The organism is Arthrobacter sp. 05N425, assembly GCF_056397125.1.
The window spans coordinates 112,078-223,034 of sequence record NZ_JBFTMU010000004.1; the positions used below are offsets into that span (position 1 = coordinate 112,078).

109 protein-coding genes, 1 tRNA gene and 2 pseudogenes (2 of these 112 only partly in view) are annotated in these 110,957 nt (G+C 68.6%); 48 read left to right on the forward strand and 64 right to left on the reverse strand.

Annotation, left to right across the window (positions count from 1 at the left end; translation table 11 throughout):
- Positions 1-130 carry the end of an FUSC family protein gene (locus AC1DGE_RS08140; RefSeq protein WP_476917261.1) on the forward strand. It extends 938 nt beyond the left edge of the window, so 130 of the gene's 1,068 nt are visible here — the last part of the coding sequence; the start codon falls outside the window, past its left edge; it ends in the stop codon at positions 128-130.
- 11 nt (positions 131-141) lie between these two features.
- On the opposite strand, the gene AC1DGE_RS08145 is transcribed toward AC1DGE_RS08140, so the two are convergent.
- The 5 genes from AC1DGE_RS08145 to AC1DGE_RS08165 all read right to left on the reverse strand — a co-directional run bounded on the left by AC1DGE_RS08145 (position 142) and on the right by AC1DGE_RS08165 (position 3,906).
- The gene (locus AC1DGE_RS08145; RefSeq protein ID WP_476917262.1) at positions 142-930 is read right to left on the reverse strand and encodes an SDR family NAD(P)-dependent oxidoreductase; all 789 of its coding nucleotides are present in this window, start codon (positions 928-930) and stop codon (positions 142-144) included.
- Between the two features lie 32 nt (positions 931-962).
- Complete coding sequence (locus AC1DGE_RS08150; protein ID WP_476917263.1) at positions 963-1,772, reverse strand: hypothetical protein; 810 nt, start codon at positions 1,770-1,772, stop codon at positions 963-965.
- An 83-nt stretch (positions 1,773-1,855) separates the two neighbouring features.
- Positions 1,856-2,200, reverse strand: coding sequence for a GNAT family N-acetyltransferase (locus tag AC1DGE_RS08155; protein ID WP_441418093.1), 345 nt, complete (start codon positions 2,198-2,200; stop codon positions 1,856-1,858).
- Positions 2,197-3,528 carry an acyltransferase family protein gene (locus tag AC1DGE_RS08160; protein WP_441418094.1) on the reverse strand — a complete coding sequence of 444 codons (1,332 nt, stop codon included), beginning with the start codon at positions 3,526-3,528 and terminating at the stop codon, positions 2,197-2,199. The genes AC1DGE_RS08155 and AC1DGE_RS08160 overlap by 4 nt, the downstream gene beginning before the upstream one ends.
- A 120-nt stretch (positions 3,529-3,648) precedes the next feature.
- Positions 3,649-3,906: a metal-sensitive transcriptional regulator gene (locus AC1DGE_RS08165; RefSeq protein ID WP_138767747.1), complete on the reverse strand. Its 258-nt coding sequence runs from the start codon at positions 3,904-3,906 to the stop codon at positions 3,649-3,651.
- A gap of 201 nt (positions 3,907-4,107) precedes the next feature.
- On the opposite strand from AC1DGE_RS08165, the gene AC1DGE_RS08170 reads away from it, so the two are divergent.
- The 5 genes from AC1DGE_RS08170 to AC1DGE_RS08190 all read left to right on the forward strand — a co-directional run bounded on the left by AC1DGE_RS08170 (position 4,108) and on the right by AC1DGE_RS08190 (position 7,330).
- Positions 4,108-4,929, forward strand: coding sequence for an SGNH/GDSL hydrolase family protein (locus tag AC1DGE_RS08170; RefSeq protein ID WP_441418180.1), 822 nt, complete (start codon positions 4,108-4,110; stop codon positions 4,927-4,929).
- An 89-nt stretch (positions 4,930-5,018) separates the two neighbouring features.
- Positions 5,019-5,228 carry a dodecin gene (locus tag AC1DGE_RS08175; protein WP_175322466.1) on the forward strand — a complete coding sequence of 70 codons (210 nt, stop codon included), beginning with the start codon at positions 5,019-5,021 and terminating at the stop codon, positions 5,226-5,228.
- A gap of 18 nt (positions 5,229-5,246) precedes the next feature.
- A complete protein-coding gene (locus tag AC1DGE_RS08180; protein ID WP_476917264.1) occupies positions 5,247-6,218 on the forward strand; it encodes an aldo/keto reductase in 972 nt (323 codons plus the stop codon).
- 205 nt (positions 6,219-6,423) lie between these two features.
- Complete coding sequence (locus AC1DGE_RS08185; RefSeq protein WP_175322464.1) at positions 6,424-6,687, forward strand: GlsB/YeaQ/YmgE family stress response membrane protein; 264 nt, start codon at positions 6,424-6,426, stop codon at positions 6,685-6,687.
- A gap of 121 nt (positions 6,688-6,808) precedes the next feature.
- On the forward strand, positions 6,809-7,330 hold the full coding sequence (locus tag AC1DGE_RS08190; protein WP_476917265.1) for a hypothetical protein: 522 nt from the start codon (positions 6,809-6,811) through the stop codon (positions 7,328-7,330).
- 10 nt (positions 7,331-7,340) lie between these two features.
- Here the strand turns inward: AC1DGE_RS08190 and AC1DGE_RS08195 are convergent, their stop codons facing one another.
- The gene (locus AC1DGE_RS08195; protein ID WP_476917266.1) at positions 7,341-8,171 is read right to left on the reverse strand and encodes a putative protein N(5)-glutamine methyltransferase; all 831 of its coding nucleotides are present in this window, start codon (positions 8,169-8,171) and stop codon (positions 7,341-7,343) included.
- A gap of 305 nt (positions 8,172-8,476) precedes the next feature.
- Between AC1DGE_RS08195 and AC1DGE_RS08200 the strand changes: the two genes are divergently transcribed.
- Positions 8,477-11,533 (forward strand): alpha-amylase family glycosyl hydrolase, encoded by a 3,057-nt coding sequence (locus AC1DGE_RS08200; RefSeq protein WP_476917318.1) that lies wholly within the window; start codon positions 8,477-8,479, stop codon positions 11,531-11,533.
- A gap of 123 nt (positions 11,534-11,656) precedes the next feature.
- Here the strand turns inward: AC1DGE_RS08200 and AC1DGE_RS08205 are convergent, their stop codons facing one another.
- The 4 genes from AC1DGE_RS08205 to AC1DGE_RS08220 form a co-directional block, all read right to left on the reverse strand.
- Positions 11,657-12,580, reverse strand: a complete 924-nt coding sequence (locus tag AC1DGE_RS08205; RefSeq protein ID WP_476892989.1) for a serine/threonine-protein kinase — start codon at positions 12,578-12,580, stop codon at positions 11,657-11,659.
- Complete coding sequence (locus AC1DGE_RS08210) at positions 12,577-12,879, reverse strand: hypothetical protein (RefSeq protein ID WP_441418099.1); 303 nt, start codon at positions 12,877-12,879, stop codon at positions 12,577-12,579. Before AC1DGE_RS08210 ends, AC1DGE_RS08205 begins: the two co-directional genes overlap by 4 nt.
- Positions 12,880-12,985: 106 nt before the next feature.
- Positions 12,986-13,489 (reverse strand): MarR family winged helix-turn-helix transcriptional regulator, encoded by a 504-nt coding sequence (locus AC1DGE_RS08215; RefSeq protein WP_441418100.1) that lies wholly within the window; start codon positions 13,487-13,489, stop codon positions 12,986-12,988.
- Between the two features lie 147 nt (positions 13,490-13,636).
- Positions 13,637-13,709, reverse strand: a tRNA-Lys gene (locus AC1DGE_RS08220).
- Between the two features lie 203 nt (positions 13,710-13,912).
- Here AC1DGE_RS08220 and AC1DGE_RS08225 point away from each other — a divergent pair.
- From AC1DGE_RS08225 to AC1DGE_RS08235, 3 genes are all read left to right on the forward strand, one after another.
- Positions 13,913-14,569, forward strand: a complete 657-nt coding sequence (locus AC1DGE_RS08225) for a hypothetical protein (protein ID WP_441418101.1) — start codon at positions 13,913-13,915, stop codon at positions 14,567-14,569.
- A 386-nt stretch (positions 14,570-14,955) separates the two neighbouring features.
- Positions 14,956-15,573: a DUF47 domain-containing protein gene (locus tag AC1DGE_RS08230; RefSeq protein WP_476892990.1), complete on the forward strand. Its 618-nt coding sequence runs from the start codon at positions 14,956-14,958 to the stop codon at positions 15,571-15,573.
- Position 15,574: 1 nt separating this feature from the next.
- On the forward strand, positions 15,575-16,591 hold the full coding sequence (locus AC1DGE_RS08235; RefSeq protein WP_441418103.1) for an inorganic phosphate transporter: 1,017 nt from the start codon (positions 15,575-15,577) through the stop codon (positions 16,589-16,591).
- A 17-nt stretch (positions 16,592-16,608) separates the two neighbouring features.
- On the opposite strand, the gene pstB is transcribed toward AC1DGE_RS08235, so the two are convergent.
- The 4 genes from pstB to pstS all read right to left on the reverse strand — a co-directional run bounded on the left by pstB (position 16,609) and on the right by pstS (position 20,732).
- Complete coding sequence (gene pstB / locus AC1DGE_RS08240) at positions 16,609-17,388, reverse strand: phosphate ABC transporter ATP-binding protein PstB (RefSeq protein WP_441418104.1); 780 nt, start codon at positions 17,386-17,388, stop codon at positions 16,609-16,611.
- 46 nt (positions 17,389-17,434) lie between these two features.
- Positions 17,435-18,544: a phosphate ABC transporter permease PstA gene (gene pstA, locus AC1DGE_RS08245; RefSeq protein WP_476908880.1), complete on the reverse strand. Its 1,110-nt coding sequence runs from the start codon at positions 18,542-18,544 to the stop codon at positions 17,435-17,437.
- On the reverse strand, positions 18,545-19,477 hold the full coding sequence (pstC, locus tag AC1DGE_RS08250) for a phosphate ABC transporter permease subunit PstC (RefSeq protein WP_476917267.1): 933 nt from the start codon (positions 19,475-19,477) through the stop codon (positions 18,545-18,547). It abuts the gene before it with no gap.
- A 136-nt stretch (positions 19,478-19,613) separates the two neighbouring features.
- A complete protein-coding gene (gene pstS / locus AC1DGE_RS08255) occupies positions 19,614-20,732 on the reverse strand; it encodes a phosphate ABC transporter substrate-binding protein PstS (protein ID WP_476892992.1) in 1,119 nt (372 codons plus the stop codon).
- A 260-nt stretch (positions 20,733-20,992) separates the two neighbouring features.
- Here pstS and AC1DGE_RS08260 point away from each other — a divergent pair, with 260 nt between their 5' ends.
- From AC1DGE_RS08260 to AC1DGE_RS08290, 7 genes are all read left to right on the forward strand, one after another.
- Positions 20,993-22,120, forward strand: coding sequence for an FUSC family protein (locus AC1DGE_RS08260; RefSeq protein WP_441418108.1), 1,128 nt, complete (start codon positions 20,993-20,995; stop codon positions 22,118-22,120).
- A gap of 62 nt (positions 22,121-22,182) precedes the next feature.
- Positions 22,183-23,556 (forward strand): DNA repair protein RadA, encoded by a 1,374-nt coding sequence (gene radA / locus AC1DGE_RS08265; protein WP_441418109.1) that lies wholly within the window; start codon positions 22,183-22,185, stop codon positions 23,554-23,556.
- 95 nt (positions 23,557-23,651) lie between these two features.
- Positions 23,652-23,987: an SHOCT domain-containing protein gene (locus AC1DGE_RS08270; protein ID WP_441418110.1), complete on the forward strand. Its 336-nt coding sequence runs from the start codon at positions 23,652-23,654 to the stop codon at positions 23,985-23,987.
- Positions 23,987-25,480, forward strand: coding sequence for a multicopper oxidase family protein (locus tag AC1DGE_RS08275; RefSeq protein WP_476917268.1), 1,494 nt, complete (start codon positions 23,987-23,989; stop codon positions 25,478-25,480). The genes AC1DGE_RS08270 and AC1DGE_RS08275 overlap by 1 nt, the downstream gene beginning before the upstream one ends.
- Before the next feature lie 113 nt (positions 25,481-25,593).
- Positions 25,594-27,690 carry a copper-translocating P-type ATPase gene (locus tag AC1DGE_RS08280; protein WP_476908878.1) on the forward strand — a complete coding sequence of 699 codons (2,097 nt, stop codon included), beginning with the start codon at positions 25,594-25,596 and terminating at the stop codon, positions 27,688-27,690.
- Between the two features lie 14 nt (positions 27,691-27,704).
- Positions 27,705-28,331, forward strand: a complete 627-nt coding sequence (locus tag AC1DGE_RS08285; protein ID WP_476908877.1) for a class I SAM-dependent methyltransferase — start codon at positions 27,705-27,707, stop codon at positions 28,329-28,331.
- Positions 28,332-28,523: 192 nt separating this feature from the next.
- Positions 28,524-29,234: an EAL domain-containing protein gene (locus AC1DGE_RS08290; RefSeq protein WP_441418114.1), complete on the forward strand. Its 711-nt coding sequence runs from the start codon at positions 28,524-28,526 to the stop codon at positions 29,232-29,234.
- Between the two features lie 32 nt (positions 29,235-29,266).
- On the opposite strand, the gene AC1DGE_RS08295 is transcribed toward AC1DGE_RS08290, so the two are convergent.
- Together AC1DGE_RS08295 and AC1DGE_RS08300 are read right to left on the reverse strand one after the other, a co-directional pair.
- Positions 29,267-30,469 (reverse strand): fatty acid desaturase family protein, encoded by a 1,203-nt coding sequence (locus AC1DGE_RS08295; protein ID WP_441418115.1) that lies wholly within the window; start codon positions 30,467-30,469, stop codon positions 29,267-29,269.
- 14 nt (positions 30,470-30,483) lie between these two features.
- The gene (locus AC1DGE_RS08300) at positions 30,484-31,557 is read right to left on the reverse strand and encodes a ferredoxin reductase (RefSeq protein ID WP_441418116.1); all 1,074 of its coding nucleotides are present in this window, start codon (positions 31,555-31,557) and stop codon (positions 30,484-30,486) included.
- A gap of 98 nt (positions 31,558-31,655) precedes the next feature.
- Between AC1DGE_RS08300 and AC1DGE_RS08305 the strand changes: the two genes are divergently transcribed.
- Positions 31,656-32,858 carry a PucR family transcriptional regulator gene (locus AC1DGE_RS08305; protein WP_476908876.1) on the forward strand — a complete coding sequence of 401 codons (1,203 nt, stop codon included), beginning with the start codon at positions 31,656-31,658 and terminating at the stop codon, positions 32,856-32,858.
- A gap of 37 nt (positions 32,859-32,895) precedes the next feature.
- Here AC1DGE_RS08305 and AC1DGE_RS08310 read toward each other — a convergent pair whose 3' ends face one another.
- Together AC1DGE_RS08310 and AC1DGE_RS08315 are read right to left on the reverse strand one after the other, a co-directional pair.
- A complete protein-coding gene (locus tag AC1DGE_RS08310; protein ID WP_476908875.1) occupies positions 32,896-34,254 on the reverse strand; it encodes a protein kinase domain-containing protein in 1,359 nt (452 codons plus the stop codon).
- Positions 34,255-34,446: 192 nt separating this feature from the next.
- Entirely contained in the window at positions 34,447-36,060 is a 1,614-nt protein-coding gene (locus AC1DGE_RS08315) for a peptide chain release factor 3 (protein WP_476892997.1), read from the reverse strand.
- 332 nt (positions 36,061-36,392) lie between these two features.
- Between AC1DGE_RS08315 and disA the strand changes: the two genes are divergently transcribed.
- A complete protein-coding gene (disA, locus tag AC1DGE_RS08320) occupies positions 36,393-37,469 on the forward strand; it encodes a DNA integrity scanning diadenylate cyclase DisA (protein WP_441418120.1) in 1,077 nt (358 codons plus the stop codon).
- 109 nt (positions 37,470-37,578) lie between these two features.
- On the opposite strand, the gene AC1DGE_RS08325 is transcribed toward disA, so the two are convergent.
- The gene (locus AC1DGE_RS08325) at positions 37,579-38,271 is read right to left on the reverse strand and encodes a hypothetical protein (protein WP_441418121.1); all 693 of its coding nucleotides are present in this window, start codon (positions 38,269-38,271) and stop codon (positions 37,579-37,581) included.
- Between the two features lie 246 nt (positions 38,272-38,517).
- Here AC1DGE_RS08325 and AC1DGE_RS08330 point away from each other — a divergent pair, with 246 nt between their 5' ends.
- Complete coding sequence (locus AC1DGE_RS08330; RefSeq protein ID WP_441418181.1) at positions 38,518-39,354, forward strand: HhH-GPD family protein; 837 nt, start codon at positions 38,518-38,520, stop codon at positions 39,352-39,354.
- A gap of 17 nt (positions 39,355-39,371) precedes the next feature.
- Here AC1DGE_RS08330 and dhaM read toward each other — a convergent pair whose 3' ends face one another.
- From dhaM to AC1DGE_RS08355, 5 genes are all read right to left on the reverse strand, one after another.
- Positions 39,372-40,046: a dihydroxyacetone kinase phosphoryl donor subunit DhaM gene (dhaM, locus tag AC1DGE_RS08335; protein ID WP_476892998.1), complete on the reverse strand. Its 675-nt coding sequence runs from the start codon at positions 40,044-40,046 to the stop codon at positions 39,372-39,374.
- Positions 40,043-40,669 carry a dihydroxyacetone kinase subunit DhaL gene (gene dhaL / locus AC1DGE_RS08340; protein WP_476892999.1) on the reverse strand — a complete coding sequence of 209 codons (627 nt, stop codon included), beginning with the start codon at positions 40,667-40,669 and terminating at the stop codon, positions 40,043-40,045. Before dhaL ends, dhaM begins: the two co-directional genes overlap by 4 nt.
- A 2-nt stretch (positions 40,670-40,671) precedes the next feature.
- A complete protein-coding gene (dhaK, locus tag AC1DGE_RS08345) occupies positions 40,672-41,673 on the reverse strand; it encodes a dihydroxyacetone kinase subunit DhaK (RefSeq protein ID WP_441418124.1) in 1,002 nt (333 codons plus the stop codon).
- Positions 41,674-42,070: 397 nt separating this feature from the next.
- Entirely contained in the window at positions 42,071-42,580 is a 510-nt protein-coding gene (locus AC1DGE_RS08350; RefSeq protein ID WP_476893000.1) for an amino-acid N-acetyltransferase, read from the reverse strand.
- A gap of 69 nt (positions 42,581-42,649) precedes the next feature.
- Positions 42,650-44,776, reverse strand: a complete 2,127-nt coding sequence (locus AC1DGE_RS08355) for a S9 family peptidase (RefSeq protein WP_476893001.1) — start codon at positions 44,774-44,776, stop codon at positions 42,650-42,652.
- A gap of 125 nt (positions 44,777-44,901) precedes the next feature.
- Here AC1DGE_RS08355 and AC1DGE_RS08360 point away from each other — a divergent pair, with 125 nt between their 5' ends.
- Positions 44,902-45,345, forward strand: coding sequence for a Rieske (2Fe-2S) protein (locus tag AC1DGE_RS08360; RefSeq protein WP_476893002.1), 444 nt, complete (start codon positions 44,902-44,904; stop codon positions 45,343-45,345).
- A gap of 138 nt (positions 45,346-45,483) precedes the next feature.
- Here the strand turns inward: AC1DGE_RS08360 and AC1DGE_RS08365 are convergent, their stop codons facing one another.
- From AC1DGE_RS08365 to lysS, 4 genes are all read right to left on the reverse strand, one after another.
- Positions 45,484-47,976 (reverse strand): ATP-dependent Clp protease ATP-binding subunit, encoded by a 2,493-nt coding sequence (locus tag AC1DGE_RS08365; RefSeq protein ID WP_441418128.1) that lies wholly within the window; start codon positions 47,974-47,976, stop codon positions 45,484-45,486.
- 362 nt (positions 47,977-48,338) lie between these two features.
- A complete protein-coding gene (locus AC1DGE_RS08370) occupies positions 48,339-48,665 on the reverse strand; it encodes a histone-like nucleoid-structuring protein Lsr2 (RefSeq protein WP_175323908.1) in 327 nt (108 codons plus the stop codon).
- A gap of 137 nt (positions 48,666-48,802) precedes the next feature.
- Entirely contained in the window at positions 48,803-48,991 is a 189-nt protein-coding gene (locus tag AC1DGE_RS08375) for a hypothetical protein (RefSeq protein WP_441418130.1), read from the reverse strand.
- A gap of 2 nt (positions 48,992-48,993) precedes the next feature.
- A complete protein-coding gene (gene lysS, locus AC1DGE_RS08380; RefSeq protein WP_175323910.1) occupies positions 48,994-50,523 on the reverse strand; it encodes a lysine--tRNA ligase in 1,530 nt (509 codons plus the stop codon).
- Between the two features lie 77 nt (positions 50,524-50,600).
- On the opposite strand from lysS, the gene AC1DGE_RS08385 reads away from it, so the two are divergent.
- From AC1DGE_RS08385 to AC1DGE_RS08395, 3 genes are read left to right on the forward strand one after another with little or no spacing between them, the layout of a single operon-like run.
- On the forward strand, positions 50,601-51,596 hold the full coding sequence (locus tag AC1DGE_RS08385; protein WP_476893003.1) for an alpha/beta fold hydrolase: 996 nt from the start codon (positions 50,601-50,603) through the stop codon (positions 51,594-51,596).
- A 45-nt stretch (positions 51,597-51,641) separates the two neighbouring features.
- Positions 51,642-52,268: a thymidine kinase gene (locus AC1DGE_RS08390; RefSeq protein WP_441418132.1), complete on the forward strand. Its 627-nt coding sequence runs from the start codon at positions 51,642-51,644 to the stop codon at positions 52,266-52,268.
- Positions 52,269-52,314: 46 nt separating this feature from the next.
- Positions 52,315-53,148, forward strand: coding sequence for an alpha/beta fold hydrolase (locus AC1DGE_RS08395; RefSeq protein WP_441418133.1), 834 nt, complete (start codon positions 52,315-52,317; stop codon positions 53,146-53,148).
- An 11-nt stretch (positions 53,149-53,159) separates the two neighbouring features.
- Here AC1DGE_RS08395 and AC1DGE_RS08400 read toward each other — a convergent pair whose 3' ends face one another.
- Positions 53,160-54,662: an MDR family MFS transporter gene (locus tag AC1DGE_RS08400; protein WP_476893004.1), complete on the reverse strand. Its 1,503-nt coding sequence runs from the start codon at positions 54,660-54,662 to the stop codon at positions 53,160-53,162.
- A gap of 259 nt (positions 54,663-54,921) precedes the next feature.
- On the opposite strand from AC1DGE_RS08400, the gene AC1DGE_RS08405 reads away from it, so the two are divergent.
- Positions 54,922-55,377: an SRPBCC family protein gene (locus AC1DGE_RS08405; RefSeq protein WP_441418135.1), complete on the forward strand. Its 456-nt coding sequence runs from the start codon at positions 54,922-54,924 to the stop codon at positions 55,375-55,377.
- Here the strand turns inward: AC1DGE_RS08405 and panC are convergent.
- The 14 genes from panC to dacB all read right to left on the reverse strand — a co-directional run bounded on the left by panC (position 55,374) and on the right by dacB (position 69,048).
- Positions 55,374-56,261, reverse strand: a complete 888-nt coding sequence (gene panC / locus AC1DGE_RS08410; protein ID WP_476893005.1) for a pantoate--beta-alanine ligase — start codon at positions 56,259-56,261, stop codon at positions 55,374-55,376. The two genes, AC1DGE_RS08405 and panC, sit on opposite strands and share 4 nt — an antisense overlap.
- Before the next feature lies 1 nt (position 56,262).
- Positions 56,263-57,183 carry a Rossmann-like and DUF2520 domain-containing protein gene (locus AC1DGE_RS08415; protein WP_441418137.1) on the reverse strand — a complete coding sequence of 307 codons (921 nt, stop codon included), beginning with the start codon at positions 57,181-57,183 and terminating at the stop codon, positions 56,263-56,265.
- Positions 57,176-58,693, reverse strand: a complete 1,518-nt coding sequence (locus AC1DGE_RS08420; protein ID WP_476893006.1) for a PH domain-containing protein — start codon at positions 58,691-58,693, stop codon at positions 57,176-57,178. The genes AC1DGE_RS08415 and AC1DGE_RS08420 overlap by 8 nt, the downstream gene beginning before the upstream one ends.
- Positions 58,690-59,202 carry a PH domain-containing protein gene (locus AC1DGE_RS08425; protein WP_476893007.1) on the reverse strand — a complete coding sequence of 171 codons (513 nt, stop codon included), beginning with the start codon at positions 59,200-59,202 and terminating at the stop codon, positions 58,690-58,692. The genes AC1DGE_RS08420 and AC1DGE_RS08425 overlap by 4 nt, the downstream gene beginning before the upstream one ends.
- Entirely contained in the window at positions 59,183-59,707 is a 525-nt protein-coding gene (locus tag AC1DGE_RS08430; protein ID WP_441418139.1) for a DUF3180 domain-containing protein, read from the reverse strand. The genes AC1DGE_RS08425 and AC1DGE_RS08430 overlap by 20 nt, the downstream gene beginning before the upstream one ends.
- On the reverse strand, positions 59,704-60,258 hold the full coding sequence (gene folK / locus AC1DGE_RS08435; RefSeq protein WP_441418140.1) for a 2-amino-4-hydroxy-6-hydroxymethyldihydropteridine diphosphokinase: 555 nt from the start codon (positions 60,256-60,258) through the stop codon (positions 59,704-59,706). The genes AC1DGE_RS08430 and folK overlap by 4 nt, the downstream gene beginning before the upstream one ends.
- Entirely contained in the window at positions 60,255-60,614 is a 360-nt protein-coding gene (gene folB, locus AC1DGE_RS08440; protein WP_476893009.1) for a dihydroneopterin aldolase, read from the reverse strand. The genes folK and folB overlap by 4 nt, the downstream gene beginning before the upstream one ends.
- A 12-nt stretch (positions 60,615-60,626) precedes the next feature.
- A complete protein-coding gene (folP, locus tag AC1DGE_RS08445; RefSeq protein ID WP_476893010.1) occupies positions 60,627-61,574 on the reverse strand; it encodes a dihydropteroate synthase in 948 nt (315 codons plus the stop codon).
- Positions 61,575-61,586: 12 nt separating this feature from the next.
- Complete coding sequence (gene folE / locus AC1DGE_RS08450; RefSeq protein WP_476893011.1) at positions 61,587-62,243, reverse strand: GTP cyclohydrolase I FolE; 657 nt, start codon at positions 62,241-62,243, stop codon at positions 61,587-61,589.
- A gap of 9 nt (positions 62,244-62,252) precedes the next feature.
- The gene (gene ftsH, locus AC1DGE_RS08455) at positions 62,253-64,319 is read right to left on the reverse strand and encodes an ATP-dependent zinc metalloprotease FtsH (RefSeq protein WP_441418144.1); all 2,067 of its coding nucleotides are present in this window, start codon (positions 64,317-64,319) and stop codon (positions 62,253-62,255) included.
- A gap of 212 nt (positions 64,320-64,531) precedes the next feature.
- Positions 64,532-65,083 (reverse strand): hypoxanthine phosphoribosyltransferase, encoded by a 552-nt coding sequence (gene hpt / locus AC1DGE_RS08460; RefSeq protein WP_146336115.1) that lies wholly within the window; start codon positions 65,081-65,083, stop codon positions 64,532-64,534.
- Positions 65,084-65,112: 29 nt separating this feature from the next.
- Positions 65,113-66,150: a tRNA lysidine(34) synthetase TilS gene (gene tilS, locus AC1DGE_RS08465; protein ID WP_476917269.1), complete on the reverse strand. Its 1,038-nt coding sequence runs from the start codon at positions 66,148-66,150 to the stop codon at positions 65,113-65,115.
- Positions 66,151-66,248: 98 nt separating this feature from the next.
- Entirely contained in the window at positions 66,249-67,385 is a 1,137-nt protein-coding gene (locus AC1DGE_RS08470; RefSeq protein WP_476917270.1) for a zinc-dependent metalloprotease, read from the reverse strand.
- 148 nt (positions 67,386-67,533) lie between these two features.
- Positions 67,534-69,048: a D-alanyl-D-alanine carboxypeptidase/D-alanyl-D-alanine endopeptidase gene (gene dacB / locus AC1DGE_RS08475; RefSeq protein WP_476917271.1), complete on the reverse strand. Its 1,515-nt coding sequence runs from the start codon at positions 69,046-69,048 to the stop codon at positions 67,534-67,536.
- Between the two features lie 153 nt (positions 69,049-69,201).
- Between dacB and AC1DGE_RS08480 the strand changes: the two genes are divergently transcribed.
- From AC1DGE_RS08480 to AC1DGE_RS08490, 3 genes are all read left to right on the forward strand, one after another.
- Positions 69,202-69,690, forward strand: coding sequence for an inorganic diphosphatase (locus tag AC1DGE_RS08480; protein ID WP_441418149.1), 489 nt, complete (start codon positions 69,202-69,204; stop codon positions 69,688-69,690).
- Between the two features lie 138 nt (positions 69,691-69,828).
- Complete coding sequence (locus AC1DGE_RS08485) at positions 69,829-71,151, forward strand: carboxylesterase family protein (protein ID WP_476908869.1); 1,323 nt, start codon at positions 69,829-69,831, stop codon at positions 71,149-71,151.
- A 56-nt stretch (positions 71,152-71,207) separates the two neighbouring features.
- Entirely contained in the window at positions 71,208-71,969 is a 762-nt protein-coding gene (locus AC1DGE_RS08490; protein WP_476908868.1) for a DUF429 domain-containing protein, read from the forward strand.
- Positions 71,970-71,989: 20 nt separating this feature from the next.
- Here the strand turns inward: AC1DGE_RS08490 and AC1DGE_RS08495 are convergent, their stop codons facing one another.
- Positions 71,990-74,395 carry a phosphoketolase family protein gene (locus tag AC1DGE_RS08495; protein ID WP_476893016.1) on the reverse strand — a complete coding sequence of 802 codons (2,406 nt, stop codon included), beginning with the start codon at positions 74,393-74,395 and terminating at the stop codon, positions 71,990-71,992.
- 198 nt (positions 74,396-74,593) lie between these two features.
- On the opposite strand from AC1DGE_RS08495, the gene AC1DGE_RS08500 reads away from it, so the two are divergent.
- Positions 74,594-75,193: a hypothetical protein gene (locus AC1DGE_RS08500; protein WP_441418153.1), complete on the forward strand. Its 600-nt coding sequence runs from the start codon at positions 74,594-74,596 to the stop codon at positions 75,191-75,193.
- A gap of 36 nt (positions 75,194-75,229) precedes the next feature.
- Here AC1DGE_RS08500 and AC1DGE_RS08505 read toward each other — a convergent pair whose 3' ends face one another.
- Entirely contained in the window at positions 75,230-76,078 is an 849-nt protein-coding gene (locus AC1DGE_RS08505) for an HAD family hydrolase (RefSeq protein WP_441418154.1), read from the reverse strand.
- Between the two features lie 93 nt (positions 76,079-76,171).
- Positions 76,172-77,452: a serine--tRNA ligase gene (serS, locus tag AC1DGE_RS08510; RefSeq protein ID WP_476917272.1), complete on the reverse strand. Its 1,281-nt coding sequence runs from the start codon at positions 77,450-77,452 to the stop codon at positions 76,172-76,174.
- A 78-nt stretch (positions 77,453-77,530) separates the two neighbouring features.
- Here serS and AC1DGE_RS08515 point away from each other — a divergent pair, with 78 nt between their 5' ends.
- On the forward strand, positions 77,531-78,658 hold the full coding sequence (locus tag AC1DGE_RS08515) for a diacylglycerol/lipid kinase family protein (protein WP_476893018.1): 1,128 nt from the start codon (positions 77,531-77,533) through the stop codon (positions 78,656-78,658).
- A 26-nt stretch (positions 78,659-78,684) separates the two neighbouring features.
- Here AC1DGE_RS08515 and AC1DGE_RS08520 read toward each other — a convergent pair whose 3' ends face one another.
- From AC1DGE_RS08520 to AC1DGE_RS08530, 3 genes are all read right to left on the reverse strand, one after another.
- Entirely contained in the window at positions 78,685-78,903 is a 219-nt protein-coding gene (locus AC1DGE_RS08520) for a hypothetical protein (RefSeq protein ID WP_175323934.1), read from the reverse strand.
- A 92-nt stretch (positions 78,904-78,995) separates the two neighbouring features.
- On the reverse strand, positions 78,996-79,976 hold the full coding sequence (gene pheA, locus AC1DGE_RS08525) for a prephenate dehydratase (protein WP_441418157.1): 981 nt from the start codon (positions 79,974-79,976) through the stop codon (positions 78,996-78,998).
- A 14-nt stretch (positions 79,977-79,990) separates the two neighbouring features.
- On the reverse strand, positions 79,991-80,317 hold the full coding sequence (locus AC1DGE_RS08530) for a rhodanese-like domain-containing protein (protein ID WP_175323936.1): 327 nt from the start codon (positions 80,315-80,317) through the stop codon (positions 79,991-79,993).
- A gap of 109 nt (positions 80,318-80,426) precedes the next feature.
- On the opposite strand from AC1DGE_RS08530, the gene AC1DGE_RS08535 reads away from it, so the two are divergent.
- The 4 genes from AC1DGE_RS08535 to AC1DGE_RS08550 all read left to right on the forward strand — a co-directional run bounded on the left by AC1DGE_RS08535 (position 80,427) and on the right by AC1DGE_RS08550 (position 85,552).
- Entirely contained in the window at positions 80,427-81,896 is a 1,470-nt protein-coding gene (locus AC1DGE_RS08535) for an amidase (protein ID WP_441418158.1), read from the forward strand.
- 81 nt (positions 81,897-81,977) lie between these two features.
- Positions 81,978-83,090, forward strand: a complete 1,113-nt coding sequence (locus AC1DGE_RS08540) for an alcohol dehydrogenase catalytic domain-containing protein (RefSeq protein WP_441418159.1) — start codon at positions 81,978-81,980, stop codon at positions 83,088-83,090.
- A 126-nt stretch (positions 83,091-83,216) separates the two neighbouring features.
- Entirely contained in the window at positions 83,217-84,686 is a 1,470-nt protein-coding gene (locus AC1DGE_RS08545; RefSeq protein ID WP_441418160.1) for a peptide MFS transporter, read from the forward strand.
- Positions 84,687-84,691: 5 nt separating this feature from the next.
- Positions 84,692-85,552: a phosphotransferase gene (locus AC1DGE_RS08550; RefSeq protein ID WP_441418161.1), complete on the forward strand. Its 861-nt coding sequence runs from the start codon at positions 84,692-84,694 to the stop codon at positions 85,550-85,552.
- On the opposite strand, the gene AC1DGE_RS08555 is transcribed toward AC1DGE_RS08550, so the two are convergent.
- The gene (locus AC1DGE_RS08555) at positions 85,542-86,003 is read right to left on the reverse strand and encodes a DUF4190 domain-containing protein (RefSeq protein WP_441418162.1); all 462 of its coding nucleotides are present in this window, start codon (positions 86,001-86,003) and stop codon (positions 85,542-85,544) included. The genes AC1DGE_RS08550 and AC1DGE_RS08555 overlap by 11 nt on opposite strands.
- Before the next feature lie 132 nt (positions 86,004-86,135).
- Here AC1DGE_RS08555 and pgm point away from each other — a divergent pair, with 132 nt between their 5' ends.
- Positions 86,136-87,797 (forward strand): phosphoglucomutase (alpha-D-glucose-1,6-bisphosphate-dependent), encoded by a 1,662-nt coding sequence (pgm, locus tag AC1DGE_RS08560; RefSeq protein ID WP_441418163.1) that lies wholly within the window; start codon positions 86,136-86,138, stop codon positions 87,795-87,797.
- A gap of 20 nt (positions 87,798-87,817) precedes the next feature.
- Here pgm and AC1DGE_RS08565 read toward each other — a convergent pair whose 3' ends face one another.
- From AC1DGE_RS08565 to AC1DGE_RS08585, 5 genes are all read right to left on the reverse strand, one after another.
- On the reverse strand, positions 87,818-88,951 hold the full coding sequence (locus tag AC1DGE_RS08565) for a GGDEF domain-containing protein (protein WP_476893019.1): 1,134 nt from the start codon (positions 88,949-88,951) through the stop codon (positions 87,818-87,820).
- Positions 88,952-89,089: 138 nt separating this feature from the next.
- Positions 89,090-89,617, reverse strand: a complete 528-nt coding sequence (locus AC1DGE_RS08570) for a 2'-5' RNA ligase family protein (RefSeq protein ID WP_441418165.1) — start codon at positions 89,615-89,617, stop codon at positions 89,090-89,092.
- Between the two features lie 70 nt (positions 89,618-89,687).
- Complete coding sequence (locus AC1DGE_RS08575; protein WP_441418166.1) at positions 89,688-90,293, reverse strand: malonic semialdehyde reductase; 606 nt, start codon at positions 90,291-90,293, stop codon at positions 89,688-89,690.
- A 127-nt stretch (positions 90,294-90,420) separates the two neighbouring features.
- On the reverse strand, positions 90,421-91,161 hold the full coding sequence (locus AC1DGE_RS08580; protein WP_441418167.1) for a phosphotransferase: 741 nt from the start codon (positions 91,159-91,161) through the stop codon (positions 90,421-90,423).
- A 183-nt stretch (positions 91,162-91,344) separates the two neighbouring features.
- Positions 91,345-91,908, reverse strand: a complete 564-nt coding sequence (locus AC1DGE_RS08585) for a flavodoxin domain-containing protein (RefSeq protein WP_476917273.1) — start codon at positions 91,906-91,908, stop codon at positions 91,345-91,347.
- Positions 91,909-92,057: 149 nt separating this feature from the next.
- Here AC1DGE_RS08585 and AC1DGE_RS08590 point away from each other — a divergent pair, with 149 nt between their 5' ends.
- The 3 genes and pseudogenes from AC1DGE_RS08590 to AC1DGE_RS08600 all read left to right on the forward strand — a co-directional run bounded on the left by AC1DGE_RS08590 (position 92,058) and on the right by AC1DGE_RS08600 (position 94,254).
- The gene (locus AC1DGE_RS08590; protein ID WP_476917274.1) at positions 92,058-92,528 is read left to right on the forward strand and encodes an N-acetyltransferase family protein; all 471 of its coding nucleotides are present in this window, start codon (positions 92,058-92,060) and stop codon (positions 92,526-92,528) included.
- Between the two features lie 246 nt (positions 92,529-92,774).
- Positions 92,775-93,743, forward strand: a pseudogene (locus tag AC1DGE_RS08595) (DUF222 domain-containing protein); the annotation flags it as partial.
- 322 nt (positions 93,744-94,065) lie between these two features.
- Positions 94,066-94,254 carry an HNH endonuclease gene (locus tag AC1DGE_RS08600; protein WP_476917319.1) on the forward strand — a complete coding sequence of 63 codons (189 nt, stop codon included), beginning with the start codon at positions 94,066-94,068 and terminating at the stop codon, positions 94,252-94,254.
- A gap of 197 nt (positions 94,255-94,451) precedes the next feature.
- On the opposite strand, the gene AC1DGE_RS08605 is transcribed toward AC1DGE_RS08600, so the two are convergent.
- On the reverse strand, positions 94,452-95,237 hold the full coding sequence (locus AC1DGE_RS08605) for a GNAT family N-acetyltransferase (RefSeq protein WP_441419066.1): 786 nt from the start codon (positions 95,235-95,237) through the stop codon (positions 94,452-94,454).
- Between the two features lie 92 nt (positions 95,238-95,329).
- Here AC1DGE_RS08605 and AC1DGE_RS08610 point away from each other — a divergent pair.
- The 5 genes and pseudogenes from AC1DGE_RS08610 to AC1DGE_RS08630 all read left to right on the forward strand — a co-directional run.
- Positions 95,330-95,545, forward strand: a pseudogene (locus AC1DGE_RS08610) (NAD-dependent epimerase/dehydratase family protein); the annotation flags it as partial.
- A 72-nt stretch (positions 95,546-95,617) separates the two neighbouring features.
- Positions 95,618-96,346: an NAD-dependent epimerase/dehydratase family protein gene (locus tag AC1DGE_RS08615; protein ID WP_476893504.1), complete on the forward strand. Its 729-nt coding sequence runs from the start codon at positions 95,618-95,620 to the stop codon at positions 96,344-96,346.
- Between the two features lie 227 nt (positions 96,347-96,573).
- Entirely contained in the window at positions 96,574-97,815 is a 1,242-nt protein-coding gene (locus AC1DGE_RS08620; RefSeq protein ID WP_476893441.1) for a multicopper oxidase domain-containing protein, read from the forward strand.
- A gap of 71 nt (positions 97,816-97,886) precedes the next feature.
- Positions 97,887-98,222, forward strand: coding sequence for a methyltransferase domain-containing protein (locus tag AC1DGE_RS08625; protein ID WP_476893442.1), 336 nt, complete (start codon positions 97,887-97,889; stop codon positions 98,220-98,222).
- A gap of 135 nt (positions 98,223-98,357) precedes the next feature.
- Positions 98,358-99,713 carry a uracil-xanthine permease family protein gene (locus AC1DGE_RS08630; RefSeq protein ID WP_441419069.1) on the forward strand — a complete coding sequence of 452 codons (1,356 nt, stop codon included), beginning with the start codon at positions 98,358-98,360 and terminating at the stop codon, positions 99,711-99,713.
- Between the two features lie 92 nt (positions 99,714-99,805).
- On the opposite strand, the gene AC1DGE_RS08635 is transcribed toward AC1DGE_RS08630, so the two are convergent.
- Positions 99,806-100,336, reverse strand: coding sequence for a hypothetical protein (locus AC1DGE_RS08635; protein ID WP_441419070.1), 531 nt, complete (start codon positions 100,334-100,336; stop codon positions 99,806-99,808).
- A 223-nt stretch (positions 100,337-100,559) separates the two neighbouring features.
- On the opposite strand from AC1DGE_RS08635, the gene AC1DGE_RS08640 reads away from it, so the two are divergent.
- Both AC1DGE_RS08640 and AC1DGE_RS08645 read left to right on the forward strand, forming a co-directional pair.
- Positions 100,560-101,051 (forward strand): DUF6328 family protein, encoded by a 492-nt coding sequence (locus AC1DGE_RS08640; protein ID WP_476917275.1) that lies wholly within the window; start codon positions 100,560-100,562, stop codon positions 101,049-101,051.
- A gap of 51 nt (positions 101,052-101,102) precedes the next feature.
- The gene (locus AC1DGE_RS08645; RefSeq protein WP_476917276.1) at positions 101,103-101,765 is read left to right on the forward strand and encodes a DUF6766 family protein; all 663 of its coding nucleotides are present in this window, start codon (positions 101,103-101,105) and stop codon (positions 101,763-101,765) included.
- A gap of 25 nt (positions 101,766-101,790) precedes the next feature.
- Here AC1DGE_RS08645 and AC1DGE_RS08650 read toward each other — a convergent pair whose 3' ends face one another.
- Positions 101,791-102,915 (reverse strand): glycerate kinase, encoded by a 1,125-nt coding sequence (locus AC1DGE_RS08650; RefSeq protein ID WP_476909617.1) that lies wholly within the window; start codon positions 102,913-102,915, stop codon positions 101,791-101,793.
- Positions 102,916-103,069: 154 nt separating this feature from the next.
- Between AC1DGE_RS08650 and AC1DGE_RS08655 the strand changes: the two genes are divergently transcribed.
- On the forward strand, positions 103,070-103,840 hold the full coding sequence (locus AC1DGE_RS08655; RefSeq protein WP_476917277.1) for a histidine phosphatase family protein: 771 nt from the start codon (positions 103,070-103,072) through the stop codon (positions 103,838-103,840).
- The gene (locus AC1DGE_RS08660) at positions 103,824-104,717 is read left to right on the forward strand and encodes an NAD(P)H-hydrate dehydratase (protein ID WP_476917278.1); all 894 of its coding nucleotides are present in this window, start codon (positions 103,824-103,826) and stop codon (positions 104,715-104,717) included. Before AC1DGE_RS08655 ends, AC1DGE_RS08660 begins: the two co-directional genes overlap by 17 nt.
- A 36-nt stretch (positions 104,718-104,753) precedes the next feature.
- Here AC1DGE_RS08660 and AC1DGE_RS08665 read toward each other — a convergent pair whose 3' ends face one another.
- From AC1DGE_RS08665 to AC1DGE_RS08685, 5 genes are all read right to left on the reverse strand, one after another.
- Positions 104,754-105,554, reverse strand: coding sequence for a glycerophosphodiester phosphodiesterase family protein (locus AC1DGE_RS08665; RefSeq protein ID WP_476917279.1), 801 nt, complete (start codon positions 105,552-105,554; stop codon positions 104,754-104,756).
- Between the two features lie 46 nt (positions 105,555-105,600).
- Entirely contained in the window at positions 105,601-105,846 is a 246-nt protein-coding gene (locus AC1DGE_RS08670; RefSeq protein ID WP_441419077.1) for a hypothetical protein, read from the reverse strand.
- 111 nt (positions 105,847-105,957) lie between these two features.
- Entirely contained in the window at positions 105,958-106,776 is an 819-nt protein-coding gene (locus AC1DGE_RS08675; RefSeq protein WP_476917280.1) for an HAD family hydrolase, read from the reverse strand.
- 138 nt (positions 106,777-106,914) lie between these two features.
- Positions 106,915-107,412: a YbhB/YbcL family Raf kinase inhibitor-like protein gene (locus AC1DGE_RS08680; RefSeq protein WP_476909614.1), complete on the reverse strand. Its 498-nt coding sequence runs from the start codon at positions 107,410-107,412 to the stop codon at positions 106,915-106,917.
- A gap of 9 nt (positions 107,413-107,421) precedes the next feature.
- Positions 107,422-108,387 carry a carbohydrate kinase family protein gene (locus AC1DGE_RS08685; protein ID WP_476917281.1) on the reverse strand — a complete coding sequence of 322 codons (966 nt, stop codon included), beginning with the start codon at positions 108,385-108,387 and terminating at the stop codon, positions 107,422-107,424.
- Positions 108,388-108,561: 174 nt separating this feature from the next.
- Between AC1DGE_RS08685 and AC1DGE_RS08690 the strand changes: the two genes are divergently transcribed.
- Positions 108,562-109,755 (forward strand): MFS transporter, encoded by a 1,194-nt coding sequence (locus AC1DGE_RS08690; protein ID WP_476893499.1) that lies wholly within the window; start codon positions 108,562-108,564, stop codon positions 109,753-109,755.
- A gap of 35 nt (positions 109,756-109,790) precedes the next feature.
- Here AC1DGE_RS08690 and nhaA read toward each other — a convergent pair whose 3' ends face one another.
- On the reverse strand, positions 109,791-110,957 hold the 3' portion of the coding sequence (gene nhaA / locus AC1DGE_RS08695; protein WP_476893448.1) for a Na+/H+ antiporter NhaA. 195 nt of this gene lie beyond the right edge of the window; only the last 1,167 of its 1,362 coding nucleotides appear in the window; its start codon lies beyond the right edge, outside the window; it ends in the stop codon at positions 109,791-109,793.

Genomic DNA, 110,957 nt, shown 5'->3' on the forward strand with positions numbered 1-110,957 from the left:
GTTCCCCGCCGATCCCCGGTTCCTCGTGGCCGAACGGGCGGTGGAGACCCTGATCGGCGCGTGCACCGGCATCGCCGTCGTGGTTCTGATCCGGCGCCGGCGGCCGCTGGCCGCGACGTCGGACGCGTAGCCCGGCTGCCTCTACTTCGCGCGCCGCGGCGGCCCCGCGACGAGCCGCGCGGGCAGCACGCGCGCCGCTGCCGTGAGGAGTTTGTAGCGTTTGCTCGGGATCGAGACGGCCTTGCCCTTTTCGTTGTCGGCAAGGCCTTCGCGGACAACCTGTTCGGCCTGCAGCCACATCCAGCCCGGGGTCACCGCTTTGTCCATGCCCATCCGGTCGTGGAATTCAGTGTGCGTGAAGCCTGGGCAGACGGCTGTCACCTTTACCCCGCGCCCGGCATAGGCGAGGTTGGCCCAGCGGCTGAAGCTGAGCAGCCATGCCTTCGCGGCGGAATAGGTTTCCCGCGGCAGGAAGGCCGCCACGCTCGCCACGTTGATCACCCGGCCCGAACGGCGTTGCAGCATGCCCTGCAGCGCGGCGTGCGTCAGTTCCATCGCCGTTTCGACGTGCAGCTTGAGGTGCCGTTTTTCGTCCGCAATGTCATTGTCCGCGAAGGAGTGAAGCAGGCCGATCCCCGCGTTGTTGACCAGGATCTCGACCGGGCGCGCCGGATCGCTCAGGCGTTCGACGACGGCGGCCACTCCGCCGTCGTCCGCCAGGTCAGCCGCCAGCACCTCCGCCCGGACGCCGTAATTGTTTTCCAGCTCCGCCGCTCGGGCCAGGAGCCGCGCCTCATCGCGTGCCACCAGGACCACGTTGTGTCCCTGCTGGGCCAGCTGGCGGGCGAACTCGGCCCCGAGGCCGGCTGTTGCACCGGTGATCAGGGCGGTGAGGGCCGGGGCCGATGGGCCGTGAGCGGTTGTGTTCATAGCCACAGCCTAGCGCCGCCGCGTTCTGGGCCTCAGGCCAGGGCCGGCCCCGGGGCGAGTTCGCCTTCGGCCGGGCCGTCCGGAGCGCTATCCAAGGCGGCGCCTACCGGCCCAGCAACGTCCAGCGCAACCCCGTCCAGCTCAGCCTCGTCCATGGCGCGGTAGCGCTGTTGCAGCTCTTCGGCGGCGAGCTCGTACCAGGTGTGGGCGCCGAAGGAGGGGCTGGGGGTGTCCAGGTGGCGGTACAGGGCGTCGGCCAGCTGACCCAGGGCCGCGTCGGAGAGCGCCTGCACGGTGGCGGCCGGATCCAGTGTCCCCTCGAAGTAATCGGAGAGCTCAAGGCCGTCGATGAGGTCAGGGCCGGGCGCAGCGGCGGTGCCCGCATCGTCCGGCGTGGGTCCCTCGACGTCGAGGTCGGCGACCTCGCCAAGGAGCTGGCCGGTGACGGCCCCGGTGATCTCGCCGTCCAGCCCGGCCAGGACCTCGCCGTCGGAACCGACGTGAACCAGGCAAATGGGCAGCTCGGCCGGTTCCTGCAGGAGAAGCCGGAAGCCCTCGCTACCGCCTGCCGCAAGGCCGACGGCGGCAGCCACGGGCTCCTGGGGCGCCGCGGGGGCCCGGTTTGCGGCGAGTTGCCGGAGGTAGAGCAGGATCTCCGGGTCGAGGTGGGAGGCGCCGTGCAGATCGATGCTGACGTCCGAGCCGGAGGCCAGTCGGCTGGCTCGCCGCATGATGTGCAGCAGGGCGGGGTAGTTTGCCTGGGTCAGGCAACCGGTGACTTCCAGAGTCACGTGTCCGGGATCGACATCAACACGGACAAGCACACGCAGTTTGTGGTTCACGGGGTTCTCCAAATGACACGTCCTTGAGCCAACTGCATAACTCAAGCTAAACCATACGAAATTGTCGCCCCGCTCACAAGCGGTTACGCCCCGGCTGGCGCCTGATCCGGCCAGTCAATGCACTGGTTGTAGGCGTCATGCTTGCGCAGGTAGCGGTAGATGTAGGGGCAGTGCGGGATGATCCGCTTCCCGGAAGCCACCACGTCGTCCAGGGCGAAGTGCGCGAGCACCCCGGCGAGCCCCTGGCCCTTGAATTGCTCGGCTGTCTCGGTGTGGATGAAGTCCACATGGCCCGGCCTGTCGATGTAGCGCACCTGGACCGCGAGCTTGCCGCCAACATGCAGCTCATAGCGGTGCAGGTCATCATTGCGGGTGGTGGAGACGTCCGGGCTGAACGTGTCTTCAGTTTCTGCCGAGTTCTCCGTCATGGTTCGAGATTGGCACGTAATGGCGGGTGTGGCAATGGCCGTCCGGATCCACCGGAATCACTGGCTTCGGCGTTACGGGTCGGAACGCGGCCCAGCAGCAGCACGGCGAGCGCGAAGCAGGCCGCACCGCCGCCGAGCAGCCCTACCGTGAGCCCGTTCAGTGCCGCGTCGGCCACCGGGATGAATACGACGACGGCGGCCGTCACCACGGCAGCCGCAGGCCGCGCGCGGGAGCTGCCCGGCGCCGTCGGCTGCTCCTCCAGCCGCCCAAACAGCGCCAGCACGGGCAGCAGCAGGGCGACGACGCCTAACAGCACCAGCGGCCGGGTCCACCACCACGCCGCGGTCCCCCCGGTCGGCTGCGGAAAATCGGTGAGCAGCAGCAGCCCGGACATCGCTGCCAGCAGCGGCAGGTGCCACAGGTAGACGGTCATGGACCGCCGTCCCACCCGGGCCAGGACCCCGCGGACCGGCCCGAGGCCGGCCAGCCGGGCGAGGAGAGGCCGGAGAAGCTGCAGCCCGGCGGCCTGGGAGACGGCAAGCAGGAACAGGGTCAGGTTGGGCGGGTTGAGGTTGACCAGCATGTTCCCGGAGTACAGCCGGAGCACCACCAGGGCGCCGAGCGTCAGGTTGCTCGCCGCCACGATGCCGAGCAGTCCCGAAGGCGTCAGGCCCTGCAGTTTCCCGTCGGCCAGGATGAAGCCAAGCTGCTGCACAGCGCACCAGAGGAAGACCATGTTGGCGTAGGCCAGTTGAGGCAGCGCGCCGCGGAGGCAGTCCACGGCCACCACCAGGCAGAGGAGGGCGGCGAGGGTCAGCCACGGTGCGCGGGCATGGAGTGCGGCCAGCCAGGGCAGATTCAGCTGCGCCGCGAGGTAGGCGGCCAGGAACCACAGCGGCATGCCCGCGCCGGCGGCCAGCAGTTGGATCACCTGCGGGTCCACGCCGCTGAGCCGTGCGGCCCACAGGCCGGTGAACATGACCGACAGCAGCACGGCGGCCGGGCGGATCAGCCGCAGGAGCCTGCCCTGGACGAATTCGAAGGCGCTGCCGCCCTGGGACCGCAGGCGACGCCAGGAATACAGTCCGGTGACGCCGCCGGCGACGAAGAACAGGGGCATCACCTGGAGCACCCAGACCACGGGTTCGAACCAGTGCTGGTTCCCCAGGGTGTTGTCGGAGCTCACGGTGCCGTCCGGATGCAGGACCGGGCTGACCATCATCGTGTGGGCAATAACCACCAGCGCGAGGCAGAAGAACCGGGCCAGGTCGATGACCAGGTCTCGCTCCGGCACGGCTGGTGCCGGGCCGCCTGCGGGCTGCTGCATGGCGCTCCTTACCGTCGCGGCACGGGCAACCGGCCGCTTTTCCTCCATTGTCGGCCCAGCCGGAGGGAACGCAAGAGGCCAGGACCATCAGCTGGTCCTGGCCTCCGGTGATGGATGCGCTCAGGCGAGCGAGAGGAAAAGCTTCTCCAGTTCGGCACGGTCCAGGCTCGGGTCCTCCTGCTGCATGCACTGCTGCAGACCGGTGGCAATGATGGAGAATCCGGCCTTGTCCAGGGCACTGGAGACGGCGGCAAGCTGCGTGACGACGCTCTTGCAGTCCCGCCCCTCTTCGATCATGCGAGTGACCGCCGCGAGCTGGCCCTGGGCGCGGCGCAGGCGGTTAATAACGGACTTCATGTCGGTGGGATCGAGTTCCATGGGTGCCTCCCGGAGTAGACGGATTACATTCCATGATATACCCCCCTTGGTATTTCACATACCCCTAGTGGTATAAGCGTCCCCTGGCCGAGCCTAAACCGCGGCGAAATCCTCTCCGGTAGGGACGTAAGTACCTACCGGACGGGGGCTCACGGGCGTATTTCTGGGGGTGTGAACGCGGCCAGCTTCGGTGATCCGGTAATGGCCCGCAAAGGCGCCACCGGCGCCGGTCCGGGCCCCTGGAAACGCTACGTCGCCCTGGGAGATTCGTTCACAGCCGGCCTGGGCGATCCCGAGCCCCTCAGCCCCGGCGGAATGAGGGGCTGGGCGGACCGGATCGCGGAGGAATTCAGTGCCGCACGCGGGGATTTTTCCTACGCCAACCTGGCCGTCAGCGGCCTTGTGCTGCAGCAGATCGTGGACCAGCAGCTCGGCCCGGCGATCGCCCTGAAACCGGACCTCGTCACGCTGTCCGCGGGTGGCAATGACCTGGTCTTCCACCGGCGCGATCCCGACCGGCTCGCGGTAAGCCTCGATGCAGCGGTCGCGGCCCTCTCCGCCGCGGGGGCAACCGTCGTGCTCTTCACCGGGCCGGACTGGGGCGACACCCCGGTCTTCGGCCACATCCGCGGCAAGGTGGCCGTCTTCAACGAGAACATCCGGACCATCGCCGCCCGCCATCACGGCGTCATCGCGGACTTGTGGGCCTTGCGGCAACTGAGCGACCCCAGGATGTGGGATCCGGACCGGCTGCATTTTTCCCCGCTCGGACACCACACGATCGCCGGCATGGTGCTGGACACCCTGCAGGTCACGCACAGCCTGCAGCCGCTGCAGCCCAAGCCGCTGCCCGCCGGCAACTGGCGGGAGACCCGGGCCGGCGACCTGGCCTGGGCCACGCATTACCTGCTGCCCTGGATGATGCGGCGCGTCCGGCCGCGCGACGGAAGCGCCCCTCCCGCCCCCAAGCGGCCCGAACCGGGTCCGGTCTTCGGATCGCCGACCAACGCGGCGCACCCCTAGTACGGCCGGGCTGTGTCGGCTAATCTGCAGGGACGGCCTCCGGCCAACGGCCGGGGACAGCAGACCGATGACGATCCCGAGGAGCGAAGTTGTCTAATCACACCTACAGCATTTCTGAAATTGTCGGGACCTCGAATGAAGGCGTGGACGCCGCCGTGCGCAACGGCATCTCCGAGGCTGCAAAAACCCTGCGGAATCTGGACTGGTTCGAAGTCAAGGAAATCCGCGGACACCTCGAAAACGGCCAGGTTGCCGACTGGCAGGTGACCATCAAGCTCGGGTTCCGCCTGGAGCGCTGACGTCCGGGAGGGCGGCGCATGGAGTACACCCAGCTGGGCCGTTCCGGCCTGAAAGTCTCCCGCCTCTGCCTGGGCACCATGAACTTCGGGCCGCAGACCGAGGAATCGGACGCCCACGCGATCATGGATTCCGCGATGGACGCCGGGATCAATTTCTTTGACACGGCCAACGTCTACGGCGGCTCCACGCACCGCGGCTGGACCGAGGAGATTTTAGGCCGCTGGTTCGCCAAAGGCGGCGAGCGCCGGGAACGGACGGTGCTCGCCACTAAGGTCTACGGCACAATGGCTGACCGGCCTAACGAGTCCCGGCTCTCCGCGCTGCATATCCGCCACGCCCTCGACGCAAGCCTCCGGCGCCTCCGGACGGATTACATCGACCTGTACCAGTTTCACCACGTGGACCGGAACACGCCGTGGGACGAAATCTGGCAAGCAGTTGACGTCGCCGTGCAGCAGGGAAAGATCCTCTACTCGGGCAGCAGCAACTTCGCGGGCTGGCACCTGGCCCGGGCGCAGGAAGCGGCCTCCCGCCGGCATTCGAACGGCCTGGTCAGCGAGCAGTCCATCTACAACCTGCTGACCCGCAACGCCGAACTCGAGGTAATTCCGGCCGCCCAGCACTATGGCCTGGGGATCCTGCCGTGGTCTCCACTGCATGGAGGCCTGCTCGGCGGAGTTCTCAAGCAGGAGCACGAGGGTGTCCGCCGGTGTGAAGGCCGCTCGCTTGAGGCCCTGAAGAAGCACCGGAACCAGATCCGCCGGTACGAGGACCTCGCGGACGAACTCGGGCACGAGCCGGGGGAACTGGCGCTGGCCTGGCTGCTGCACCAGCCGGCTGTCACGGCGCCGGTCGTCGGCCCGCGCACCCGGGAGCAGCTCGGCGCCGCCCTGCGCTCCCTTTTGGTGCAGCTCGACGTCGAGGCCCTGGGGCGCCTCGACGCGATCTTCCCCGGCCACCGGACCGCCCCGGAGGACTACGCGTGGTGAGGACTGCGGCGGCCGGCGGCGCGCTTGGGACGGGCGTTTTTGACCGCCCGACACTCCCGAAATTCCCTGTGAATACAAGGGTTTCCCAAACTTTTCCGGGTGTCGAGTGGCGTTTTGATAGTAAGCATGATTAGTATTTAGGCAGAAGGATGAAGCGCACCCGGCAACCCGGGTGTCTCCTCAATGAAAGAGAAGGGCCGATAAAATGGGTTTTTTCGCATTTCTTATTCTGGGTCTTATTGCCGGAGCAATTGCTAAGGCTATCCTGCCGGGACGTCAGGGCGGCGGCTGGGTCATCACGCTGATCCTCGGTGTTGTGGGCGCCCTCCTGGGCGGCCTCATCGGTAGCGCTATCTTCGGCACGGGACTGCAGGAATTCTTCTCGCTGACCACGTGGCTGCTGGCGATCGGCGGTGCGATCATCGTACTGCTGGTCTACGGCATGATCACCAAGCGCTCGCACCGCTAAAACGGTGTGACCGGAAAACCGGTCCCGGGATTATTTCCTGGGGCCGGTTTTTTGGTACCCGTCGACATTTCAACACGACTTCAAGAGCACCCTTCCATAGAACACAGAGCAGGAGTACAGCATGAAAGCCAAACTTCTTTTCGGCACCGGCCTCGCGGCAGGTTACGTCCTTGGATCCCGTTCCGGGCGGGCAGCCTACGAAAAGCTGAAAGCGCGGGCAGCGGGCCTCTGGCAGAGCAAGCCGGTCCAGGACAAGGTGGCGGCCGCGACGGAAGCGGTCAAGGAAAAGGCCCCCGAGGTTTCCAGCCAGCTCACCGAGGCCGCCCGCCGCGCGGGCACGGTCATCAGCTCCGCCGTCCACCGGGACGAGACCCCAGCCGGGAGCCCCGCACCCTCGGGGACGTCGTCCGCGGCGACCCCGGCCGCAGCGGGCACGCAGGCCGGTGGCGCGATCCCCGCACACAGCACCCACCCCGGCACGGCCAACCTGGGGACCTCCGGCGGCGCCCACGCCGCCGTGGACACGGCCTCCGACGTCGCTTCGGATCCGGCTTTGAACGATGAGACCGGGCAGGACTGGTCGGATGAAGGCGGCGCTACGCCGGCCGGACCGGCAACCAATGTCGACCCGGACAAGCACTAACGGGTCCCCGCTAACGGCCCTGCTTTGAGCGTCTGGCAGCAACCGCGCCCAGTACGACGGTGGCGTCCCGCTTCCGGGAGCTGAAGACCCGGCCGGAGAGCCCGCTCCCGGCGAAGATTCGGACCGTCTGAGGCGCCTGCTGCCGGCTCGTCTCAATCAGTAGGTGGCCGCCCGGCGCCAGCCACTCCGGCGCCGCGGCGGCCACAAGCCGCTGCAGTTCCAATCCGTCCGGGCCGCCGTCGAGCGAAGTCCGCGGCTCGTGCAGGCGCGCTTCGGGCGGCATGGTCCCGATCATTCCGGAGGGAACGTAAGGCGCGTTCACCGCCAGAAGATCCACCCGGCCGCGCAGCCGGTCCGGCAACGCCCCGTACAGATCGCCCTCGTGGACCTCTCCGCCCAGCGGGAGCACGTTACGCCGCGCGCAGGCCGCCGCCGCAGGATCGATGTCGGCAGCATGCAGCTCCAGCGGCCCCGCCGCAGCCGCCAGCGCGGCAGCTACGGCACCGGAGCCGCAACAGAGGTCGACGACGACTGGAATCCCCACTGCCCCGGCCGCCCGGCGCGCCTGCAGGACCTTTGTTCCCCGCCGGACGAGATACTCGGTGCGGCGGCGGGGCACAAAGACTTGCGGGTCCAGGGCGATGCGGAGGCCGCAAAACTCCGCCCAGCCCAGCACTTGCTCCAGCGGCACCCCCGCGACCCGCTGCCGGACCAGCGTCTCCAGTTCTTCGTCCGTGGCCGCCGCGGCCACCAGCAGGGCGGCCTCTTCTTCGGCGAAGACGCAGCCGGCGCTACGGAGCCGGCTGATCACCTCCGCCGCCCGCGGGGGCATGGTCCGCATGGCATCACGCCCTTCCGCCGCGCCCTCCGGCAGCCGTGTCCGCAGCCGCCCTGAAAGGCCCATGCTATCCAAAGCGGCACCGCGGCCCTACGCCTTGCCCGCGGAATATCCCGCGAACCGAATCGCACCGGCCAGGGGACCCCTGGCTGAATATTTGCTGGAAAATCCATGTGCAAGCGCTTACAATTGTGACTTGGCTCTCAGTAGCCGGTCTCCGCATCCGTCCCTTCGTCGAGGCAACGTCGCTCACCCGGAAGGTCTCCATCGTGTTCACCCGCAGCTCCAGCCTGCCCAGGCCGCCCCGTTTGAGGCGCGGCGCAGGGCGCCACCACACCGCCCGCGCCGGCGTCGCCCTCGTGGCGGCGCTGGCCGCCGCCGCCGTCGCCGTCGTCCCCGCCCAGGCCGCCCCCGACCCCCGGGGCCCGGGCGCCCCGTCGGCTGCGCATTCGCTCCGCGGGCCGGTCACCGACGAGCGGTTCTACTTTGTGATGGCGGACCGCTTCAACAACGGCAGCGCCGCCAACGACGACGGCGGCCTGGGTCCCAACCCAATGGTCTCCGGCTTCGACCCGACCAAGAAGGGCTTCTACAACGGCGGCGACCTCAAGGGCCTGCGGGACAAGATCGACTACATCCAGGGCCTCGGCACCACCTCGATCTGGCTGACTCCGAGCTTCAAGAACAAGGCCGTCCAGCCGGAGGACCAGTCGGCCGGCTACCACGGCTACTGGGTCACCGACTTCACCCAGATCGACCCGCACCTGGGCACCAACGCCGAGCTGAAGACCCTCATCGACGAGGCGCACGCCCGCGGCATGAAGGTCTACTTCGACATCATCACCAACCACACCGCCGACGTGATCGGCTACGAGCAGGGCGACCGCACGGCGTACAAGTCCAAGGACGCCGCCCCCTACCTGACCGCCGCGGGCGAACCGTTCGACGACCGTGACTACGCCGGCACGGGCACCTTCCCGAAGCTGGATGCGGCCACCTCGTTCCCGTACACGCCGAAACTCGCGGCCGGCGAAGAGAACCTCAAGGTCCCGGCCTGGCTCAACGACACCACGCTCTACCACAACCGCGGCGACACCACCTTCGAGGGCGAAAACTCCTCCTACGGCGACTTCTTTGGCCTCGACGACCTGTTCACCGAGCACCCGAAGGTGGTCAACGGCATGGTCAACATCTACGAGAAGTGGATCGGCGACTTCGGCGTGGACGGCTTCCGGATCGACACCATGAAGCATGTCAACGACGAGTTCTGGCAGCAGTTCGGCCCCCGCGTCCTCGCCTACGCCAAGGCGCACGGCAAGGACGAATTCTTCATGTTCGGCGAGGTCTTCGACACCTCCAAGAGCTTCACCTCCCAGTTCACCACCCGTAACAAGATGCAGGCCGTGCTCGACTTTCCGTTCCAGGAGGCGGCCCGGAACTTCGCCTCGCGCGGCCAGGGCGCCAAGGAGCTGGAGACCTTCTTCGCCGGTGATGACTGGTACACCGACGCCGACTCCAACGTCTACGAGCTCCCCACGTTCCTGGGCAACCACGACATGGGCAGGATCGGCAGCTTCATCACCGCGGACAACCCAGGCGCGGACGACGCCGAACGCGTCGCGCGGGACCGGCTCGCCCACGAGCTGATGTACTTCTCCCGCGGCAACCCGGTGGTCTACTACGGTGATGAACAGGGCTTCACCGGCCCCGGCGGGGACCAGGATGCCCGCCAGACGATGTTTGCCAGCAAGGTCCCGGACTACCTCGACGATGACCTGCTCGGCACCGACGCCACGCATGCGGGCGACAACTTCAACACCGCCCACCCGCTGTACCGCGACATCAGCGAACTCGCGGCCCTGACCACCGAACACCCGGCGCTGCGCAACGGCGCGCACCAGAACCGGTACGCGTCCGACGGGCCCGGCATCTACGCCTTCTCCCGGACCGACGCCAAGGACCAGCGCGAGTACGTTGTCTCCATCAACAACAGCAAGCAGGTCCAGACCGCAGCGGTCCCCACCTACGTGGGCAAGCGCACCTTCAACCGGATCTACGGGGAGGCAAGCGCCGAGGCCAAGACCGCGGCGGACGGGAAGCTGACGGTCACGGTTCCGCCGCTCTCCGCCGTCGTCTACGAGTCCGCCGGCCGCATCCCGCACTCCAAGGCAGCGCCGGCCGTAAGCCTGCAGGCGCCGGCAGCCTCTGCCGCGGACAACAGCCGCGTACGCGTCGCGGCCGACGTCGACGGCACCTCTTTCTACGAGGTCACCTTCCAGGCCCGCACGGCGGGCAGCGCATGGGCCCCAATCGGTACTGACGACACGGCGCCCTACCAGGTCTTCCATGACGTCTCCGCCCTGAAAGCCGGCACCGCCGTGGAGTACCGCGCCGTGGTGCTGGACAACGGGGCGCACACCTCGGTGAGCCAGCCCCGCAGCGTCACCGTCCCGTCCCCGGTGCTCAGCATCGTGAACCCCAAGGAAGGCAGCAGCGTCCGCGGCAAGGTCGAGGTCAGTGCCGTCGCCAGCCCGGAGAAGGCCGACTACGTGGTCCGGTTCGAACGCAGCATCGGCGGCGGGGCCTGGACGAAGTTTGGCGAGGACAGCTCCTCCCCCGACTACACCGCCATGGATGACCTGGCGGCCCTGTCACTGCCGGACGGGACCCAGCTGCGTTATCGCGCGCTCTTGACGGTGCCGGGCGCCGGCGAAGTGGTCAGCGACGTCCGCACGGTGGTCGCGGGGGACCTCCCCCAGCCTAATTCGGTCACCATTGCGGGCAGCCTCAACTCGGAAATGGGCTGCCCCGGGGACTGGCAGCCGGCCTGCCCGGCAGCCTTTCTCAAGCTGGATCCGGCGGACAAGGTCTGGCGCCTGACCGTTCCCGACCTGCCCGCCGGCAGCTACGAATTCAAGGCCGCCATTAACGGCTCCTGGGACGAGAACTACGGCGCGGGGGGCGGCCCCAACGGCAGCAACATCGTGCTGAACCACCCGGGTGGCGCGGTGACCTTCCGCTACGACAACAGCACCCATGTGATGAGCCCGGTCTACGCCTCGCAGCAGCCGGCCGCGGTGGCGGCTGCCGGGGACCTCGATTCGGAGCTGGGCTGCCCGGGCGACTGGATGCCGGACTGCCCGCAGGCCCAGCTCGCGCTGGATCCGGCGGACCTCGTCTGGAAGCTGACGTTCCCGGAGCTGCCGGCCGGCACCTACTCGTTCAAGGCCGCGCTCAACCGTTCCTGGGCCGAGAACTACGGCGCAGGCGGAGTCCCGGGCGGTGGAAACCTCAGCCTGGTGCACGACGGCGGCCCGGTCACCTTCCGGTATGACCACTTCACCCACCTGATCACCGCCGGCTAGCACCGGGGTCCGACGGACACAGGAAGAACGCCGAAGGCCGGCCTGCACTGAGCGTGCAGGCCGGCCTTCTGACGTACCGGGAGTCGAACTTCGAGTCGGTCAGCCGGCCACTCGGTCCGCGCCTCAGCCGACCAGACGGAGCGGCGGGAGTGCACGGGCCAGCCGCGTTGCCAGCTTGTGGGCCGCCGCCGCCGAGGGCCGCGCCGCTGGGTCCATCGCCGTCATAGCCGTCAGCAGCGACACCCAGCCGGCACCGAGCTGGGCCGGAATTTCCGGTCCCCGCAGGGTGCGGGCCACGAGCGACTCGACCGGCGTCCCGGGATAGGCCTTCACGCCGGTGAGGCACTCCAGCAGCACCAGTCCCAGCGCATAGACATCCGTGGCAGCGTTGACGGGCTGACCGGCCGCCTGCTCCGGGCTCATGTAATGCACGGTGCCCGACGAATCCCCCGGTTCAGGGGCTGTCCCGGCCGGCGTGGCGATCCCGAAGTCGGCGATTCGTACCGAGCACCTCCGGAGCGCACTGAGCAGGATGTTTGCGGGCTTGATGTCCCGGTGGACCAGGCCGCGCGCGTGGACGTGCCCCAGCCCGGACAATGCGGCGGCGGCCCAGCCGGCCACTTCCTCCGGCCCGGTGGCGCCGCCGCGGATCCGCTCGGCCAGGCTGCCCCCGTAGGCGAATTCTTCGACCAGGAAGGGCCGGCCCGCCCACTGGTCACCGGGCGGGACCGTGCCGGCGGCAATGAAGCGGACCACGGCGGGGTGATCCAGGGAGGCGAGTACGCGCGCTTCTGCGTGGATCCGGTTGGCGTGCTTCTCGGCGGGACCCTCGGCCACCTTGATGGCGACCGGACGGTCGTTGAGCAGGTCTGTTCCGCGGAACACCGTGGCAGTCGCCCCGCGTCCCAGGAGCTCGTGGACCAGGAAGCGTCCGCCGGGAGCGTCCGGCAGCGGCAGGACCCTGGCATTGAGGCCGGCGCCGGACGCTGCTGCCGCTCCGGACGCGGGGCGGCTGTGTGCCACCGCGAGCACTGGAAGGGCGGTCACGAAAGCGCGGCCAGCGCGTTGGAAGTGTGGACAATGCCATCAAGCTGGAAACCGCAGGAGCAACGCCACACCGGCGGCAGCTCCGCGGAGCCGATCCCGGCGTCGAACGAGTAAGCGGACATGGCGTCCAGCGCCGGGGCAGTCCACTCCATCGGAGCTCCGCAATGGCTCGGTGCCTTGCTCGCGGTGGTCAAAGGCAGGACGGGGGCCGCGGCGCCCGGCTCTGCCGGGGAGTCCGGCGCACCCAGAGGGGCCGCACCGGCTCCCGGGATCCCGGTGATCGTCAACAACTCAGCCACGACTCCTCCACGAAAACGATTATCTAACACAAGTAGTAAGCATACATATCACTAGTCCAACTAGCTAGTTGCTGTCTAGATAATCTTCGCGGATGTTCCTGTCGGCTTAGTGGCGCTCGACCTGTTCGGTGAGGGCATCGGCCATCCGGCGCAGGAAGGACACGATGATGCGGCTCTCCTCCGCGCTGAGCTCTTCGGCCACCGCCAGCATCCTGCGGTGCATCTCCCCCAGCGTCTCGCGGACTTCCGAATCCGTCGCGGCGGTCGGCACGATCACCAGGGAGCGGCGGTCCGTGGGATGGGGCTCGCGTCGCACGTGGCCGCTGCCGACGAGCCGGTCGATCAGCGAGGTGGTGGACGCCGTCGTGATGCCCAGCGTCCGGCTCAAGTCCTTGGGGCCCACCCGCTCCCCGGCGGCCTGGGCGCGCAGCAGATAGCGAAGGGCCAGCAGGTCGGTTTCCCCCATGCCCATCGAGTCCCGCGTCGAGCGCCTGGTGGCAACCTCGGCGGCGCGGTAGCCGCGGAGGGCCTGCAACACCGCGGTGGGCGGGTCAAGCCGCTCATCCGGCCCATACCAGTACCCTGAGCCTGCTGCGCTGTCCGAGTTCATCCGATAATCCTAGCCGATCTAACTACTAGGCAGGCTTGCTTACTGCACGGGGACGGCCCGGGCGGGCGCGTCAGTCCCCGGACGCAAAAAACCCCCGGCGTCCTGTCGCCAGGATGCCGGGGGTTTTTCCACTCTTCGCTAAAAGAGTGGGCCCTGTGGGGATCGAACCCACGACCCACGGATTAAAAGTCCGATGCTCTACCAACTGAGCTAAAGGCCCCAGCCGACAGCCCCAACCGGCGGAAAAATCCGCTGTTGAAAGGCGCGTCGGCCCAGTCCATTTCTGGACGTTAATACTGTACCCCAGACGCAGGCGAGCTTTGTCACCGGGCCCGACGCGCCGCCGTCGTCCGCTTCCCGGGCGTTGTCCCCGCACACGGGGGCATGCTCGATTCCCGGAATGCACAGGAGTAGCGTGGTGGCATGAGCGAGCAAGCAGGAGCCAGCAGCCCCGGACCGCACCGTCACCACAAGCCGAAGCCCTTTGCGCCGATCGACTTTGAGCCTTTCGCCGGGGGTGCGGACCCGGCGCGGGTTTCCGAGGCGGCCCACCTCGCAGCCCAGGCGCTCGTCCGCCGCGGACGGGACAGCGACGACCCCAAGGTCACGCGGCGGCTGGTCAAACTCGCTGATGAACAGGGCCTCGATGCCATAGCCGAAATGTGGGCGGAGAGCCCGGCGCGGTCCCTCCCTGGCGCGCTCTGGCGGCTTTACGCGCTGCGGGCCGCCACGATCCGGGATCCGGAACGGATTTCGGTCTACTTCAGAGCGGGCAAGGACACCGCCCAGGTGTCCCACGTGGTGGCCGGCGCAGCCGAGCCTCCGGGCGCCGAGGAAATGAAGTCAATGGCGGACGCCATCCTCTCCGGCGCCTTCGACGGGGAGTTCGACGTCGCACTGGAGCGCTCGGCGGCATTCTGCCGGGTGGTGGCGCTGGGCCAGGCCACACTTGCCGACGGCGCGGAGCACAGCAACGCCAACCACGCGAGCAAGCTGACGCGGAATTCACACCTCCTGGTCAAGACCGCCGAGGACCTCGAACATGCCGCCAACGCCTGGCGGCTGGGCGAGCTGGACTGAGCGCTCCGGCGGCTGGTGGGCGCCGGAATTCGGCCGTTTAACCCACCGTGCGGGCACTGTCAATACGCACGCCGGGGCCCTGCTGTCAATGTTGACTTGGTCCCCTCGAAGTAGAAAACTAAAGGCGGTGCCGAGCCGCGAAACCCCCGGGCTTCAACAATTAGCCGCCTAGAGCGGCCTACCGCCGAGAGGCGTATCCGGTTCGGCACCATTTTCATGCCCGCTGCCAGTGGCCCGTTCCGGCCGGCCCGGCGCCTGCCCCGGCCGGCCGTTCCCGCCGGCCGAAGTCCGGGCGGTAAAGTAAACCCCATGCGCGGGCCATCGTCACGTTCCAGGACCGGCAGACAACGCCCGTGTAAGCCTCGTCCGGAGACCGGTAACCCCACGTGAAGCTGCGCCTTTTCCCCCAGGAGCCCGCAGGGCTGAACCTGCTGTCCCAGATGGCCCACCAGATAGCCGTGGCCACGGGAACCCTCTCGGAGATCCTTGGCGCGCCCGCCAGCGAACATGCGCGGCTGGTGGAGGACATGCACGACCACGAGGCGAAGTCGGCAGAACTGCATTTTGCCCTCCTGACCCACATGCGGACCAGCTTCCTCAATCCGCTCCCCCGCGAGGACATGTATGCGCTCTCCCGTTACCTCAACGAGGCAATGGAGAAGCTCGACGCCGCCGCGGACCTCGTCTTCCTGTACAAGCTGGAGCGGCTGCCCAAACGCGCGGCCGACCAGCTGGAAATCATCAGCCGGCAGGCCGAACTCACCGTTGACGCCATGCGCCAGCTGAACAACCTCGATGACCTGGAGGACTACTGGATCGAGGTCCTCCGTCTCACCAAGCGGGCTGAGCGCACCCACCGGGTCTGGGTGGCGGACATGATCAAGGACATGAAATCGGCGCAGTACGCGCGCAACCGCGACATCGCGGACCAGCTCGTGGAAGTCACCAAGGACATGCGGCGGATCGCCACCCAGGTGGGCAGCATCATCGTCAAGGAATCCTGAGGTGTCCGTCGTTTTCTTTGCCCTGGTGGTGCTCTTCGCCGGGGCGTTCGCCTTTCTCAACGGCTTCCGCGACGCGTCCTCCTCGGTTGCCCTCGCGGTCCGGACGCGTGCCCTGACCCCCACCGTCGCGGTGCTCCTGGCCGGGCTGTTCAACTTCATCGGCGCCGGGCTGAGCGCAGCCCTGGCGCTGGAGGTCAGCCGGACCTGGGTGGTTCTTCCGCCCGGCGGCAACGGCCTGACCATCCTCATCGCCGGCCTGCTGAGCGCCGTGCTCTGGGGCCTCTTCACGTGGTGGCGCGGCATCCCGGCCTCCTCGACACACGCGCTCGTGGGGGGCCTGGCCGGGGCCGGCGTCGCCAGCGTTGCGGTAGGCGGACACTCGGTCCTGGGCGTGGACCAGTCCTTGCTTTTCCAGGTAGTGCTGCCCCTGCTGCTCTCCCCGGTCATCGCTTTCGCGGGCGCCTACCTGCTGGTCTGGCCCGCCACGTGGGCAGCCCGCTACACACCGCCGAGCGTCGTGAATACCAGGTCCAGGCGCGCCCAGGCCATCGCCGCCGGCGCCGTCGCTTTCGGCCACGGCCTGCAGGACGGCCAGCGCACCAGCGCCGTGCTGATCCTGGCGATGCTGGCCGCGGGGCTCCCCGACGGCGGCACCACCCCCGTCTGGGTGGCGCTCCTGACCGCGGCCATGCTGACGGCAGGCACACTCGCAGGCGGGTGGCGGATCTCCTACACGATCGGCTACCGGATGATCCGGGTCGACCCCCTGCGCGGCTTCGTCGCTCAGCTCTACAGCAGCGCCATCCTGCTGGTGGGCGCGATCGGCCTGCACTGGCCGATTTCCACCACCCACACCGTGACCTCCGCGGTGCTGGGGGCGGGCACCAACCAGAGATACACGGCGACCAACCGCCGGCTGGTGCTGCGGATCCTCGCCTTCTGGGCACTGACGCCGCTGGTCACCGCCGCGGCGGCCTTTGTGCTGGAACTCGCCCTGTCGCCCCTCGCGGGGCTCTAGGGACCCGTCGGCTGCTCTTATCCGAAGCGGCCGGAGACGTAATCCTCGGTGGCCTTCACGGAGGGGTTGCTGAAGATGGTGTGGGTGTCCCCGTACTCGATCAGCTTGCCGGGCTTGCCGGTGCCGGCGATGTTGAAGAACGCCGTCTTGTCCGAGACGCGGGCAGCCTGCTGCATATTGTGGGTCACGATCACCACCGTGTATTCGTCCTTGAGCTCGTTGATGAGGTCCTCAATGGCGAGCGTGGAGATCGGGTCCAGCGCGGAGCAGGGCTCGTCCATCAGGATCACCTGGGGCTCCACGGCGATGGCGCGGGCGATGCAGAGGCGCTGCTGCTGGCCGCCGGAGAGCCCCGAACCGGGCTTGGCCAGGCGGTCCTTGACCTCGTTCCAGAGGTTGGCGCCGCGCAGGGAGCGCTCCACGAGCGAGTCCGCCTCGCCCTTGGAGATCTTCTGGTTGTTCAGCTTCACGCCGGCCAGCACGTTGTCCCGGATGGACATGGTGGGGAACGGATTGGGCCGCTGGAAGACCATGCCGATCTGCGAGCGCACCGTCACGGGGTCCACGCCGGGACCGTAGAGGTTGTCGCCGTCGAGCAGCACTTCGCCTTCCACCCGGGCGCCGGGGATGACTTCGTGCATCCGGTTCAGGGTGCGCAGGAAGGTGGACTTGCCGCAGCCGGAGGGGCCGATGAAGGCGGTGACGGACTTGGCGTCGATGTTGATGTTGACGTCCTCGACGGCCAGGAATTTGCCGTAGTAGACGTTCAGGTCTTTGACGTCGATGCGCTTAGACATGCTGTTCCTTCACTTGTGGTGGTGGGGCCGGGTGCCTGCGGTGGCCTTAGCGGCCGGCCTTCGGGGCGAAGATGCGGGCCACCAGGCGGGCGGCCAGGTTGAGCAGCATCACGAGGATGATGAGGACCAGGGCCGCGCCCCAGGCGCGCTGGTCGGACGGACCCGGGTTGGACGGCGAGGTCGGGTTGAGGATCTGCGTGTAGATGAAGGTGGGTAGCGAGGCCATCCAGCCGCCAAACACGTTGTTGTTGATGGAGGTGGCGAAGCCGGCGGTGACCAGGATCGGGGCGGTTTCGCCGATCACGCGGGCAATGGCCAGGGTGACGCCGGAGGCGATGCCGGAAATCGCCGTCGGGATGACCACCTTGAGGATGGTCCGCCACTTGCGGACGCCGAGGGCGTAGGCGGCTTCGCGGAGTTCGTTCGGCACGATCTTGAGCATTTCCTCGCTGGAGCGGACCACCACCGGGATCATCAGCACCGAAAGTGCGACGGCGGCAACGGCCCCGGTCTTGGTGCCCGGGCCGACGACGGCGAAGAAGAACGCTGCGGCGAACAGGCCGGCCACGATTGAGGGGATGCCGGTCATCACGTCGACGAAGAAGGTGATGGCACGGGCCAGCGCCCGGTCCTCGCCGTATTCGACGAGGTAGATCGCGGTCAGCAGGCCCACCGGGACCGAGATGACGGTGGCGAGCAGGGTGATCTGCACGGTGCCGACCAGGGCGTGGTAGATACCGCCCAGCACGGGGGCGCCCTGTTCGACGGCCTTGTTGTCGTAGGCGCCGGTGACCCCGTTCATCGAGGTGGTCAGGAAGCCGGGGTCCACCAGTCCCGGCAGACCCTTGACCAGCACGGTCCAGATCACCGAGATCAGCGGCAGCAGGGCAATAAGGAAGGCGCCGGCGACGAGGCAGGTGGCCAGTTTGTCCTTAGCCTTGCGCGAGCCCTCAACTACGGCGCTCCAGCCGACGAGCCCGGCGGTGAAGAGCAGCGCCGAGACGATGCCCCAGCCGAAGGCGTTGAAGCCGACCAGGGCCAGGATGGCGGCACCGATGACGAGGGCGAGGGCCAGGACGATGTACGGCGCGGCCTTGGGCAGTTGCCCCTTGGTCAGGGCCGAGCGTTTGCGCACCGGGGTCAGGGTGGAGGTCATTTAGTTGGCTCCCGAGAATTCTTTGTGCCGGGTGATGATCCACCGGGCAATCATGTTCACACCGAGGGTGATGACGAAGAGCACCAGGCCGGCGGCGATCAGCGTGCTGACCTTCAGGCCGCTGGCTTCGGGGAAGTTCAGGGCGATCTCGGCGGCGATGGTCTGGTTGCCGGACTGGATCAGGCTTGCCGTGAGGGCGCCGGAGGAGAGCACGAGCGCGACGGCCATGGTTTCGCCAAGGGCACGGCCCAGGCCCAGCATCACGGCACTGACGATGCCCGGGCGGCCGAACGGCAGCACGGCCATCCGGATCATTTCCCAGCGGGTGGCGCCAAGGGCCAGTGCGGCCTCCTCGTGCAGTTTGGGGGTCTGCAGGAAGATTTCGCGTAAGAGCGAGGTGATGATCGGCAGGACCATCACCGCGAGCACGATGCCTGCCGTCAGGATGGTCTTGCCGGTGGCGGACGCCGGGCCCTGGAAGATCGGCAGCCAGCCCAGGTTTTTCGCGAGCCAGTCGTAGGCGGGCGCGATTTCCTTCGCCAGGAAGGCGGCGCCCCATGCACCGTAGACCACCGAGGGGATGGCGGCCAGCAGGTCCACTACGTAGCCAAGGCCGGACGCCAGCCGGCGCGGGGCGTAGTGCGAGATGAAGAGTGCGACGCCGATGGCCACGGGGGTGGCGATGACCAGCGCGATGACGGCCGCGATGAGGGTGCCTATGACGATCGGCCAGATGTAGGCGAAGAAGCCCTCGCCGCCCTGGATATCGGCGGCCGGGGCGGTGAACGCGGGAATCGCCTGGATGACGAGGAAGAGCGCAACCCCAAACAGGACGGCGAGGATCAGGCAGCCCGCTGCCAGGGTGGCCCCTGAGAAGACTTTGTCCCCGGCACGGCCTGCGCCCTGGGGTTTGGTCAGGGAGGTGGAGGTCATACCTGGCCCTTCGGTGTCGGTGTTGCGGATGTACGGAACGTCGTGGAACGGCCCGTAGCGGAACTGCGGGTGACGCGGCTAAGTTCCCCGCCCTGCCATACGGCGGGGCGGGGAACTCGACCGTTCAATTCAAACCTTACGACTTGACCTTGATGGATTCGATCGCCTTGACACCCTTTTCGGACAGGGCGGAGGACAGCGGAGCCGACTTGGCGGACTCGGCAGCGGCCTTCTGGCCCTCTGCGGAAAGTACGTACTTCTCGAAGGCCTTGACCAGGTCAACGGTTTCCTGCTTGGCATAGGTGCTGCAGAGAACGTGGTAGGAGACCAGGACCAGCGGGTAGGCGCCGGCTTCGGTGGTGGTGCGGTCCAGCTTGATGGCAAGGTCGTTGGCGCCGCGGCCCTCGACAGGCTTGCCCAGGTCAACGGCCTTGGAGGCCGCTTCCGGGGAGATCTTGACGAACTCGGAGCCAACCTTGATCTGGGCGGTGCCCAGCTTGCCGCTGACGGCCGAGTCATCGGCGTAGGTGACCGCACCGGCGGTGTCGGTGACGGTCTTGACGACGCCGGAGGTGCCCTTGGCGTTCTCGCCCTTCAGCGAAGCCGGCCAGACACCGTCAGCCTTGTCCTTCCAGACGGCGGGAGCCGCTGCGGAGAGGTACTCGGTGAAGTTCTTGGTGGTGCCGGAGTCGTCAGAGCGGTTGACCGGGGTGACTTTGAGGTCCGGCAGCTTGGCGTCCGGGTTCAGCGCGGTGATGGCGGGGTCGTTCCACTTGGCGATCTCGCCGCGGAACATCTTGGCCGCAGTCGTTGCGTCCAGCTTCAAGTCCGTCACGCCAGGCACGTTGAACGCGATGGCGATCGGCGAGATGTAGACGGGAACCTCGATGGCGCCGTCGGGGCCGCACTGGTCCTTGGCCTTGGCGACTTCCTCGTCCTTGAGGTAGGCGTCGGAGCCGGCGAACTGGGCCGAGCCGTCGAGGATGGCCTTGCGGCCTGCGCCGGAACCGTCCGGGGAGTACTGCACGTTCGCGCCCTGGTTGGCGGAGGCGAAGTTGGTCTTCCACACGTCCATGGCCGCACCCTGCGCGGAGGAACCGATGCCGGTCAGCGTGCCGGTGACCTTGGAGCCAGAGGCCGCCTGGGTGCCCGCAGTGGTGTTTGTTGCGTTGTCCGAACCGCAAGCGGTGAGCGCGAGTGCGCCGGCTGCGATAACAGCAATGGCCGCGTTGCGGCCGAAGCGTGATGCCTTCACTAGATGTACCCCTTCCAGGGTTATTCAGATGCGTGTCGGACCGGAGACGTCCGAGCAATAAAGACGGTGGATACGTTTTGTACCTTTACCGAAGTTAGGTGCCCCAGGTGAAGAGAATTGGGGTCCAAAGTGAACGGAGGGTTAACGACGTCGGACCATTGGTCGACGACGGACGGGTCGGTCTTGCGTTAGCTGCATCACAGCCGTAGGGGCCGCGTCCCGCAACCTTGGCACCGCGGACAGCAAATAGACTGGTGGGCATGGCCTCCGCTACTGGGTTCACCGCAAGCGCACGATTCCTGCGCGGCCGGGTCCGCACCGGATTTGTCCGGAGCCGTAATTCGCTGGTGCCTGCGCTCCAGATGACGGCCTGCGCGGTAGGGGCCTACGCCTTCGCCGAGTACGTCCTGGGCCACACCGGGCCGTTGTTCGCCGCCACCTCCTCCCTGATCGCCCTGGGCTTCTCCCGTGATCCGAGGCTTCGCCGCGTCGTGGAGGTAGGCCTGGGCTGCACCATCGGCATTGTGGTGGGCGACCTGTTGCTGCACTGGCTGGGCGCGGGAATCTGGCAGGCCGCCGTCGTGCTCCTTTTCTCGATTCTACTGGCGCGCTTCCTGGACAGCGGAACTATTTTCACCACCCAGCTGGGGCTGCAGTCCCTGCTGGTGGTGCTGCTGCCGGCTCCCGCCGGAGGACCGTTCACCCGGAGCATCGACGCCGTCGTGGGCGGCGTCTGCGCGCTCCTGGTGACTTTCCTGATCCCCAAGGATCCGCGGCGCGAACCCCGCAACGACGTGAAGAAACTGCTCCACGAACTAGCGGAGGTGCTGCGCGAGTGCTCCTCGGCCCTGACCCACAGTGACTCCACCCAGGCCTGGCATGCGCTGATCCGGGGGCGCAACTGCCAGCCCCTGGTCGATGCGATGCGCCAGACGCTGCGCTCCTCCGGCGAGGTGGCCACCCTGGCCCCCGCCTACCGCCGGTACCGGGACGAGCTGGACCGGCTGGCGCAGTCGGTGGACTTCATCGACCTCGCGCTGCGCAACAGCCGCGTGTTTGCGCGCCGGTTGACCAGCGCGATCAACCACGCCGCGCTCTCGGACGAGGCCACCGAGAACATTGCCGAGGTCCTGCAGGAGACTGCCGCGGCGATCGATGAACTCGGCCTGGGGCTGGCGGAGGTGCACGACGGCGTCCGCCGCGCCCACCTGCGCACGGCCCGGGTGGAACTAAGCGAAACGGCGGGCCGGCTGCACCCGCGCCTGCTGGACGTGCAGCGGCTTGAGGGGGAAACCGTGGTGATGCTCTTCCGCCCGCTCATGGTGGACCTGCTCGAAGCCGCCGGCATGGATCCGAACGAGGCCCGGGACATCCTGCCCGCCCTCTAGCCCCTGCTGCCGGCCAGCGGTCCCCGGGCCTGAATGTCAGTGCCCCCGGTTAGGGTGGAGCAATGGCAACAAAGACTTCCCGCGCCGCCAAGGCGCCGGGCTACAAGTGCGCGGAGTGCGGCTGGACCACGGCCAAGTGGGTGGGCCGGTGCGGCGAGTGCCAGGCCTGGGGCACCGTTGAAGAGACCGGCGCCGCCGTGGCGCGGACGACGGCGGCGACCACCGTCCTGGAGCCGGCCCGCCGCATCGCCGACGTCGATGCCACGACGGCGGCGTTCCTCCCCACCGGGGTAGACGAACTGGACCGCGTGCTGGGCGGCGGACTGGTTCCCGGCGCCGTGATCCTGCTGGCCGGCGAGCCCGGCGTGGGAAAGTCCACGCTGTTGCTGGACGTCGCGGCCAAGTTCGCCCGCACCGCCCAGGACGTCCTCTACGTCACCGGCGAGGAGTCGGCCGCCCAGGTGAAGCTGCGCGCGGACCGGATCGACGCCGTCGCCGAATCGCTGTACCTCTCCGCCGAAACGGACCTCGGCCAGGCGCTGGGGCAGGTGGAAAAACTGGAGCCGAGGCTGCTGGTTGTGGACTCGGTCCAGACGCTGAGCAGCGCCGACGTCGAAGGCAGCGCCGGGGGCGTCTCCCAGGTCCGCGAAGTCGCGGCCTCGCTGATCGCCGCCGCCAAGCGCCGCAACATGACCACCCTGCTGGTGGGGCACGTGACCAAGGACGGCTCCATCGCCGGGCCCCGGCTGCTCGAGCACCTGGTGGACGTGGTCTGCCAGTTTGAGGGCGAGCGGCACTCCCGGCTGCGGCTGCTGCGCGCGGTGAAAAACCGCTACGGCCCCACCGACGACGTCGGCTGCTTCGACCTGAACGAGGACGGCATCGTCGGCCTGGCCGATCCCAGCGGCTTGTTTGTCTCCCGTACCAAGGACCCGGTGTCCGGCACGTGCATCACGGTGACGCTGGAGGGCCGCCGGCCGCTGCTGGCAGAGGTCCAGTCCCTGCTCGCCGAAAGCGCCAACGCGCAGCCGCGCAGGGCCACCAGCGGTCTGGACAGCTCCCGGGTGGCGATGCTCCTGGCCGTGCTGCAGCAGCGCGCCGGCTGCCTGCTGCACAAGGATGACTCCTATGTCGCGACCGTGGGCGGGGTGAAGCTCAGCGAACCCGCCACGGATCTCGCCGTGGCCCTGGCTGTTGCCTCGGCGAAGGCCAAGAAGCCGCTTCCGCAGCGGCTGATCGCGTTTGGCGAGGTGGGCCTGGCCGGCGAGGTCCGTCCGGTCCCTGGGATCAACCAGCGCATCCAGGAAGCGCACCGGCTGGGGTTCACGCACGCCGTGGTACCCGCCAGCCCCAACGGGCCAGGCCCGGTCCCGGCGGGCTTCTCGGTCCGGGAAGTCAGCCACCTGGCCGAGGCCTTGAGCCTGCTCATCAGCTGACGGCGCCTGGTCGGAGGGCGACTTAGGACCCTAGCGCTACTGTCCCGGCGGGAGCACCATGGGATCAGTAACTTCCGTTGGCGAAGGGAACAGTCATGATGTGGGGTTACGGGCAGAACCTGTGGTGGATGTGGCTGTGGGGCGTGCTCTTCCTCGTCGGAGTCGCGGTGCTGGTGCTGCTCGCGGTCCGGATCTTCGGCGGGCCCGGCCACGGAGCGCAACCCGGGCCGGGACACCCCGGTCCCTACGGCCAACCAAGTCCCTACGGCCAACCCGGGCCCTCCCCCCAGCCGGGCACGCCCGGCCGGAGCCCTGGAACCCCGGGCGGCAGGAGCCAGGCCCGGCTCATCCTCGATGAGCGCTTCGCGAGAGGCGAACTGACGGCAGAGCAGTACCGCGAGCACGTTAAGGAACTCGGCGAGGGGCCGTAGTGCCTGCTATCAGCCGCCGCAGCGCCTTGTTGCTGGGCGGGGCCGGCCTTACCGGCACCGTTGCCGGGGGCGCCGGCCTGTGGTGGACCCTCAACTCGCGGCCGTCGCCGGTGACCGGGGAGCCCCTGGAGCAGCCTTCGGCGCTCAGCAGTTCGGGTGGCCTCCTGGAAGCCAGCCTCCAGGCTGCCCCGGGCCAGTTCCCGCTGGCCGGACGGCAGGCGGGGGCGCTGGGCTACAACGGCAGCATCCCCGGGCCCACCCTCCGGCTGCGCGCCGGGGACGTGCTCAGGCTCAAACTGGTCAACAAGCTGGCCGAACCCAGCAACCTGCACCTGCACGGACTCCACGTCTCGCCCCAGGGCAACGGCGACAACGTGTTCGTGGCCGTTGACCCTGGCAGCAGCTTCGACTATGAATACCGGCTCCCGGCCGGGCACCCGCCGGGCTTGTACTGGTACCACCCGCATCACCACGGCCGGGTCTCCGACCAGATCTTCGCGGGCCTCTTCGGCGCCATCATCGTCGAAGATCCCGTGCCGGTGCCCGCGAGCGCCGAACGCGTACTGCTCGTCTCGGACACCAGCCTGGATGGTGCCGGGAACGTGGCCGAGGCCTCGCAGCAGGACCGGATGGCCGGGCGCGAGGGTGCGCTCCTGCTGGTCAACGGCCAAGCCAATCCCCGTTTGGGCGCGCGGCCGGGGCAACGGGAACGGTGGCGCATTGTGAACTGCTGCGTGGCCCGGTACCTGCGCTTGCGGCTGGACGGGCAAAAGCTGCAGCTCCTGGGCATGGACTCCGGACGGTTCCGGTCGCCGTCGGACGTTCAGGAAGTGCTGCTGGCGCCGGGGAACCGGGCGGATCTGCTGGTCACGGCCGCCCTCGGGCAATCCGAACTGCGCGCGATGCCTTATGACCGCGGGACCATGCCCGGGATGAGCCGGCGCCGCATGGGCCCGGGCCTGCCGGCGGAGCAGGACGGGCCGGCGGATCCGGCCGGCACCACCTTGGCAACGCTGGACGTGGCCGGCGACCCGGCCCCGCCAGCCCCCGTCATTTCAGCCGGGGCCGCCCCGCCTGAGTTGCGCTCCGCCGCCGTCGCCGCGCGCCGGCAGCTGGTGCTCGCCACTCCCATGGGGCCGGGGTCGGGTCAGGGAATGGGCGCGGGAATGATGGGCTTCACCATCAACGGCCTGGTCTTCGACGAGCGAAGGACGGACACCACCGTTGCCGCCGGGACGGTTGAGGAGTGGGTCCTGGTCAACCGCAGCCCCATGGACCACCCCTTCCACCTGCACGTGTGGCCGATGCAGCTCATAGCGGAGAATGGCCGCGCCCTGGAGACGGCGGTTCTCCGGGATGTAGTCAACGTGCCGGCCAACGGCCAGTGCACGGTCCGGATCGCATTCCGGGATTTTACCGGCCGCTCCGTCTACCACTGCCACATCCTGGACCATGAGGACCTCGGCATGATGGGCGTCATCGAGGTGCGCTGACCCCGGGTTCGGAGTGCCCGGCCGATTCAACGACGCTCTTGCCAAATATACCCCCCGGGGGTATGTTTGAAGTCGGTAACAGGACAGCCACGACTTCTCCGGAGGCAGGAACCATGGACCACCAGCACAGCGGACAGACAGACCAACTGCGGGCCGGCACCGGCCACTCCGGCCACGTCCAGCCACAGCCCGGCCGGGACGATGAGCACCTTGTGCACAGCCACGGCCAGCATGCCGGCCACAGCGTCGCGATGTTCAAGAACAGGTTCTGGCTGACGCTGGCGCTGGCGGTCCCCGTGGTGCTGTTCAGCCCCATGTTCGGACACCTGCTCGGCTATGTGCCTCCGGTTTTCCCCGGTTCGGCCTGGATCCCGCCGGTACTGGGGACCGTCATCTTCTTCTATGGCGGGCAGCCCTTCCTCAAGGGCGGCCTGGATGAACTGAAGAGCCGCAAACCGGCCATGATGCTGCTGATCGCCATGGCCATCAGCGTCGCTTTCGTCGCCTCGTGGGTCACGAGCCTGGGCATCGGGGGGTTTGACCTCGACTTCTGGTGGGAGTTGGCCCTGCTGGTGGCGATCATGCTGCTGGGGCACTGGATCGAGATGCGCGCCCTCGGCTCGGCGCGGGGCGCGCTCGATGCCCTCGCCGCACTGCTGCCGGACGAGGCGGACCGCATCACCGCAGCGGGCACGGAGACCGTCAAGGTCAGCGAACTCCTGGCAGGGGACACCGTCCTGGTCCGCTCCGGAGCCAGGATGCCGGCCGACGGCGTGGTCGTCGACGGCCAGGCCGAGTTCGACGAGTCGATGATCACCGGCGAATCCAAGACAGTGCTCCGCTCACCCGGAGACAAGGTCGTCGCCGGGACCGTGGCCACGGACAACACGGTCCGCGTGCAGGTCACCGCCGTCGGGGATGACACCGCCCTGGCCGGGATCCAGCGGCTGGTGGCCGAGGCGCAGGCCTCCTCGTCCAAGGCCCAGGCCCTGGCCGACCGGGCTGCAGCATTCCTGTTCTACTTCGCCGCCGGCGCCGGCGTCATCACGTTCATCGTCTGGTCCCTGCTGGGCAGCATTCCCGACGCCGTCACCCGCACCGTCACCGTGCTCGTGATCGCCTGCCCGCATGCCCTGGGCCTGGCCATCCCGCTGGTCATTGCGATTTCCACCGAACAGGCCGCCCGGGCCGGAGTCCTGATCAAGAACCGGATGGCACTGGAACGGATGCGGACCGTCGACGTCGTCCTCTTCGACAAGACCGGGACCCTCACCAAGGGCGAACCCGCCCTCAAGGACGTCGCCACCGCCGACGGCGTGGACCGGAACAGCCTCCTGGCGCTGGCCGCGGCCGTCGAGGCAGACAGCGAGCACCCGGTGGCACGTGCAATCGTCCGGGCGGCACGGCAGCAGGGCCTGCAGATTCCGGCGGCTACAGGATTTTCGTCCATGACCGGCCGCGGCGTCCGCGCCACGGTCGGCGGCAGGACCATCCAGGTCGGCGGCCCGGCCCTGCTCCGCGACCTCGAAGCGGAAGAACCGCAGGCACTCGCAACTGCCACCCGGGCCTGGATGGACCGCGGCGCGGCCGTGCTCCACGTCATTGACGGGGATAAAATCCTGGGGGCCGTGAGCCTCGAGGACGCCGTGCGGACCGAGTCCCGGCAGGCCGTAAAGGCCCTGCAGGACCGTGGCATCAAGGTCGCCATGATCACCGGCGACGCCCGTCAGGTCGCCCGCGCCGTTGGCGAGGAACTCAACATCGACGAGATCTTCGCCGAGGTCCTGCCGGCCGATAAGGACAAGAAAGTTGCCGAACTGCAGTCCCGCGGCTTGAAGGTGGCGATGGTGGGCGACGGCGTCAACGACTCCCCCGCGCTGGCCCGGGCCGAAGTCGGCATCGCGATCGGCGCCGGTACCGACGTCGCGATGGAGTCCGCCGGCGTCGTCCTGGCCGGAAACGATCCCCGGGCCGTCCTGTCCATGCTGGACCTTTCCCGGGCCAGCTACCGCAAGATGTGGCAGAACCTCATCTGGGCCACCGGCTACAACATCGTCTCCGTCCCGCTGGCCGCCGGCGCCCTTGCCTTCGCCGGCGTCGTCCTCTCCCCCGCGGCCGGAGCGGTGCTGATGTCCGCCTCAACGATCGTGGTGGCGCTGAATGCACAGCTGCTGCGGCGCCTTAAGCTCAATCCGGCCCAGGTCCGCTGAACCAAAGGACGCCCATGGATGCCCACACCCCGTCGTTCGGACGCTCGTATGCCCGCGTCGGGCCCCGGATGGACGCCCGCGGGGCGGCCGACCACCGGCGGCGCCTCGTCGAAGCGGCCCACGGCGCCGTCGTCGAGATCGGGGCAGGCTACGGCGCGACCTTCCCGTTCTATCCGCCCGCGGTGACGGGGGTGCTGGCGCTCGAACCGGACCCCACGCTCCGGGCGCTGGCCCTGGCCGCCGCAGCGACGGCGCCGGTGCCGATCACCGTCCTGGACGGGGTCGCCGAGTCGCTGCCGGCCGCGGACGGCTCGGTGGACGTCGTCGTCTCGAGCCTCGTGCTGTGCAGCGTGGCCGAGCCGTCCGCTGCCCTGGCCGAAGCCGTCCGGGTCCTCAAGCCGGGCGGCCAGCTGCTGTTCTATGAGCACGTCCGCTCCACGCACCGCGTGCTGGGGTTGGCCGAGGACCTGCTCACACCGCTCTGGAGCCGCCTGGCCGGCGGCTGCCACCCCAACCGGGACACTCCGTCCACCATCGTAAGGGCCGGCCTGGCAGTCGAGTCACTGGACCGCTTCGGCTTCGCGGTGCTGCCCGGCAATCCGCCGCTGGCCCACGTCCTGGGGGTGGCGGTCAAGGCCTGAGCCGGCCGCCGCACCGGGGACACGGGTCCGTTACAGCGCGGCGGAGGAGGCCCGCGACACGCGCATTTCACCCCGGACACGGCGGGATCCCGGCTGCGGCTGTTGCCCTACAGTGGACGTAATCATCGAAAGGACCCCCACATGGCATGTGACGGCTGCACGGCTTCTCCGAGACTCGACTTTGATTTCAGCATGGCTTTCCAGCCGATCTACGACGCCGTCGCCGGCCGCGTGTGGGGCTATGAGGCCCTGGTCAGAGGCTTGTCGGGCGAGGGCGCCTATGACGTTCTGTCAAAAGTCTCACCGGAGCAGAAGTACCGCTTTGACCAGGCCTGCCGCGTCAAGGCAATCGAGCTGGCATCCCGCCTCTTTCCTGCGGGTGAGGAGCTGATGCTGTCGATCAACTTCATGCCCAACGCGGTCTACGAACCGGCTGCATGCCTTCGTGCGACGCTGCAGGCAGCCGCGCGATGCAGCTTTCCGACGTCGTCGATCATGTTCGAATTCACCGAAAATGAGGAGGTCTCGGACACGGCACACCTCACGAACATCATCACCGAGTACCGCAAGCACGGTTTCACCACCGCCATCGACGATTTTGGCGCCGGCCATGCGGGACTTGGCCTCTTGGTCGATTTCCAGCCCGACCTGATCAAGGTCGACATGAAACTCATCCGAGGGATCGACTCCAGCCCGGCCCGCCAGACCGTCGTCGCCGGCATCGTCGGCATCGCCCGGGAGCTGGACATCACGGTGCTCGCGGAAGGCATTGAGACTGAAGCGGAGTTCCTGGCCCTGAAGGCAACCGGCATCCGCCTGTTCCAGGGATATTGGTTTGGGAAGCCCGCCTTCGAGGAGCTCCCCCGGGTCCACCAGGAGTCGGTTCTCAGCAGCACCGCCTAGCGTCTGCCGCCTCCCCCGGCGGACCCGGGCGCCTAGGCCTTCTTCGGCGGCAGGGCCAGCCGGAAAATCTTGGCCCAGGTGGAGCCGACCTGCTTCCAGATCGGGCCCGTGGTGTACGGCAGGCCGTAGCGTCGGCAGATCTCCTGGACCTTCGGGGCCACCTCGGCATAGCGGTTGGACGGCAGGTCCGGGAAGAGGTGGTGCTCGATCTGGTGCGAGAGGTTGCCGGTCATCAGGTGCATGAACTTGGAGCCGGAGATGTTGGCCGAGCCGATCATCTGGCGCACGTACCAGTCGCCGCGGGTCTCGCCGTCGACCATTTCCTCGGTGAACGTATCCGTCCCGTCCGGGAAGTGCCCGCAGAAGATCACCGCGTGGGCCCAGACGTTGCGGACCGCGTTGGCGGTCAGCGTGCCGTAGAGGGCCTGCTTGCCGGAGCCGGTGAGCATGGCGACGGCGGGCGTGGCGGCGTAATCCTTGGTGAACTGCTTGAGGGCCTTGCGGCCGAGCGCCTTGAGGTCCTTGTTCAGGGCTTCTTTGGACTTCCTGCCCTCTTTGTAGTCCACGAGTTCGAGGTCATAGATCGCGATGCCCCACTCGAAGACCGGCGCCAGCAGCGCGTTGTAGAGAGGGTTGCCCAGGTTGAAGGGCTTCCATTCCTGTTGCGGATCCATGCGCAGCAGGTTGTACCCGATGTCGTTGTCCTTGCCGACGACGTTGGTCCACCGGTGGTGCAGGTCGTTGTGGGTGTGCTGCCAGGAACGCGCCGGGGTGACAAAGTCCCACTCCCAAGTGGTGGAGTGGATGTCCGGGTCCCGCATCCAGTCCCACTGGCCATGCAGGATGTTGTGTCCCAGCTCCATGTTTTCCAGGATCTTGGCGAAGCTCAGCAGCGTGGTGCCGGTGACCCAGGCGGCCTTGTTCTTGCTGACCAGGAGCGCAGCGCGGCCGGAGATCTCCAGGCCGCGCTGGATCTTGATCATGCGGCGGATGTAGGCGGCGTCCGAGGAGCCGCGCTTGGCGAGGATGTCGTCCTTGATCGCGTCAAGTTCGCGGCCCAGCTCCGCCACCTGCTCGTCCGAGAGGTGCGCTGCGGCGGGCGGCCGGAGCAGCGGGCTGCCCGTCTCGGCGAGCGCCCCTGGCCGCTTCTTCGCGGCGGCAACGACGGCGGATCCGGACTGGGCGCCAGTGTTGCCGCTTTCGGCAGTATCCGGCTTGTCAGCAAGTGTGGTCATGTGGTGGTTTCTCCTCAGAGGTCGAGGTTAACGGGTCCGGCGGCTGCCGAGACACACGTTTGGATTAGTTGGCCGGGCTCGCCGTGGACTTCGCCCGTGCGCAGGTCACGGATCTGGCCGGCCCGGAGCGGGATGAGGCAGCTGTGGCAGATGCCCATGCGGCAGCCGCTGGGCATCAGCACGCCGGCGTCCTCACCTACGTCGAGCAGGGGGGTGTCGCCGTCGGCTTCGACTTCACGGTCGGAGGCTTCGAAGGTCACCAGACCGCCGTCGTGCCCCTCGCCGCCGGCCAGGTTGGTGCTGAAGCGTTCGATCGTCAGGGTTGCGGCCGTGTCCTTGGTGCCGGGCGCGGCCTCGGATTCCCAGAGCGCCTCGGCGTCGTCGAGGAAGCCCTCGGGGCCGCAGGCGTAGGCGGCGCGGTCCCGCCAGTCCGGGCACAGCGCGTCGAGTCCCGCCGCGGTGCTGAAGTCGAGCCGCCCGCGTTCCCCGGTGAACCAGTGGGTGACCTTGAAGTTGGGGAACTGGTCTGCGAGTTCGGCCAGTTCCTCGCGGAAGATGGCGTCGGCCGCCGTCCGCGCCGTGTGGATGAGGACCACGTCGGCATCGGGACGGTGCGGGACAAGCGTGCGGACCATCGACATCACCGGGGTGATGCCGCTACCCGCGGTGAGCATCAGCAGCGGGCGCGGGTGTTCGGGGAGGACGAAGTCGCCCTGCGGCGGCGCGAGGAAAAGGACGTCGCCCGGCTTGGTGGTGCGGACCAGGGTCCCGGAGACGGCCCCCATGTCCGTGACGGTGATGGCGGGGTCCTCGCCGGCGGGCGCGCTGAGCGAGTAGGACCGCCAGTGGCGCACGCCGTTGAGTTCGACGCCGATGCGGGCCCACTGGCCTGCGCGGTGCGCTTGCCAGCCTCGGCCGGGACGGAAGAAAATGGTGGCGGAATCGGCCGTTTCTGGAACCACCCGGGTAACCACGCCGCGCAACTGGCGGGCAGAGAACACGGGGTTGAACAGCGACAGAATGTCTTCTGGAGCTAGTGGGGTGGTCAGTAGAGATGCGGCGCGCGCCAGCTTACGGAGCCGGATCATCTACTAAGCCTATGTCAGGTTGGGTCATAATTCTTCACCCAAGGCATACGATCGACTCAAAGAAACTATCTCCACGAAACAATTTTGGGATACCCGTCATGGATGCTCCTCCCGCCGGCCACTCCGGCTACCCCGCTTACGATCCGCCGTGGCTGGCGTTGCCGAAGGAGGTCAGCGACATGCTCCGGCCCAGGATGCCCGGCATCGTGGAGGCCATCATCGACGCCGTGCCACAGCTGGTTCCCGCCTATGCCCGGCCGATCGAGGGCCGCTTCGGGCGGGGGCTGCGGCGCGGCGTCGCGGCCGCCCTGGACCGCTTCCTGCAGCTTCCGGGCACCACGCTGCCGGCGCTTTCCGAGGAGAGCCGGCAGCTTGTGGCGGGCCTCGGCAGCGGCGAGTTCCGGCAGGGCAGGAGCATGGATGCCCTGCTCAGCGCCTACCGGATGGGGGCCCGCGTGACGTTCCGGGAGATGTCCAAGGTCTCGGTGGAACACCATCTGGGCCAGAACGTGGTGGTGGACCTCGGCGAATCGATCCTGGCCTACATCGATGAGCTCTCCGCGGTCAGTGCCGAGGCCTACGCTTTTGAGCAGTCCGAACGTGCCGGCGCGGTGGACCGGCGCCGCACCGAGCTGCTGGACCTGCTGCTGCTGGGGCAGGCGGACGAGGCGGCGCTGCGCCAGACGGCGGCGATGGCGGACTGGTCCCTGCCCCCGCGCATGACGGTCGTGACGCTGCCGGTGGACCGGGCCGCCGGGCTGCGGCTGCGGCTGGGCCCGGGAACCCTGGTGATCGAACGCGAGACCGACGCCGTGGCTCTGGTCCCGGTCCGCAACTCCAAGTCCGCCCGGAAGGACCTCGACAAGGCACTCCGGGGCCGCGGCGCCTCCGTGGGTCCGGCCGGCGGCTGGGAGAAGGTCCCCGAGTCCCTGCGGCTGGCCGTGCTGGCGGCATCGGTGCTGCCGCACCGGGACGGTCCGGAGGACGCGCCGATCTGGGCGGATGAGCATCTCGCGGCGGTGATCCTCGGCGCCGAGCCCTCCGCCATCACCGAGCTGGCCAACCGCCGCCTGGCCCCGCTCGAGGGTCTCCGCCCGGCGCAGCGCGAACGGCTCGCCGAAACCCTGTTGTCCTGGCTGCGGCACTGGGGGCAGCGGGCGCCGGTGGCCGCCGAACTGGGCATCCACCCGCAGACCGTCGGCTACCGGGCGGCCCAGCTGCGCGAACTGTTCGGGGACGCGCTGGAGGACCCGGTGGCGCGGTTTGAGCTGGAGCTCGCGCTGCACGCCGGCAGGCGCTGACCCGGGGACCAGCGCTAGCTGGCGACGCCGGCGCGCGCTAGCTGGCGATCGCCTCGCGGCTCTGCAGCCGCATTTCAAGGTCGTTCATGACGATCGCGGCCAGGTCCTCGAGCGTCCGGGTGTCCTCGGCGGTGAAGTGCCGCGGCTGCCGGTCCAGGATGCAGAACGTGCCGAGGTTGAAGCCGTCCGGGGTGCGCAGCGGAACGCCGGCATAGAACTGCAGGCCAAACTCCCCGGCTACGAGCGGGTTGGACAGGGTCCGCGCGTCCCTCGCGGCGTCCTCGATGATCCAGGGCCCGTCCTGCAGGATCGCCGAGGCGCAAAGCCCCGGATCCCTGCCGATCTGGGTGACTTCGGTGCCRTGGTGGGCCTTGAACCAGATCCGGTCGTGGTCCACGACGCTGACAATGGCGACCGGCACCGAAAACACGCGGGCTGCCAGCGCCGCGATCCGGTCAAAGGCGCCGTCCGCCGGGGTGTCCAGGATCCGGTACCGCTCGACGGCGCGCATCCGGCCGTCCTCGTCGTTCGCCGCCGACGCACTGTTCTGCCGGTGACGGCCGGCGCCGTTGATGACTTCCTGGCGCAGGGCAAGGGAAACCTCGCGGGCGTCCGGCCGGGTGGCCGGATCGCGGGACAGCATGGAGGACAGCAGCGCCACCCACATCGGGGCGAGCTCCTCCGGGATCTGCGGGTCGTGGAGCAGCCGGGCGACGGCGGACTGGATCGGCGCGCCAGGGTAGGCCATCTTGCCGGTCAGCCCCTCGAGCAGCACGAGTCCGAGCGAGTAGATGTCGCTGGCCGGGCCGGCCGGTTCACCCCCGGCCTGCTCTGGGCTCAGGTAGGCCGGGGTCCCGGAGGTGCCGCCGTCGTCGTCCGCGCGGTTGTGCCCCAGGATGGCCGCGACGCCGAAGTCGGTCAGTTTCGCCCGGGGGCGGCGGTCGTCGTTGCTGTAGTCCACCAGGAGGATGTTGGCCGGTTTGATGTCCCGGTGCACGATCCCGTGGTGGTGGATGTAGGAGAGCCCGTCAGCCAGGTCGTAGCCGATGTGGGCCATGTGCGCGGCGGAGAGCGGGCCCTGCAGGGACCGGTGGCGCAGGTCCTGGCCGCGGACAAGTTCCATCACGAGGTAGGTCAGCCGGGACTCCGGATTGCTGAGGTCGGCGCCGGCGTCGAACAGGGTCACCAGGGCGTGGTGGCTCATCCCCGCGAGGATCCGCACCTCCTGGCCCTGGCGACGGGTGTGCTCAAGGTCGTCCGCGTCGTTGCGGAAGAGCTTGACCGCCACCTCGCGCTGCAGCAGTTCGTCGTGCGCCCGGTAAACAGTTGATTGGCTTCCCCTGCCAATGAGGGCCTCGATCCGGTACCGCCCGCTGAGCAGGAGGCCGGATTCCATAGATATTGTCAACGAGTTTTCTTGTTCCCTCAATACGGGTCCGCACATGGAATCGGACAGAGCAGTCCCAAAAGCCGGCCAGATCGGCAAGCGCCCGCGAAATTAGCAAGGTTACTTATGTTACCGCGGAATGCGGATTCCGGAAGACCTGCGGGCGGGAAATTTCCGGGACCCCGGCGGGGCTCGCGAAGGCTATTTAGCCGGGTTGTGCGTGCCGATCGGCACCAGCGTCAGATCCGGGTGGTTCTTCTCGATCCGGCGCAGCGCCCAGACGTCGTTGAACAGGGCCAGATACTCGCCGTCGGAACGCAGCAGCACCTCGGCGCCTTGTACGTTCGCGAGCGTGGGCATGGCGTCCGCCGTCGTGATCCTGGCCAGCGAGTAGGGCAGCCGTTCGAGCCGCATCGGGGCGCTGAAGTCGTGTGCCATCCGGTCCTCAACCACTTCGAACTGCATAGGACCGACGGCGGCCAGCACAGGGGCCTGGTCGCCACGGATGTCGGAACGGAGCACCTGGATGACGCCCTCGTGCTCCAGCTGTTCGATGCCGCGGCGGAACTGCTTGAAGCGGCTGGGGTCCTTGGAGCGGGCCACCTGGAAGTGCTCGGGGGCGAACAGCGGGATCGCCGGGAACTCCACCGGCTGCTCCAGGAACAGGCTGTCCCCCACGCGCAGCGAGGAGGCGTTCACGAGGCCCACGACGTCACCGGGGAAAGCCTCGTCGATCACCTCGCGTTCGCGGCCGAACACCTGCTGGGCGTACTTCGTCGCGAATGATTTCCCGGTCCGTCCCTGCGTGACCACCATGCCGCGTTCGAAGACGCCGGAGCAGACCCGGATGAACGCGACGTGGTCACGGTGGGCCTTGTTCATGCCGGCCTGGACCTTGAAGACGAACCCGGCGAACGGGGCGTCCACGGGGCGCGCGGCGCCCTCAACGTCGGGCCGCGGGGCAGCGGGCGGGGCGAAGTCCACGAGGGCATCGAGGATTTCCTTCACGCCGAAGTTCAGCGCGGCGGAGCTGAACAGGATAGGCGTCGCCTTGCCGGCGTGGAAGGCCTCGACGTCGAACGCCAGGTTGGATTCGATCACCAGGCCGGCCTCGTCCACGGCGTTGGACCAGTCGCCGCCCTGGCTGGCGGCGGCCTCCTCCGGGGTGAAGTACTCCGTCAGGGCGATGTTGGCGCCGGCATTGTTGCGCTTGAACTGGGCGAAGCGGTCGTTGCGCAGGTCCCAGACGCCGCGGAAGTCGCCGGAGATGCCGACCGCCCAGGTCAGGGGCATGGGCTGCAGGCCGGTCCGTTCGGTGATCTCATCCATCAGGGCCAGGGCGTCCAGGCCGGGCCGGTCCCACTTGTTGATCACGGTGATGATGGGCAGGTTCCGCTGCTTGCAGACCTCGAAGAGCTTCATGGTCTGGGTTTCCAGGCCCTTGGCGGCGTCCACGAGCATCACGGCGCAGTCCACGGCGGCCAGCACCCGGTAGGTGTCCTCGGAGAAGTCGGCGTGGCCCGGGGTGTCCAGCAGGTTGATGACGGTGTCGCGGTAGGCGAACTGCAGCGCTGCCGAGCTGATCGAGATGCCGCGGTCCTTCTCCATCTGCATCCAGTCGGAGACGGTTTCCTTGCGGTTGGCCTTGCCGCTGGACGCGCCGGCGGTGCCGATCACCTTGGCGTGCAGGGCCAGGGCTTCGGTCAGCGTGGACTTGCCGGCGTCGGGGTGGGAGATGACTGCGAAGGTCCGGCGCCGGGCTGCCTGCTTGTGAATCTCGTGGACTCTGGCGGGGCTGTGGACTTCTTGGGACACGGTGCTACTTTCGCTGCGGCTGGGAACGGGTCACGGCGCGGAGAGCCCGCGGTACACCCTAGGCATCAAGTTTATCGCAGGCGGCGGCAGGCCCGGGCGGACGGCCGAAAACGCGGGTTCCGCCGGCGGGCGGACGGCCGTCTGCGCGGGACCCCCGGGCAGGCGTAAATGGGGCACTTTGAGGCTTGACCGTGCGGAAACAGCCCGCCGTTGCCCCTATGATGGTGCATACGGGAAACCGGGCACTTTTGTTCTTGCCGGCCGCTGATGGATTTGTCATCAAAACCGGCGCACTTGCGGGCTGCGGCCTGCACCTTTGAAAGGGAATACCTATGGCTCGGAGTCCCGAGGATGCACTTAAGGCGACTCTGGCCAGGGTGGCGCCGGGGACGGCCCTGCGGGACGGCCTGGAGCGAATCCTCCGCGGACGTACCGGCGCCCTGATCGTGCTGGGCATCGACCGGACCATCGAATCCATCTGTTCGGGTGGGTTCGAAATCGGCATCGACTTCTCCCCAACCCGGCTGCGTGAACTGGCCAAAATGGACGGCGCCATTGTCTGCGACAAGGATGCGAGCAATATCCTGCGGGCCGGCGTCCAGCTGGTGCCCGATTCGAGCATTGAGACCCAGGAGACGGGAACCCGGCACCGGACCGCTGAACGCGTTGCCATCCAGACCGGCGTTCCGGTCATCTCCGTGAGCCAGTCGATGCAGATCATCGCGCTTTACGTCAACGGCCTGCGCCACACCCTGGAAGGCTCGGAGAAGGTCCTGGCCCGCGCCAATCAGGCCCTCGCCACACTGGAGCGGTACCGCTCCCGCCTGGACCAGGTGACCAGTTCGCTGTCGGCCCTGGAGATCGAAGCCATGGTGACGGTCCGCGACGTGGCCGTGACCCTCCAGCGCCAGGAGATGGTGCGGCGCATCTCCGAGGAGATCTCCCAGTATGTGCTGGAACTCGGCGAGGACGGCCGTTTGCTCTCACTCCAGCTGGACGAACTGACGGTAGGCCGAGGGCCGGGCAGCGACGTGATCATCCGGGACTACTCGGGCCCCAGCGCCTCCGCCGCGGATATCGAAAACGCCGTCAAGGCCCTGGTGAACCTGGGCCCCACCGAGCTCATCGACCTGGGCAAGATCGCTGGCATTGTCGGCTTCGCCGGCGGTGAGGCGAACCTCGACGCCGTCGTGCAGCCGCGCGGATACCGCCTGCTTTCCGGGCTCAAGGCGGTGCCGAAAGCCGTTGCCGACCGCCTGGTGGACCACTTTGGCGGGCTGCAGTTCCTGATGGCTGCCACCATTGATGACCTCATGACGGTGGACGGCATCGGCGACCAGCGCGCCCGGACGGTCCGCGAAGGCCTGAGCCGGATGGCCGAGGCCAGCCTGCTGGACCGGTTCCTCTAGACCGGTTCCTCTAGACCGGTTCCTTTGGGCCCCGCCTAACCCCTGTCCGCTGCTCCGTAACCGCCCTTTTCGGCCCGCAAAACGGCACCTGCGGAGCAGTCGAAGTGGACTAGCCGAGCTGGAAGACGGCCTTGGGGCTGGTCTTGTTGCCGAGCCTGGCGGTGAAGACGTAGTAGGCACCGCCGCCGCCCGGCTGGGCGTCCACGACCTTGCAGCCCTCAGTGGACCGGTTGCGGTTCCACGGGAAGTTCGCCGTCTCGCTGCCGCCGGGGCGGATGGTCTTGACCAGGTCGCTGCTCTCCGCCTGGCAGTCCCGGGACGAGAAGATCCGGTCCGAGCCGCTGGTGATCAGGTACTCCATCTGCGAGGTCCCAAGGTTGACCTCGCACGAAACCTTGTTGCCGTTGGTGACCTTGAGGGTCAGCAGCGGGTTCTCGCCAGCCGCGTAGGCGGCCTTGTCCGTGGCCGCGGTGACCTTCAGGAGCGTCTCGTCACAGCCAGCTCCCGCCGTCGGCGGGGCCCCGGCGGACGCCTCCGTGCTGGCGGGGGTGCTGCCGGGCTTGGCCGTCTGGGTCGAGTCACCGGACGTGGCCGCCGGTCTTTCGCCGTTGAGGACGCTGGAAATCGCAGCGAAACCGCCGACAGCGAGGGAAAGCACCAGCACCAGGGCGGCTCCGACGAAGAGCCGGCGTCGGCGGTAGACAGGGCTGAGGGGTTTCCGGGCCGGCCTGCCGCTGGTCTTTGCCTTGGCGGAAGCCTTCGGTCCCGAACCGTGCGTTCCTGAGTTGCCTTGCCTGACCATCCTTCTAGGCTAGATAACGCCGCGGGTTATGCCGGCCCACCACGCCGCTGGCCGCACTATGGTGCCCGTCTCTATTAAGCTGGTTCGATCAAAGCCTTAGCCGATTCCCCCGCCCTCCCCGCCGCCGCGGCCCTCCCGCCGGTGCCGGCTGTGCCGCTCGCCGAGCTGCACGCCGCCCTGGACTCCTGGTTTGGTGACACCGCCCGCGATCTGCCCTGGCGGGCGGCGGACTGCTCCGCCTGGGGTGTGCTGGTCAGCGAAATCATGCTCCAGCAGACCCCCGTGGTCCGGGTGCTGCCCGTGTGGGAGGAATGGCTGCGGCGCTGGCCCGCGCCGGCCGATCTCGCCCGGGAGCCCGCCGGGGAGGCTGTCCGGTCCTGGGGCCGGCTGGGGTATCCGCGGCGGGCGCTCCGGCTGCACGCGGCCGCCGCCGCGATCGTGGACAACCATGGCGGCGCGGTTCCCGGCAGTTACCCGGAATTGCTGGAGCTTCCCGGCGTGGGCAGCTACACGGCCGCCGCCGTCGCCGCGTTCGCCTTCGGCGGCAGGGCGACCGTGGTGGACACCAACATCCGCCGGGTCCACGCTCGGCTGTTCACCGGGACCGCGCTGCCGGCGCCGGCCCTGACGGCCGGCGAAATGCGGCTGGCCGCGGAGCTGCTGCCCGACGAAGATGCCGCCTCGGTGCGCTGGAACGCCGCCGTGATGGAGCTGGGGGCGCTGGTCTGCACGGCCCGGGCGCCGAAGTGCGGTCAATGCCCCGTCCGCGGCGCGTGTGCCTGGCTCGCCGCCGGCGAACCTCCCCCCACCTACACGCCAAAGGGGCAGGCCTGGCACGGGACGGACCGTCAGGTGCGCGGAGCCGTGATGGCCGTCCTGCGCCTGGCCGAATCACCGGTGGCCCGCGAACTGCTGGAACAGGCCCCCGCGGACCTAGGCTTCGACGCCGACGGGATCGGGGTCCCGCTCGCGGCGCTGCACCGGCTGAACCCGGCGCCCGAGCAGCTGGAACGGGCCCTTGCCGGGCTGCTCAGCGACGGCCTGGCCGAGCTGCACCCGGGCGGTCTGCGGCTGCCCGGCTGACCTGGTCCCAACTACACCTAGGGCTCGCCGAAGCCTGCCTTGATCAGCCCGCCCAGGTAGTCGACCGCCTTGCCCGCGTCCGCCCCGCTGGCTTCGATGTGCAGCACGGTTCCTTTCCCGGCGCCAAGCATCATAAGTTCCGTCATGGATGCACCGTCGACCCCGTTGATGGTGACGTCGGCATCCATCCCGGCCAGGCCGCCGGCAATCTTCGCCGCGGGCCGTGCGTGCATCCCGGCCTGGTTGACGAGTTCGAAGTCGCCCTGGGCATCCGGCGGCTGCTGGTGCGCGTGTTCGGGCCCGTGCGGGTGGGCCGGCGGGCGGTAGACGGCTTCGGCCGCGTCCTTCACGGTTCCGGCGTCGGCCCCCGTCTGGGCGGAAACGGCTGCCGCGACGAGTCCCTCGATCAGCGGGGCATCGGCCAGCTGGATTGACTCCGGATCGGCGGCGAACTCCACCGCCGATTCCGCTGTCATGACGGCGGAACCGAGGTCGGTGAGCACCACGATGCCGCTTCCCCCGGACGCCCGTTCCAGCGCGGCCATCACCTTCTCCAGGCTGGTTCCGATCCGGCCGTCGTCGGTGCCGCCGGCCGCCACGATCATGACATCGGGCGCCATTTGGGCGGCGAGTTCGACGGCGCCGTCGGCGATCTTTTCGCTGTGCGAGACGACGACGAGCCGGACCGTCATCCGGCGGCCCCCACGGCGGCGCGCAGGATCAGGGCACTGGATACGGCTCCGGGGTCGCGGTGGCCGATGCTGCGCTCCCCCAGGTAGCTGGCGCGGCCCTTCCGGGCCAGCATCGGGTCGGTGGAAACAGCGCCGGCCTCGGCCGCATCGGCCGCCGCGGCCAGGACCTTGCGGACGTCGCCGTCGCCGGCGGCGGCCGCCGAGGCATCCACGGCAGGAGTCCAGGCATCCACCATCGTCTTGTCGCCGGATTCGGCCTTGCCGCGGGCCACGATGCCGTCGCGGGCAGCCTGCAGCGCCGCTGCCAGCGTGGCGGCGTCAATGTCGGCAGCGTCCCCGAGGGCCGTCGCGGCCCGCAGGAAGGCTGTTCCATAGAGCGGCCCGGCGGCGCCGCCGACCTTCGACATCAGGGTCATGGCGGTGAGTTTCAGTGCCGCCCCGGCAGTTTCCGGGGGCGCTTCGGCGAGTTTGTCCATCACGGCCTTGAAGCCGCGGTCCATGTTCTCGCCGTGGTCGGAGTCACCGATCGGCCGGTCCAGCTCAATGAGTTCGACCCTGTGCTCGGCCATTGCCTCGGCGGAGAGCGTCAGCCACCGCACGGCCCAGCCGACGTCCAGCCCCACGTTCAGACGCCCCAGCGCAGGGCGGCGGTGTGGACGGGCGCGTCCCAGAGCCCGGTCATCTCCTCGTCGAGGCGCAGCACGGTGATGGAGCAGCCCTGCATCTCAAGCGAGGTGATGTAGTTGCCCACCAGCGAGCGCGCCACGGTGACGCCCTGATCCGCAAGCCTTTGCGCGGCCCGGCGGTAGACGATGTACAACTCGCTCAACGGTGTGCCGCCCATGCCGTTGACGAACAACAGGACCTTCTCCCCCGAGGCGAGGCCAAGGTCGCTGACGACGGGATCCAGCAGGCGGTCGGTGATGCCGTCGACGGGCTCCATCGGAATCTTGTGCCGGCCCGGCTCGCCGTGGATGCCGATGCCGATCTCGATCTCGTTGTCCTCGAGCTCGAAGCTGGGCACTCCGGCGTGCGGCACGGTGCACGCGCTCAGGGCCACGCCCATGCTGCGCACGTTTTGGTTGACGCGGTCACCGATGGCGGCGACGGCGTCGAGGCTGTCGCCGCGTTCGGCGGCGGCCCCAGCGATCTTCTCGACCAGGACGGTTCCGCCGACGCCGCGGCGCCCTGCGGTGTAGAGCGAGTCCTGCACGGCGACGTCGTCGTTGACCAGCACCGTACGGACCTCCACGCCCTCGGCCTGCGCCAGTTCGGCGGCGGTCTCGAAGTTCAGCACGTCGCCGGTGTAGTTCTTCACGATGTGCACGACGCCGGCGCCGGAGTTCACTGCAAGCGTGGCCGGCAGGATCTGGTCCGGGGTGGGCGAGGTGAACACTGCGCCGGGAACCGCGGCGTCGAGCATCCCCAGTCCGACGTAGCCGCCATGCAGGGGCTCGTGGCCGCTGCCGCCGCCGGAAACCAGCCCGACTTTTCCTGCCACCGGGGCGTCCTTGCGGACGATGTATTTGGGATCCGGGTAGACAGTCACAAGGTCGGCGTGAGCAAGCCCAAACCCCTCCACTGACTCGTCGACCACGGCCTTGGGATCATTGATGAGTTTCTTCATGGCTGTGCTCCCTGGATGGTTGTCCTGGCTGCTTGCTTAGACCCTACTACCGGGGCCCTGCCAGCGGTAGGCTCCGGGTTCAACCACTGCCGGGACGCTCAGGGCCCGGGTGCAGCCTCCGGCGCGAAGCTCGGCCAGGCGTCCGGACCGAGAGCCACCCGGGGCTGGAGCCGGCGCGCGGCGGCATCGGCGCCCCCGCAGCGGTCGCCACCGGGTGAGTCCGGCTGCACCGGAACGGCGTCCACCGTCATTTGGAATGCGGAGAAATCTGGAAAAATCACGCGATTCTGCAATTTCTGCCTCCGGAAGCTGGCGGCCCGCCCCATCGGGCCGGGATCAGTTTATCCACCAAGTTGATTTGGCGGAAGACCCCGTTTCAGGCAGCTGCGGGAAGCGCCTAGAGCGTCCGGATCATGCGGGTGTTGCCCAGGGTATTGGGCTTGACCCGCGCGAGGTCCAGGAATTCGGCGACGCCTTCATCGTGTGAGCGCAGGAGCTCCGAGTACACCACCGGATCCACGGCCGTCTGGTCCGCCATCACCTCGAAGCCATGCTTCTTGAAGAAGTCCACTTCGAAGGTCAGGCAGAACACGCGGGAGATGCCGAGCGCTTTCGCATCCTCCAGCAGGCGTTCCACCAGCAGGTGTCCGACGCCCTTGCCGCGCCACGCATCCGAGGTGGCCAGGGTGCGCACCTCCGCCAGGTCCTCCCACATCACGTGCAACGCGCCGCAGCCGATCACCTCGCCGTCGGGCGCTTCGGCGATCCGGAACTCCTGGAGGCTTTCGTAGTACGCGACGGTTTCCTTGGCCATCAGGATCCGCTGGTCGGCCAAGGGTGCCACCAGGGTCTTGATGGCGGCAACGTCGCCGGTGCGGGCAGGGCGGATGCGGATCGTCTCAGTCACAGCCCAATCCTACGGCGCGGGCCCTTGCGCCCCGCCCGGCCTTGGCCGGCCGGGGCGGGGCCGGGCGGCTCAGAGACCGAGCTCGTCCGGCACCGGGATGTCCTTGTCCAGCAGGTTCCTGGCCAGGAAGTGCTCGACCACGCCGTACCAGACCTTGGCGTGCTGCGGCTGCAGGATCCAGTGGTTCTCGTCCGGGAAGTAGAGGAAGCGGTGGTCGGTTTCGCCGTTCTCGTCGGCCGCCAGCTGCGACTTTGAGAGCAGTTCGTACCAGAGCCGCAGCCCCTCGCCGATCGGCACGCGGTAGTCCTTGTCGCCGTGGATGACCAGCATCGGCGTGCGGATCTTCTCCACATGCAGGTGCGGAGAATTCTCCGCGGCCATCTCCGCAGTCATTTCCTTCAGCCAGTACTGCGCTGAGTCCGTGGTCGGGCCGAACTGGTCCAGGGCCCACAGGCTTGCATGCGTGACGATCGCCTTGAACCGGTCCGTGTGGCCTGCCACCCAGTTGGCCATGTAGCCGCCGAATGATCCGCCCATCGCCGCGGTGCGTGTCTCGTCGATGTCGGGGCGCTGCTCGACGGCGTCGGTGATCGCCATCAGGTCCAGGAACGGAGCCTTGCCCCACTCGCCCCAGCCCCGCTGGATGTGATCCTGGCCGTAGCCGGTGGACAGGGCCGGGTCCGGGAGCAGCACCGCGTAGCCCCGGGCCACGAGCAGCCACGGGTTCCAGCGCCAGGTCCAGGCGTTCCAGGAGCCCAGCGGGCCGCCGTGGATCCAGAGCAACAGCGGTGCCGGGTTTCCGGCCGATGCGTCTTCCGGAAGGGCCAGGTAACCGGGCACCCGGCTGCCGTCCGCCGAGGTGGTCTCCACCCGCTCGAGCGTGCCGCGGTAGGCAGGGCGCCCGGCCGGGGCCGGCAGCCGGGTGACGTCGCCGCTGGCGAGGTCGATCCGGACGGCTTCCGCCGGAAATTCGTAGGAACTGCGCAGCGCATAGGCGCTTCGCCCGTCCGGGGAGACGGCGACGTCGGTGTAGGCGGCCGCGTCGGCCGTCAGCCGCACGGGCGCAGCCTCCCCGCCGGCGTTGCCGGGCACGGCGATGCGGAACACCGGCGAAGCCCCGTCTTCATCCGCCGTCACAAGCACGGCCGATCCATCCGGAAGCCAGGCCGCGGGGTGGCCCCAACGATCCCAGCCTTGCGCGAGCGGCGTCAGCGCCGCATCGCCGCCGTCGCTGTCGCCCGAGACATCGAGGAGGTGCAGCGCGATCCTGGGCGCCTGCTCCGGGGTGGTGTCTGTCTCGCTGAGCACCACCAGGGTCCGGCCGTCGGGGCTGACCGGGCCGGGGAAGTAGCTCATGCCCTCGGTGTCGAGCAGGACCCGGCGGGTGCCGGCGGCGACGTCGACGGCCACGAGCACGGTGCGGGAGTCGGCATTGGCGAGCGGCCGGGTGAAGCTGCTGTAGACCGTCTTCCCGTCCGGGCTGACGGCGATATCCGCCTCACGGAGTCCGTTTCCGGCGTTGGGGGTCAGGTTGCGCAGCTTGACCGGCGGGAGGGCGTCGACCGTCACCGGCTTCCCGGGCTCCGGCTCCGGACCGGGCTCGACGGCGAACAACCGGGGCTGCGCGGGGCCCAGGTCCGCGTCCCAATAGCGCACCGGGTAGCCGCTGTGCAGGATTGCGGCCACCTTGTTGTCCTTGCGGTCCTTGCGGCGCTCCTCGTCGTTTTCCTCGTCGGTGGAACCGGCGAGGACTGACGCCGTGACAAAGAGGGCGTCGGCCTCTTTCGCGGCCAGGAGGCCGCCGATGCCGCCGGCCCGGGAGAGCGCGACGCGGGCCTCTCCGCCGTCGGCCGGGAGGACCCAGAGGGCGTTGACCGGCTCTGCATCCGGGCTCTCGGGGTCCGGGCGCGCAGAAGTGAAGTACAGGCTGCCGTCCGCCGCGAACACGGCGCCGGCCTCGCCCTTGGCACTGCGCGTGATCCGCCGGGCCTGCTTTTTGCCCGCAGGATCCAGCTCCCACAGCGCGGTACGGTATTCGGTGCCCTTGTCGTTGAGCGTGGCCACGGTGGTGACGAGCCGTCCGCCGTCGGGGCTCAGCGCCAAGCCGCTCACCTTCGGGATGGCGAGGTAGTGGTCCAGGTCGTGGAACGGGGTCTCGGGGTGTTCGGCCGGGGTCTGCGTATCGGAAGAAGCCATGCCCCCGATTCAACACCCCTTGTGCGCCGGATCACACTCCGTTCACTCAGAGTGAAACACTGCTTTCATATTCAAAGGTGCCGAAATCGCAGCGGGCTCTCAGGGACTGTTGGCATGATGAGTCCATGAACCCTGAAAAGTCCCTGCCTCGACGCTCCCTGCTGCTCGGCGCTGGCGCCCTGGGCGGCAGCGCCCTGGCCCTCTCGGCCTGCACCGCTTCGCCGACCGGCACCCCGGCGACGACGGCGGCCGGCCCCTCTGTTCCGGCCGGCACCGCGGTCAAGGTGGGCAAGCTCAGCGATGTATCGGTGGGCGGCACGGCCACCGGGAAAATCAACGGCAAGACGGTGGTGATCTTCCGGCCGGATGACAAGACCGTCCTGGCGTACGACGCGGCATGCACCCACGCCGGCTGCCCGGTGGCCCCCGCCGGGGAAGACTTCCAGTGCCCGTGCCACGGCTCCTCCTTCAAGGGATCCGACGGCAGCGTGATCAACGGTCCGGCCCAGGCGCCGCTGGCCAGGCTGAAGGCGGCTATCGACGGCGAATGGATCACCGTAACCGCCTGACACGGCCGTCCCACGTCAAATAGAAGCGCCCGCGGCAAGAAGCGCCCGCGGCAAGCGGCGCCAGCGGCAAAAAGGCCCCGGCCGCCTCCTTGAAGGAAGCGGCCGGGGCCTTTTACTTGGAACGTTATCGCTTGGCGCCTAGACGCTCGGAGCGATTTCCGGGATGCGCGGCTTGGCGTTGCCGGCGAAGGTGAACTTCGCGTCGTCGCCTTCGCCTTCCACGTCCACCACCACGATGTCGCCGGCGTGCAGTTCGCCGAAGAGGATCTTCTCGGAGAGCTGGTCCTCGATCTCGCGCTGGATGGTGCGGCGCAGCGGCCGGGCACCCATCGCCGGGTCGTAGCCGCGGGTGGCCAGCAGCACCTTGGCCGCGGGCGTGAGCTCGATGCCCATGTCCTTGTCCTTGAGGCGCTTCTCCAGGCGGGTGACGAACAGGTCCACGATCTCGATGATCTCGTCCTGGGTCAGCTGCGGGAACACCACCACGTCGTCAACACGGTTCAGGAACTCGGGGCGGAAGTGCTGCTTGAGCTCCTCCGTGACCCGGGCGCGCATCCGGTTGTAGCCGGTCTGCGTGTCCGTCCCGGACTGGAAGCCGGTGGCGACGCTCTTGGAGATGTCCCGGGTGCCGAGGTTCGTGGTCATGATGATCACGGTGTTCTTGAAGTCCACCACGCGGCCCTGGGAGTCGGTCAGGCGGCCGTCTTCCAGGATCTGCAGCAGCGAGTTGAAGAGGTCGGCGTGCGCCTTCTCTACTTCGTCGAACAGCACCACGGAGAACGGCCGGCGCCGGACCTTCTCGGTCAGCTGGCCGCCTTCCTCGTAGCCCACGTAGCCCGGAGGGGCACCGAAGAGCCGCGAGACGGTGTGCTTCTCCGAGTACTCGGACATGTCCAGCGTGATCAGCGCGTCTTCCTCGCCGAACAGGAACTCCGCGAGGGCCTTGGCCAGTTCGGTCTTGCCGACGCCGGTGGGGCCGGCGAAGATGAACGAGCCGCCCGGACGCTTCGGATCCTTCAGGCCTGCACGGGTACGGCGGATCGCCTGGGACAGGGACCTGATGGCCTCGTTCTGGCCGACCACGCGCTTGTGCAGTTCGTCTTCCATCTTCAGCAGGCGCGAGGATTCTTCCTCGGTCAGCTTGAAGACCGGAATGCCGGTGGAGTTCGCCAGCACCTCGGCGATGAGATCCTCATCCACCTCGGAGATGTCGTCCATGCCGCCGGTCTTCCATTGGCGTTCCTTCTCGGCGCGCTCGGCAATGAGCTTCTGCTCCTTGTCGCGCAGCGAGGCGGCGCCTTCGAAGTCCTGCGCGTCAATCGCGGATTCCTTCTCGAGCTTCATGGCCGCGATCTTCTCGTCCATGACCTTGAGCTCCGGCGGGGCGGTCATCCGGCGGATGCGCAGCCGCGCGCCGGCTTCATCGATCAGGTCGATTGCCTTGTCCGGCAGGAAGCGGTCCGAGATGTAGCGCTCGGAGAGGCTGGCCGCCGAGGCGAGGGCGCCGTCGGTGATCGTGACGCGGTGGTGCGCCTCGTAGCGGTCACGCAGGCCCTTGAGGATCTCGATCGCGTCGGCGACGGAGGGCTCCTTGACCTGGATCGGCTGGAAGCGGCGCTCCAGGGCGGCATCCTTCTCGATGTGCTTGCGGTACTCATCCAGCGTGGTCGCACCGATGGTCTGGAGCTCACCGCGGGCCAGCATGGGCTTCAGGATCGAAGCCGCATCGATGGCACCTTCGGCAGCACCGGCACCCACCAGGGTGTGGATCTCGTCGATGAAGAGGATGATGTCGCCGCGGGTGCGGATCTCCTTGAGCACCTTCTTCAGGCGCTCTTCGAAGTCACCGCGGTAGCGGGAGCCGGCCACCAGGGACCCGAGGTCCAGGGTGTACAGCTGCTTGTCCTTGATGGTCTCCGGCACGTCGCCGCGGACGATCGCCTGGGCCAGGCCCTCGACGACGGCGGTCTTGCCGACGCCGGGCTCGCCGATCAGCACCGGGTTGTTCTTGGTGCGGCGGGAAAGGACCTGCATGACGCGTTCCATTTCCTGCTCACGGCCGATCACCGGGTCCAGCTTGTTCTCGCGTGCGGCCTGGGTCAGGTTGCGCCCGAACTGGTCGAGGACGACAGAGCCTGCGGGGGTGCCTTCGGCCTGGCCGGAGCCAACGCCGGCACCGGCGGATTCCTTGCCCTGGTAGCCGGAGAGCAGCTGGATGACCTGCTGGCGGACGCGGTTCAGGTCCGCTCCGAGCTTGACCAGCACCTGGGCGGCCACACCTTCACCCTCGCGGATGAGGCCGAGCAGGATGTGCTCGGTGCCGATGTAGTTGTGGCCCAGCTGCAGGGCTTCGCGCAGCGAGAGCTCCAGCACCTTCTTGGCGCGCGGGGTGAAGGGGATGTGGCCGGACGGGGCCTGCTGGCCCTGGCCGATGATCTCCTGAACCTGCTCGCGGACGCCGTCGAGCGAGATGCTCAAGGACTCGAGGGCTTTGGCGGCAACACCTTCACCCTCATGGATCAGACCCAAGAGGATGTGTTCGGTGCCGATGTAATTGTGGTTCAGCATGCGTGCCTCTTCTTGGGCAAGCACAACTACGCGACGGGCACGGTCCGTAAATCGCTCAAACATTTCGCCACACTCCTAGCTACGACGTACTTTGATGCTACGTGGCGGAGTTCGAGATTTGTGGCTTGTTCGCCACGGGGGAAACCCGGACGGGTCCCGGGCGTCACGGCGGTCCACGGATACCGGCCGGCCGGGGCCCTGGCTCGGCCCCGGTCAGGGCTGCGCTCCCGCCCGGTTACTTCTTCCCAAATCCTGAAGACACGGCGTGTCCTCGGCTTATTGAGGCATTTTCCGGAGGCAACCGGGCGGGAACGCACAGTTGCCGCCAGCACCGGCCGTCCGGACACGACAATGCCCCCGCCGCGGGGGCAGGGGCATGGTCGAAGGAAAGGGGCGAGCCGACGCGCCCTTCCGGGAAGCAGGTACTAGGAATTTGCCTTTTGGTAGGCTTCCTGAATTTCGGCTTGGATACGGCCGCGGCTGTTTACCGCATAGCCGTTGTCCCGGGCCCACTGTCGAATCTGCGCCGAGTCCTGATTGCGGCCGCTCGAAACTTTAGTCCGGGTTGCCCGCCCGGTCGACGTCTTGCGCGCGTGGGCCACGTACCGCTCGACGGCCGAGCGGAGTTCTGATGCGTTGCCCGATGACAGGTCAATTTCATAACTCACGCCATCAAGGCCAAACCGGACAGTTTCGTCCGCGGATCCCCCATCCAGATCATCAACAAGGATGATTTTAACTTTCTGTGCCATAAAAACTCTCTTTTCAAAAGGTCGAGTATTTAGAAAAGCAGGATGTATCTGAAAAAAGTATCCATCCTTTTATGGCCGGGAGTCAAAGCGGAAAAGCCCTTCCAAAGAAAGTCCACAGGAAGGAATAGCCCCAGCTTTTAGCGCTGTTCGGGGGAATGCCCGGTCCCGGGAGCGGGATTTTGCTCCGGCCCGCGGGCTGCCGCCTCCGCCTGGGCGCGGGCCTCGGCCTGGCGCTCGGATTTGTCGGCATTGAAGATTGCCTTCATGGCGAACCAGAAGATGAGCCCGACGACCACGGACGGGAGCAGGACGGCAATGTATTCCATGATCAGTGGCCTTCGGGCTTCAGCAGCGGGAAGAGAATGGTCTCGCGGATGCCGGCGCCGGTGAAGAGCATGACCAGCCGGTCGATGCCCAGTCCGATGCCGCCCATCGGCGGGGCGCCGTACTCGAGGGCGCGGAGGAAGTCCTCGTCCAGCTGCATGGCTTCGACGTCGCCGGCGGCGGAGCGGCGGGACTGCTCGGTGAGGCGTTCGCGCTGGATGACCGGGTCGATCAGTTCGGAGAAGGCGGTGCCGCGCTCCATCCCGCCGATGATCAGGTCCCACGCTTCGATCAGCCGGTTGTCCTCGCGGTGGTGGCGGGCCAGCGGCTGCGCGGAGGGCGGGTAGTCATAGACGAAAGTCGGGTTGAGCAGGGTCGGTTCGACCAGCTCGCCGAAGAGCTCGACCACGAGCTTCTCGGCGTCCCAGGCCGCGTCGACCTTGACCTCGTGCTTGGCGGCGATGGCCAGCAGTTCCTCGACGGGGGTTTCCGGGGTGATGTCCTGGCCCACGAAGTCGGAGAGTCCCGGGTACACGGCCATCCAGGCCCAGTCGCCGTCGAGGTTGATCTCGCCGGCCTCGGTCTGCAGCACGCGGCCCACCCCGGCGGCGTCGGCGGCGTCCAGGATGATCTCCTTGATGCGGTCCGCCATGACGAACTGGTCGGCCCAGGCCTCGTAGCTCTCCAGGGTGGTGAATTCGGGGCTGTGGGTCGAGTCCACGCCCTCGTTGCGGAAGACCCGGCCCATGTCATAGACACGGTCGATGCCGCCGACCACCGTGCGCTTGAGGTACAGCTCGGTGGCGATCCGCAGCGTCATCTTCTGGTCAAAAGCGTTCATGTGCGTCTCGAACGGGCGGGCCGTGGCGCCGCCGTGCACCAGCTGCAGCATCGGCGTCTCCACCTCGACGTAGCCCTGGCGGTGCAGGGTTTCGCGGATGGAACGCGTGATCGCGGCCCGGGTGTAGACCATTTCGCGGGCCTCGTCGCGGACAATCAGGTCCACATAGCGCTGGCGGACGCGGGTTTCCTCGTTGAGCTCCGCGTGCAGCACAGGCAGCGGCCGCAGCGCCTTGGACGCCATGGACCAGGATTCGGCCATCACGGAGAGCTCGCCGCGGCGGGAGGAGATGACCTCGCCCTTGATGAAGACGTGGTCGCCGAGGTCCACGAGGGACTTCCAGTCCGCGAGCGCTTCCTCGCCGATGTTGGCCAGGCTGAGCATGACCTGCAGCCGGACGGCCTTGCCGTCGAGGCCGCCCTCCTGGAGGGTGGCGAAGCAGAGCTTACCGGTGTTGCGGATGAAGACAATGCGGCCGGTCACGCCGACGACGTCGCCGGTGGTCTCGTCGGCCACGAGGTGCGCGTACTTTTCGCGGATCTCCGTCAGTGAGTGCGTGCGCTCGACTCCCACCGGGTACGCCTCGATGCCACGTTCGATCAGCTTGGCGCGCTTTTCCATGCGGACCAGCGTCTGCTCGCTGGCGTCGGAGTGCTCGGCGGTGTTCGGGGCGGGGGTGTTTTGGGAAGTCACAATCCCCAAGTTTACCGGGCATCCGGCCCCCTCCGGTGCGGCAGGCGCGGGAATGGACCGGGAATACAATCACAGCTGTGGAGACGTGGACGATTCGGACCGACGACGGCGAGGGGCACCTCGAGCTGCACACCTTCCGGACCAGCGCGGAAAAGGCCCCGGAGGGCGCCCCGGCAGCAGCGCCGGAAGCCGCCCCGGGGGCAGCGCCCGGGCACTTCCCGGAGCCCGCCGGCGCGGCGCCCGGGGACGCGCCTGCGGCGGCGGCCGGCATCGTTCTGGTACATGGGACCTTGGTCACGGACGCCCTCTACCGCTCGTTCGCCCGGAGCCTGAGCCGGCTCTTGGGCCGCCCGGTGCACTGTTACAACCGCCGCGGCCGGGCCGGGTCCTCACCGCAGCCCGCGGACTACTCGGCGGCCACGGAGGTTGCAGACCTCGCCGCCGTGCTGCGGCAGACCGGCTCAACGGACGTGTTCGCGCACAGCTACGGCGGGTTCGTGGCGCTGCAGGCCGCACGCAGCGTGCCGATCCGCCGCCTGGTGACCTACGACGCGGCTGTGTCCCTCGCCGGGAACCTGACCAGCCGCTGGCGACCGGAACTGGAACGATCGGTGGCGGCCGGTGAACTGGACCACGCGTGGGCCCACCTGGTCCAGGGGCTGGAAACCGCCGGTCCCGTGTCGAAGCTGCCGCTCGGCGCCCTGCGCATGCTCAGCATCCTCTCGGCCCGGACCAGCCTGGGCGCGGAGATGCGGGAACTGCTGCCCACGGCCGTGAAGGAGATGCGCGCGGTGCTGGCCGCGGACGCCGAGCTCGACGACTTTGCCGGCATCACCATGCCCACGCTGATGCTCACCGGCGGGTGGAGCCCGGACTACTTCGCCGAAACCGGGCGGCAGCTCGCGGCGGCGGTGCCGGCAATCGAGTTTGCCGTGGTGCCGGGCCAGCTGCACGAGGGCCCCATCCGTCCCGGCAACCGGCGGCTGGCGCTGATTGCGGCCAGGTTCCTGCTCGACGGCGACGCGGTCCCGGCGCGGCTCCGGGTCCGGCGGCGGCTGCGGCCGGCCCGCTGACTTCTGGCACTAGAATCGGGGGCGACCTAAGTCGAAAGGACCCCCTTGGCCAAGCTCTACTTCCGTTACGGCGCGATGAACTCCGGCAAGTCGACGGGCCTGCTGCAGGCCGCGTTCAACTACGAGGAGCGAGGCCAGCGGGTGGTGCTCGCCAAGCCGGACATCGACACCAAGGGTGACGCCGACGTCGTATCCCGGCTGGGCATGACCCGCTCGGTGGACTTCCTGATCCCGTCCGGGGCGTCCGCCCGGAAGCTGTTCGCGGCGCACGCGCACGGGGATGACCCCGACGCGTTGCTGCAGCACGTGGACACGCCCCCCGTGGCCTGCCTGCTGGTGGACGAGGCCCAATTCCTTGAGCCGGAGCAGGTGGACGACCTTTTCCGCATCGCCGTGCTGGACAACGTTCCCGTGCTCGCCTACGGCATCCGCACCGACTTCCGGACCCGCGCCTTCCCCGGCTCGCTCCGGCTCCTGGAAATCGCGCACACGCTCGAGGAGCTCAAGACCATCTGCCGGTGCGGCCGCAAGGCCATCTTCAACACCCGCCGGATCGGCGATCAGGTGGTGTTCGACGGCGACCAGGTGGCCATCGACGGGCAGGACGCCTGGTACGAGTCACTCTGCGGCTCCTGCTACCTCGAGATCTCCGGCGGCCGGCTGGGCAGCTGACAGCACCCTGCTGTGCGGTTCCGGGCGCCTCGGCTAGGCTCGGAGCATGACCCGCGAGAACATCAAAACCCCCGACGGCGGAACCCTTGAGCTTTTCAGCACGGGCGCGGAGCTTGCCGCGGCGGGTTCCGGCGTCGTCGTCGTGCCGGCTTCGATGGTGACGGCGGCCGACTACACCCGTTTCGCGCAGAAGCTCAGCGCCGCGCTGGGCCGGCCGGTCCACACCTTCAACCGCCGCGGCCGCGGCTCGTCCTCGCCGCAGCCGGAGGACTACACCCTGGACGTGGACATCCGCGACCTGGACGCCGTGATGAAGCACACCGCCAGTACCGACGTCTTCGGGCACAGCTTCGGCGGCGCGGTGGCGCTGCATGCCGCACGCACCCTGCCGGTGGAACGCCTCGCCGTCTACGACCCGGCCGTTTCGGTGAACCACAGCGTCACGGCGGACTGGACCGCAGAGTACGAGCGCCTGACGGCGGCGGGCGACGACGACCGGGCCCTCGCCGTCCTGGTCCGCGGCCTCGAGACCGGAAGCGCGCTGTCCCGGATGCCGCTATCCATGCTGACGCTCGCGAACAAGCTCACCGCCGGCACACCTGTCGGCAAGCAGCTGCGCGAGCTGATGAAGACCGGCGTCCGCGAGATCAAGGCGATCATCGCCGCCGACATGCCGGCCGAACCATTCCTGGAGCTGCCGCTGGAGACCCTGATCATCGTGGGCGAGAAGAGCCCGGCGTACTTCGGGGTGGCCTGCGGGCAGATCCACGACGTGCTCTCGGGCTCCAGCTACACCATCCTGCCGGGCATGGGCCACGACGGCGTCAACAAGGCCCCGGACAAGCTCATCGCCGAACTCAGCGAGTTCTTCGCCGGCTAGCAGCTGCCGGGTCAGTGGGCCGCCGGGCCCGCCGCGCCTTCGGTCTTGCGCATCAGCACGGACAGCACCACGGCAGCGAGCGCTATGGCGGCCGCGGTCAGGAACGCCGCGTGCATTCCGGCGACGATGCCGGACCCCGCCGAGACGACCGCGTAGATCGAGACCAGCAGCGCCGTGCCCGCCGCGCCCGCGACCTGCTGCAGGGTGCTCATGATGGCCGAGCCGTGGGAGTACAGGTGCGGCGGCAACGGGTTCAGCCCCGTGGTGAACGCGGGGGTGAACAGCAGCGCCAGGCCCAGGCTCAGCGTCACATGCAGCGCGATGATCCAGCCGACCGGCGTCTGGGCGTCCAGCCGGGAGAACTGCCAGAGCGAAAGCACCATCAGGACCGATCCCGTCACGGTCAGCGGCAATGGGCCGAACTTGTCGAAAAGCCGGCCGATGACCGGGCCCAGCAGGCCCATTGCGAGGCCGCCGGGCAACAGGGCGAGGCCGGTTTCCAGCGACTTCAGGCCGCGGACTTCCTGCAGGTACAGGGGCAGCAGGATCACGGCGCCGAACAGGGCAATCATCGCGACCACCAGCAGCAGCACCGACACGGTGAACATCCGGAAGTTGAAGGCGCGCAGATCCAGCAGCGGCGCGTCTGACTTCTGCAGCCTGAGCTGGCGCAGGACGAAGGCGAGCAGGGCCACGACGCCGACGGCGAGCGCCGCCACGGCCGGGGTGGCGGGGCCGCCCTGGCCGCCGCCGATCTGGCTCAGTCCGTACACGACGCCGCCGAAGGCCGGGACGGTCAGGACGACGGAGAGCGCATCGAGCCGGGTCTTCTCGTTGTCGCCGATGTTCCGCAGGAACCTGGCTCCGATGGCAAACGCGAGCAACGCGATCGGGAGCACGAACACGAACATGAACCGCCAGGAGAAATTCTGCAGGATCAGCCCGGAGACCGTCGGGCCCATGGCGGGCGCCACCGAGATCGCGATGCTCACGTTGCCCATCACGGCGCCGCGGCGCGCAACCGGCACCAGGGTCAGGATGGTGGTCATCAGCAGCGGAAGCATGATGGCGGTGCCGCCGGCCTGGATGATTCTGGCCAGAAGCAGGATTTCGAAACCGGGTGCGAGGGCTGCCAGCAGGGTGCCGGCGGAAAACAGCCCCATCGCCAGCATGAAGACCGCCCGGGTGGAGAGTCGCTGCAGGATGAAGCCCGTGGTGGGAATGACCACGGCCATCGTCAGCATGAAGCCGGTGGAAAGCCACTGCACGGTGGGTGCACCGACCCTCAGGTCCACCATCAGCCGCTGCAGGGCCACGTTCATGATGGTTTCGTTCAGGATCACCACGAAGGTGGCTACCAGCAGGGTGGCGATGATGGTGACGGACTCCCGGGACAGCTTCTCCGGCCCGGCCGCCGGTGCCTCCGCGCGCTGCACGGGCGCCGGGGGCAGGGCTGCGGTCCGGGGCGGCTGCGCCAGGTTCTCCTGGACGTTGGAAGGGGCATCTGCTGGCATGGGGATTCCCTCAGGGAGTTGAAGTGGGTTTCGGCGCACGTGGTCGCCACTACGAATTCCAACCCGCCCCCCGCAGCGGTAATTCCCGGCGGCGGCGATAAATTATTCCGATTCGCAGCGGGACGGAAACTCGGCCCGGGGCCTTTGTCCCCTACCCGCTTTCCGGCGGCGGGCGTTGGCTGGTAACGGGCCGAGGCTCCCCTCCGGGCGCCCGCACCCCCGACTTACTCCACCGGCTTATTCCACGAGAGGATGATCCATGGGCCACATCAAGCTCGACACCCAGATCGACGCGCCGGTCGGGCGCGTCACCGAGATCGCCGTCGACCCCTACCACTGGGCGTCGTGGTGGGTGAACCTCAGCGAGCCGAAGAAGGTCGAAGGCGACGGCCGGGCGGGGACCGTCGTCGAGCACAGCTACCTGATGGCCGGGGTTCCGTTCCCGGTCACCACGCGCGTCCTGGAAAACGAGCCGACCCCCAGCGGCGGCCAGCACGTCCGGCTCGAATTCGACGGCCCGCTCAAGGGATGGCAGACGTGGGACTACGAGCCCTCGGGAACCGGCACCCGGGTCACCGCGGAAATCGAGTACAACGTCCCGGGCGCGGCGATCGGGAAGTTCGCCGACCGGGTGCTGGTGGAACGGCTGCAGGAGCGCGCCAGGGAGCAGACCCTGGCAAACCTCAAGCTGATGGCCGAGACGGGGAAGGGCTAGGAGTCCAGCGGCACGTTGTCGATCAGGCGGACCGGGCCGACCTTGGCCGCGATGAGAACCAGTCCTTCGCCGCGGAACGGCGTCTCGCGGCAGTTCTCCGCGAGCGGCTCAAGGGTGCGCGGGTCCACGACGTCGAAGTAGTCCAGCTCCACGAGGGGCTGGGATTCCACGAGCGCCCGGGCGGAGTCCAGGTCCAGGGGTTCGTGGGCGTTGGCGCGTTCCTCGACCAGCCGCAGCGCCCGGGAGAGCACCAGGGCGGCCTCGCGTTCCTCGGCCGAGAGGAAACGGTTCCGGCTGGAGAGCGCGAGCCCGTCCGGGGACCGCACGATCGGCACCGGGACGATCTCCACCGGGAAGTTCAGGTCCGCCACCATTCGCTGGACCAGGGTCAGCTGCTGGGCGTCCTTTTGGCCGAAATAGGCGCGGTAGGTGCCCTGTCCCAAGGCGGGCAGGCCGTAGTGCAGCAGCTTCGCCACCACCGTCAGGGCGCCGTCGAAGTGCCCCGGCCGGGAGGCTCCCTCCCACTTGTCGGCCAGCACACCGGCAGTGATCCGCACCAGGGGTTCGCCGCCGGGATACACCTCCTCCACCGCCGGCGCGAAGGCGAGGTCTACTCCTTCGGCCTCGAGCAGGGCCAAATCCGCCTCAAGCGTCCGCGGGTAGCGGTCAAGGTCCACCGCCTCGCCGAACTGCAGCGGATTGACGAAGATGCTGGCCACCACGACGTCGTTTTCCGCGACGGCGGTGCGTGCGAGCCGGGCATGTCCCTCGTGCAGGGCGCCCATCGTGGGCACGAGCCCCTGCGAGGTGCCGCGCTTTTCGGTGAGCAGCCGCGCGCTTTCAGTGCGCAGCTGCGCAGCCGTGGTCACCAACTGGATTGCCATCTCAGGGTCCTTCCTCAGGAATCGGGCCGCCGGCGTCGGGGGCCTCGAGCGCCTGCCTGATGCCGTCGATTTGCTCCGGCTTCAACAGCCCGCGGCTACCCGCACGGCGGGCCGTTGCCCGGGCCATGGCCAGGTACGCCTCAAGAATATCGCCGCCGGAGCCGCCGTCGAGTTCGCGCAGCGCCTCCGAGTGCGCGGCGACAGTCCCCACATCCCCGCGCGCCACCGGACCGGTCAGCGCCGACTCTCCCGAGGCGAGGGCGTTTTCCAGGCTGGCGCGCAGCAGGGGGCCCAGCATGCGTTCCGGGGCTTCGACGCCCACTTCGCGCAGCAGCTGGGAGGCTTGCGCCACGAGCGTGACCAAATGGTTTGAGCCGTGCGCCAGGGCCGCGTGGTACAGCGTGCGGTCAGCTTCGGCGATCGCGACCGGCTCCGCGCCCATCTCCACCACGAGGGCCTGCGCGATTGGCAGCATGGCCGGGTCGGCCGTCACGCCGAAGCTGCAGTCCAGCAGCCGGGTCAGGTCAAGGCTCATGCCGGTGAAGGTCATGGCGGGGTGCAGCGCCAGCGGGATGGCCCCCGCGGCGCGGACCGGGCGCAGGATCCCGACGCCGAATCGCCCGGAGGTGTGGGCAACGAGCTGCCCGGGCTGCCAGGCGCCGAGTTTCGCGAGCCCTTCCACGAGCGGACCGAGGGCGTCGTCCGGGACCGCCAGCAGTACCAGTTCGGCGCGTTCCACGATGTCCTGCACCTCGAGGATGGGAACGCCGGGCAGCAGGGTTTCGGCGCGCTCCCGGCTCGCGTCCGAGACGGCGGAGACCCCGACGACGGCGTGCTCGGCGGCGCGCAACGCCGCCCCCAGGACGGCCCCCACCTTGCCGGCTCCGATGATTCCGACGCCGAGGCGTCCTGGCTTAGCCATGCTGCGGACCTTCCTTTGGTGCGTGTACGAGGTGCTCTGCCGGGGCGAGCCAGTGTTCGCTGGTCTGCCGTTTCCGCGCGGTCCGGGCGCGGGCCGCCTGCGCGTCCAGCAAGGCCCGGCCTTCGTCCAGGCCGGCCTGGATCAGCCGCGGCGCGACCGGCCCGGCGGTGGTGTGCAGGACCAGGTCCGCCACCCGGAAGCGCCGGGCAAGCGGGCCCTGCTGCAGCGCGATCGACTGGGTGCGCTGGTGCGGGACCAGGACGAGGTGGCGCCACCAGCGGCCGGAGCGGATCAGCAGCGCGGTGTCGGTGGCGGTGAAGCCGTTGCGCCGCCAGCCCAGCGGGGCCAGCAGGCGGGCCCGCCTCGGCGTGGTGACGAAGCCGCCGTCTTCCGGAGCCGCGGAACGGCCGGCGCCGCCGGCGGGCGCCAGCCCGTTCAACCCCGCGGTGAAGACGCGCCCGGGGTCCGGGGTGCCGGGGTCGGGCAGGACCAGCGACAGCATGGTGAACACCTCCGCCAGCGTTCCGACGGGCAGCAGGGTGGTCCGGGCGGAGGCCTCGCCGTTGCTGCCGGCGGTGCCGTAGCCGGCCACGTTGACCTGCATCCGGTACCAGCCGAAGACCCGCCAGAGCGGCGGCTGGCTGACGCGCACGGCCTGGATCCGCCCGGGCGGCAGGGTCTGGGCCTGGGTGTCCAGCAGGCCGTAGCGGAGCCGGATACCGTCCGGGGAAATGGCGGCGGTGAAGTTGAAGCCCTTGTTGAAGGAGTTCCAGTACGCCGCGGCCAGGCCCAGGCCTGCCGGGACCAGATAGAAGTAGAAGCTGCGGTTCTCGGTGAGGGCGGAGAGCAGCACCGAGGCCACGGCGCCGAGGACGATGACGACGCTTTGCTCGCTCAGCACCAGCGACCCGACCAGCCGCGGCGGCGGCACGGTGAGTACGGCATGTTCCGGCGCCTCCTCGGCGACGGCCGCCCGCTGCCCCGGATCCTGCCCCGCCGTTACCGGCGCCGGCGTCCCGCCTCCGGCGCCGGAGGCACGGGCAAGGATGGTCGCGCGGAGCTGGCGGGCCTCGGCCAGGGGCAGGTAGGCCAGGTGCACCGCGGACTGGCCGGCGTCGGCGACCTCGAACCTGAGCTCGGCGAGCCCGAAAATCCGCGCCAGCAGGGGCTGCACGACGTCGATTGCCTGGACCCGGTCCAGCCGGGCCTGGCGCTGCTGCTTGAACAGGAACCCGGTGTTGACCCGCACGTACCCGTCAGCCACCTGGTACCGGGTGAAGTACCAGCTCAGCACGAAGCCGAGCACGGTCAGCAGCAGCACCGTGCCGCCGCCAAGCAGCAGCCATGGCGCCCGTCCGGCGAGCCGATCGTCAATGACGGGTCCGCCCTGGAGCAGGCGTTCAAAGGCATCGCGGCCAAAGAAGAAGAACATCGCGGCCAGCGCCACCCAGCCCCGAACGAACGGCGATGCCGGATGCACGCGCCGCCAGCTGTCCCCGGCGGCCGTCACAGCCCGGCCAGGCGGGCCTCGCCGCGGGCGGACAGCTGTTCGCGGAGCCTCGCCCCCTCCCCCGCGGGCAGGCCGGGGATCTCCGCGCTGGTGCCGGCCGAGGCGGTGTGAAGCTTCAGGGTGCACAGGCCGAGGCCGCGCTCCACCGGGCCGGCCCCGATGTCCACGTACTGCATCCGCCCGTACGGGACCACCAGGACGCGCTGGAAGAAGATGCCACGGCGGATCAGCAGGTCGTCCTCGCGTTCGGCGTAACCGATGGACCGCACCTGTCGCGGGATGAGCACGAGCCGCCACAGGGCCAGCAGGAAGGCCGCGGCGGGCACGGCGGCGGCGAGCCACAGCGGCGGCCAGCCCCACGCGCCGTTCAGGACCAGCACGAGGGGCAGGGACAGGACCGCGACGGCGGCCAGGTTGGCCAGCGCCCAGCCCACCAGCCGCACGGTCACGTACCGGGGAGACACCCGCCGCCAGACCAGCCCGGGCGGGTCAATCGCCTCGGTATGCATATTCGCCTTCAGCCTTGGGCTTGCCGCGCTTGCCCTGCAGTCCGGGGCTCCCCTCGGCGTCGCCGTCCTCGGGAGGAATCCGGCAGAAGCGCTCCACCACCAGGCCCACCACCACCATCACGAGGCCGCCGCCGGCCATGGACAGCGTCTCCCAGGTGATGGACTGACCGCTGCGCACGGACCATAGCCTCAGCTGGTCCAGGAAAATTCCGGCGTGCCAGCCCAGCAGCACGGTCCCGGTGTAGGCGCAGGCCTGGGCCAGGACCAGGGTCCACGCGGCCAGGATCGGGTTGAGCATTCTCTTCTTCTTGCCGTTGCGCCAGCGCAGCACACGGACGCCAAGGATCAGGGTGAGGGCCACGATCACGCCCATGGTGAGCAGGCCGGTCAGCGGCAGCACCGGGGTCTCGAGGCTGTAGCGTCCGGAAATCAGGGCGGCAAGCCAGCCCAGGACGGCGAGCGCGACAGCAATGACGAGGAGCAGGAGCGGGCTGACCGGCTTCATGGGGCCTCCACCGGCGCGGCTCCGGCCGCGCCCTTGAGGTCTTCGAAGCCGTCGAACGGCGCGAGGTCCGGGAAGTCGGCGGCCTTGGCGGCGAGGTCGCCCACCCGTTCGCCGTTGAGCTCGGCCGCGGGGTCGATCAGGGACCAGGGGTAGAGCACGAAGGCACGCTCCGCGGCGCGCGGATGCGGAAGCGTCAGGTCCGGGTCGGAGCTCACCAGGTCGCCGTAGGTGATGATGTCCACGTCGAGGGTGCGCGGACCCCAGCGGACTTCACGGACCCGCAGGTGCTTTTGTTCCACCGCGTGGCAGTGCCGCAGCAGTTCCTCCGGGGACAGCGAGGTTTCCACGGCGATGACCATGTTCAGGAAGTCCGGCTGGTCCGGCGGTCCGCCTACGGCCTTGGTCTGCACGATCGGCGAGATGGCCAGCAGCCGCACCTCCGGCGGGTCGACGAGGTCGGCGACGGCGGCGGAGAGCGTGTCGTTGCGCTCCCCCAGGTTGCTGCCGAGCGCGATCACGGCGCGGGTGTAGGGCGCTGCGTGGGGGCTCATGGCCGGTCCCGGTGGACGCTGACGGACACATCGCCGAACTCGACCTCGATCGGGGCCTTGGGCTTGTGCACGGTGATGTCGACGGCGGCCACCGGGAAGCGCAGCAGCAGGTCGTCGGCGATCCGCACCGCGAGGGCCTCGATCAGGTTCAGCGGCGCGCCGGTGATCCAGCCGCGGATGCACTCGGCCACTTCGCCGTAATGCGCGGTGTCCCGCACGTCGTCACTGGCGGCGGCCTGGCTGAAGTCGAGGTGCAGCACGGCGTCGACGACAAACGGCTGGCCGTCCCGGCGTTCGAAATCAAACACTCCGTGATGCCCGACGGCGGTAACGCCGCTTAGCGTGATCCGGTCCATGGGGCGGCCGTCTCAGCCGTTGCCGGGCACGGCCGGCGCCGATCCGGTGCGCGGACCCGGGGCGATCCGGGCGGCGACCTTGACGGCGTCGAGGCTGGGGCCGACGTCGTGCACGCGGACCGCCCAGGCGCCGCGGAAGGCGCTGATGGCGGTGACGGCGGCGGTGGCGGCATCCCGATCCTGGGGCGGGGCGGCCTTTCCGGCGACGGTCAGGAGGCTGCCCAGGAACCGTTTCCGGGACGCGGCGACCAGGACTTTGTGGCCCATGGCCTGCAGGACGTCGAGGTTCTGCAGGAGTTCCCAGTTCTGCGCCTCGTTCTTGGCGAAGCCCAGGCCGGGGTCCAGGATGATTTGCTCCGGCGAGGCGCCGGCGGCGTACAGTTTGTCGCGCACGCCGGCGAGCTCGGCGGCGACCTCCCGGGCCACGTTGCCGTAGTCGGTCAGCGAGTCCATGGTGCTCGCGTCGCCGCGGCGGTGGGTGAGGATGTAGGGCGCCTTGCTCCGGGCCACCAGCTCAACCATCTCCGGCTCGATCGTGAGGCCGGAGACGTCGTTGATGATCGTGGCGCCGGCCGCCAGCGCGGCCTGGGCGGTGGCGGCGTGCGTGGTGTCGATGCTGACCAGGGCGCCGGCCTTGACCAGCGCCTCGATCACGGGCAGTACCCGCCGCTTTTCCTCCTCGACGCTGACCTCCGCGGCACCGGGGCGGGTGGATTCCCCGCCGACGTCGATGATGTCTGCGCCGGCGTAGTACATCCGCAGGCCGGCGGCGACCGCGGTGTCCGCCGTCGCGTGCCGGCCGCCGTCGCTGAACGAATCCGGGGTGACGTTCAGGATCCCCATCACGAGCGTGCGGTCCGTCGGCAGGTCCTTGAAACTCGCAGCCGGGCGCGGCTTGCGCAGCACGGGCAGCGGCGAGGTGGCAGGTCCTGTTCCAGGGGCTGCGGCTAGGGAATCCATAGTCTGTTTTTGTTACCTTCCAAGGATGAGGCTCATGGCTTCGGCGCGGGTGGCCGGGTCATGCAGTTGCCCGCGGACCGCGCTGGTGACGGTTTTCGCGCCGGGCTTGCGGATGCCGCGCATCGACATGCAAAGGTGTTCGCATTCGACGACGACGATCGCGCCGCGCGGCTTGAGGTGGGTGACGAGGGCTTCGACGATCTGCGTGGTCAGCCGCTCCTGCACCTGCGGGCGGCGGGCGAACATGTCCACCAGCCGGGCCAGCTTGCTCAGGCCGGTGACCTTGCCGTCGTGCGAGGGGATGTAACCGACGTGGGCCACCCCGTGGAACGGCACGAGGTGGTGCTCGCAGGTTGAGTAGAACGGGATGTCCTTGACCAGTACCAGTTCTTCGTGGTCCAGGTCGAAGGTGGTGGCGAGGATTTCCGCCGGGTCGTGGTGCAGGCCGGCAAACATCTCCGCGTAGGCCTTGGCGACCCGTTTGGGGGTGTCCAGCAGTCCGCTGCGGTCCGGGTCCTCGCCGATGGCGATCAGGATCTCGCGCACCGCCGCCTGGATCCGCGGGCGGTCCACCTTGGTTCCGGGCTGGCCCGCGGCCTCCGCCGGCTCTCCCGTGGGGAGGGAGCCGGCGGTGGCGGGAACGTCGTCGTCGTCGAAGTAGGAAGTCACAGAAGAAGCCTAGCCGGGATGGACGTCGGGCCCGAGATCCGTGACGCCGTCCTGGAAGGACTCCTGTCCGGGCACGCCCTGGGCGTGCGGCGGCAGGGTGTCGAGCGGCTCCTCGAGCCGGGCTTCTTTGGCTTCTTCCTGGGCTTCGCGCTCGGCCTTTTCACGGCGGGACTCCACCGGGCCGACGGCCTGGATCGGCCGGCTCTCCTTGGAGAGCCAGATCTCGCGGAAATCGCGCTTGCGGATATTCGTGAAGACCTGGGCGATCTCGCTCTGGTTCAGGGTTTCCCGTTCCAGCAGTTCCAGCGCGAGCTGGTCCAGGACGTCGCGGTTCTCGGTCAGGATCGCGTAGGCCTCGTCGTGCGCGCCCTCGATCAGGCGGCGCACTTCCTCGTCCACGACGTAGGCGATCTGGTCCGAGTAGTTGCGCTCATGGCCGGCGTCGCGGCCCAGGAACGGCTCGCCGCCGCCCTGTCCGAGGCGCACGGCGCCGACGCGTTCACTCATGCCGAACTCGGTGACCATCTTGCGCGCGATTCCGGTGGCCTTTTCGATGTCGTTCGAGGCACCGGTGGAGGGGTCGTGGAAGACGAGTTCCTCGGCCACCCGGCCGCCCATGGCGTAGGCCATCTGGTCCAGCAGTTCGTTGCGGGTCACGGAGTACTTGTCGTTCTCCGGAACCACCATGGTGTAGCCCAGGGCGCGGCCGCGCGGCAGGATGGTGATCTTGGTGACCGGGGCAGAGTTGCGCAGTGCCGCCGCCACCAGGGCGTGGCCGCCCTCGTGGTACGCGGTGACCTTGCGCTCGTGTTCCTTCATGACCCGGCTGCGCTTCTGCGGACCGGCCATCACCCGGTCGATTGCCTCGTCGAGCGCGCGGTCATCGATCAGGTTGGCATTGGAGCGGGCCGTCAGCAGCGCGGCTTCGTTGAGCACGTTCGCGAGGTCCGCGCCGGTGTAGCCGGGGGTTTTCTTCGCGACGGCCTTGAGGTCGACGCCGGGAGCCATCGGCTTGCCCTTCGCGTGCACCTTCAGGATCTGGTCGCGGCCGATCAGGTCCGGGGCCTCGACCGAAATCTGGCGGTCGAAGCGGCCCGGCCGGAGCAGGGCCGGGTCGAGCACGTCGGGGCGGTTGGTGGCCGCGATCAGGATGACGTTGGTCTTGACGTCGAAGCCGTCCATTTCAACCAGCAGCTGGTTGAGGGTCTGCTCGCGCTCGTCGTTGCCGCCGCCGATGCCGGCGCCGCGGTGCCGGCCGACGGCGTCGATCTCGTCCACGAAGATGATGGCCGGCGCGTTGGCCTTGGCCTGTTCGAACAGGTCGCGGACGCGGGAGGCGCCGACGCCGACGAACATTTCAACGAAGTCGGAACCGGAGATGGAGAAGAAGGGAACGCCGGCCTCGCCGGCGACCGCGCGGGCCAGGAGGGTCTTGCCGGTACCGGGAGGGCCGTACAGCAGCACGCCCTTGGGGATCTTGGCGCCCACGGCCTGGAACTTGGCGGGTTCCTGGAGGAATTCCTTGATCTCTTCGAGTTCCTCGACGGCTTCGTCGGCGCCGGCGACGTCGCTGAAGGTCACCTGCGGCATGTCCTTGTTGACCATCTTGGCTTTGGACTTGCCGAACTGCATGACCTTGGAGCCGCCGCCCTGCATCCGGGAGAGCAGGAACCAGAAGAGCACACCCAGCAGCAGCACCGGGACCAGCAGGGAGAACAGGCCGGAGAACCAGTTGCTTTCGACCGGCTGGTCGGTGAAGCCGCTCGGCGGCTTGGCAGCCGTTACGGCCTTGACGACGTCCGCCGCGCGGGCGTTGACGTAGTAGAACTGGACGTTCTTGCCCTTGTCCTGGCCGTCAATCTGGATGTCGTTTTTCAGGACCAGGTCCACGCGGTTCTCGGCGTCGAAAATCTTGGCCTGCTCGACCTTGTCGCTGTCGGCCAGCAGGGCCAGGCCCCGGTCCGTGTCGATCCGGACGGAGCCGCCCGGGGCCAGGGTGGCAAAGGCCAGCAGGAGCATGCCGATAACAACGACAATCCAGATGCCCGGGCCCTTGAAGAAACTCTTAGCTTTCATCTGATCGGGGGCTGGCCCCGTCCCTCCTGGTAGTGCTGCACGGCGACCGATCTGCGCGCGTGTGGTGCTGCGTCAGGTTATAGCTATACACCGTCGCAGTAACTCACGCACGGTCAGGGCTAAAAGTTCCCTGTCGGCGTAGCGGGGGCCTGTGCGGGGGCAGCCCAGGCACAGCGTCGAGCCGGAGGGAAGCTGCCGGTGCGGTCTCCGGGTTACTCGTAGACGTGCGGCGCCAGGGTGCCGACGAAGTCCAGGTTGCGGTACTTCTCGGCGTAGTCCAGGCCGTAGCCGACGACGAATTCGTTGGGGATGTCATAGCCGACGTACTTGACGTCGATCTGGACCTTGGCGGCGGTGGGCTTGCGGAACGCGGTGCAGATCTCCACCGAGGCGGGGCCGCGGGACTCCAGGTTGGTCTTCAGCCAGGAAAGCGTGAGGCCGGAGTCGATGATGTCTTCGACGATCAGGACGTCCTTGCCCATCAGGTCGGTGTCGAGGTCCTTGAGGATGCGGACCACGCCGGAGGACTGCGTGCCGGAGCCGTAGGAGGAGACGGCCATCCAGTCCATCGAGACGTGGCTGTGCAGCGCACGGGCCAGGTCGGCCATGACCATGACCGCACCCTTGAGCACACCAACGATCAGCAGATCGCGGCCTTCGTAGTCCTTGTCGATCTGGGCAGCGAGTTCAGTGATCCGGGTCTGGATCTGCTCCTTGGAGTAGAGAACGTGCTTGAGGTCTGCCTGGACGTCGTTTGAATCCACCAATGGCTCCTGTGTAGATGCGGGTGCGACTATTCTTGGGGCGGTTTTTGAGGCCGGAATACAAGCTTCCCACAGCGGGCGCCCTCACGGGGAACGCCGGCGGGGGCGGACTGCCCGGCCGCGAGCAGCTGGGCGAGGGAGAGCCGGTAGACGCTCACGCCGCCGGGCAGCTCCACGGGTCCCGCGGATCCCTGCCGGCGAAGCAGCGCTTCGGCGGCCAGCAGCCGCTGGTAGCTGGGCTGTTGACCCCCGACGGCGGCGGCGGCCTTGGCGATCACCCGGAACCTGACGGCCGGCGCCAGTTCGCGGAGCGCGGCCTCGGGCAGGCTGAGCTCGGTCCCGGAGCGCTCCTGCAGGCGGCCAAAGGTGTCGTTGGCCACATCCTCGAGGTAGTCGGCGTCGAGCTGCAGGATCGCCGCCGTCCGGGCCAGCGACTCGGCAACCCCCGGTCCGAGCTTCTCCTCCAGCATCGGCAGCACCTCCACCCGGGTCCGGGACCGGGCGAAGGCGGGGTCCTCGTTGCTCGGGTCGTGCCACGGATCCAGGCCTTCGACGGCGCAGATTTCCAGGGTGTCGGCCCGTCGCAGGCCCAGGAACGGCCGAAGCAGGCGGCCGCGGACCGGCCGCATCCCGGCGAGCGAGCGGGTGCCGGAACCGCGCGCCAGTCCCAGCAGGACCTGTTCGGCCTGGTCATCCAAGGTATGGCCCAGCAGGACCGCCGCGGCGCCGGTATCGTCGGCGGCGGCCTCGAGGGCGGCGTGCCTGGCGTCCCGCGYGGCGGCCTCCGGGCCCATCCCGGCGGGGGCGACGTCAACGGTCCTGACCTGCACGGGGGCGAGTCCCAGCTCCCGCAGCGCCGCCGCTGTCGCCGCGGCCACCTCCGCGGAACCAGGCTGAAGCTGGTGGTCCACGACGACGGCGCCGACGGAAATCGGGTGGCCGTCAACGTGGCCGCGGCGGGCGAAGTAGGCCGCGACGGCGGCAAGCGCCAGCGAATCCGGACCGCCGCTGCAGGCCACAAGCACCCGCTCGGGGTAGCCGGCGTCGGCTAGGGCGTCCTGCAGCATCTTCCGCGCCTTGCCGACGACGGGCGCCAGCCGGCCGGGCCGTCGTCGTCCGCGGGAAGCCGCCGGGAGATCCGGGTGGGTTGGGGCCKGCACCTGGACTAGAGCCCCATCCGCTCGAGCCACAGCTTGGAGTCGTGGATTTCGGGCTCGGTGGGAAGGTGGTCGGCTGACTCCCAGACCTTGTTGAAGCCCTGCATTCCGGCGGCGTCCACCACTTCACGGACGAACTTCGAACCGTCGCTGTACTGCCGCATCTTCGCGTCCAGCCCGAGCAGGCTGCGGATGAACTTCTCGATGGCGCCGCGGTCCGTGCCGCGGGCGTTGAAGCGCTGCCGGATGGTCTTGACCGAGGGGACGATGCTGGCGTCCACCGCATCCATGACCACGTTGGCGTGGCCTTCCAGCAGGCTCATGACGGCGGTCAGGTGCGAGATCGCCGCCCGCTCCGCCGGGTCCTGCAGGAGGTCCAGGATTGCCCCGCGGCCGGGGGCGGCGCCCGAGCCGGCCCGGTCCTTGAGGGCCTTCGCGGCCGCCGCGGCACGTTCCATGATCGAGTCGACGTTGCCCAGCAGGTGTTCACTGAGGTCCTCGATTTGTTCCAGCATGTGGTGGCGCAGCCAGGGTGCGGCCGCGAACTGCACGCGGTGGGTTTGTTCGTGCAGGCACACCCAGAGCCGGAAATCCTCGGGCGCGACGTTGAGCTCGCGCTCCACGGAGATGATGTTGGGCGCCACCAGCAGCAGCCGGCCCGCGGCGGGGGCGGTGGAATTCTCGGCCAGCGCCGAGAACGGGTCGTACTGGCCGAGGACCTTGCTGGAGAGGAACGCCAGGATCGCGCCCAGCTGGCTGCCGGTGATCGCGCCGCCGACGCTCGCGGCGCCCGGGCTGACGGTCCCGCGCCGGCTTTCGAGCATCTTCTCGATGGCGGGCTGCAGCATCACGGCGAAGCTCTGTGTGTTCGCCTTGGCCCACGAGGCGCGGTCCACCACCAGGACGGAGGAGTCCCGCAGGTCGCGGGCGGCCTCGAGGCCGGTGATGTCGTGCACGTGCGGAACGGAGATGTCCGCCATCAGGCGCAGGTTCTCGACGGCGGCGCCGATCTCCGCGGACCCGAGCGAGGGGCCGGCCGGGGTGAGGCGCGCGGCCGTGGACGCGGCGAGCTCCCAGTTGATCAGGGCCTGGGCTGGTGTTTGGCCTGGTGCCTGGGCAGATGTCTCGTGCGAAGAGGACTCCATAGCCCCATCAGATCACAGCGGAGCGGGGAAGCGCCTTAAATTCGTCGGGCGGCGAACGGGCAGCCGGGACCCGCCGGTTAGATGGTTCCCCGCGGGTTAGGCGTTTCGAGTCGTCGAGTGCGCAGCGAACCGTCGAAACGGCGCGGCCTCAGCGGCAGCCGCAGGCGGCCAGGACCGAGGCTGTCCGGTCCAGGGCGGCCTTGTTGCCGGCCGCGCCGGGCGTCAGGCCGTTGCCGATGAAGGAGAAGACCAGCAGCCGGCCGTCGGCGTCCACGACGTAGCCGCTGAGTGCGATCACCGTGTTGAGCGTTCCGGTCTTGGCGCGGACCAGGCCCGCACCCCGGGAAGTGCTGGTATCCATGTACCGGCTGCCGAGTGTTCCGGTCAGCCCGGCCACCGGAAACCCGGCCAGGGCGGAGCGGAGGCGGGTGTCTGTGCCGGTGGTCATGGCACGGATCACGGCGGAGAGTTGCCGCGCCGAGACTTTGTTCTCCAGGGTCAGCCCGGCCAGGTCGGCGGCCCGGAGGGTGCCCGAAGGGATGTTCAGCTCCTCGAGCTGCTGCAGTACGGCGGCGACGGCGCCGTCGTTGCTGGCGGGTTTGCCGCTTGCCACCGCCACCATCCGGCCCATGACCTCGGTGAGGTAGTTGTCCGAGGTGCGCAGCATCAGGTCCACCTGCTGGCTGACGGTGGCGGACTGGACTTCGGCGAGGAGCTTGCCTGACTGTCCACCGGCGTCCGCGGCGGGCTTCCGCCCGGCCGGCAGCCTTGCGACGTCGGGCGCCACGGTGAGTCCCGCGGCGGCGCCGGCGGCCGAGAGCCGGTCCGCGAAGGCCTCGGCGGCCGTCATGGCGGCGTCGCGGGGGCGGGGTCCGGTGGTGACGGCGGGGTCGAAGCGGGCCGAGTTCAGGGCCAGCGGAAACAGCGGCGCCACTTCGCCGGCCGCCACGTCGTCCGGGCTCCAGGCCCGGCTCAGGGACGGTCCGCTGAAGAGGGAATCGTCCAGCAGGACGGTCACTGGACCGGCCACGCCGGCCTTCTGCAGCGCACGGACCGTGGTCTGCGCGAGGGTGGCGAGCCCGGCGTGCCCCAGGACAGCATCCGGTGCGGACTCCCTTGCACCCAGCAGCACGTCTCCGCCGCCGGTCAGGACGACCGTGCCCGGCGTGGGTCCGGCCACCACCCTGGTGCTGAAGCGCCGGTCCGGGCCGAGGGTGCGCAGCGCGGCGGCGGCGGTGAGGAGCTTGATGTTGGAAGCGGGGGCGCGGACCTCGTCGGCGGCCCGGTCGAAGAGCACCTTCCCGGTGAGGGCATCCTGGACCAGGCCGCTGAAGGACCCGGCGCCGTCGGTCTTCAGCGTGGCGGTGAGCTGGGCGGCAACGGTGGCGGCATCCGGCACCGGCGCATCGGCGCTGAGCGGCCGCATGCCTCCGGCGGTTTCCGAGCCGCCGTCGGGAGCGCTGAGGGTGGCGGGCATCTGCTGCCACGGGCCCGCCGCTGCAGGTTCCGGGGGAAGGGCTGGGCCGCGGAATCCGGGACTGACCACCAGGCCCGCGGGGACGGCGAGCGCCATGACCAGGAGGGTCAGGAGCAGCATCGGGACGATCCGCCCGAACCTTCCGGGCGCCGGAGCCGTACCCTCACGGCTCGTTGTGCGTTTCATGCTGGTGCTGGTCCTTTAGTCCCGAAATGTCCCCACTAGTTCCTGAAATCAGGGCCTGTCGCTATATCCTCAATAATAGTCGGCGGCACCGGCACTGCTTTTTCTGCACGCCACGTGTGCCGCGCACCCCCTGAATCCGTCGAGGAGCATTCCATGAAGCATGACGTGACCATCGAGATCCCCAAGGGATCGCGCGTCAAGTACGAAGTCGACCACGAGACCGGCCGCGTCCGCCTGGACCGCGTCCTGTTCACCTCCATGCAGTACCCCACGCACTACGGCTTCTTCGAGAACACCCTGGGCGAGGACGGCGACCCGCTGGACGCACTGGTGCTCCTGCAGGACTTCGATCTGCACCCCGGCGTGATCGTCGAGTCCCGCCCGATCGGCGTATTCAACATGACCGACGACGGCGGCGGGGACGCCAAGGTCCTCTGCGTGCCGGCCGATCCGCGCTTCGACCACATCAACGAGATCAGCGACGTCAGCGAATTCCTGATCAAGGAAATCGAGCACTTCTTCACCCGGTACAAGGACCTGGAGCCCGGCAAGTGGGTCAAGGCCGAGGGCTGGGGCGATCGCGCCGCGGCCGAGGCTGAACTCGAAGCGTCGATCAAGCGCTTCGTCCCGCACACGCACTAACGCCTCCGCAGCACCAACGCGGGGTCACTTACCGCCGATCCGGCCGACGGATWTGGGCGGTAAGTGACCCCGCGTTGCTGTTTAAGCGCAGATGACCGCTGGCAGCCGTGGGTCAGGAAAGTGTGAAATCGTTGGTTCATGCATGAACCAACCTTTAGCCCGCCCTGCGGCCCGGTCTCCGGGTGGCGGGACGGCGACGTGGTGCGTGCCACGGGCATTCCGTACGCCACCGCGGCGCGTTTCCAGCCCCCGGCGGGTGTGCCCGACTGGAGCGAAACCCTCGCGGCCACGAACCTCTCCCCCGCCTGCCCGCAGGCGCCGGTCCCGTTCTTGGACGACATTCTTGGCACCCGCTACGGCGAACTCCCCGGCAGCGAGGACTGCCAGCGGCTCTCGATCACCATGCCGAAGGACCTGCGCGACGGCGAACGCGTGCCGGTCATGGTGTGGCTGCACGGCGGCTCCTACACCTCCGGTTCCGGCGACCTGGCAATCTTCGACCCCAAGGCGCTCGTCGCCGAAAACCGCGTCATCGTGGTCTCCGTGACGTACCGCCTGGGCCTGTTCGGTTACCTGGCCACCGGCACCGGCCGGCCCGCCAACCTCGGCCTGCTGGACCAGCTCGAGGCGTTCCGCTGGGTGCAGCGCAACATCGGCGCCTTCGGCGGCGACCCGGGCAACGTCACGGCTTTCGGTCAATCTGCCGGAGGCGACGCCGTCGCCCACCTGATGGCGACGCCGGAGGCCCCCGCACTGTTCCAACGCGCCATCATCCAGAGCGCGCCGCTGGGCATTACCCGCGGCCGGGACAAGATGAGCCGCGCCATGGGCGTCGCCGCGGAGGCCGTCACCGAAGACACCCCCGCGATGGAAGTCGTGGAGATCGAGGGGCACGTGTCGCAGGTGGCCCGGAAGTACGGGCTGATCGCGGCCATGCCCTTCGGCACCCAGTACGGGCATGCGCCCCTGCCGCCGGAGTCCGGCATTGAGGCCGCCTGGAACGCCACGGCACCCGGGATCGAGGTCCTGATCGGGCACACCTCCGAGGAAGCCCGGATGTTCCTGCCGCGCAACCCGGCGGTCAGCCGCCTGGCCAAGGTCCCCGTGCTCGGGACCGCCGTCGTCAAGGCCATCAACTGGGCAGTGACCGAGGCGGTGTACGGCCGTTCCGCCAGGCGGTTCGCCCGCCGCCACACCCGGGCAGGCGGCACGGCCTACCGCTACGTGCTGTCCTGGGCCGCGCCGGGGAACTTCTACGGGGCGGCACACACCGTGGACCTACCGCTGCTGTTCGGCGACCGGCGGACCTGGGAAGGTGTGGGGCTGGTCGCCGGCGCCAGCTGGGAGGAGATCAACGCCCAGGGCCGGGCCCTGCGTGCCGTGTGGGCCCGCTTTGCCTCGGGAAAGGGTCTGGAGAGCCGTGGCGGGATCCCCGGCGCGTTCTGGTACCGCGCTCTTTGAGCCACAGGAAAGGTTGATGCCATGTCCACCTCGCTGAGCCCCCGGGCGGGCAGCGGATGTTGACCCTCGGCGTCGACCTCGCGGCGGCCACGAAGAAGACGGCGGCCGCCGTCGTCGAATGGAACAATGGCACCGCCCGCCTGGCGCACCTGGCGCTCGACGTCGACGACGACGAAATCGTCCGGCTCTTTGGCGCTGCGGATCTGGCCGGGATCGACTGCCCCGTGGGCTGGCCGGACGCCTTCCTGCCCTTCATTGCCGGGCACCTGGCCGGGGATCCGCACCCCGTGCTTGACCACGACGGAATCGAAGGCCGCCGGCTGCTGGCCTACCGGGACACCGACCGCTTCGTCACCGCCCGGACCGGGTTGATCCCGCTCAGCGTCTCAGCCGACCGGCTGGCGCACCCGGCGATGCGCTGCGCCGTCATCCAGGCCAAGATCGCCGTGGAGCACGGTCCCCAGGCGCGGGACGGCAGCGGCCGGCTGGCCGAGGTCTACCCGGCAGCGTCACTGAAGTCCTGGGGCCTGCTGGCCCGCGGCTACAAGGGGCGCGGCGGCGCGGAAACGCAGCGGCTGGGCGATCTCCTCCGCGGGCTCAGGCAGGCCGCCCCGTGGCTGGATCTTGCCGGGCACGGGGAGCAGCTGGCCGGTTCGGACGACATGTTCGACGCCGTCATCGCGTCCCTTACCGCGCGGGCCGTGGCCCTCGGCGCGACCATCCGTCCCGACGCCGCGCACGCCCGGGCCGCACGGACCGAGGGCTGGATCCATCTGCCCACCGGCGGGCTGTCCGCACTCACCGGCGGGCCGGCCTAGACCCGCCACCGCGGGGCAGGCTATTCGCCGCCGAGGGTCCAGCCGCTGATCTCCTTCGCGTCCTCGCCGTGCTCCCTGGTGTGGTTGTGGGCCCGGATGCGCCGGTCCTGCAGCGACTGGCGCAGCAGCGAGTGCCGTTCGGCCAGCCCCGGCACCCGGTCAATTGCGTCGATGGCCAGCTGGTAGCGGTCGATCCCGTTGAGCATCGCCATGTCGAACGGCGTCGTCGTGGTGCCTTCCTCCTTGTAACCGCGCACGTGCAGGCCCTCCTGGTTGGTGCGGCGGTAGGCCAGCCGGTGGATCAGCGAGGGGTAGCCGTGGTACGCGAAAATGATCGGCTTGTCCGCGGTGAAGATGCCGTCAAAGTCCCGGGAGGAGAGGCCGTGCGGGTGTTCGGCGGCATCCTGGAGCCGCATCAGGTCCACCACGTTCACCACCCGGATCTTCAGCCCGGGTGCCCCTTCCTTGAGCAGTTCGGCCGCCGCGACGGTCTCCACCGTGGGGACGTCCCCCGCGCAGGCCAGGACGACGTCGGGCTCCTCGCCCGGGACCTCGGAACCGGCGAATTCCCAGATTCCCAGGCCGCGCTGGCAGTGGTGCGCGGCGTCGGCCGGTCCCAGCCAGGTGGGCGAGGGCTGTTTGCCGCTGACCACGATGTTGACGTAGTCCCGCGAACCGAGGCAGTGCTCCATCACCGAGAGCAGCGTGTTCGCGTCCGGCGGCAGGTAGACCCGGATGACCTCGGACTTCTTGTTCACCGCGTGGTCGATGAAGCCCGGATCCTGGTGCGAGAAGCCGTTGTGGTCCTGCTGCCAGACGTGCGAGGAGAGCACGTAGTTCAGCGAGGCGACGGGCTGGCGCCACGGCAGCTCGCGGTGCACCTTGAGCCACTTGGCGTGCTGGTTGAACATCGAATCGACAATGTGGATGAACGCCTCGTAGCAGCTGAACACCCCGTGCCGGCCGGTGAGCAGGTAGCCTTCCAGCCAGCCCTGGCACAGGTGTTCGCTGAGGACCTCCATCACCCGGCCGGCGCGGGCCAGGTGCTCGTCGACGGCCTCGATCCGGTACTGCCAGACCTTGTCCGTGACCTCGTAGACGTCCTGCAGCCGGTTGGACGCGGTCTCGTCCGGGCCGAAGAGCCGGAAGGTATCCGGGTTGAGCGCTATCACGTCCCGCATCCAGGAGCCGAGGGTGATCATGGCGCTGACCCGCTCCCGGCCCGGCTGGGCGACCTCCACCGCGTGGTCGGCGTAGCCGGGCAGCTTCAGGTCGCGCAGTAGGACGCCGCCGTTGGCATGCGGGGTGGCGCTCATCCGCAGCTCGCCGCCCGGGGCGTTCGCGGCCACCTCCGGCCGGAGCCGCCCGGCGCCGTCGAACAGTTCCTCCGGGCGGTAGGACTCCAGCCACTGCCCGAGCTGGGCCAGGTGCTCGGGATTGGTGCGGACTTCGGCGAGTGGCACCTGGTGGCTGCGCCAGGTGCCTTCCACCTGCAGCCCATCAACCGTCTTCGGCCCGGTCCAGCCCTTGGGCGAGCGCAGCACGATCATCGGCCACGCGGCGGCGGGAGCGTCGTCACCGTTCCAGCCGCCGGCGCGCCGTTCGGCCTGGATGGCCCGTATTTCCGCCAGGCACTCGTCCAGCACCGCGGCAAAATCGCGGTGCGCCGCGGCGGTGTCCTCCGGGTCAGTGACGGTTACGAAGTGCGGCTTGTGGCCGTACCCGCGCAGCAGCTGCTCCAGCTGGGCCTCCGGCATCCGCGCGAGAATCGTCGGGTTGGCGATCTTGTAGCCGTTCAGGTGCAGGATCGGCAGCACGGCCCCGTCCGCCGCCGGGTCCAGGAAGTTGTGGGAGTGCCAGCTCGCGGCCAGCGGCCCGGTCTCCGCCTCGCCGTCGCCGATCACGACGGCGGTGATCAGCCGGGGGTTGTCGAACACCGTGCCGTAGGCGTGGGCCAGCGAGTACCCGAGTTCACCGCCCTCGTTGATGGAGCCCGGTGTTTCCGGGGCGGCGTGGCTGGGGATGCCGCCGGGGTAGGAGAACTGCCGGAACAGCTCGGCCAGCCCGTCCTCGTCCGGGCCCACGTTGCTGTAGATCTCCGAGTAGGTGCCCTCCAGCCAGCCGTTCGCCACCACGGCCGGTCCGCCGTGGCCCGGCCCGGCGACGAACAGCATCTCCTGCGAATCCCGGCGGATGACCCGGTTCAGGTGCGCATAGATGAAGTTCAATCCTGGAGTGGTGCCCCAGTGGCCGAGCAGGCGGGACTTGGTATCCCCGGCGCTCAGCGGCTCACGAAGCAACGGATTGGAGCGCAAATAGATCTGGCCTACCGAGAGGTAGTTGGCGGCCCGCCACCACCGGTCCACGAGGTCAAGTTCGTCCCTGCCCGCCGTCTCCGCGGTCCGCTGCCCTGTCCCCTGTTCCAACCCATTACCCACTGATGCACTCCGCCCCGGTCCGTGCCGCCGTCGGCAGCGTCTCCCCCCATCGCAACATCTCCCAGGTCCAGAGACAAGCCCGCCGGGTGTCCCGGCGGGGGCCGCGGCGGGGTTGTTACGTGGCCGGCATCAGGCGCACCCTGCGGGCTTGCCTCCCGTTTGCCACGCGGTAGTGTGGCATCCAGTATGTTCACGCTGACCATCAACCAAACCGACAGCCGGCGCGACGGCGACCGTGTGCCGCAGCTCCTCAAGGACCTGCGGCACATTCCGGCGCGCCTGGATTTCGACCGTTCCGTGGAGGACGAGGTCCAGGGCATCCTGGACTGCCCGCGTCAGGCCGTCGAGGCGGCGCTGATCGCCCTGCGGACGGGGGCCTGGTACGTCGGAATCGGCGTCGGCCCGGTCAACGAACCGCTGCCGAACCAGATCAAGGACGCGTCCGGCCACGGGCTCGTCTACGCCCGCCGCGCCGTGGACCGGCTGAGAAACGGCAAGGAACGCATCCCGGTGGCGGTGGAAGGCCCGTTCGCTGATCTGGCCGCGGAAGCCGAGGCCGTGCTGCGGCTGCTGGGCCACATTGTGCACGACCGGAGCGCCGCCGAGTGGCGGGTGCTGGACCTGCTGACCCCCGGCGTGCGCGGGCAGCAGAAGGCGGTGGCCGAGGAACTCGGCATCACCACGCAGGCCGTCAGCAAGGCCGTGGCCCGGGCGCAGTGGAACGAGGAACACGCGGCCCGGCCCGCCGCCGCCCGGCTGCTGGGCCTGATCCTCGACGTCCGCTAGGGCCGGCGCGCCCGCACCGGCGTCCGCGCCGGTGTCTTAGAGGAGGATGCTGCGCAGCACGTGGGCGGCGCCGTCGTCGTAGACCGAGTGGGTGACCTCGTCGGCGGCGGCGATCACCTCCGCGGGCGCCTGGCCCATCGCCACGCCGCGGCGTGCCCAGGTGAGCATCTCGATGTCGTTGCGGCCGTCGCCGACGGCGACCGTACGGTGCGCCTCGATGCTCAGCCGTCCGCGCAGGTGTTCCAGGGCGCTGGCCTTGGTGACGCCGGCGGCGGCAATGTCCAGCCACGCCGTCCAGCCGACGGAGTAGGTGACGCCGGCGAGGCCCACGTGGCGGATGGCCGCGTTGAATTCCTCTGGCGTGTTCTCCGAACTGAACACCACGACGCGCACGGCGGTGGCCTCCAGCATGGTCTGGAAGTCGACACCGATTGCCTCGACGCCGAAGCTGGCGTCCTGGAAGCGTTCGGTGGAGAGGAAGTTGCCGTTCTCGTCCTCGAGCGCATACTTGGCCGAGGGCAGCCGCTTGCGCAGCGCCCGGAGCGCCGGCCCGGGGTCGAAGGTGGCTTTGTGCAGCACCTCGTAGCCGTCGGCCAGTCCGGAATCCACGCGCAGCGTGACGCCGCCATTGGAGCAGACCGCGTAGCCGCTTTCAATGCCGATGTGCTCGATGATGGGCAGCGTGGCGTTGAGCGAGCGGCCCGTCGCGATCATCACCTCGTGCCCGGCGGCCACCACGGCCTGGGCGGCTTCCCGGACGGGGACGGACATGTGCCCGTCATGGTCGACGAGGGTTCCGTCGACGTCGAGGGCGATCATCATTTTTTCGTTTGCATCTCGCTGGTCATCGTTGCCAGCGACTGAGGCTTCAGTCAATGTAGTCATCCAATAAGTAGAGCAGACACCGCCGACAGCTGCTAGGACGCGCGCCACAGCGGCACGTGAAGCGTCGGTGAACAGCTGCCGGCGGCGGGTGGGCTAGAGGACGGGGAAGACCGTCATGCCCCCGAGGTACTTTTGCAGCGCCGCCGGGACGTTGACCGAGCCGTCCGGGTTCTGGTGGTGTTCCAGGATGGCGACGATCCAGCGGGTCGTGGCGAGGGTCCCATTGAGGGTGGCAACCGCGCGGGTGCCCTTGGGGGCGCCCTCCTCGTTCAGCACGCGTTCACGGATGTTGAGCCGGCGCGCCTGGAAGGTGGTGCAGTTGGAGGTGGAGGTCAGCTCGCGGTAGGCGCCCTGGGTGGGGACCCAGGCTTCGCAGTCGAACTTGCGGGCCGCGGAGGTGCCAAGGTCGCCGGCGGCGGTGTCGATCACGCGGTAGGGCAGCTCGCACTTGGCCAGCATTTCCTCTTCCCAGGCCAGCAGGCGGGCATGCTCGGCAGCGGCCTCTTCAACCGTGGTGTAGATGAACATCTCCACCTTGTTGAACTGGTGGACCCGGATGATGCCGCGGGTGTCCTTCCCGTGCGAACCGGCCTCGCGGCGGTAGCAGGAGCTCTGCCCGGCGTAGCGGATCGGACCGCCGGAGAGGTCCAGGATCTCGTCGGCGTGGTAGCCGGCCAGGGCCACCTCCGAGGTCCCCACAAGATAGAGGTCGTCCTCCGCGAGGCGGTAGATCTCGGCGTCGTGCTTGACGTCGAAGCCGGTGCCCTGCATGGTTTCGGGCCGCACCAGCGTCGGGGTGATCATGGGCACGAAGCCGGCGTCGATGGCCTGCTCCATGGCCATCTGAAGCAGTGCCATTTCCAGCCGGGCGCCCACGCCGCGCAGGAAGTAGAAGCGTGAACCGGAGACCTTGGCCCCGCGCTCCATGTCGATCGCGCCGATCAGTTYGCCGATTTCGAGGTGGTCTTTCGGCTCAAAGTCGGGGAATTCGCGGGGCGTCCCCACCGTCTTCACCACAACGTAGTCGTCCTCGCCGCCCGCCGGAACCCCGTCCTCGACCAGGTTGGGAATGCCGCGCAGCAGCTCCTCCTGGGCGGACTGGGCGACGTCGGCCTCGGCCGAGGCTTCCTTGACCGAGGCCGCAAGGACCTTCACCTCGGCGAGCAGGGCCTGCTTTTCCTCGCCCTTTGCCTGCGCCACCTTCTTGCCGAAGGCGTTTTGCTCGGCGCGCAGGTTTTCAAAACGGATCAGCGCCGCGCGCCGGGCCGAATCCGCGGCGATGATCGCGTCCACCACGGATTCATCGGCGCCACGGGCGCGCTGGCTGGCACGGAACTTGTCCGGATTTTCGCTGAGGTCTTTTACGTCGATCACCAGATAAGAGTATCGAATCCGGGGGCCGCCCTTCGGCAGTCCTGCCGCGGCGGACACGCGGGATAGTGTTGGAGCAACATGCGCGACTGGCTGCTCTACCTCGTCATCGCTGGAGCCCTGGTATTTGCCGTCTCCAGCTGGTGGGGTGTGCGCCGGTTGAAGGCCAAGCACACGCGCAGTGCCGTCTGGGAAGAAACGCACAACCCGGGCCTGGTCAGGCAAAAGGTCGCCGTCGTGATCAATCCGATCAAGTCCAGGTCCGCGGAGGCCCGGGTCCTGGTCGAGAGCGCCTGCCTGGCGGCCGGCTGGGAGGCCCCGCGCTTCTTCGAGACCACCGCCGAGGACCCCGGCTTCTCGCAGGCCCGTGCCGCCGTCGAGTACGGGGCCGACGTCGTCCTGGTGGGCGGCGGCGACGGCACCGTCCGCGTGGTGGCGGACGTCCTGGCGCACACGGATATCGCCATGGGCCTCTTGCCGCTGGGCACCGGGAACCTGCTGGCCCGCAACGTCCACCTGGACATCGGGGACCTGCACGGCTGCGTGGAGATTGCGCTGTTCGGACACCAGCGCTTCATCGACACCGCCCGCATGAGGGTGGAGAACGCCCGGACCGGGCAGTCCGCGGACCATGCCTTTTTGGTGATCGCCGGGATGGGCATGGACGCCGAGGTGGTGGGGGACACCAACGACGGGCTCAAGAAGGCGGTGGGCTGGCTCGCCTACACCGAGGCCGGTGTGCGGCACCTTCCCGGGCGCCGCAAGAGGGTCTCCATCGCCCTTGACGACCAGCCGGAGCAGTCCCGGAAGATCCGCAGCGTGCTGTTCGCGAACTGCGGGCTGATCCCCGGCGGAATCGATTTCATCCCTCAGGCCATGATCGACGACGGCATGCTGGACGTGGTGGTGATGAGCCCGCGCAGCGCGATCGGCTGGCTGGCGATGTACTGGAAGATTGTGCTGAAGCACAAAAGAAACTTGCCGGTGATGACGTATTACCGCTCCGGCAAGATAGTGATCAAGTGCGCCGAACCGATGCCCACACAGGTCGACGGCGATCCGTCCGGCGAGGCCACCACCGTCACAGTCCGGGTGGCCCCCCGCTCGCTGCTGGTCCGGGTTAGGGAGGACCCCGCCCGCGAGGAACTGCCCCATGGCGGCGGGGCGGCCGGCAAGTCCGGGAGCAGCCAGGCCCGGCACCTGCCATGACCCGGCCGGCTTAGCGGGCTTCCTTCTTAGCTGGCTTCCTTTTTAGCGTCGGCTTCCTTCTTCGCGTCCGCGGCTGCCTTGGCGGCGCGTGCCTCCGACTGCTCGCGGATCATCGCCTGCTCCTCCTCGAAGCGCAGCCGGTCCGCACGGTCGGCGTCGTCGCCGTCCCAGTCCTGGTTTTCGGCCGTCGGTTTGGGATTGACAATCATTCCCTGGCCGTCATTTTCTGTGCTGGTGCCAGCCATGACCCGCTCCTTCCGGTAGAGGACTACCCCAATAGATCAGGCAAGCATACGCACAGTTTCCAAGGGGTGGAAGTGCCGCATGTGGCATTTGCCTACGCTGTGGGCGAAGCCTGGGGCTTATATTCCTGAACCACAGATGCCCCCGTGAGTATGTCTTCGACCCATGCATGGGCGGCACGGAATGCCTGGTCGGAGGTGTGCGGCGCCACCTCGGCGCGCTGGCCGTCAGCCCGGCCGTAGGAGCCAAGGAAGCGTGTCGCCGGACTGATCCGGTGCAGTCCGGCCAGCGCGTCGGCCACCCGGGCGTCGCCCACATGGCCGTCCGCGTCGATGCTGAAGAAGTAGTGGCCGAGGTACTGGCCGGTGGGACGGGATTCGATCCGGCTCAGGTTCACGCCCCGGGTGGCGAACTGATCCAGGATTTCCATCAGCGCGCCTGGCCGGTCTTCCGGCAGCGGGACCACCACCGTGGTCTTGTCCGCGCCGGTCCGTTCCGGCAGCACTCCGGGGCGCCCCACCAGCACGAACCTGGTCACCGCGCCGGGGTTGTCGCCGATGTTTTCCGCGAGCACCGCCAGGCCGGGCTGCTCGGCCGCGACGATGGGCGCACAGATGGCGGCGTCGTAGTGCGGGACATCCTCCAGCAGGCCCATTGCGGCCGCGGCGGTGGAGGATCCCGGGATGTATTCCGCATTCGGCATATTGGCGTCGACCCAGAGCCGGCACTGCGCCCAGGCGTGACCGTGGGTGGACACCCTGCGAATGTCCTCGATCCGCAGGCCGGGCCGGGCCACCAGCACGAAGCTGATCGGCACCAGGGCCTCGCGGAGGATCCGCAGTTCCTGGCCGGTGGCGATCGCGTCGAGGGTTGCCGTGACGCCGCCCTCCACGGAGTTCTCGATCGGCACCATCGCCGCGTCGGCCGAACCGTCGCGGACCTTGTCCAACGCGGTGTTGACGTTCGAGGAGGGGATGCGGATGGCCTCCGCGGCGCCTGGCACCTGCATCAACGCCGCCTCGGTGAACGTGCCTTCGGGGCCGAGGAAGGTATAGGTGACAGTTGACGCGGACATGGTTCTTCTTTCGTTTACAGGATGACGGGCTTGAGCCCGTTGTCGGACACGAGCGGCAGGCCGTTCTCGAGCCACTGGTCCATGCCGCCGGCCACGTTCAACGCTGAGTAGCCATGGCCGACGAGCCACTGCGCAGCGCGGAAGGAACGTCCGCCGGTGCGGCAGATAACATACAGGTCCTCGTCCGGATCCAGTTCGTCGAGCCGGGCCGGGAGCTGGTCGAGGGGAATGTGGACGGCGTGCTCGGCGTGGCCGGCCGACCATTCGTAGTCCTCGCGTACGTCCAGGATCCGCGCCGCTTCGGGAATGTCGGAAACGGTCACGGTGTCGATGTCGCTCATGGTCGTCCTCTCCGCTGAAATCAAGGTCTCCCTCCAGCGTATCGCCAGCGATCGGGGCCGGGGCCAAACAGGTGGCAGGTTACGCTTCTGGAGAGCGCAAAGGAGACCATTGGCTGAGATCCACGAGTTGTCCGCCGTCGCGCTCCGCGACGCCCTGCGCTCCGGCGAGCTCTCCGCGCGCCAGGCCGCGGCGCACTTCCTGGACCGCATCGCGGCCGACAACCCGCACCTTGGCGCATTCATCACCGTCACCGCAGAGCAGGCCCTCCAGGACGCCGACGCGGCGGACCGCCGGCATGTACGCGCGGCGGACGACGAACGCAGGGCGGCCCTGCCGCTGCTGCACGGCATGCCGACCGCGTTCAAGGACCTGACCGACGTCGCCGGCGTGGTCACCACGCACGGCAGCGCCGCCCTGGAGCACAAGCCCGCCGCCGACGACGGCGCCCTGGCCGCCACACTGAAGGGCGCCGGCGTCATCTCGCTGGGCAAGACGCAGGTCCCGGAATTCGGGCTGACAGCCTACAGCGAGAACCGGATCGCCCCGCCCTCACGCAACCCGTACGCGCTGAGCCGCAGCTCCGGCGGTTCCTCCGGCGGCAGCGCGGCCGCCGTGGCCGCCGGCCTGCTTCCCTTCGCCCCGGGATCCGACGGCGGCGGGTCCATCCGCATCCCCGCCGCCGCCTGCGGCCTGGTGGGACTGAAACCGGGCCGCGGGCTGGTCCCGGCCGGGGAAAGCACCGGCGACCCCGCCGGGCTGGTGGTCGCCGGTCCGCTGGCCCGTTCCGCGGCGGACGCCGCCCTGATGCTCGACGCGCTGGTCCCGCCGCCACCAACCCGCCAATCACCCGGAGAACGGGCCGGAGAACCAGCCGGCCGCCGGCGCAGCTACCTGCAACTGGCCGGCCAGGAGCCACCCCCGCTGCGGATCGGCGTCAGCCTGGACAGTCCATGGCAGGCCGTCTTCCCTTACACCCCGGACCGCGAAGCCCTCGATGCACTCCAGACCGGCATCAGGCTGCTGGAGGCGGCCGGGCACGAGACCGGCGAGGCCGCCATCCGCTATGACAACCGCTACCCCGGCGCGTTTACGACGGCGTGGACCGCCGGCGTCGGGAGCGCCCGCATCGCGCCGCAGCGCGAGGCCCTCCTGACCCCGCTGACCCGCACCTTCCGGCGGCGCGCCCAGCAGCGCAGCGCGGCGAAGCTGAACGAGGCCCTCGGGTTCCTGCGCCAGTTCCAGCGGGACACTGTTGCCCAGTTCTCGGCCTGGGACCTGGTGCTGAGCCCGACATTGGCTCAAACGCCCCGGCCGGTGGGCTGGTTCACCGGCGCCGCGCACGGCGACGGCTACTGGCCCGCCGAGTGGCCCGCCGACGCGGACGACGACTACCGCAAGCAGTGCGAGTTTGCCCCGTGGTCCTCGCTGGTCAACGTCTGCGGGCTTCCCGCAATCAGCATTCCGGTGCACTGGACCGGCGGGCCGCCCGGCGCCGGCCTGCCGATGGGAATCCAACTGGTCGGCCCGATGGGATCCGAGGCGCTGCTGCTGCAGGTGGCCGGGCAACTCGGCCTTTAAGCTGCCCCCGCGGGGATTACCCCGGCCGCGGCCGCGTGGGGTTTACTGGTGCCAACGCGGTTAACGACACGAGAGGGATCGATGAAGATCACCGGTGCAGTACTGGAGGAAATCGGCCGCCCCCGGCCCTTCGCGGAGTCCAAACCGATCAGTATCGCGGAGCTGGAGCTCTCCGCCCCCGGACCGACGGAAATCCTCGTCCGGCTCGAGGCGGCCGGCATCTGCCACTCGGACCTCAGCGTCGTCGACGGCAACCGGGTGCGCCCGGTGCCGATGCTGCTCGGCCACGAAGCGGCCGGCCGCGTCGTCGAGGTCGGCGCCGACGTCACCGACCTGCAGCCCGGCCAGCGGGTGGTCATGTCCTTCCTGCCGCGCTGCGAGCAGTGCGCCAACTGCGCAGCGGACGGCCGGCTGCCCTGCACCGCCGGTTCCAAGAGCAACAACGAGGGCACCCTGCTGCACGGGTCCATGCATTTGAGCCGCTCCGGAGAACCGATCTTCCACCACCTCGGCGTTTCCGGTTTCGCCAGCCACGCCGTCGTGGACCGGGCCTCCGCGGTGCCGGTCGGCGACGACATCCCGGCGGACATCGCCGCCGTCCTGGGCTGCGCGGTGCTAACCGGAGGCGGCGCAGTGCTGAACGCCGCCAAACCCCGGCCCGAGGACAGCATCATGATCGTGGGACTTGGCGGCGTCGGCATGGCCGCGCTGATCACTGCGGTCTCCCAGGGCCTCTCCCGGATCGTCGCCGTCGACACCCTGGACGAGAAACTGGAGCACGCCCGCCGCCTCGGCGCGCACGAAACGTACACCCCGCAGCAACTGGCCGAACAAGGCATCAAAGCCAAATTCGTCGTCGAATGCGCCGGCAGCGCGCGGGCGTTCGAGACCGCTTTCGCGGCCACCGACGTCGGCGGCACCACGATCACGGCCGGGCTGCCCTCTCCCGACGCCCGCGCGCAACTCTCCCCGCTGACCATCACTGCGGAGGCCCGCACAATCATTGGCAGCTACCTCGGCTCGGCCGTGCCGGCCCGGGACATTCCCAAGTACGCGCAGCTGTGGCGGGACGGGAAGCTGCCGGTCGAGGAGCTCATTTCCTCCCGGATCGCGCTGGCGGACATCAACCAGGCCATGGACCAGCTCGCCGACGGCAAGGCCGTCCGCCAGGTCATCATGTTCGACGCCGGCTAGCCTGGCCGCGGGGTCCCCTTCGGCCGACGCTCCCGGCAAAGCGGGTCCGCGAAACACCCTCGAATTGACTTGCCCCGGAGCGCCGCGGATGTGACAATCGCGCGCCGCGGTGTCAGCATTAAGTAAATGAGCACAACTCATTTAGCCAATCCCCCCGCTACAACGCCGGGCGATACCTCGTTTTTTGGCCACCCGAAAATGCTGGCCAGCCTCTTCTCCGTAGAAATGTGGGAGCGCTTCTCCTTCTACGGAATGCAGGGGATCCTCCTCTACTACATGTACTTCACGGCCGCTGAAGGCGGCCTCGAAATCAACAAGGCCCTCGCCGCCAGCCTGGTCGGCGCCTACGGTGGCGGCGTATACCTCTCGACCATCCTGGGCGCCTGGCTCGCGGACCGGCTTTTCGGCTCCGAGCGTGTGCTCTTCGGTTCCGCGGTCATGATCATGGCCGGCCACATCGCCCTGGCCCTTATCCCCGGGATTCCGGGCCTGATCGCCGGCCTCGTGCTGGTGGGCGTGGGATCCGGCGGCTTGAAGGCCAACGCCACCGCCCTGGTCGGAAGCCTGTACCGCGAGAAGGACGAACGCCGCGACGCCGGCTTCTCCATCTTCTACATGGGCATCAACGCCGGCGCCCTGATCGGCCCGCTGGTCACCGGCTGGCTCCAGGAAAGCCAGGGCTTCCACTGGGGCTTCGGTGCCGCCGCCGTCGGCATGGCCGTCGGACTGGCCATCTACGCCCTGGGCCGCAACAAGCTGCCCGAAGAGGCCCACCGGGTGCCCAACGCGCTGCCCGCAGCCGAACGCACCAAGTACGGACTGCTCTTCGCCGTGATCGCCGCGATCATCGCCGTGCTGCTGGCGACCGGCGTCGTCAACGCTGACAACCTCGCCATGTCCATGGCGTACGCGGCCATCGGCGCGTCGGTGCTCTACTTCGTCCTGATCTTCAGCAGCAAGAAGGTCAACGCCACCGAGCGAAGCCGGGTCGCGGCGTTCATCCCGCTGTACATCGCCTCCGCCGCGTTCTGGGCGCTCTTCCAGCAGCAGTTCACCTTCATCGCCGTGTACTCGGAGGAGAAGCTGGACCGGAACCTGTTCGGCTGGGAAATGCCGGCCGCCTGGGTCCAGTCCATCAACCCGGTGTTCATCATCATCTTCGCCGGTGTTATGGCTGCCCTGTGGACCCGCCTGGGACGCAAGCAGCCCGGATCGGCCCTGAAGTTCTCGATCGGCCTCTTCGTGATGGGCCTGGCCTTCCTGGCGTTCATCCCGCTGGCCGGCGACGGCAAGACGCCGCTGCTGGCGTTGGTGGGGATCCTGCTGCTGTTCACGCTGGCGGAACTGTTCCTCTCCCCCATCGGCCTGTCCGTGACGACCAAGCTGGCGCCCAAGGCCTTCCACACGCAGATGGTTGCCTTGTTCTTCCTCTCGGTCTCGCTGGGCACCACGCTGGCCGGCATGCTCTCGGGGCTCTACAACCCCGACGACGAACTGCCGTACTTCATCGGCGTCGGCGGCACGGCGATGCTTCTGGCCGTCGGCCTGGCTGCGGCCTCGCCGGCCATCAAGAAGCTCATGGGCGGCGTACGCTGAGCTAAATGAGCATCCGATATCGCCCGCCGGTTGAGGCGCGCGTCTACGTCCCCGCCCCCGGCGAGGCGTCCGACGTCGAACTCATGCCGGTGGGCGATGTCACTGAAGGCGTGGTGCGGGTCGGCGGGACAATCCGCCGACCGCACCAGCCGCAGAGCCTCGCCGTCGCAGGCTACCTCGACTGGCTCGAAGATGCCGGATTCGACGGCTCGCCGCGGTTCCTGGGCCGGGACGAGGAGGGCAGGGACGTGCTGACCTTCCTGCCGGGACAGTGCGCCGGGCCGGTGCCCGAGGCCTGGGTCCAGTCCGAGGAGCTGCTGGCCTCGGTGGCCCGTTTGCTGCGCCGGCTGCACACCGCCTCTGCCGGTTTCATGCCGGCCACCCACCCGTTTCCGCCCCGCTACATCCCACCGGTCGCCGTCAGGCAGGACCCCGCGGAGCTCGTGTGCCACCTGGACGTCACGCCGCAGAATGTGGTGGTCCGGGACGGCCTGGCCGCCGGGCTGGTGGACTTCGACCTCGCCGGACCCAGCACGGCGCTCAGGGATTCCTTCAACACTGCCATGCACTGGACGCCGCTCCGCGACCCGGCGGACGTGTGGCCCGGCTGGGAGGGAGTGGACCCGTTCCGGCGGCTCCGTATCTTCGCCGATGCCTACGGCTGGGACCAGGACGAACGACGCCGGGTGCCGGGGCTGGGCATCGAGGCCGCGTCGCTGAGCTATGAACGGATGGCACACAACGCTGCCACGCTCGGCGGCGGCTGGGCCCGGATGTGGGACGACGGCGTGGGCGGGCTGATCCTCCGCCGTCGCGGCTGGCTGGAGGCCAACGCTGAGCAGCTGGTGGCCGCTCTTACCGGGTGATGAAGTCCGCGTTCGCGAAGGCGACCCCCAGGATCACAACCACCAGCAGGGTGATGGCGATTGCGGCATAACCAAGGACCAGTCCCGCGATAGCCAGGCCCTTGCCGCCCGGCTCGCGGTGCAGCGCCAGGTGGCCGAGGACGACGGCGGCCAACTGCGGGAGCAGGAAGAAGCCGAAGCCGAGGAACGACGCGATGCCGCAGCACAGGCTCGCGATACTCAGGCCCCTAGGCGCGGGAGCCACGCCGTAGTAATACGGCTGGCCGTAAGCGTCCGCGTACGGCCCGGCCGGCTGGCCGTAGGCGGCGTAACTGCCGGCCGGCTGGCCGAGGTGCGGGGCTGCCGTCGGCATCGGCGGAACATGGCCGTCGCCACCGTATGGCGGACGATACGGCGGCGGCTGGTAGCCTCGGTGCGCCTCGTCATACCCGGACGTGGGCTGCTCGGTCATGGAAATCCCCTCTGACGTGTGTACGTCAAGATTAGCGCCGCGCCGTTTCCCCCAGCCGGACGCGCGGCGTCACAGCGGTCCGATTCGGGCGAAACCATGTCGCGGCACCCCCTCGTCTGGCATGCTGGAGCCATGGCTAGCCGCGCGGGCACAGTTGCCCAACCCCAAGACCTTGTTGACCTCACTGCGCTTCTGGACGCGTACTACGACGTTTCGCCGGATCTCGGCGACCCCGGGCAGCGGGTCGCCTTCGGCACCTCCGGGCACCGGGGCTCAAGCCTCAAGGCGTCGTTTAACGAACCGCATATCCTCGCGATCACCCAGGCGATCGTGGAATACCGGGCGGGCCAGGGCATCACCGGCCCCCTGTATCTCGCCAAGGACACCCATGCCCTGAGCGAGCCGGCGCAGAACTCCGCGCTTGAGGTGCTTGCCGCGAACGGCGTGCACGTGCTGATCGACGCCCGCCACGGCTACACGCCCACCCCGGCGTTGAGCCACGCCATCCTGACCCACAACAACAACTCCGCCGCAGGCGCGCCGCAGGCCGACGGCATCGTGGTGACGCCGAGCCACAACCCGCCCGGCGACGGCGGCTTCAAGTACAACCCGCCGCACGGCGGCCCGGCGGACACCGACGCCACAGGCTGGATCGCCAACCGCGCCAACGAACTGCTGGAGAACGGACTGCGCGGGGTCAAGCGGGTTCCGATCGCGGACGCCATGGCTGCCGGCACCACCGGCAAGTTCGACTTCCTGTCCAGCTACGTCGATGACCTGCCCTCGGTGCTGGACCTGAACGCGATCCGCGAGGCGGGCGTCCGGATCGGCGCCGACCCCATGGGCGGTGCGTCCGTGGACTACTGGGGCGAAATCGGCGAACGCCACCACCTGAACCTCACCGTGGTGAACCCGACGGTGGACCCGCAGTGGGCCTTCATGACGCTGGACTGGGATGAAAAGATCCGGATGGACTGCTCCTCGCCGTCGGCGATGGCCTCCCTGATCAACCGCATGGCTGTTGGTGCGGACGGGTCCGCACCCTTCGACATCGCCACCGGCAACGACGCCGACGCCGACCGGCACGGCATTGTCACGCCGGACGGCGGGCTGATGAACCCGAACCACTACCTCGCCGTCGCGATCGACTACCTGTACCGGCACCGCAACGGGTGGAACCCGCAGTCCGTTATCGGCAAGACCCTGGTGTCCTCCTCGATCATCGACCGGGTGGCCGAAAGCCTCGGCCGGAAGCTCGTCGAGGTGCCGGTGGGCTTTAAGTGGTTCGTCCCCGGGCTGCTGTCCGGCGAGGGTGCCTTCGGCGGGGAGGAATCCGCCGGCGCGTCGTTCAACAAAATGGACGGCAGCGTCTGGACCACGGACAAGGACGGCATCCTGCTGGCGCTGCTGGCGTCCGAGATCACGGCGGTGACGGGCAAGTCGCCGTCGCAGCTGTACAAGGGCCTGACCGACAAGTTCGGCGACCCCGTCTACGCCCGGATCGACGCCGCCGCAACGCGCGAGCAGAAGGCCGCCCTGGGCAAGCTGTCGCCGTCGGACGTCACCGCGACGGAACTGGCCGGCGAAACCATCACCGCCAAACTGACCGAGGCGCCCGGCAACGGCGCTGCCATCGGCGGATTGAAAGTGGTCACCGAGAACGCCTGGTTCGCGGCCCGGCCGTCGGGCACCGAGGACGTCTACAAGATCTACGCCGAGTCGTTCAAGGGCGCGGAGCACCTGAAGCAGGTGCAGGCCGAAGCCAAGGCCCTGGTGGACGGGGTTATTTCCTAGCCGCAGCCGTGGACCGAGGCTCAGGCCGTCTGCTCCTCGCGGAGGCTGGCGGCCAGTACCGACCGGTCCCGGCCGAGCGTTTTGGCGCGGTAAAGAGCGGCATCGGCCGACGCGATCAGGGCCTGCAGATCCACCCGGCCGGGGCCCGTCGAGGCAATCCCATAGCTCACGGTAGGAAGCCGCGCCTCAACGTTCGGCTGTGCCTCCTGCAACCGGCGGCTGATCGTGGCCGCCATCTCGCCGGCACGTTCCGGGCTGACGCCCGGGAGCAGCAGGACGAACTCTTCGCCGCCATAGCGTCCCACGAGGTCGGTTGAACGGACCGAGGCCGTGCACGCTGCGGCGAAGGTTTGCAACGCGACGTCCCCGGCCGCATGGCCGTACTGGTCGTTGACAGCCTTGAAGTGGTCCAGGTCTGCCAGAACCAGCGAGGCCGTGGTGCGGGCGTTGCCCAGGCGGCGCAGTTCGTTCTCTGCCAGATCCACAAAGGCGGTGCGGTTCAATAGCCCGGTGAGCCCGTCAACCGTGGCCCGCGCCCGAAGGTCACGGGTCAGTTGTTCGTTGCTCAACTCGGCCATGGTGAAGGATGCGAGCACAAGGATCATCGTGGTGAGAAGGGTCGTCACCACGGAGCCGAAGTAGGTGACGAACACCGGCCCATGGGGGCCGTCAATGACAAAAACGGTCAGGCGTCCAAGATAGAAGAGGGCCAGGAGCGCTGAGCCGTAGGCGAGGGGGCGGTGCACCCTGGAGTAGTCGACGTCGAGCAGGAAGAGTTCGCGGCACGATAGCCCCAGCATCAGCGCCATCATGCCCAGCATGACCGGGCCGCCGGACCAGTCGTTCGTGGCCGGGTGGTCAAACACCGAAACGACGCCCGTCACAAAAGGCCCCGCCGTCAAGGACCACAACCTCGGAATGCTCGTCCGCAGCGACCGGGCCCCTGCCCACATGGCTCCGGCGCCGCCGACCAGCAAGGTATTTCCCAGCGGGTTTGCCCACACTTGGTGGACCGTGCCGTCCCACAGATAGGACGCGGATCCGGTCAGGAAGAGCAACAGCGCCGAACACCACCAGCCGCTGAACGGGGAACGGGTCCGCCTGAAAGTGATGAAGTAGAACAGGCACAGCAGGGTCAGGGTTACTACAGCCAAGGCAACACGCAGGGTAGAGGTGTCAAGCATCATCCTGTGGTTCCCCCAGCACGCACCTAGTGACCCAAGTATTATTCGGAGTCAAACTCTCAATTTGACCTCAGTATTGCACCTCGGACCATAAATGAAGAGGTTCATTCACAATGTGGCCTCCCAGAGCCTGAGCACCCGCCGCGTGGCATGGCCGCCGTCGGGAGCCATGTCCACCAAGGCGATCCGGTCCAGCGCCATTTGCTCGCCCGCGCGGGGGGCTTTTTCACCCCGGTGGGAAACGTGCGGACGGAAGGCAGCCATCGTGTAGCCGGGGGTTGCGACCCGGCCATGAAGAGCCTCGACCGCTGCCACGAGGGCTTCGTGGAGGGTCTGGAGCGGGGCGCTGGGTTCGATCAGGCTGACCTGGACGGAGCCGCCGCGGCCAAAGCCCGCTTCCCCGCCCACGGTCACGGTGCTGCCCAGCGCGGCCCTGGCCGGAGCGTCCATTAGCCCGGCCACCTGGGTGGCCAGGGTGTCGCCGGAGAGGACGGCGTCAGCCCCGCCGTCGTCGGCTGGCAGTTGCTCGACGACGTCGAACTTCACCAGTGTGATGTGCAGCGGCCAGGCGTCGCGCGGAAATTCCATCCCCTCGGTAACGGGTTCCAGGAAGGCGACCACAATCAGATTCCGCATAGGCCCAGTCTGCCACTGGTCGCCGACGCCCGCCCCTGCCTGTGGTTGCCTCGGCCGCTGCCTCGGTCGCTTAGACCGTGCGGACCACGTCTTCGTAGGCGAACTTCGGCTTCGGGGCGCCCCAGGCGTCCTCGGCGGCGTGGCCGATGTTGACCACCATGAAGCTCTTCTGGCTACCGTCCGGGAAGAAGGCGGTGTCGATCTTGCTGAAGTCGGCACCGGTCATCGGCCCGGCAGCGAGTCCTAGCGACCGGACGGCGAGTATGAAGTAGCCGGCCTGCAGGTGGGCATTGTTGTTGCCGGTGGCCGCGGCGAGGTCCGGGGCGGCGTCGTACATTGCCTTGGGGGCGTTGTAGCCGGGGAGGAAGTTGTCCCACTGCTCGTGCCACGCGGTGTCGACACTGAGGACCGCGACCAGCGGTGCGGAAGCCGTCTTGGCCCGGTTGCCGGCGGACAGGGCGTCCACCAGCGTGGCGCGGGCCTCGTCCGAACGGACATAGGTGACACGAAGGGGCTGCGAGTTGAACGCGGTGGGACCAAACTTCGTCAGCTCGTAGATGGCGCGGGCCTGCTCGTCCGTGACTTCACCGGTGAAGGAGTTGGCCGTGCGCGCCTGGGCAAAGATGGCGTCCACTGCTGCGGCGTCGATTACTGCTTCTTCATGGGCGATAGTCATCGCGTACCTTTCGCTGGGCTTCCACCCCGTCCGGGGCACTCTTGCTGTCCCTCGCTTCAACCGATGCCCGGGCCGGCTGCTTCCCGGGGCGCGGGGTGACGTCGCCCACAGCGGGCTGATCGTGCCGTCATGCGTCCTTCGCCAGCTGCACCATGCGAATGCTGTCGCGGCGGTACATTGCGGCGTGGTCGTTGAGTTCCGGCCGTCCCGTGGCGGCCGCCCGGCCCTCGGAATAGTCGGCGAGTTCAACAAGCCTGGCGCCGAGTGTTCTCAGCACGTCCCGGCGCGGGAACGGTAAGCCGTAGGCTGCAATCAGTTCGTCCAGGCGGCCCATTCTCTCCGGCCCCTCCGGCGCAGCGACGCCACCGCCCTCAATGAACGGCACCAACTGGTAGGCCAGATAGGCGAAATCCCAGATCCTCGGCCCGGGCGACGCCGCGTCAAAATCAAAGATTCCGGCGAACCGCTGGTCTTGGAACACCATGTTGTACGGGGCAAAGTCGTTGTGGCACACCACCTCGACCGGTTCGTGGTTTGGCAATTGCCAACTGAGCGTCTCGTGCGCCAAACCGACGCTGGAATCGTGGATCTGCCGGAGCAGGCCGGCCGCGTCCCGCAGGATCGAGGGATGCCAAATCCACTCCGGAAGCGGATACTGCACCACGTCCCCCGGCAGGAAGGACAGAATTTCGCGGCCTTGTTCGTCGAGGCCGGCTGCTGACGGAACGCGCGTGATTCCACTGGCGCGGAGCGCATCGAGCAAGGCGTGAACGGCCGGCGTCCAGGGCCCGGAGTTTCGGCGGACGGTGTCCCCCACGCGCACCACGATGCTGGAATTACCACCGGCAAGGACCTCTTCGTTCACCATCCAACCAATCTAGGGGATGGGGTGAGCGCCGGTTGGCGGTTCGGTGCCCGCCCCTTCGGTGAGGGGGACGGCGGCCGGCGCCCCGGGCGCATAGGCGCCCGGCGTCGTCGTGGTGCTAGGAGGACGAGAGCTCGCGGTGGTCGTTGGCCTGTTCGATGAGATCGGTGTCCGCCGGAACGTCGTTCAGGCGCCGGTTGGCGGGTCCGGAGGGAGACCCTGGACGCCCGCCCCCTCAGAAGATCCAGTGAGTTGGGCTGTAATGTCATCAGTCCAGTCGTCGATGGAAGTCCAATCCCGCAAGTCTCCGAAGTGGCCGCCGGTGAGCCGGAACAGGACCCGGAGCGGCCCTGGCATCTGGGCCGCCTCGTAGACACCCGAGAAGACTTTGTGGCCGCGAAGCTCAACGTCCTGGAACTGGGATTGTTCCAGGCGCTGCTGTTGTAGTGCCGCACCGCGCTTTCGAAAAAGTCTCGGCAAGGCGTCGGACATCCCCACGCTGAAGGCCCAGACAGGTCGTTTGGCCAGCTCGTGCGCATTGTGTGTGAAGAACACCAAAGCCGGATCCAGCCACGCCTGATTGTGGATGGCGCTGCCGACGACGAATGCGTCGTAGCCGGAGACAGACTTAACTTCCTCCACGGACCGGCACTCGACCTCGCCCAGCGCAACAGCCATGCGGTCGGCTACGTGTTGGGCGATTTCCCTAGTGGACCCCAGTGCACTTGCGTAGGCAACGAGAACCCTCATGGTTGAACCTCCTACCGTCCTCGCTCAAGTCTGTTGGAAGCTGGGGCCGGTTGGAACCTGCCATAGGTCCCGGCACAGGCCAGGCCGGCGACGACCAGTGGCAGTATGTAGGTGGAAGTCCGCTGTACTTTTAGGGGAAGGCTCGGCGAATGACGTTTGCGGAACTGTCCGTCCGTCCGGGCGCGGAGGAAGATGCAGGCGAAGTTCGGCGGTTGTCGATCGCTTTCACACCCGCCGCCCGGGATGTGCCGCAGCAGGACTTCGACAGCCGTTACGCGAACGTACTCTCAGACGGGGCCTGGTGCGTTGCTGTGGCCCAGTCGGGCAGCCGGCTCCTCGGCTACGGACTGGCCCAGGACTTCGGGCCGGGTTTGCGCACCACCTTCACTACGGGCCGGGTCCATGACCTCTACGTCGATCCGGAGGCACGTCGGCTCGGCGCGTGGAAGGCGTTGATGGACTTCATCTTCGATTGGGCCAGATTACGGCCGCAGCCGATGATTCTCGACTGGCAGGCGAGCCCCTCTGCCGTGGGCTTCTACGAAGCGCTGGGGTTCCCGGCCGATCGTGTGGGCGACTACACGGACTATCCGGGTTTCACTCTTGACCTGCGCGAATAGCGGCGGCGGATAGGAGTAGTTGGAGCGCGCAGCTGGGCGGCACCGGCTGCTCCTAATAATGTCTGAGGTCTCTGATGAACTAAGTTCATGGGAATCAGTGCAGCTCTCACCTTATTTCCGGCCGGCCGGCCGGGTGATGATGTCCGCCTTTTGTCCCTGGCCGGTCCCGCGCACGCCCGGTCCGAGGCAGGCGCCGGCTGTTCCGGTGCGGGCAATAATGTCGTAGGTCCACGGCAGGATTGATTCATGGGAACCAGTGCAGCCCTCATCGCTCGTCCGGCCGGCCGGCCGGGTGATGATGTCCGCCGGGGCCCGTCGCTGCGTAGCGTTCTGGGACAGTTACGGGAGTTGACCGCGACGGCGGTCGGGGATGCGGCGCTTTTCGGGTTCGGGGAGGCCGTGGAGTTCGCTGCCGGGGTTGAGGAGGCTGCCCGGGCCTTGGAGTACCTGCAGGTTGTTGCTGCCGGGGCGGTGGACCGGACCCGCAAGGAGGCCGCCGCCGAGAACGCCCCGGTCCTCGATGACGGTTACCGCAAGGCCGGGGAGTTCCTGCGGGACCGGCTCCAGATCACCGCCGTCGAGGCCCACCGCCGGCTGGCCCTGGCCGGGGACGTGTTGCCGCGGACCGGGATCACCGGCCAGCCGCTCCCGCCCCTGCGCGAGGAACTCGCCGACGCCGTGGCCGCCGGTACCGTCCCGTCCCGGTCCGCGACCATCATCACCCTCGCCCTGGCCCGGGTCCGGCCACTGTGYGATGCGGAAACGGCCGCCCGGATGGAACACGCCCTGACCCGGACCGCAGTGGAGCACGACCCGGATTTCCTGGCCCGGGTCGCGAGGCGCTGGACCGACGCGATCGACCAGGACGGGGCCGAACCCTCCGAGGAGGTCCTCCGCCAGTTACAGGGCGCGTTCATCCGCAAACCCCGCCACGGCCTGCAACACCTGGAAATCTTCGCCACCACCGAACAGTTCGAACACCTGCTGACCGTGATGAACACCGCCACCAACCCCCGCACCGGCACCCAAGCTCCCGGTGATGCGGCAACCGGGAGCGCGGGCAGCGAACCCGGCGCAGAAGCGGGCAGCGAACCAGGCGGCGAGCCACGCGGCGTGGCAGGCACCGAAGAAACGCTGCTCGACCGGCGGTCGAGGCCGCAGAAATCCCTCGACGGCCTGGTCGGCGCCTGCAAAGTGGCCCTGGCTTCCGGCGCACTGCCCGCCACCGGAGGGCTCCGGCCCCAGGTCATGGTCACCATCGATTACCGCGACCTCCTCGAACGGGACAGTCCCGCTCGGGTTCACCGGCACCGGGACGCTGGCCTTCACCGGCCCCGTCACCGCCGCGACCATCCGCAAAATCGCCTGCGACGCGGACATCATCCCCGTCCTGCTCGGATCCCAGGGCCGGATCCTGGACATCGGCCGCACCAGCCGGATCTTCCCGCCCCACCTCCGCAAAGCCATCACCGCCCGCGACCAGGGCTGCGCCTTCCCCGGCTGCACCATCCCCGCACCCTGGTGCGAAGCCCACCACATCAACTACTGGTCCACAGGCGGCACCACATCCACCGACAACGGAACGCTCCTCTGCTCCCACCATCACCACCTGACCCACAAAGAACAATGGACCATCCAGATCCGTGCCGGGATCCCCTGGTTCATCCCGCCACCCCACCTCGACCCACGCCAAACACCCCGAAGAAACCACTACTTCAGAAGCTGAACCACGCAGCCGACTTCGGCGGTGAAACGAGGCACGCGGCGCGATATCAAGTGTCGAGGACGAAAATCCCGGCCGGGCCGGCGGCGGTGCGGCAACCAGAGACGGCCAGGCCGCGCATCTTGGCGGCGTACGCAGCATAGTCCGGTCCGTGGGTCACGGAATCAGTCTGCCACGGCGGTCGCCGACGTCTTCGCCGTTCAGCGGCGCCAGCGGTACGGCGTCGTCGTGGACACCCGGACCAAGCCGTAGCGTTCCAGGATAGGCCGCGAATATTCGGTGGAGTCGCTGTGGATGAGCGTCTTGCCGAGGGATATCGCCGCCCGCGCGCGGGCTGCGGTGAGCGCTCGGTAAATTCCCCGGCCGCGCCATTCCTCGCGTGTGGCGCCGCCCCAGATGCCGGCGAAGTCGGTGTCCGGCACCGGTTCCAGGCGGCCGGCGCTGACGATCACGCCTTGGTGCTCGGCGACCCACAGCTCCATCCCGTCGCCGCGGGCCATTCGGCGCAGGATTGCTTCAGCGTTTCCGTCAGAGGCGGGGCTGCCGAAGACTTCGTCCTGCATGGCGCTCATGGCGCGGATGTCCGTTTCGTCCGTAACCCGCCGCAGGCTCACCCCGCGCGGCAGGTCCACGTCGACGTCGAGCGCGCTGGCATCCCCGATCATGACCGATTCTGTCTCGTCTGGCTCAAACCCGTTCTCGAGCAGCGCCTCGTGCAGCCCGGGCGCATTGTCGTGGCCCCGGGTTTTCCATTCGACCCGCACGATTTCCGGATCCGCGCGGTAGAACGCCACCGTTTCTGCCACCCACCGCGCGATCTTCGACGCGTCGGCTCCGGCCAGATCCTGATAGGTCACGAATCCGCGGCCGCCCGCGAAGGTCACCAGCCGCAGCGGGCCCAAACGCTCGACGGCGACCGCACTAGGGGTCTCCGCATCGGTGCGGAGTTGCTGATCGTACGCCGTAAGGAGTTTCAAATTCGTCATCGGACCTCAGGCTACAGCGACGCCGCAGTTACGGGCCGCGTCACTGGATCTGATGGCAGGATTCGTGGTCATCGCCCGCTAGGGTTGGCGTGATGAAGCGAGCTGTCATTCTTGGGGGTACAGGTGTGTTGGGACGGGCCATCGCGCGACGCCTGCTGGATGCCGGTTGGCAGGTGGAAATCACGGGCCGGGACGCGTCGAAGATGCCGGCAGTGCTGCGCGAGGCGGGGGCCACATTCGAGTCCTCCGACCGGAGGAACGACGCAGACCTTGCACGAACCGTGGGCAACGGAGCGGACCTCTTGGTAGACGCCGCCTGTCACACGGCGGCGGACGCCCTTCTGCTACTCCCCCATCTGGCCGATGTCGGGTCGGCGGTCATGCTATCCAGCAAAGCGGTCTACATCGACGACGCCGGCAACCATGTGAATTCCGACGTGCCGCCAAATTTCCCGCTTCCTATCAGGGAAGACCAAGCGACCATGCAGCCGGGGAACGGTGACTACGAATCCCGCGAGGGATACGGCGCCAACAAGGTCGCTGCCGAGCACGTCCTCCTGGACAGCGGCCATCCCGTGACTGTAATCCGCGCCTCGAAGGTTCACGGTGAAGGAGCTGCCCGGCCGAGGGAATGGATGTTCGTCAAGCGGGTCCTCGACCGACGGCCTGCGGTGTTCCTGGCTTCTAAAGGGGCCGGAGGCGACCACACCACAGCCGCCGTCAACACAGCGGCCCTGGTCGAAACGATCGCAGCCCGCCCCGGCCAACGGATCCTCAACAGCGCAGACCCCGACGCCCCTACCGGTCTGGACATCGCCCGCACGATCGCGGACCGCCTTGACCACGAGTGGGAAGAAATCCTCCTCGATTCCGACGCCCATCCGGACCTCGGCGCGCACCCTTGGAACTTCACTCCGCCGCTGATCCTCGACACGCAGGCGTCCACGGCTCTCGGCTACCAGCCCGTTGGAACCTACGCCCAAACTGTCACTGCGGAAATCGACTGGCTACTCGCCAACCCGGCCAACCAGCCGGGCCCCGCGGAACCGTTCTTCAACCACCTCACCGACTACGCCGCTGAAGACGCCTTCCTCGCCGCACGGAGCTAGGATCCGATCCCGGCCCGGCACCTGCAGGCGCTGACCGAAACCGCAGCAGCGTCCTGGCGGAGTCCGGAGGGAAAGCAGCACGCTCCGTCAGGGGTATCCCGCAAGGAAAATCCTCGGCCCCGGCCCTACGCTTATTGTGGCCTCCGTCCTACGCTTAAGAGCCTAAGGCTCAAGTCTCTCCGCTCGGCATGGATTCGAAGGTGGGCCACCCAATGGGCAGTCATCTCATGGCAATGGAGCAAGTGCACCGGGGCCCTCTCTTCTGGCCGCGAAGGATTCTGGTTGCGCTGCACGCCGCAATGGCCGCGGCACTGGCGACGGTTGTTGCCCTCGCAGGCTGCACGGCGATGGCAACGTCCGCGAAGGGACAGTACGTTCCGCAGACCCGGACGTATTACATCGGGGCGGACGAGGTCGACTGGAACTATGCGCCGTCCGGAATGAACCAGGTCACGGGCGCAGCCTTCGACAAAACAGCGGCCGTCTTCACCCAGCGCGGCCCCCGGCGCATTGGCGCCACCTATGTGAAGGCGCTGTACCGGGAGTACACGGACGCGTCCTTCACCAAGCTCAAGCCGCGCAGCGCCGCCCAACGGCATCTCGGCATGCTCGGCCCGGTCATCCGGGGCGTCGTCGGCGACACCATCAAGGTGGTCTTCAAGAACAACCTCGACCGTCCGGCTTCCGTGCACGTCCACGGCGTGTTCTACGACAAGGCCAGCGAGGGCGCCCCGTACGACGACGGCACCGGGGCGGCGGACCATGGGGACGACGCCGTACCGCCGGGACACTCCTACATTTACAGCTACAAGGTGCCGGACCGGGCCGGTCCCGGGCCGATGGACGGGAGTTCCGTGATGTGGATGTACCACTCGCACAAGGACGAAGTCGGAGACGACTACGCCGGCCTAGTCGGTCCGATGGTCATCACCAAGACCGGCGCCGCCCGCGCGGACGGTACCCCGAACGATGTGGACCGCGAGTTCTTTGTCCAGTTCAAAGTCAGTAACGAAAACGCCAGCCCGTACCTCAAGCGCAATATCGACCGCTTCGCCGGCGACCCGCGTTCGGTGGCGCCGGCTGATGAAGAGTTCGTCGAGAGCAATCTGATGCACTCCATCAACGGGTACGTGTACGGCAATCTGCCGTTAGATGCGCTGACTATGAAAAAGGGCGAACGGGTCCGCTGGTACCTGATGGGCATGGGTACCGAGGTGGACCTGCACACACCGCACTGGCACGGAAACACCGCGACGGCGCTGGGTATGCGCACCGACGTCGTGAGCCTGCTGCCGGCAAGCATGGTGGTGGCCGATATGGTTCCCGACGACGTGGGTACTTGGCTCTTTCATTGCCACGTCAACGACCATCTGACCGCCGGTATGTCGGTCCGGTACCGGGTGGCGGACGCGGCGAGCACCGGCAGCGGCAGCGGCAGCAGCAGCGACCATTCCGACCACACGCCGTAGCAGACAGGCGCGGCCGGTTTTTGGGAGAGTGACGGCCCGCCGGGAAGACCCAGGGTCGGTACGCTCGGGCAATGGGAAACTCCGAGAACCTGGCCGGCGTAAGAACCGCATATGACACGGTGGCCGAGGCTTATTCAGAGGCGCTCCCGGACACCAGCTTTGAAGCGCCGCTCGATATGGCGATGATCAACGACTTCTGCGCGCGGATTCGCGCTGCCCCGGGACGGAAAGTGATCGACGCCGGATGCGGCGCCGGACGATTGAGTGTCCGCTTAGCCGAAGCGGGGCTCGACGTTACAGGCGTGGATCTCTCACCGGGGATGGTCCGGCAGCAGCCCGAAGCCATCCTCGTGAAGACCCGGCCCCCACTCGGCGTGGGCCTCAAGCCAGGCAGCGCGCAAACCTAGAGAAGGAACAGTCAGGGCTGGCATACCGGCACTATATCGATGCTTCCGGCACCAATGCCGTCCGGCCGGCGCGGTAAAGTGTCACCGGAAGATTCCTTCCCGGTCCCGCCACACATTCTTGAAAGGCTCGCTGCAATGAGCATGCTCGGCACCAAATGGAAGCTCCACGGAAACGGCAAGTCCATCCGCCCCGGCGAGGTCGTCAGACCGGATGAGCGCCTCGCGTGGCCCCTGACAATCGGCGTGGGCATGCAGCACGTTGTCGCCATGTTCGGCGCCACTTTCCTGGTGCCGATCATCACCGGCATGCCGCCGGCCACCACGCTGTTCTTTTCCGGCATCGGCACCCTGCTGTTCCTGGTCATCACCAAGGGCCGGGTGCCCAGCTACCTCGGCTCCTCCTTCGCGTTCATCGCCCCGATCATGGCCTCCCAACAGCAGTACGGGATTCCCGGCGCGCTGGGCGGCGTGGTGCTGGCCGGCGTCGGGCTGGCCATCATCGGCGCCATTGTGCAGAAGTTCGGCGCGGGCTGGATCAACCGGCTGATGCCGCCGATCGTCACCGGCGCCATCGTGGGGCTGATCGGCCTGAACTTGGCCCCCGCCGCCAAGAACAACTTCGACGCCGCCCCCATCACCGCCCTGGTCACCCTCGCGGTGATCATCGTGGTCAGCGTCTTCTTCCGCGGCATCCTTGGCCGCCTCAGCATCCTGGTCGGCGTCGTGGTGGGCTACCTCGTCGCGATGATCCGCGGCGAGATCAACTTCGACAAGGTCGACGCCGCCGCCTGGGTCGGGCTCCCGCACTTCCAGACCCCCGAATTCCACCTCGGCGTCGTCGGCCTCTTCGTCCCGGTGGTGCTGGTGCTGGTGGCGGAGAACATCGGCCACGTGAAGTCGGTCTCCGCCATGACCGGGCAGAACCTCGACGGCGTGTCCGGCCGCGCACTGATGGCCGACGGCGCCGCGACTGTCCTCGCCGGCCTGGGCGGCGGATCCGGCACCACCACCTACGCCGAAAACATCGGCGTCATGGCCGCAACGAAGGTCTATTCGACGGCGGCCTACTGGGTGGCCGGCATCTTCGCCGTCGTGCTGAGCTTCTCGCCGAAGTTCGGCGAACTCATCGCGACCGTCCCGGCCGGCGTGCTCGGCGGCGCAGCCACCATGCTCTACGGCATGATCGGCGTCCTGGGCGTGAAGATCTGGGTGCAGAACAAGGTCAACTTCTCCAACCCGATCAACCTCACCACCGCCGCAGTGGCCCTGATTGTCGGCATCGCCGACTACACCTGGACCATCGGCGACCTCAAGTTCACCGGCATCGCCCTGGGCTCCGCGGCCGCCCTGGTGATCTACCACGGCATGAAGGCCATCGCGAAGGCCCGCGGCACCGTGGCCGAACCGGAGACCGAAGACGCCGCGCCCGTCGCAGCGGCCCGGGCTGCCGTCAACGCCGCGGCGAAGCGCTCTCCGAAGAAGCGCCGCTAGCCGCCGGCAGGCACCCAACCCGCTGCACAAAAGGCCGGCGCCCTCCCACCATGCGGTGGCAGGGCGCCGGCCTTCGGCGTGTCCGCGGCAGCTTAGCCGGCGTCGAACGATTCCTTGTCTTCGCTGTCACGGTCCTTCGGTGACTTCTCATCCGGCAGGTCCGTGCCGCTGCCGTCCGGAATCCCGGCGGCGTCCTGGCCGGACTCCGAGGAGAACGGCCGGCCCGGCTCGGGCTCCTCAGTGTTGGCCGCGTCCATCTCCGCGTCCGAGGAGGGCACCGCGCCGCCGCTTTCGGCTGCCGCTTCGTTGCCCTGCTCGAATCCGGCTTCGCTGCTTTCGTTTTCCGCGTTCATCTGTTCCTCTGTTCCTCCGAAGCGTCCGGCTCCGGGTTCTCCTGCACTGTCCTGGTCTTCGGCCCCGAACTGACTCAGGTCCGGTGTCCCCGCCGGGTAGGTCTCGCCGTCCGGGCTGTCCTGGTTGAGGCCCGCGGCATCGAAGGCCTCTTCATCGCGGGGCTGTGCAAACGTCTTCGCGTCCCCGCCGGGCAGTTCCTGCTCGGCGGTGGGGGTTCCGTAGCCGCCCGCTTCCTCTTCGATGGGGCGTCCTTGCTGGTCCTGAGTCATGTCGTTCCTCCTGCTTTCTGGCATTCGGCCGGTCGAATCTGGATGATCGGATCTGGAGTCCAGCCGCGCCCGGGAGCGCAGCCTTTCCGTGTTTTCCACCGTACCCGAAAAATCCTCAGTAAGCTTAGTACCGACCTGAATTTGTGTTTCGGGCCAAGTTGACCGCCATCCCGTGCCGGCCGCACGCAAGGGGGTCGCAGGTGAAACTTGAAAGGGAGCGACGATGCCCAACGCCGAAGAAACCCGGAACGATGGCCGGGACGAAACCTTCGACGAGAAGATGGACCGCAACTGGGCCGAACTGCTGCAGGAGCTGCGGGTTCTTCAGACCGGCGTCCAGATCCTGGCCGGTTTCCTGCTGACCTTGCCGTTCCAATCACGCTTCGAGACGCTGGACGGATTCCAGCTGACCCTCTACCTCACCAACGTTGTCGTGGCCGCCCTAACCACCGCACTGATTCTGCTGCCGGTGAGCGCGCATCGCCGGCTCTTCCGCAAGGGGCTCAAGGATACCCTCGTGGCCAGTGCGGACCGGATCGCGAAAGTGGCCCTGGCCGGCGTCGCACTGCTGAGCGTGGGTACTTCTGCGCTGGTCTTTGACGTGACAGCGGGACGGACCGCCGGACTTACCGCCGGCGGCGCGCTGCTGGCCGTACTGTTGATCCTGCTCGTGCTGATTCCCAACAGGCTCCGCCGCAAGACCGGACGGGGGTAGGCCATGAACGGAACTGCACCTCACACGATCCACCCAGAATCGGGAGCAAGAATGCGCAAGTGGGCCAAGGAACACGGACTGCTGCTGGCGAACATCGGACTTTTCGTCGTCTTCTTCGGCGGCATGGTCATCAGCGGGGCCGCCGACTACAGCGAGGACCAGCTCGCCCACGGCCAGGCCGCCGTCGGAATGTTCGAGTATCTGGGGACCGGAGCGTTCCTGGAGGCGACCTTCGAGAACTGGGAGTCGGAGTTCCTGCAGATGGGCATGTACGTCATCCTGACGGTCTTCCTCTTCCAGAAGGGTTCCTCCGAGTCGAAGCCGATGGGGAAAAAGGCCCCGCAGGACGAGGATCCGCGGCAGGCCACGATCAAGGCGGCGACGCCGTGGCCGGTGCGCCGCGGCGGTTGGGTGCTGAAAATCTATGAGCACTCCCTCTCGATCATGTTCCTGCTGCTGTTCCTGATGTCAGTCGCGCTCCACGCGGTGGGCGGCAGCGAGGAGTACAGCCAGGAGCAGCAGGCCCACGGCCAGCCCCCGGTCACCGTGCTGGGCTACCTCACGACGAGCCGGTTCTGGTTCGAGTCATTCCAGAACTGGCAGAGCGAGTTCCTGGCCGTCGCGGTGCTGGTCGGCGCTTCCGTGTATCTGCGGGAGAAGGGATCCCCGGAGTCCAAGCCGGTGGCCGAGCCGCACTACGAAACCGGCGCCTAGGGCTGAGGCTCTCCGGCTTCGCGGCTCAGGCCCCTTCGAGCACCTGGCTGGTGGCCCAGGCCAGGTACTTCGCGGCGTTGGCGATGGCATCGGCGGGGCTGGGCGCCACGTCCAGCAACTGGGCGGCGGCGACCACCCCGTGGCGGTCGAGGTCCTCGGGGGTGACGAGAATCCGGCCGGCGACCATGATGACCGGGATGCCCAGGTCGCGGGCAGCGTCGGCCAGGGCAATCGGCGCCTTCCCGGCCAGCGACTGGGAATCCAGGGAGCCCTCCCCGGTGATCACCAGGTCCGCGTCCGCGAGCTTCGCGGCAAGCCCGGTTAGCCCCGCGACAAGTTCAAAGCCGCCCTCCAGCGCAGCGTTGCTGAAGGCCAGGAACGACGCCGGGAAGCCGCCGGCGGCGCCCGCGCCGGGGACGTTGACGTCGCGGCCGGTGGCCTGCCGCAGCACCGAGGCCCAGTTGCGCAGCCCGGCGTCGAGCACCTCCACGGCCTCCGCGTCGGCGCCCTTCTGGGCGCCAAAGACGTGCGCGGCGCCGTCAGCGCCGTAGAGCGGGTTCTGCACGTCCACGGCGATCCTGAACTTCACGGCCGCCAGCCGCGGATCCAGTCCGCTGAGGTCCACGGCGACCACGTCGCCGAGCGAGCCGCCGCCGAGCGGCACCACATTGCCGGCGGCGTCCACCGGCTTGAGGCCCAGGGCGCGCAGGGCGCCGCTGCCGCCGTCGGTCATGGCCGAGCCGCCCACGCCAAGCACAATTTCGGTGGCGCCGGCGTCCAGCGCGGCCGCGATCAGCTGCCCGCACCCGTAGCTGTGGGCCCGCAGGGCGTTGGCCGGCGTCGGCTCCATGTGTGCGAGCCCGGACGCCTGTGCCGTCTCGATGACGGCGGTCGCCCCGCCGAAGGCGTCCTGGCGGATCGCCCAGGCCGCGCCGATCGGCGCCAGAATCGGCCCGACGACGGCGTTCAGGCGCTCCTCGTACCCGGCAGCGACCGCCGCCTCCAAGGTGCCCTCGCCGCCGTCGGCCACGGGGAACTGGACGGCCTCGGCCTCGGGGTAGACGCGCAGGGCGCCCTCGGCAATGGCGGCGGCGGCCTCGGCGGCAGTCAGGGAGCCCTTGAACTTGTCAGGGGCGATCAGGATACGCATGGCTCCATCCTGCCAGCCCGCGCCGACAATTCCTTTCCGAGACAAGGCCGGGAGCGCCGGAGTAACGTGGGCACTTCCGGGCCGCCCGGGATCCTCCCGCGGACGGCCGTGGCAGTTCCGGCCCGCCCCGCGGGCCGGCGAGCAGGAGGTAACGGTGAGCAACATCGGACACACCGGCGGCAGCTTGCCGGGCATCACGGGACTCGTACTGGTCCGGCACGGGGAAAGTGAAGGCAACGTTGCAGCCACCCTCGCGCATCAGGCCGGGGCCCAGGTCATAAACGTCCCGGCGCGCGACGCCGACGTCGGACTCTCGGACACCGGCCGGGAACAAGCGCTGGCGCTGGGCCGATTGCTGGCCCGCGTCCCCGAGCCGGGCCGCACCGCCGTATGGTCCTCCCCCTACGCCCGCGCCCGGCAGACCGCCGAACTCGCAGTCCAGACCGGCGGATGGCGGGTGCAGATCCGGCTGGACGAGCGGCTCCGCGACCGCGAACTCGGCATCCTGGACATGCTGACCTCCGCGGGGGTGGAGGCGCGGCTGCCGGAGGAAGCCCAGCGCCGGCGGTGGCTGGGGAAGTTCTACTACCGGCCGCCGGGCGGCGAATCATGGGCCGACGTCGTGCTGCGGCTTCGCTCGCTGCTGGCCGACCTGGATCGTGACCATGCCGGAGAAGAGGTTCTGCTGGTCTGCCACGATGCCTTGATCGTGCTGTTCCGCTACATTCTGCAGGGCCTCTCGGAGTCCGAGCTGCTGGACATTGCCGCCACGACCAGCATTCTGAACGCCTCCGTCAGCCGCTTTGTCCGCACCGACGGGACGGGGGCGTGGGAGCTCGAGAGCTTCAACATGGCAGACCATCTGGCGGAGCAGGGCGTTCCCGTCACCGAGCACGCAGGGGACGCCGATGTCCACCCGCGCTAAGTCATCGCCCGCGGTGCAGCTGACACCCACTCTGCTGCGCGGCTGGCCGCTGCCCGGCGGCGGCTCCGGCAAGGACGACCGCGGTTCGGTGCTGGTGGTGGGAGGCGCCCGCAAGACGCCGGGGGCCGCCCTCCTCGCCGGCGTCGCGGCCCTGCGCTCCGGCGCCGGCCGGCTGACCCTGGCGGTGGCAGAGTCGACGGCGGTGCAGCTGGCGGTGGCGTTCCCGGAGTCCGGCGTCGTGGGGCTGCCGGAAACGGGCCACGGATCGGTTAAGGGCTCCGGGGCGTCGCTGCTGGCAGACGAGGCCGGCGCCGCTGACGCCATCCTCGTCGGACCCGGCCTGGACGACAAGGACGAGACCCTGTCGTTGCTGCGGGCGCTGCTGCTGCCGGGCCGGTCGCGGCCGAAGCGCGGACCCGCCGTCGTCCTCGATGCCTATGCACTGGGCTGCCTGCCCGAACTGGCCGACGAACTGCAGCCCTGGGCCGGCCGGCTGATCCTGACCCCCAACGTCACCGAAGGCGGCATCCTGCTGGGCCGGGACATTGAGGATCTTCAGCGGGACGTGCCTCGGATCGCCGACAAGTACCAGGCGGTGGTGAGCTGCCAGGGGGTGATCGCGGAGCCCGGCGGGAACCTCTGGGAAATCACCACCGGACACAGCGGCCTGGGCACCTCCGGAAGCGGCGACGTACTGGCCGGAGCCATCGCCGGCCTGCGGGCCCGCGGGACCACCGATGCGCAGGCCGCCTGCTGGGGCTCCCATCTGCATGCCGCTGCCGGCGACCGGCTGGCGAGCAGGCTGGGCGGACTCGGCTATCTGGCGCGCGAGCTCTGCGATGAGCTGCCGGCGCTGATGGTGGAACTCAGCAGTTAAGCGGTGCGCGCGGCCGCCGTTGGTCAGGGCAGGGCCTCAGTCCGGCCACTGCCCGCGTTCCTGCAGGACGGCCTTCAGCACGTCCGCGCGGTCGGTGACGATCCCGTCGACGCCGAGGTCCAGCAGGCGGTGCATCTCGGCCGCCTCGTTGATGGTCCAGACATGGACGTGCAGGCCGTGGCGGTGGGCGCGGCGGACGAACCCGGCCGTCACCACGGGCACGGCCCCGTAACGGACTGGGACCTGCAGGGCGTGCACGTCGTGGAGCGCACGGGCCGTCACCCGGCGCAGCAGTGTCGCCGGGAGCAGCGGCCCCAGCAGCACGAAGAGGGCGTTGGAGGCCATGCCGGCAGAACTTGCGGCGGGCCGGCTCAGGCGGCGCAGCACGGCGCGCCGGCGGCGGTCGGAGAAGCTCGCGATCAGGACGCGGTCATGCAGGCCATACTGCTCGATCGCCGCGGCCAGGGTGGCCACCGAGTTCCAGTCCTTGACGTCCAGGTTCAGCCGGACCTCCGGAAACTCCGCGACCAGCTCCTCCAGCAGCGGGATCGGCTCGGCGCCGGCGATCCTGGCCCGGGCCACCGTTTCGGCCGGGAGCTCGGAAATCCGGCCACTGCCGTCCGTGACCCGGTCGAGGGTTTCGTCGTGGAAGAGCAGCAGGACGCCGTCGGCGGTGGTGTGCACGTCCGCTTCCAGGTAGCGGTAACCGAGTGCGACGGCGGCGCGGAAGGCGGCCATCGAGTTCTCGGCGCCCTCGGGCGAGAAGCCGCGGTGGGCCATCGCCACGGGCGCGCCGGCAGCGCCGCCGGGGGCGAGGAAGGGGTGCGGGAGGGTCACTCTTGAAGCGTACCGGAGCCGGGCCGGCCGCTGCCGGAACGCGGGCTCAGGAGCCGTGGGGCAGGATCTCCACCCCGTCGCTGCAATGCAGCAGTGTCCGGCCGCCGCCGTCGAGGTCCACCCACACAGTGGTGTGGTCCGGCGTCACCGCGTCGACGAACCCGCCGGTCTCGAACCCGGGCGTGAGCCGCACCCGGACCCGGTCGCCCTGGCGCAGGCTCTTCCAATGCGCGTCGGGATCCACCCGTCGGAGCGGCTGGTCATCAGTATGTCGGTTGCCGTACCTGGCCATGATTGCCCCACCATCAGTCAAGAGATCCGTTCGGTCACGCCAGCCTAGGCGGCCAAGGTGAACGGCAGTTGTCCGTCAGCTGGGAATCCCGTGTCCGCCGGGCGGCGTAGGTTACGGGAGCCGGACGCCCAGCTCGGCGAGCTTGACTTCGAGGATCTGGGCCACGCCGTCGTCGTCGAAATGCGGTGCCTGCTGGCCGGCCGCACGGATGGCTTCCGGGTGTCCGCTGGCCATGGCGTAGCCGTGCCCGGCCCAGCGCAGCATCTCGATGTCGTTGGGCATGTCGCCGAAGGCCACGACCTCCTGCGCCTGAACGCCCAGGGACGCCGCGTATTCGGCGAGGGTCACGGCCTTGTTGACGCCGGGCAGCGACAGCTCCAGCAGCGCGATGTTGGGGGCCGAGTGTGTGGCGGCGGCCAGATGCGCGACAGCGGGCGAAACCTCGGCGAGGAACTCATCCGCGGTGCCTTCCCGGACGACCGCGAGGAACTTCACGATGGCGTCGTCGGCGCGGAGCGTGTCCTGCAGCGGGGCGGGCGTGAATTCGGCGAGCAGTCCGCTGGAACCGGTACCCAGGAACCCGGGTTCCAGGTGGAAGCCGGTGAGGGTTTCCGCGGCGAACAACGCGGAAGGACGCAGCCGCTGGATGATGCGGCGGGCTTCGAAGACGGCGTCGAGCTCCAGGGCCCGGGCGGACACCATACGGTCGGCCTCCAGGTCCCACACCACCGCGCCATTGGAGCAGATCACGGTTCCGGTGTGGCCGAGTTGTTCCTGCAGGGGGTGCAGCCAGCGCGGCGGACGGCCGGTGACGAACACGAGTTCCACCCCGGCGTCGCGGCAGGCGTGGAAAGCGCGCACGGTCCGGTCGCTGATCTTGCCGTCGTGGCCCAGGATCGTTCCGTCAATATCACTTGCTACCAGCCGCATACTGCCAGTCTACGTTGGCCGCGCCCGCGCCATTTCGACGGTTCCCTGCCCGCAGGGTGGCTGGAATCGTCGAGGGCGCAGGGAAGCGTCGAAACGGGGGCGTTGGTGGGCTGGTTCCGCTGCGTACGACGACGCCGGTCAGTGCCGTTCGTACAGTCCGGTCAGGCTCGCCCGGGCCAGGGTGTGCGGGCCGAGCTTGGCTTCCAGCTTGGCCGGGGATGCGCCGGCGTCGAGCCCGGACTTTTCCACGTTCAGGGCGTGCACCGTGATGACGTAGCGGTGCGGGCCGTGGCCCTTGGGCGGGGCGGCCCCCAGGTAGCCTGCGGAACCGCCGTCGTTCCGGAGCTGGAAGGCGCCCAGCGGCAGGCCGCCGCCGTGCCGCGACCCCGCCCCCGCGGCCAGCGAGGTGACGTCCGCCGGGATGTCCAGCACGGCCCAGTGCCAGAAGCCGCCGTGGCCCGGCGCGTCAGGGTCGAACACCGTGACGGCGTAGCTTCGGGTGCCGGCCGGAGCGCCGCTCCAGTGCAGCGGCGGCGATTCATCCTTGCCGCCGGGACCGGTAGCGGCGCCGCGCTGGGCCGCCGGCAGGATCTGGCCGTCCTCGAAAGTGTCGCTGCTTAGGTTGAAGGCTGCCATGGCTTCCTCTCAATTGCTGGTTAGGCCCGCACTTTCCGGGCCCAGTTCCATCCGGTTCAGTTCGGCCCGGGTGGGCGGGTTGGCCCCGGCGCGGGAGACCGTAACGGCGGCCGCCGCGGCGGCGTGGCCCAGGAGTTCGCGCAGGCTCCCGGCGGATAGCTCGCGCAGCTCCTTGCGGTTCTGGGCCCCGTTGAGGCCCAGGTCCACGACACCGGAGAGCAGCGCGGCCATGAAGGAATCCCCGGCGCCGACGGTGTCCGTCACCTTCACCGACGGGGCCGCGACCTGCGCCTCGCCGGCGGCGTTGACGGCCCACGGTCCGGCCGCGCCGCGCGTGACCACCACCATGGCGGGGCCCTCCGAGCCGCCGAGCGAGAGCCACCGGCGGGCCGAATCCAGCGGATCAACGCCGGGGTAGAGCCATTCGAGGTCCTCGTCGGAGGCCTTGACCACGTCCGCGAGCGTGACAAACTTTTCGGCCTGGTGGCGTGCGTAGTCGGCGTCGGTAATGATGCTGGGCCGGCAGTTGGGATCGAAGCTGATGGTCGCCGAAGGATGGGCATGCTCGACGGCGGCAAGCACCTCCGCGGCACCCGGCGCCAGCATCGTGGCAATCGAGCCGGTATGCAGCAGCGTGCTGCCCTGCAGCATGAACGGCAGCCGGTCCGCGAGGCCGGGGAGCTCCCAGGCGAGGTCGAAGGTGTAGCTCGCGGCGCCGTCGTCGTCAATCAAGGCGGTTGCCACCGACGTCGGCAGTTCGTCCGGACCCAGCGGGAGCAGCACCGAACTGGACTTGAGGTGCGCCGCGACGGATTCCCCGTAGGCGTCCCGGCCGTAGCGGCCGATGAACTGCACCGGGTGGTCCAGCCGGGCCAGGCCCACCGCGACGTTCAAGGGGCTGCCGCCGACGTGGGCCTGGATACCTGAGGAGCGCTGGACAACATCAACCAGGGCCTCACCAATGACTGTGAGCATGCTCATACTCTGCCAGAGAACGCCGCCCGGCGCCGCCCCAACCGGTGTTTTGGTACGATACCCCCAGGGGTATAGCCTTAAGGAGTGCCCACCCCTGACACCCAGCCCTCGCCCCGCCGCGCCGGCGCGCCCGGCGCCGTGATCCTGGGGCTGCGCCAGAATATTGCCCAGTTCATGCTGCTCGTTGCGGTCAACGCCCTCGTCGGGGGCACCCTCGGCCAGGAACGCACCGTGCTGCCGCTGCTCGCCAGCGACGTGTTCCATCTCGACAAATACACGAGCGCCCTGACTTTCGTCCTGGCCTTCGGACTGGCCAAGGCAGCCACCAACTACTTCGCCGGGACGCTCTCGGACCGCTATGGGCGCAAGCCGGTGCTGGTGGCCGGCTGGCTGATCGCGCTGCCCGTGCCGCTGCTGCTGATCTTCGGCACCAGCTGGTCCTGGATCGTGGCCGCCAACGTGATCCTGGGCATCAGCCAGGGCCTTACCTGGTCCACCACGGTGGTCATGAAAATGGACCTGGTCGGCCCGAACCGGCGCGGCCTCGCGATGGGATTCAACGAGGCCGCGGGCTACCTTGGCGTGGCCGGCACGGCCCTGGTTACCGGCTACCTCGCGGCGTCCTACGGCCTGCGGCCGGCGCCGTTCCTGCTCGGCGCCGCCTACATCGCCCTGGGGCTCGGCCTGTCCGTGCTCGCCGTCAAGGAAACGCACCACCATGCGAAAACCGAGGCCGCAAACCACGTCGACGCGCACAGCGGTGCCGGCGCGGCGCTCAGCACCCGCGAAATCTTTACCCTGACCAGCTTCCGGGACCGCTCGCTCTCCTCGGTGAGCCAGGCCGGGCTGGTCAACAACCTCAACGACGGCCTGGCCTGGGGCCTGTTCCCGGTTCTCTTCGCCGGCGCCGGCCTCTCGATCGAGCGCATCGGCATCCTCGCCGCGGTATACCCGGCGGTTTGGGGAGCGGTGCAACTTATCACCGGCGCCGCCTCAGACCGGCTGGGGCGCAAGTGGCTGATCGCGGGCGGCATGTTTATCCAGGCCGTGGGCCTKGCCATCGTGGCGGCCGGCCATGGCTTCGAAATTTGGCTCCTCGCGGCCGTCCTGCTCGGCGTGGGCACGGCGATGGTCTACCCCACCCTGCTGGCGGCCATCGGCGATGTGGCCCACCCGCAGTGGCGGGCGCGTTCGGTCGGCATCTACCGCTTGTGGCGCGACGGCGGCTTCGCCGTGGGCGCGCTGCTGTCCGGGATACTCGCGGACGCCTACGGCATTCCGGTGGCGATCGCCGTCGTCGCCGCTTTGACGGCGGCGTCCGGGCTCGTCGTCGCGGTACGGATGCGCGGCACCGACCACCGCGCCTAGCGCCGGCCCGCGCCGGTTCAGCGCTCCGCGCAGGTTCAGCGCTCCGCGCCGCCCTCCTGGTAGACGTCGGGAATGCCGTCATTGTCCGAGTCCCGCCGCTCCTCTTCCTCCGCCTGCCGGTACTGCCGGTTGCGGGTGCGGAGCACCACGCTCGCCAGCAGGGCGGCCAGCAACGACGCCGCCAGGATGCCGACCTTGGCGTGGTCGTCATGGACGCTGCCATTGCCGAAACTGAGCTCCGCTACCAGCAGCGACACGGTGAAGCCGATCCCGGCCAGGATCGAGACGCCGAACACGTCGATCCACTTGAACGAGTTGTCCAGCCGCGCCTTGGTTACCTTGGTGAGCAGCCAGGTGGTGCCCAGGATGCCGGCCGGTTTGCCCAGGACGAGGGCCAGGATGACGCCCACGGCGACCGGGTCCGCCAGCGCCGAGCCCAGCCCGCCCCAGCCGCCCACGGCAACGCCGGCGGAGAAGAAGGCGAAGACCGGCACCGCGACGCCGGCCGAGATCGGCCGGAACCGGTGCTCGAAGATTTCCGAAAGCCCCGGTCCGGCTTCCGGTCCCCCGCTGGCCTGGGAGCGCAGCACCGGGATCGCGAAGCCGAGCAGGACGCCGGCCACGGTCGCGTGGATGCCCGAGGCATGCACCAGGGCCCAGGTGGCCAGGCCGAGGGGCAGCAGGATGAACCACGCCGCGGGGGCCTTCAGCCCGAAGAAGCGGCGGTACCGGTGCGCCAGGTAGGTGTACAGGCCCAGCGGCAGCAGGGCCAGCAGCAGGGGGGCAAGCTGGAGGTCGCTGGAGTAGAACACGGCAATGATGGTGATGGCGATCAGGTCATCCACCACGGCGAGGGTGAGCAGGAAGATCCGCAACGCACTCGGCAGGTGCGAGCCGATGATCGCGAGGACCGCGACGGCGAAGGCTATGTCCGTGGCGGTGGGGATCGCCCAGCCGCGCAGCGTTTCCGGACTGCCGAGGTTGACGACGGCGTAGATCACCGCCGGGATGATCACCCCGCCGGCGGCCGCGGCAACCGGCACGATCGACTTGTCCAGCTGGCGAAGATCGCCGGCCACGAACTCGCGCTTGAGCTCCAGGCCGACCAGGAAAAAGAAGATGGCGAGCAGTCCGTCGGCCGCCCAGGCCCCCAGGCTGAGGTCCAGGTGCCAGGGTTCGTAGCCGATCTTGAAGTCGCGGAG

What these genes read in the sequence shown, in the direction of transcription:
- ftsH (WP_441418144.1), bottom strand. Translation starts at nt 64,319, where the DNA reads ATGAAAGCTAAGAGTTTCTTCAAGGGCCCGGGCATCTGGATTGTCGTT.
- pgm (WP_441418163.1), top strand. Translation starts at nt 86,136, where the DNA reads ATGGCTAGCCGCGCGGGCACAGTTGCCCAACCCCAAGACCTTGTTGAC.
- folB (WP_476893009.1), bottom strand. Translation starts at nt 60,614, where the DNA reads ATGGACCGGATCACGCTAAGCGGCGTTACCGCCGTCGGGCATCACGGA.
- AC1DGE_RS08375 (WP_441418130.1), bottom strand. Translation starts at nt 48,991, where the DNA reads ATGGAATACATTGCCGTCCTGCTCCCGTCCGTGGTCGTCGGGCTCATC.
- pstC (WP_476917267.1), bottom strand. Translation starts at nt 19,477, where the DNA reads ATGACCTCCACCTCCCTGACCAAACCCCAGGGCGCAGGCCGTGCCGGG.
- AC1DGE_RS08270 (WP_441418110.1), top strand. Translation starts at nt 23,652, where the DNA reads ATGATGTGGGGTTACGGGCAGAACCTGTGGTGGATGTGGCTGTGGGGC.
- AC1DGE_RS08370 (WP_175323908.1), bottom strand. Translation starts at nt 48,665, where the DNA reads ATGGCACAGAAAGTTAAAATCATCCTTGTTGATGATCTGGATGGGGGA.
- AC1DGE_RS08165 (WP_138767747.1), bottom strand. Translation starts at nt 3,906, where the DNA reads ATGGAACTCGATCCCACCGACATGAAGTCCGTTATTAACCGCCTGCGC.
- AC1DGE_RS08280 (WP_476908878.1), top strand. Translation starts at nt 25,594, where the DNA reads ATGGACCACCAGCACAGCGGACAGACAGACCAACTGCGGGCCGGCACC.
- AC1DGE_RS08545 (WP_441418160.1), top strand. Translation starts at nt 83,217, where the DNA reads ATGAGCACAACTCATTTAGCCAATCCCCCCGCTACAACGCCGGGCGAT.
- radA (WP_441418109.1), top strand. Translation starts at nt 22,183, where the DNA reads ATGGCAACAAAGACTTCCCGCGCCGCCAAGGCGCCGGGCTACAAGTGC.
- AC1DGE_RS08260 (WP_441418108.1), top strand. Translation starts at nt 20,993, where the DNA reads ATGGCCTCCGCTACTGGGTTCACCGCAAGCGCACGATTCCTGCGCGGC.
- AC1DGE_RS08400 (WP_476893004.1), bottom strand. Translation starts at nt 54,662, where the DNA reads ATGCCAGCAGATGCCCCTTCCAACGTCCAGGAGAACCTGGCGCAGCCG.
- AC1DGE_RS08415 (WP_441418137.1), bottom strand. Translation starts at nt 57,183, where the DNA reads ATGGCTAAGCCAGGACGCCTCGGCGTCGGAATCATCGGAGCCGGCAAG.
- AC1DGE_RS08550 (WP_441418161.1), top strand. Translation starts at nt 84,692, where the DNA reads ATGAGCATCCGATATCGCCCGCCGGTTGAGGCGCGCGTCTACGTCCCC.
- AC1DGE_RS08285 (WP_476908877.1), top strand. Translation starts at nt 27,705, where the DNA reads ATGGATGCCCACACCCCGTCGTTCGGACGCTCGTATGCCCGCGTCGGG.
- AC1DGE_RS08675 (WP_476917280.1), bottom strand. Translation starts at nt 106,776, where the DNA reads ATGCGGCTGGTAGCAAGTGATATTGACGGAACGATCCTGGGCCACGAC.
- AC1DGE_RS08195 (WP_476917266.1), bottom strand. Translation starts at nt 8,171, where the DNA reads ATGCGGACCATGCCCCCGCGGGCGGCGGAGGTGATCAGCCGGCTCCGT.
- AC1DGE_RS08215 (WP_441418100.1), bottom strand. Translation starts at nt 13,489, where the DNA reads ATGAACTCGGACAGCGCAGCAGGCTCAGGGTACTGGTATGGGCCGGAT.
- AC1DGE_RS08580 (WP_441418167.1), bottom strand. Translation starts at nt 91,161, where the DNA reads ATGGTGAACGAAGAGGTCCTTGCCGGTGGTAATTCCAGCATCGTGGTG.
- AC1DGE_RS08485 (WP_476908869.1), top strand. Translation starts at nt 69,829, where the DNA reads ATGCATGAACCAACCTTTAGCCCGCCCTGCGGCCCGGTCTCCGGGTGG.
- AC1DGE_RS08295 (WP_441418115.1), bottom strand. Translation starts at nt 30,469, where the DNA reads ATGACCACACTTGCTGACAAGCCGGATACTGCCGAAAGCGGCAACACT.
- AC1DGE_RS08520 (WP_175323934.1), bottom strand. Translation starts at nt 78,903, where the DNA reads ATGGCTGGCACCAGCACAGAAAATGACGGCCAGGGAATGATTGTCAAT.
- dacB (WP_476917271.1), bottom strand. Translation starts at nt 69,048, where the DNA reads ATGAAACGCACAACGAGCCGTGAGGGTACGGCTCCGGCGCCCGGAAGG.
- AC1DGE_RS08170 (WP_441418180.1), top strand. Translation starts at nt 4,108, where the DNA reads ATGGCCCGCAAAGGCGCCACCGGCGCCGGTCCGGGCCCCTGGAAACGC.
- AC1DGE_RS08290 (WP_441418114.1), top strand. Translation starts at nt 28,524, where the DNA reads ATGGCTTTCCAGCCGATCTACGACGCCGTCGCCGGCCGCGTGTGGGGC.
- panC (WP_476893005.1), bottom strand. Translation starts at nt 56,261, where the DNA reads ATGGCAATCCAGTTGGTGACCACGGCTGCGCAGCTGCGCACTGAAAGC.
- AC1DGE_RS08680 (WP_476909614.1), bottom strand. Translation starts at nt 107,412, where the DNA reads ATGGCAGCCTTCAACCTAAGCAGCGACACTTTCGAGGACGGCCAGATC.
- AC1DGE_RS08685 (WP_476917281.1), bottom strand. Translation starts at nt 108,387, where the DNA reads ATGCTCACAGTCATTGGTGAGGCCCTGGTTGATGTTGTCCAGCGCTCC.
- AC1DGE_RS08615 (WP_476893504.1), top strand. Translation starts at nt 95,618, where the DNA reads ATGCTATCCAGCAAAGCGGTCTACATCGACGACGCCGGCAACCATGTG.
- AC1DGE_RS08305 (WP_476908876.1), top strand. Translation starts at nt 31,656, where the DNA reads ATGGATGCTCCTCCCGCCGGCCACTCCGGCTACCCCGCTTACGATCCG.
- AC1DGE_RS08490 (WP_476908868.1), top strand. Translation starts at nt 71,208, where the DNA reads ATGTTGACCCTCGGCGTCGACCTCGCGGCGGCCACGAAGAAGACGGCG.
- AC1DGE_RS08145 (WP_476917262.1), bottom strand. Translation starts at nt 930, where the DNA reads ATGAACACAACCGCTCACGGCCCATCGGCCCCGGCCCTCACCGCCCTG.
- AC1DGE_RS08365 (WP_441418128.1), bottom strand. Translation starts at nt 47,976, where the DNA reads ATGTTTGAGCGATTTACGGACCGTGCCCGTCGCGTAGTTGTGCTTGCC.
- AC1DGE_RS08670 (WP_441419077.1), bottom strand. Translation starts at nt 105,846, where the DNA reads ATGGCCAGGTACGGCAACCGACATACTGATGACCAGCCGCTCCGACGG.
- pstB (WP_441418104.1), bottom strand. Translation starts at nt 17,388, where the DNA reads ATGTCTAAGCGCATCGACGTCAAAGACCTGAACGTCTACTACGGCAAA.
- AC1DGE_RS08555 (WP_441418162.1), bottom strand. Translation starts at nt 86,003, where the DNA reads ATGACCGAGCAGCCCACGTCCGGGTATGACGAGGCGCACCGAGGCTAC.
- AC1DGE_RS08505 (WP_441418154.1), bottom strand. Translation starts at nt 76,078, where the DNA reads ATGACTACATTGACTGAAGCCTCAGTCGCTGGCAACGATGACCAGCGA.
- dhaK (WP_441418124.1), bottom strand. Translation starts at nt 41,673, where the DNA reads ATGAAGAAACTCATCAATGATCCCAAGGCCGTGGTCGACGAGTCAGTG.
- AC1DGE_RS08530 (WP_175323936.1), bottom strand. Translation starts at nt 80,317, where the DNA reads ATGAGCGACATCGACACCGTGACCGTTTCCGACATTCCCGAAGCGGCG.
- pheA (WP_441418157.1), bottom strand. Translation starts at nt 79,976, where the DNA reads ATGTCCGCGTCAACTGTCACCTATACCTTCCTCGGCCCCGAAGGCACG.
- AC1DGE_RS08660 (WP_476917278.1), top strand. Translation starts at nt 103,824, where the DNA reads ATGTCCACCCGCGCTAAGTCATCGCCCGCGGTGCAGCTGACACCCACT.
- AC1DGE_RS08585 (WP_476917273.1), bottom strand. Translation starts at nt 91,908, where the DNA reads ATGAGGGTTCTCGTTGCCTACGCAAGTGCACTGGGGTCCACTAGGGAA.
- AC1DGE_RS08515 (WP_476893018.1), top strand. Translation starts at nt 77,531, where the DNA reads ATGCGCGACTGGCTGCTCTACCTCGTCATCGCTGGAGCCCTGGTATTT.
- AC1DGE_RS08625 (WP_476893442.1), top strand. Translation starts at nt 97,887, where the DNA reads ATGGGAAACTCCGAGAACCTGGCCGGCGTAAGAACCGCATATGACACG.
- AC1DGE_RS08180 (WP_476917264.1), top strand. Translation starts at nt 5,247, where the DNA reads ATGGAGTACACCCAGCTGGGCCGTTCCGGCCTGAAAGTCTCCCGCCTC.
- AC1DGE_RS08425 (WP_476893007.1), bottom strand. Translation starts at nt 59,202, where the DNA reads ATGCATACCGAGGCGATTGACCCGCCCGGGCTGGTCTGGCGGCGGGTG.
- AC1DGE_RS08225 (WP_441418101.1), top strand. Translation starts at nt 13,913, where the DNA reads ATGAGCGAGCAAGCAGGAGCCAGCAGCCCCGGACCGCACCGTCACCAC.
- AC1DGE_RS08395 (WP_441418133.1), top strand. Translation starts at nt 52,315, where the DNA reads ATGACCCGCGAGAACATCAAAACCCCCGACGGCGGAACCCTTGAGCTT.
- AC1DGE_RS08360 (WP_476893002.1), top strand. Translation starts at nt 44,902, where the DNA reads ATGAACCCTGAAAAGTCCCTGCCTCGACGCTCCCTGCTGCTCGGCGCT.
- AC1DGE_RS08155 (WP_441418093.1), bottom strand. Translation starts at nt 2,200, where the DNA reads ATGACGGAGAACTCGGCAGAAACTGAAGACACGTTCAGCCCGGACGTC.
- AC1DGE_RS08325 (WP_441418121.1), bottom strand. Translation starts at nt 38,271, where the DNA reads ATGGTCAGGCAAGGCAACTCAGGAACGCACGGTTCGGGACCGAAGGCT.
- disA (WP_441418120.1), top strand. Translation starts at nt 36,393, where the DNA reads ATGGCTCGGAGTCCCGAGGATGCACTTAAGGCGACTCTGGCCAGGGTG.
- AC1DGE_RS08630 (WP_441419069.1), top strand. Translation starts at nt 98,358, where the DNA reads ATGAGCATGCTCGGCACCAAATGGAAGCTCCACGGAAACGGCAAGTCC.
- AC1DGE_RS08635 (WP_441419070.1), bottom strand. Translation starts at nt 100,336, where the DNA reads ATGACTCAGGACCAGCAAGGACGCCCCATCGAAGAGGAAGCGGGCGGC.
- AC1DGE_RS08540 (WP_441418159.1), top strand. Translation starts at nt 81,978, where the DNA reads ATGAAGATCACCGGTGCAGTACTGGAGGAAATCGGCCGCCCCCGGCCC.
- pstA (WP_476908880.1), bottom strand. Translation starts at nt 18,544, where the DNA reads ATGACCTCCACCCTGACCCCGGTGCGCAAACGCTCGGCCCTGACCAAG.
- AC1DGE_RS08590 (WP_476917274.1), top strand. Translation starts at nt 92,058, where the DNA reads ATGACGTTTGCGGAACTGTCCGTCCGTCCGGGCGCGGAGGAAGATGCA.
- AC1DGE_RS08605 (WP_441419066.1), bottom strand. Translation starts at nt 95,237, where the DNA reads ATGACGAATTTGAAACTCCTTACGGCGTACGATCAGCAACTCCGCACC.
- AC1DGE_RS08190 (WP_476917265.1), top strand. Translation starts at nt 6,809, where the DNA reads ATGAAAGCCAAACTTCTTTTCGGCACCGGCCTCGCGGCAGGTTACGTC.
- AC1DGE_RS08405 (WP_441418135.1), top strand. Translation starts at nt 54,922, where the DNA reads ATGGGCCACATCAAGCTCGACACCCAGATCGACGCGCCGGTCGGGCGC.
- folK (WP_441418140.1), bottom strand. Translation starts at nt 60,258, where the DNA reads ATGAGCCCCCACGCAGCGCCCTACACCCGCGCCGTGATCGCGCTCGGC.
- AC1DGE_RS08430 (WP_441418139.1), bottom strand. Translation starts at nt 59,707, where the DNA reads ATGAAGCCGGTCAGCCCGCTCCTGCTCCTCGTCATTGCTGTCGCGCTC.
- AC1DGE_RS08650 (WP_476909617.1), bottom strand. Translation starts at nt 102,915, where the DNA reads ATGCGTATCCTGATCGCCCCTGACAAGTTCAAGGGCTCCCTGACTGCC.
- AC1DGE_RS08500 (WP_441418153.1), top strand. Translation starts at nt 74,594, where the DNA reads ATGTTCACGCTGACCATCAACCAAACCGACAGCCGGCGCGACGGCGAC.
- AC1DGE_RS08570 (WP_441418165.1), bottom strand. Translation starts at nt 89,617, where the DNA reads ATGCGGAATCTGATTGTGGTCGCCTTCCTGGAACCCGTTACCGAGGGG.
- AC1DGE_RS08355 (WP_476893001.1), bottom strand. Translation starts at nt 44,776, where the DNA reads ATGGCTTCTTCCGATACGCAGACCCCGGCCGAACACCCCGAGACCCCG.
- AC1DGE_RS08185 (WP_175322464.1), top strand. Translation starts at nt 6,424, where the DNA reads ATGGGTTTTTTCGCATTTCTTATTCTGGGTCTTATTGCCGGAGCAATT.
- AC1DGE_RS08160 (WP_441418094.1), bottom strand. Translation starts at nt 3,528, where the DNA reads ATGCAGCAGCCCGCAGGCGGCCCGGCACCAGCCGTGCCGGAGCGAGAC.
- AC1DGE_RS08640 (WP_476917275.1), top strand. Translation starts at nt 100,560, where the DNA reads ATGCCCAACGCCGAAGAAACCCGGAACGATGGCCGGGACGAAACCTTC.
- AC1DGE_RS08575 (WP_441418166.1), bottom strand. Translation starts at nt 90,293, where the DNA reads ATGACTATCGCCCATGAAGAAGCAGTAATCGACGCCGCAGCAGTGGAC.
- AC1DGE_RS08480 (WP_441418149.1), top strand. Translation starts at nt 69,202, where the DNA reads ATGAAGCATGACGTGACCATCGAGATCCCCAAGGGATCGCGCGTCAAG.
- AC1DGE_RS08620 (WP_476893441.1), top strand. Translation starts at nt 96,574, where the DNA reads ATGGCAATGGAGCAAGTGCACCGGGGCCCTCTCTTCTGGCCGCGAAGG.
- AC1DGE_RS08470 (WP_476917270.1), bottom strand. Translation starts at nt 67,385, where the DNA reads ATGGAGTCCTCTTCGCACGAGACATCTGCCCAGGCACCAGGCCAAACA.
- AC1DGE_RS08645 (WP_476917276.1), top strand. Translation starts at nt 101,103, where the DNA reads ATGCGCAAGTGGGCCAAGGAACACGGACTGCTGCTGGCGAACATCGGA.
- AC1DGE_RS08300 (WP_441418116.1), bottom strand. Translation starts at nt 31,557, where the DNA reads ATGATCCGGCTCCGTAAGCTGGCGCGCGCCGCATCTCTACTGACCACC.
- folP (WP_476893010.1), bottom strand. Translation starts at nt 61,574, where the DNA reads ATGGATTCCCTAGCCGCAGCCCCTGGAACAGGACCTGCCACCTCGCCG.
- dhaM (WP_476892998.1), bottom strand. Translation starts at nt 40,046, where the DNA reads ATGACGGTCCGGCTCGTCGTCGTCTCGCACAGCGAAAAGATCGCCGAC.